The sequence below is a fragment of the Sutcliffiella horikoshii genome (assembly GCF_008180725.1).
Lineage (GTDB): Bacteria > Bacillota > Bacilli > Bacillales > Bacillaceae_I > Sutcliffiella_A > Sutcliffiella_A horikoshii_B.
The window spans coordinates 230,686-346,028 of the sequence record NZ_VTEV01000005.1 but is presented as its reverse complement, the minus strand read 5'-3'; the positions used below and the strand labels follow the sequence as shown (position 1 = coordinate 346,028).

General features: G+C 41.4%; 102 protein-coding genes and 2 pseudogenes (1 of these 104 running past the window's edge). 67 read left to right on the top strand and 37 right to left on the bottom strand.

Annotated features, from left to right (window positions below; genetic code table 11):
* The first annotated feature begins 168 nt into the window (after positions 1-168).
* From FZC76_RS13965 to FZC76_RS13950, 4 genes are read left to right on the top strand one after another with little or no spacing between them, the layout of a single operon-like run.
* Entirely contained in the window at positions 169-1,092 is a 924-nt protein-coding gene (locus FZC76_RS13965) for an ABC transporter permease subunit (protein ID WP_187442075.1), read from the top strand.
* Positions 1,093-1,104: 12 nt separating this feature from the next.
* Positions 1,105-1,995, top strand: coding sequence for an ABC transporter permease subunit (locus FZC76_RS13960; protein ID WP_148988780.1), 891 nt, complete (start codon positions 1,105-1,107; stop codon positions 1,993-1,995).
* A gap of 28 nt (positions 1,996-2,023) precedes the next feature.
* Complete coding sequence (locus FZC76_RS13955) at positions 2,024-2,506, top strand: HIT family protein (RefSeq protein WP_187442074.1); 483 nt, start codon at positions 2,024-2,026, stop codon at positions 2,504-2,506.
* A 27-nt stretch (positions 2,507-2,533) separates the two neighbouring features.
* Positions 2,534-5,251, top strand: a complete 2,718-nt coding sequence (locus FZC76_RS13950; protein WP_148988778.1) for an AAA domain-containing protein — start codon at positions 2,534-2,536, stop codon at positions 5,249-5,251.
* An 85-nt stretch (positions 5,252-5,336) separates the two neighbouring features.
* On the opposite strand, the gene FZC76_RS13945 is transcribed toward FZC76_RS13950, so the two are convergent.
* The 4 genes from FZC76_RS13945 to FZC76_RS23500 form a co-directional block, all read right to left on the bottom strand.
* Positions 5,337-6,362 (bottom strand): type II TA system antitoxin MqsA family protein, encoded by a 1,026-nt coding sequence (locus FZC76_RS13945; protein WP_148988777.1) that lies wholly within the window; start codon positions 6,360-6,362, stop codon positions 5,337-5,339.
* 84 nt (positions 6,363-6,446) lie between these two features.
* Entirely contained in the window at positions 6,447-6,863 is a 417-nt protein-coding gene (locus FZC76_RS13940; RefSeq protein WP_148988776.1) for a type II toxin-antitoxin system MqsR family toxin, read from the bottom strand.
* 175 nt (positions 6,864-7,038) lie between these two features.
* Entirely contained in the window at positions 7,039-8,238 is a 1,200-nt protein-coding gene (locus FZC76_RS23505; RefSeq protein WP_262372615.1) for a DEAD/DEAH box helicase, read from the bottom strand.
* Positions 8,239-8,300: 62 nt separating this feature from the next.
* Positions 8,301-9,371, bottom strand: a complete 1,071-nt coding sequence (locus tag FZC76_RS23500; protein WP_262372614.1) for a TOTE conflict system archaeo-eukaryotic primase domain-containing protein — start codon at positions 9,369-9,371, stop codon at positions 8,301-8,303.
* A gap of 274 nt (positions 9,372-9,645) precedes the next feature.
* Between FZC76_RS23500 and FZC76_RS13930 the strand changes: the two genes are divergently transcribed.
* The gene (locus FZC76_RS13930) at positions 9,646-9,999 is read left to right on the top strand and encodes a hypothetical protein (protein WP_148988775.1); all 354 of its coding nucleotides are present in this window, start codon (positions 9,646-9,648) and stop codon (positions 9,997-9,999) included.
* Between the two features lie 8 nt (positions 10,000-10,007).
* Here the strand turns inward: FZC76_RS13930 and FZC76_RS23495 are convergent, their stop codons facing one another.
* The gene (locus tag FZC76_RS23495; RefSeq protein ID WP_262372643.1) at positions 10,008-10,142 is read right to left on the bottom strand and encodes a VOC family protein; all 135 of its coding nucleotides are present in this window, start codon (positions 10,140-10,142) and stop codon (positions 10,008-10,010) included.
* 157 nt (positions 10,143-10,299) lie between these two features.
* Between FZC76_RS23495 and FZC76_RS13925 the strand changes: the two genes are divergently transcribed.
* Together FZC76_RS13925 and FZC76_RS13920 are read left to right on the top strand one after the other, a co-directional pair.
* The gene (locus FZC76_RS13925; RefSeq protein WP_148988774.1) at positions 10,300-11,559 is read left to right on the top strand and encodes a helix-turn-helix domain-containing protein; all 1,260 of its coding nucleotides are present in this window, start codon (positions 10,300-10,302) and stop codon (positions 11,557-11,559) included.
* Between the two features lie 315 nt (positions 11,560-11,874).
* Entirely contained in the window at positions 11,875-16,035 is a 4,161-nt protein-coding gene (locus FZC76_RS13920; protein ID WP_148989043.1) for a S8 family serine peptidase, read from the top strand.
* Between the two features lie 193 nt (positions 16,036-16,228).
* Here FZC76_RS13920 and FZC76_RS13915 read toward each other — a convergent pair whose 3' ends face one another.
* Positions 16,229-16,672 carry a VOC family protein gene (locus FZC76_RS13915; protein ID WP_148988773.1) on the bottom strand — a complete coding sequence of 148 codons (444 nt, stop codon included), beginning with the start codon at positions 16,670-16,672 and terminating at the stop codon, positions 16,229-16,231.
* 395 nt (positions 16,673-17,067) lie between these two features.
* Between FZC76_RS13915 and FZC76_RS13910 the strand changes: the two are divergent.
* Positions 17,068-17,488: pseudogene (locus FZC76_RS13910) on the top strand (SRPBCC family protein).
* The gene (locus FZC76_RS13905) at positions 17,489-17,806 is read left to right on the top strand and encodes an ArsR/SmtB family transcription factor (RefSeq protein WP_148988772.1); all 318 of its coding nucleotides are present in this window, start codon (positions 17,489-17,491) and stop codon (positions 17,804-17,806) included.
* Between the two features lie 607 nt (positions 17,807-18,413).
* Here FZC76_RS13905 and FZC76_RS13895 read toward each other — a convergent pair.
* Positions 18,414-19,499, bottom strand: coding sequence for an endonuclease (locus FZC76_RS13895; protein ID WP_262372637.1), 1,086 nt, complete (start codon positions 19,497-19,499; stop codon positions 18,414-18,416).
* A gap of 352 nt (positions 19,500-19,851) precedes the next feature.
* On the opposite strand from FZC76_RS13895, the gene FZC76_RS13890 reads away from it, so the two are divergent.
* Positions 19,852-21,150 carry a hypothetical protein gene (locus FZC76_RS13890; protein WP_148988770.1) on the top strand — a complete coding sequence of 433 codons (1,299 nt, stop codon included), beginning with the start codon at positions 19,852-19,854 and terminating at the stop codon, positions 21,148-21,150.
* Between the two features lie 96 nt (positions 21,151-21,246).
* On the opposite strand, the gene FZC76_RS13885 is transcribed toward FZC76_RS13890, so the two are convergent.
* Positions 21,247-22,089: an Ltp family lipoprotein gene (locus FZC76_RS13885; protein WP_148988769.1), complete on the bottom strand. Its 843-nt coding sequence runs from the start codon at positions 22,087-22,089 to the stop codon at positions 21,247-21,249.
* Positions 22,090-22,201: 112 nt separating this feature from the next.
* Positions 22,202-22,651: a GNAT family N-acetyltransferase gene (locus tag FZC76_RS13880; protein WP_148988768.1), complete on the bottom strand. Its 450-nt coding sequence runs from the start codon at positions 22,649-22,651 to the stop codon at positions 22,202-22,204.
* A 154-nt stretch (positions 22,652-22,805) separates the two neighbouring features.
* On the opposite strand from FZC76_RS13880, the gene FZC76_RS13875 reads away from it, so the two are divergent.
* Together FZC76_RS13875 and FZC76_RS23490 are read left to right on the top strand one after the other, a co-directional pair.
* A complete protein-coding gene (locus FZC76_RS13875; RefSeq protein ID WP_148988767.1) occupies positions 22,806-23,228 on the top strand; it encodes an Lrp/AsnC family transcriptional regulator in 423 nt (140 codons plus the stop codon).
* Positions 23,229-24,026 (top strand): MerR family transcriptional regulator, encoded by a 798-nt coding sequence (locus tag FZC76_RS23490; protein WP_148988766.1) that lies wholly within the window; start codon positions 23,229-23,231, stop codon positions 24,024-24,026.
* Here FZC76_RS23490 and FZC76_RS13865 read toward each other — a convergent pair.
* Positions 23,940-24,403, bottom strand: a pseudogene (locus FZC76_RS13865) (cation diffusion facilitator family transporter); the annotation flags it as partial. The gene FZC76_RS23490 and the pseudogene FZC76_RS13865 sit on opposite strands and share 87 nt — an antisense overlap.
* 477 nt (positions 24,404-24,880) lie before the next feature.
* Here FZC76_RS13865 and FZC76_RS13860 point away from each other — a divergent pair.
* Positions 24,881-25,270 carry an S-Ena type endospore appendage gene (locus FZC76_RS13860; RefSeq protein ID WP_148988765.1) on the top strand — a complete coding sequence of 130 codons (390 nt, stop codon included), beginning with the start codon at positions 24,881-24,883 and terminating at the stop codon, positions 25,268-25,270.
* 3 nt (positions 25,271-25,273) lie between these two features.
* Here FZC76_RS13860 and FZC76_RS13855 read toward each other — a convergent pair whose 3' ends face one another.
* The 3 genes from FZC76_RS13855 to FZC76_RS13845 are packed head-to-tail and all read right to left on the bottom strand — an operon-like array spanning position 25,274 to position 29,530.
* Positions 25,274-26,524, bottom strand: coding sequence for a hypothetical protein (locus FZC76_RS13855; protein ID WP_148988764.1), 1,251 nt, complete (start codon positions 26,522-26,524; stop codon positions 25,274-25,276).
* 14 nt (positions 26,525-26,538) lie between these two features.
* Complete coding sequence (locus FZC76_RS13850) at positions 26,539-28,437, bottom strand: glycosyltransferase (protein WP_148988763.1); 1,899 nt, start codon at positions 28,435-28,437, stop codon at positions 26,539-26,541.
* The gene (locus FZC76_RS13845; RefSeq protein WP_262372612.1) at positions 28,430-29,530 is read right to left on the bottom strand and encodes a glycosyltransferase; all 1,101 of its coding nucleotides are present in this window, start codon (positions 29,528-29,530) and stop codon (positions 28,430-28,432) included. Before FZC76_RS13845 ends, FZC76_RS13850 begins: the two co-directional genes overlap by 8 nt.
* 145 nt (positions 29,531-29,675) lie before the next feature.
* Between FZC76_RS13845 and FZC76_RS13840 the strand changes: the two genes are divergently transcribed.
* A complete protein-coding gene (locus FZC76_RS13840) occupies positions 29,676-29,999 on the top strand; it encodes an S-Ena type endospore appendage (protein ID WP_148988761.1) in 324 nt (107 codons plus the stop codon).
* Between the two features lie 31 nt (positions 30,000-30,030).
* Entirely contained in the window at positions 30,031-30,378 is a 348-nt protein-coding gene (locus tag FZC76_RS13835; protein ID WP_148988760.1) for an S-Ena type endospore appendage, read from the top strand.
* A 5-nt stretch (positions 30,379-30,383) separates the two neighbouring features.
* On the opposite strand, the gene FZC76_RS13830 is transcribed toward FZC76_RS13835, so the two are convergent.
* Positions 30,384-31,178, bottom strand: coding sequence for an S-Ena type endospore appendage (locus FZC76_RS13830; RefSeq protein WP_316246616.1), 795 nt, complete (start codon positions 31,176-31,178; stop codon positions 30,384-30,386).
* A gap of 209 nt (positions 31,179-31,387) precedes the next feature.
* Between FZC76_RS13830 and FZC76_RS13825 the strand changes: the two genes are divergently transcribed.
* Complete coding sequence (locus tag FZC76_RS13825) at positions 31,388-31,630, top strand: hypothetical protein (RefSeq protein WP_148988758.1); 243 nt, start codon at positions 31,388-31,390, stop codon at positions 31,628-31,630.
* Positions 31,631-31,782: 152 nt separating this feature from the next.
* Here FZC76_RS13825 and FZC76_RS13820 read toward each other — a convergent pair whose 3' ends face one another.
* The gene (locus FZC76_RS13820) at positions 31,783-32,328 is read right to left on the bottom strand and encodes a C1q-like domain-containing protein (protein ID WP_148988757.1); all 546 of its coding nucleotides are present in this window, start codon (positions 32,326-32,328) and stop codon (positions 31,783-31,785) included.
* Positions 32,329-32,497: 169 nt separating this feature from the next.
* Between FZC76_RS13820 and FZC76_RS13815 the strand changes: the two genes are divergently transcribed.
* Together FZC76_RS13815 and FZC76_RS13810 are read left to right on the top strand one after the other, a co-directional pair.
* On the top strand, positions 32,498-32,911 hold the full coding sequence (locus FZC76_RS13815; protein WP_148988756.1) for a VOC family protein: 414 nt from the start codon (positions 32,498-32,500) through the stop codon (positions 32,909-32,911).
* Positions 32,912-33,086: 175 nt separating this feature from the next.
* Positions 33,087-33,269: a hypothetical protein gene (locus FZC76_RS13810; RefSeq protein ID WP_148988755.1), complete on the top strand. Its 183-nt coding sequence runs from the start codon at positions 33,087-33,089 to the stop codon at positions 33,267-33,269.
* A 42-nt stretch (positions 33,270-33,311) separates the two neighbouring features.
* Here the strand turns inward: FZC76_RS13810 and FZC76_RS13805 are convergent, their stop codons facing one another.
* Positions 33,312-33,875 carry a GNAT family N-acetyltransferase gene (locus FZC76_RS13805; RefSeq protein ID WP_148988754.1) on the bottom strand — a complete coding sequence of 188 codons (564 nt, stop codon included), beginning with the start codon at positions 33,873-33,875 and terminating at the stop codon, positions 33,312-33,314.
* 407 nt (positions 33,876-34,282) lie between these two features.
* Between FZC76_RS13805 and FZC76_RS13800 the strand changes: the two genes are divergently transcribed.
* The 3 genes from FZC76_RS13800 to FZC76_RS13790 all read left to right on the top strand — a co-directional run bounded on the left by FZC76_RS13800 (position 34,283) and on the right by FZC76_RS13790 (position 36,895).
* Positions 34,283-34,579, top strand: a complete 297-nt coding sequence (locus FZC76_RS13800) for a hypothetical protein (RefSeq protein ID WP_148988753.1) — start codon at positions 34,283-34,285, stop codon at positions 34,577-34,579.
* Between the two features lie 402 nt (positions 34,580-34,981).
* Positions 34,982-36,193: an MFS transporter gene (locus tag FZC76_RS13795; protein WP_148988752.1), complete on the top strand. Its 1,212-nt coding sequence runs from the start codon at positions 34,982-34,984 to the stop codon at positions 36,191-36,193.
* Between the two features lie 306 nt (positions 36,194-36,499).
* Positions 36,500-36,895, top strand: coding sequence for a VOC family protein (locus tag FZC76_RS13790; protein WP_148988751.1), 396 nt, complete (start codon positions 36,500-36,502; stop codon positions 36,893-36,895).
* Between the two features lie 300 nt (positions 36,896-37,195).
* Here the strand turns inward: FZC76_RS13790 and FZC76_RS13785 are convergent, their stop codons facing one another.
* Complete coding sequence (locus tag FZC76_RS13785) at positions 37,196-37,765, bottom strand: TetR/AcrR family transcriptional regulator (protein ID WP_148988750.1); 570 nt, start codon at positions 37,763-37,765, stop codon at positions 37,196-37,198.
* A 261-nt stretch (positions 37,766-38,026) separates the two neighbouring features.
* On the opposite strand from FZC76_RS13785, the gene FZC76_RS13780 reads away from it, so the two are divergent.
* Together FZC76_RS13780 and FZC76_RS13775 are read left to right on the top strand one after the other, a co-directional pair.
* On the top strand, positions 38,027-39,970 hold the full coding sequence (locus FZC76_RS13780) for an efflux RND transporter permease subunit (protein WP_262372635.1): 1,944 nt from the start codon (positions 38,027-38,029) through the stop codon (positions 39,968-39,970).
* Entirely contained in the window at positions 39,970-41,775 is a 1,806-nt protein-coding gene (locus tag FZC76_RS13775; RefSeq protein ID WP_148988748.1) for a YhgE/Pip domain-containing protein, read from the top strand. The genes FZC76_RS13780 and FZC76_RS13775 overlap by 1 nt, the downstream gene beginning before the upstream one ends.
* 591 nt (positions 41,776-42,366) lie before the next feature.
* Here FZC76_RS13775 and FZC76_RS13770 read toward each other — a convergent pair.
* Both FZC76_RS13770 and FZC76_RS13765 read right to left on the bottom strand, forming a co-directional pair.
* A complete protein-coding gene (locus FZC76_RS13770; protein WP_187442073.1) occupies positions 42,367-42,777 on the bottom strand; it encodes a sporulation protein in 411 nt (136 codons plus the stop codon).
* Positions 42,705-43,160: a sporulation protein gene (locus tag FZC76_RS13765; RefSeq protein WP_148988746.1), complete on the bottom strand. Its 456-nt coding sequence runs from the start codon at positions 43,158-43,160 to the stop codon at positions 42,705-42,707. Before FZC76_RS13765 ends, FZC76_RS13770 begins: the two co-directional genes overlap by 73 nt.
* Before the next feature lie 168 nt (positions 43,161-43,328).
* On the opposite strand from FZC76_RS13765, the gene FZC76_RS13760 reads away from it, so the two are divergent.
* Both FZC76_RS13760 and FZC76_RS13755 read left to right on the top strand, forming a co-directional pair.
* A complete protein-coding gene (locus FZC76_RS13760; protein WP_148988745.1) occupies positions 43,329-43,682 on the top strand; it encodes a PadR family transcriptional regulator in 354 nt (117 codons plus the stop codon).
* A complete protein-coding gene (locus FZC76_RS13755; RefSeq protein ID WP_148988744.1) occupies positions 43,669-44,331 on the top strand; it encodes a permease prefix domain 1-containing protein in 663 nt (220 codons plus the stop codon). The genes FZC76_RS13760 and FZC76_RS13755 overlap by 14 nt, the downstream gene beginning before the upstream one ends.
* Positions 44,332-44,466: 135 nt before the next feature.
* Here the strand turns inward: FZC76_RS13755 and FZC76_RS13750 are convergent, their stop codons facing one another.
* Complete coding sequence (locus FZC76_RS13750) at positions 44,467-45,036, bottom strand: biotin transporter BioY (protein WP_148988743.1); 570 nt, start codon at positions 45,034-45,036, stop codon at positions 44,467-44,469.
* Positions 45,037-45,189: 153 nt separating this feature from the next.
* On the opposite strand from FZC76_RS13750, the gene FZC76_RS13745 reads away from it, so the two are divergent.
* From FZC76_RS13745 to FZC76_RS13725, 5 genes are all read left to right on the top strand, one after another.
* Complete coding sequence (locus FZC76_RS13745) at positions 45,190-45,579, top strand: VOC family protein (RefSeq protein WP_148988742.1); 390 nt, start codon at positions 45,190-45,192, stop codon at positions 45,577-45,579.
* Between the two features lie 679 nt (positions 45,580-46,258).
* Positions 46,259-46,786: an RNA polymerase sigma factor gene (locus tag FZC76_RS13740; RefSeq protein ID WP_148988741.1), complete on the top strand. Its 528-nt coding sequence runs from the start codon at positions 46,259-46,261 to the stop codon at positions 46,784-46,786.
* Entirely contained in the window at positions 46,761-47,516 is a 756-nt protein-coding gene (locus FZC76_RS13735) for a hypothetical protein (protein WP_148988740.1), read from the top strand. The genes FZC76_RS13740 and FZC76_RS13735 overlap by 26 nt, the downstream gene beginning before the upstream one ends.
* A 145-nt stretch (positions 47,517-47,661) precedes the next feature.
* Positions 47,662-48,195, top strand: a complete 534-nt coding sequence (locus FZC76_RS13730) for an RNA polymerase sigma factor (RefSeq protein ID WP_148988739.1) — start codon at positions 47,662-47,664, stop codon at positions 48,193-48,195.
* Positions 48,185-49,018, top strand: coding sequence for a hypothetical protein (locus FZC76_RS13725; protein ID WP_148988738.1), 834 nt, complete (start codon positions 48,185-48,187; stop codon positions 49,016-49,018). The genes FZC76_RS13730 and FZC76_RS13725 overlap by 11 nt, the downstream gene beginning before the upstream one ends.
* A 210-nt stretch (positions 49,019-49,228) precedes the next feature.
* Here FZC76_RS13725 and FZC76_RS13720 read toward each other — a convergent pair whose 3' ends face one another.
* A complete protein-coding gene (locus FZC76_RS13720) occupies positions 49,229-49,708 on the bottom strand; it encodes a GNAT family N-acetyltransferase (RefSeq protein WP_262372608.1) in 480 nt (159 codons plus the stop codon).
* Between the two features lie 203 nt (positions 49,709-49,911).
* On the opposite strand from FZC76_RS13720, the gene FZC76_RS13715 reads away from it, so the two are divergent.
* The 3 genes from FZC76_RS13715 (at position 49,912) to FZC76_RS13705 (ending at position 52,003) form a co-directional block, all read left to right on the top strand.
* Positions 49,912-50,547 (top strand): lysoplasmalogenase, encoded by a 636-nt coding sequence (locus tag FZC76_RS13715; protein WP_148988737.1) that lies wholly within the window; start codon positions 49,912-49,914, stop codon positions 50,545-50,547.
* A 98-nt stretch (positions 50,548-50,645) separates the two neighbouring features.
* Positions 50,646-51,128 (top strand): CBO0543 family protein, encoded by a 483-nt coding sequence (locus FZC76_RS13710; protein ID WP_148988736.1) that lies wholly within the window; start codon positions 50,646-50,648, stop codon positions 51,126-51,128.
* 293 nt (positions 51,129-51,421) lie between these two features.
* The gene (locus FZC76_RS13705; RefSeq protein WP_148988735.1) at positions 51,422-52,003 is read left to right on the top strand and encodes a sensor histidine kinase; all 582 of its coding nucleotides are present in this window, start codon (positions 51,422-51,424) and stop codon (positions 52,001-52,003) included.
* Positions 52,004-52,032: 29 nt separating this feature from the next.
* On the opposite strand, the gene FZC76_RS13700 is transcribed toward FZC76_RS13705, so the two are convergent.
* Entirely contained in the window at positions 52,033-52,545 is a 513-nt protein-coding gene (locus tag FZC76_RS13700) for an acyl-CoA thioesterase (protein ID WP_148988734.1), read from the bottom strand.
* A gap of 161 nt (positions 52,546-52,706) precedes the next feature.
* On the opposite strand from FZC76_RS13700, the gene FZC76_RS13695 reads away from it, so the two are divergent.
* The gene (locus FZC76_RS13695; protein WP_148988733.1) at positions 52,707-54,161 is read left to right on the top strand and encodes a protein adenylyltransferase SelO; all 1,455 of its coding nucleotides are present in this window, start codon (positions 52,707-52,709) and stop codon (positions 54,159-54,161) included.
* Positions 54,162-54,474: 313 nt separating this feature from the next.
* On the opposite strand, the gene FZC76_RS13690 is transcribed toward FZC76_RS13695, so the two are convergent.
* On the bottom strand, positions 54,475-56,211 hold the full coding sequence (locus FZC76_RS13690) for an ABC transporter ATP-binding protein (protein ID WP_148988732.1): 1,737 nt from the start codon (positions 56,209-56,211) through the stop codon (positions 54,475-54,477).
* A gap of 177 nt (positions 56,212-56,388) precedes the next feature.
* Here FZC76_RS13690 and FZC76_RS13685 point away from each other — a divergent pair, with 177 nt between their 5' ends.
* Together FZC76_RS13685 and FZC76_RS13680 are read left to right on the top strand one after the other, a co-directional pair.
* Positions 56,389-56,958 (top strand): TetR/AcrR family transcriptional regulator, encoded by a 570-nt coding sequence (locus tag FZC76_RS13685; RefSeq protein WP_148988731.1) that lies wholly within the window; start codon positions 56,389-56,391, stop codon positions 56,956-56,958.
* A 57-nt stretch (positions 56,959-57,015) separates the two neighbouring features.
* A complete protein-coding gene (locus FZC76_RS13680) occupies positions 57,016-57,954 on the top strand; it encodes an SDR family NAD(P)-dependent oxidoreductase (protein ID WP_148988730.1) in 939 nt (312 codons plus the stop codon).
* Between the two features lie 58 nt (positions 57,955-58,012).
* On the opposite strand, the gene FZC76_RS13675 is transcribed toward FZC76_RS13680, so the two are convergent.
* A complete protein-coding gene (locus FZC76_RS13675; protein WP_148988729.1) occupies positions 58,013-59,080 on the bottom strand; it encodes an AI-2E family transporter in 1,068 nt (355 codons plus the stop codon).
* Positions 59,081-59,193: 113 nt separating this feature from the next.
* Positions 59,194-59,652: a ferritin-like domain-containing protein gene (locus FZC76_RS13670; protein WP_148988728.1), complete on the bottom strand. Its 459-nt coding sequence runs from the start codon at positions 59,650-59,652 to the stop codon at positions 59,194-59,196.
* Positions 59,653-59,799: 147 nt separating this feature from the next.
* Between FZC76_RS13670 and FZC76_RS13665 the strand changes: the two genes are divergently transcribed.
* From FZC76_RS13665 to FZC76_RS13645, 5 genes are all read left to right on the top strand, one after another.
* Entirely contained in the window at positions 59,800-60,153 is a 354-nt protein-coding gene (locus FZC76_RS13665; protein WP_148988727.1) for a PadR family transcriptional regulator, read from the top strand.
* Positions 60,140-61,129, top strand: coding sequence for a hypothetical protein (locus tag FZC76_RS13660; RefSeq protein ID WP_148988726.1), 990 nt, complete (start codon positions 60,140-60,142; stop codon positions 61,127-61,129). The genes FZC76_RS13665 and FZC76_RS13660 overlap by 14 nt, the downstream gene beginning before the upstream one ends.
* A gap of 117 nt (positions 61,130-61,246) precedes the next feature.
* Positions 61,247-62,089, top strand: a complete 843-nt coding sequence (locus tag FZC76_RS13655; RefSeq protein ID WP_148988725.1) for an STAS domain-containing protein — start codon at positions 61,247-61,249, stop codon at positions 62,087-62,089.
* Positions 62,090-62,387: 298 nt separating this feature from the next.
* Positions 62,388-63,614 carry a helix-turn-helix domain-containing protein gene (locus tag FZC76_RS13650; protein ID WP_148988724.1) on the top strand — a complete coding sequence of 409 codons (1,227 nt, stop codon included), beginning with the start codon at positions 62,388-62,390 and terminating at the stop codon, positions 63,612-63,614.
* Between the two features lie 154 nt (positions 63,615-63,768).
* The gene (locus FZC76_RS13645; protein WP_148988723.1) at positions 63,769-65,019 is read left to right on the top strand and encodes a helix-turn-helix domain-containing protein; all 1,251 of its coding nucleotides are present in this window, start codon (positions 63,769-63,771) and stop codon (positions 65,017-65,019) included.
* Between the two features lie 49 nt (positions 65,020-65,068).
* Here the strand turns inward: FZC76_RS13645 and FZC76_RS13640 are convergent, their stop codons facing one another.
* The gene (locus FZC76_RS13640) at positions 65,069-68,782 is read right to left on the bottom strand and encodes a S8 family serine peptidase (RefSeq protein WP_148988722.1); all 3,714 of its coding nucleotides are present in this window, start codon (positions 68,780-68,782) and stop codon (positions 65,069-65,071) included.
* Between the two features lie 602 nt (positions 68,783-69,384).
* The gene (locus FZC76_RS13635; RefSeq protein WP_148988721.1) at positions 69,385-70,299 is read right to left on the bottom strand and encodes a TetR/AcrR family transcriptional regulator; all 915 of its coding nucleotides are present in this window, start codon (positions 70,297-70,299) and stop codon (positions 69,385-69,387) included.
* A 181-nt stretch (positions 70,300-70,480) separates the two neighbouring features.
* Here FZC76_RS13635 and FZC76_RS13630 point away from each other — a divergent pair, with 181 nt between their 5' ends.
* From FZC76_RS13630 to FZC76_RS13620, 3 genes are all read left to right on the top strand, one after another.
* Positions 70,481-72,049, top strand: coding sequence for a DHA2 family efflux MFS transporter permease subunit (locus FZC76_RS13630; RefSeq protein WP_148988720.1), 1,569 nt, complete (start codon positions 70,481-70,483; stop codon positions 72,047-72,049).
* Between the two features lie 351 nt (positions 72,050-72,400).
* The gene (locus FZC76_RS13625; protein ID WP_148988719.1) at positions 72,401-72,694 is read left to right on the top strand and encodes an antibiotic biosynthesis monooxygenase family protein; all 294 of its coding nucleotides are present in this window, start codon (positions 72,401-72,403) and stop codon (positions 72,692-72,694) included.
* A 37-nt stretch (positions 72,695-72,731) separates the two neighbouring features.
* The gene (locus tag FZC76_RS13620) at positions 72,732-73,343 is read left to right on the top strand and encodes a methyltransferase domain-containing protein (protein ID WP_148988718.1); all 612 of its coding nucleotides are present in this window, start codon (positions 72,732-72,734) and stop codon (positions 73,341-73,343) included.
* A 162-nt stretch (positions 73,344-73,505) separates the two neighbouring features.
* Here the strand turns inward: FZC76_RS13620 and FZC76_RS13615 are convergent, their stop codons facing one another.
* Complete coding sequence (locus tag FZC76_RS13615; RefSeq protein WP_148988717.1) at positions 73,506-74,567, bottom strand: GIY-YIG nuclease family protein; 1,062 nt, start codon at positions 74,565-74,567, stop codon at positions 73,506-73,508.
* 151 nt (positions 74,568-74,718) lie between these two features.
* Here FZC76_RS13615 and FZC76_RS13610 point away from each other — a divergent pair, with 151 nt between their 5' ends.
* The 12 genes from FZC76_RS13610 (at position 74,719) to FZC76_RS13550 (ending at position 90,948) form a co-directional block, all read left to right on the top strand.
* A complete protein-coding gene (locus FZC76_RS13610) occupies positions 74,719-75,798 on the top strand; it encodes a hypothetical protein (RefSeq protein ID WP_148988716.1) in 1,080 nt (359 codons plus the stop codon).
* A 5-nt stretch (positions 75,799-75,803) separates the two neighbouring features.
* Positions 75,804-77,834 carry an McrB family protein gene (locus tag FZC76_RS13605; protein WP_148988715.1) on the top strand — a complete coding sequence of 677 codons (2,031 nt, stop codon included), beginning with the start codon at positions 75,804-75,806 and terminating at the stop codon, positions 77,832-77,834.
* A complete protein-coding gene (locus FZC76_RS13600; protein ID WP_148988714.1) occupies positions 77,818-79,566 on the top strand; it encodes a DUF2357 domain-containing protein in 1,749 nt (582 codons plus the stop codon). Before FZC76_RS13605 ends, FZC76_RS13600 begins: the two co-directional genes overlap by 17 nt.
* A gap of 280 nt (positions 79,567-79,846) precedes the next feature.
* Complete coding sequence (locus FZC76_RS13595; protein ID WP_148988713.1) at positions 79,847-80,209, top strand: PH domain-containing protein; 363 nt, start codon at positions 79,847-79,849, stop codon at positions 80,207-80,209.
* Between the two features lie 95 nt (positions 80,210-80,304).
* Positions 80,305-81,378 carry a carbohydrate-binding protein gene (locus tag FZC76_RS13585; protein ID WP_187442072.1) on the top strand — a complete coding sequence of 358 codons (1,074 nt, stop codon included), beginning with the start codon at positions 80,305-80,307 and terminating at the stop codon, positions 81,376-81,378.
* Positions 81,379-81,493: 115 nt separating this feature from the next.
* Complete coding sequence (locus FZC76_RS13580) at positions 81,494-82,171, top strand: GntR family transcriptional regulator (RefSeq protein ID WP_148988712.1); 678 nt, start codon at positions 81,494-81,496, stop codon at positions 82,169-82,171.
* 22 nt (positions 82,172-82,193) lie between these two features.
* Positions 82,194-82,805 carry a sterol desaturase family protein gene (locus FZC76_RS13575; protein ID WP_148988711.1) on the top strand — a complete coding sequence of 204 codons (612 nt, stop codon included), beginning with the start codon at positions 82,194-82,196 and terminating at the stop codon, positions 82,803-82,805.
* 235 nt (positions 82,806-83,040) lie between these two features.
* A complete protein-coding gene (locus FZC76_RS13570) occupies positions 83,041-84,546 on the top strand; it encodes a glycine betaine uptake BCCT transporter (RefSeq protein ID WP_148988710.1) in 1,506 nt (501 codons plus the stop codon).
* A gap of 377 nt (positions 84,547-84,923) precedes the next feature.
* A complete protein-coding gene (locus tag FZC76_RS13565) occupies positions 84,924-87,800 on the top strand; it encodes a 2-oxoglutarate dehydrogenase E1 component (protein ID WP_148988709.1) in 2,877 nt (958 codons plus the stop codon).
* On the top strand, positions 87,797-89,074 hold the full coding sequence (odhB, locus tag FZC76_RS13560) for a 2-oxoglutarate dehydrogenase complex dihydrolipoyllysine-residue succinyltransferase (RefSeq protein WP_148988708.1): 1,278 nt from the start codon (positions 87,797-87,799) through the stop codon (positions 89,072-89,074). Before FZC76_RS13565 ends, odhB begins: the two co-directional genes overlap by 4 nt.
* A gap of 173 nt (positions 89,075-89,247) precedes the next feature.
* On the top strand, positions 89,248-89,874 hold the full coding sequence (locus FZC76_RS13555; protein ID WP_148988707.1) for a hypothetical protein: 627 nt from the start codon (positions 89,248-89,250) through the stop codon (positions 89,872-89,874).
* 78 nt (positions 89,875-89,952) lie between these two features.
* Positions 89,953-90,948, top strand: a complete 996-nt coding sequence (locus FZC76_RS13550; protein WP_148988706.1) for a Gfo/Idh/MocA family protein — start codon at positions 89,953-89,955, stop codon at positions 90,946-90,948.
* Between the two features lie 65 nt (positions 90,949-91,013).
* On the opposite strand, the gene FZC76_RS13545 is transcribed toward FZC76_RS13550, so the two are convergent.
* From FZC76_RS13545 to rpsN, 3 genes are all read right to left on the bottom strand, one after another.
* Positions 91,014-91,409, bottom strand: coding sequence for an SET domain-containing protein (locus tag FZC76_RS13545; RefSeq protein ID WP_060664277.1), 396 nt, complete (start codon positions 91,407-91,409; stop codon positions 91,014-91,016).
* A 131-nt stretch (positions 91,410-91,540) separates the two neighbouring features.
* Positions 91,541-91,888, bottom strand: coding sequence for a hypothetical protein (locus FZC76_RS13540; protein WP_148988705.1), 348 nt, complete (start codon positions 91,886-91,888; stop codon positions 91,541-91,543).
* Positions 91,889-91,957: 69 nt separating this feature from the next.
* Positions 91,958-92,227, bottom strand: coding sequence for a 30S ribosomal protein S14 (gene rpsN / locus FZC76_RS13535; protein ID WP_148988704.1), 270 nt, complete (start codon positions 92,225-92,227; stop codon positions 91,958-91,960).
* A 351-nt stretch (positions 92,228-92,578) separates the two neighbouring features.
* Between rpsN and pssA the strand changes: the two genes are divergently transcribed.
* The 3 genes from pssA to FZC76_RS13520 all read left to right on the top strand — a co-directional run bounded on the left by pssA (position 92,579) and on the right by FZC76_RS13520 (position 95,616).
* Positions 92,579-93,292, top strand: a complete 714-nt coding sequence (gene pssA, locus FZC76_RS13530; RefSeq protein ID WP_148988703.1) for a CDP-diacylglycerol--serine O-phosphatidyltransferase — start codon at positions 92,579-92,581, stop codon at positions 93,290-93,292.
* 247 nt (positions 93,293-93,539) lie between these two features.
* A complete protein-coding gene (locus FZC76_RS13525) occupies positions 93,540-93,926 on the top strand; it encodes a MerR family transcriptional regulator (protein ID WP_392396838.1) in 387 nt (128 codons plus the stop codon).
* Positions 93,910-95,616 (top strand): acyl-CoA dehydrogenase family protein, encoded by a 1,707-nt coding sequence (locus FZC76_RS13520; protein WP_148988701.1) that lies wholly within the window; start codon positions 93,910-93,912, stop codon positions 95,614-95,616. The genes FZC76_RS13525 and FZC76_RS13520 overlap by 17 nt, the downstream gene beginning before the upstream one ends.
* Positions 95,617-95,658: 42 nt before the next feature.
* Here the strand turns inward: FZC76_RS13520 and FZC76_RS13515 are convergent, their stop codons facing one another.
* The gene (locus tag FZC76_RS13515; RefSeq protein WP_148988700.1) at positions 95,659-97,095 is read right to left on the bottom strand and encodes a carbon starvation CstA family protein; all 1,437 of its coding nucleotides are present in this window, start codon (positions 97,093-97,095) and stop codon (positions 95,659-95,661) included.
* Positions 97,096-97,339: 244 nt separating this feature from the next.
* Between FZC76_RS13515 and FZC76_RS13510 the strand changes: the two genes are divergently transcribed.
* From FZC76_RS13510 to FZC76_RS13495, 4 genes are all read left to right on the top strand, one after another.
* A complete protein-coding gene (locus FZC76_RS13510) occupies positions 97,340-99,061 on the top strand; it encodes a two-component system sensor histidine kinase NtrB (protein ID WP_148988699.1) in 1,722 nt (573 codons plus the stop codon).
* A gap of 18 nt (positions 99,062-99,079) precedes the next feature.
* On the top strand, positions 99,080-99,310 hold the full coding sequence (locus FZC76_RS13505) for an excisionase family DNA-binding protein (RefSeq protein WP_148988698.1): 231 nt from the start codon (positions 99,080-99,082) through the stop codon (positions 99,308-99,310).
* A gap of 166 nt (positions 99,311-99,476) precedes the next feature.
* Positions 99,477-100,874, top strand: coding sequence for an aldehyde dehydrogenase (locus FZC76_RS13500; protein WP_148988697.1), 1,398 nt, complete (start codon positions 99,477-99,479; stop codon positions 100,872-100,874).
* Positions 100,875-101,071: 197 nt separating this feature from the next.
* On the top strand, positions 101,072-102,280 hold the full coding sequence (locus tag FZC76_RS13495; RefSeq protein WP_148988696.1) for an MFS transporter: 1,209 nt from the start codon (positions 101,072-101,074) through the stop codon (positions 102,278-102,280).
* Between the two features lie 140 nt (positions 102,281-102,420).
* Here FZC76_RS13495 and FZC76_RS13490 read toward each other — a convergent pair whose 3' ends face one another.
* The 3 genes from FZC76_RS13490 to hpaB form a co-directional block, all read right to left on the bottom strand.
* The gene (locus tag FZC76_RS13490; protein ID WP_148988695.1) at positions 102,421-102,618 is read right to left on the bottom strand and encodes a YwbE family protein; all 198 of its coding nucleotides are present in this window, start codon (positions 102,616-102,618) and stop codon (positions 102,421-102,423) included.
* A 64-nt stretch (positions 102,619-102,682) separates the two neighbouring features.
* Positions 102,683-103,675, bottom strand: coding sequence for a glycerophosphodiester phosphodiesterase (locus FZC76_RS13485; RefSeq protein ID WP_262372602.1), 993 nt, complete (start codon positions 103,673-103,675; stop codon positions 102,683-102,685).
* A gap of 58 nt (positions 103,676-103,733) precedes the next feature.
* Entirely contained in the window at positions 103,734-105,179 is a 1,446-nt protein-coding gene (hpaB, locus tag FZC76_RS13480) for a 4-hydroxyphenylacetate 3-monooxygenase, oxygenase component (protein ID WP_148988694.1), read from the bottom strand.
* A 140-nt stretch (positions 105,180-105,319) separates the two neighbouring features.
* On the opposite strand from hpaB, the gene FZC76_RS13475 reads away from it, so the two are divergent.
* Entirely contained in the window at positions 105,320-106,429 is a 1,110-nt protein-coding gene (locus tag FZC76_RS13475) for a D-TA family PLP-dependent enzyme (protein WP_148988693.1), read from the top strand.
* 389 nt (positions 106,430-106,818) lie between these two features.
* Here FZC76_RS13475 and FZC76_RS13465 read toward each other — a convergent pair whose 3' ends face one another.
* Positions 106,819-108,207, bottom strand: coding sequence for a dipeptidase (locus FZC76_RS13465; protein ID WP_148988692.1), 1,389 nt, complete (start codon positions 108,205-108,207; stop codon positions 106,819-106,821).
* Entirely contained in the window at positions 108,204-109,694 is a 1,491-nt protein-coding gene (locus FZC76_RS13460) for an amidase family protein (RefSeq protein WP_148988691.1), read from the bottom strand. The genes FZC76_RS13465 and FZC76_RS13460 overlap by 4 nt, the downstream gene beginning before the upstream one ends.
* A gap of 654 nt (positions 109,695-110,348) precedes the next feature.
* On the opposite strand from FZC76_RS13460, the gene FZC76_RS13450 reads away from it, so the two are divergent.
* From FZC76_RS13450 to FZC76_RS13440, 3 genes are all read left to right on the top strand, one after another.
* Positions 110,349-112,091 (top strand): ABC transporter ATP-binding protein, encoded by a 1,743-nt coding sequence (locus FZC76_RS13450; RefSeq protein ID WP_148988689.1) that lies wholly within the window; start codon positions 110,349-110,351, stop codon positions 112,089-112,091.
* Entirely contained in the window at positions 112,072-113,880 is a 1,809-nt protein-coding gene (locus tag FZC76_RS13445; RefSeq protein WP_148988688.1) for an ABC transporter ATP-binding protein, read from the top strand. The genes FZC76_RS13450 and FZC76_RS13445 overlap by 20 nt, the downstream gene beginning before the upstream one ends.
* Before the next feature lie 266 nt (positions 113,881-114,146).
* Positions 114,147-115,343: the 5' portion of an alanine/glycine:cation symporter family protein gene (locus FZC76_RS13440; RefSeq protein WP_148989038.1), read on the top strand. The gene runs 267 nt beyond the window's last position; the window shows 1,197 of its 1,464 coding nt (coding positions 1-1,197); the start codon lies at positions 114,147-114,149; the stop codon falls past the right edge of the window.

Genomic DNA, 115,343 nt, shown 5'->3' with positions numbered 1-115,343 from the left:
AATATTCATAAAACCACTCATAAGCCGGCAAAAATATATAATTTCTCCCAAAAATATGCTCGAGATGCGCTTATATCCTGAGAAGATGTAATTATTGTATGTGATAGTATGGAAATAATTAGCTGCTTTTTTATGCTTTTAAGCAGTAGCAAAGAAAGGAGGGAATGTATGGATATAAGAAAAGAGACTATCAAAATTTCAATTGCTGTTTCGCTGGCAATCATCTTCTTAGTATTAATTGTCTTCTTCCCAAGAACTCCAACCATAACAACAAGTGGAGGGCGTGCAGAAACTATAAACTACAGCTATGATTTCAACTATGAGGAGTATAAGCAGAATATCTCGACTTTATTTAAAGATTTAAATGAAGAAAAAAGTTTAGGAGGTACACGTTATCAATTTAAGAGTGTGGAAGATGAACTTCTGCACTATTTTCCAAAGAGTTTACAAGTAATCATACCAGCATTTATTCTTAGTCTTCTTTTAGGTGTCTGGAAAGGGATATTTGACTATCAACATACAAATACGAAGAAAAACATACTAGGAAATGGGACAACATGGCTGTTTCAGTCTATCCCGGATTTCTTTCTGGTAGTGTTTGTTTTTTTTATAGCTATAACGTTTTGGCCACAATTGAGACTGTTTAGTCAGGGAAGCTGGTATAGCCCTTTGGTCGTTATCTTATTAATTTCAATTTATCCCGTTATGTTTGTCGCAAGGGCGGTAGGTGTTTCCTTACTAGCGCAGGATAATGCGGATTATATTAAAGTAGCAAAATCTAAAGGGCTTCATACCAGGCAGATTATCCATAGACATATGCTGAAAATTAGTTTAAAAGATTTAAACACAATACTGCCTACATTGATGGTCATCATTCTTTCAAACCTATTAATGGTTGAATATGTGACAGGATATCAAGGGGCTGCATATCGCCTTTTTATTGCACTAGGTGGAGTACAGACCTCGGTAGCTACATACTTGGTACCCGAATATGAAGGTGGTTTAGTACTAGGGATAGGGTTGTGTTTTCTACTCACAATTCTTTTGACACATTTCTTGAAGTTGGCTGTTTCTTGGAAAATAAGCAGGTGAGGTGGAAACCGTATGATTAAGAATATCTATTTAAAAATCGGCGGGGGAATGCTTTTATTGCTGCTTACGATAACCTTTCTAGCTCCATTCCTTCCATATATTCAAGATGGCATGGAAGTGGGAAGGGTTATTTTAGAACCTGGCCGGATATTAACAGCACCATTTCCACCAACAGTAGACTTGCCGCTGGGGTCCGATATGGATGGTAGAAATTTAATAAGCGTTCTGGTGATAGGGGCAAAAGACACCTTGTTTATAATTATACTAATTGCCGCTATTCGTTATGTTGTTGGAATTGTATTAGGGATAATTGCCTCGTTTGGGAATAGATTAATTAGTTCTATGTTAGACACATTTGATCAGATGTTCTCTAGTTTGCCTGTCATTTTTTTCGCGGTACTATTATTGAATATCCCCTTTATTATTTTTTTGGATAGCAGATTTATTGTAGCTATTGTGACTATTGCCATTATAGAAGCAGGGAGGGTGGGAGTGACGGTAAAAGAACAAATTCTTTCTATAAAAAGAGAACCCTATATCGAGGCGGCCGTTACTGTAGGGGTTTCTCCTTACTTAATGACAAAGAATTACTATATCCCTAATATTCTACCCTCACTAATTGTAAACTTTTGCTACGATATTGGAAGAATAGCTCTCGTCATTGGTCAGTTGGGTGTCTTCAGTGTTTTTATCACTCAAGAGCTCGTTCAACTTGAAGCTAACTATGGTGAAATACAGAACACTAGTTTCAACTGGGCTACCCTTCTAGGTGAGGCGAAAAATCTAATTTATACAGCATACTGGATACCATTATTTGCTGCATTGGCCCTTCTTTACGTCATTATTTCTTTTAATATTTTGGGTGAAGGGTTAAGGAGATTTTTTGAAAAGCGTCATGCTTAATGGATGGAAAATAATGTGACGTAACACAATGTGCATATATAAGTGCGAAAGGGTGAGGAAGTTGCCACATGAAAACTGCCTAGGCTGCCGATTAGCCAACAAAAACGAAGCCATCTATATGGTCTACGAAGATGACTATGTCACATGCTTCCTAGACCACGACCCGTTTAACGAGGGACACACCTTAATCCTGCCGAAACAACATTTCCTAGATGTCGACGAACTCGATGAGGAGACCGCCAATGCCATTATGAGGGCTTCTATTCTTATTTCCAAGGCTTTGAAGCGCCTATATGATCCAGATGGTATCACTATTAACCAAAATGGTGGGGTGTTTAATGAGCTGACTCATTATCATATGCATGTGGTGCCTCGGTATAAGGGGCAGTGGTTTGGGGAGTTTTATAGGGAGGAAGCGGTGGGGGAAGTGGATGTTAGGGAGTTGGAGAGGGTTAGGGGGAGGATGGTGAAGGTGATAGCAGAGGTAATGGTAAGTAATGAATTAAAATGATGAACTAAAAAGAGGTGCAGAAAGCTTTTGGACATAACAAATCATTTAATCTTAATAAAAAATAAAGACAAAACAGACCAAATTGATACCTGCGTATATAAGGATGGAAATTGGTATGTGAAATATAATAATTCAGATAAGCGCTATACATATAATCAATCCAACGTGAACTTGTATCAAAACCCAATCAACGTAGATCCCGCCAAGCACATCATTTACGAAGATGATCAACCCATCTCAGGAGCAATTGCTATACTTGATTTCAACGATTACATAAGGCTTATTTTCCAAAATGGTTTTCAAAAAGTTTACCCAAAATCACAGATAAAAATAGAAGAAAATTGTCTAGGTAGCAATCAATCAAGTGATTGCTTTGATTACTTGAAAACACTAGCCAACCATATAAGTGTAAAGTTGGATGGCGATGATTCTTTTCTAGGTAAGCAGTATAATGGGTTGTCTTCGGTTAGTCCCCGTAGTGTTCTCTCCACCTATTTAGAAAGGAAGCCTCTTAAAAGGGAGAAGAAGGACCTTCCTCTCATATTTCCTTTTGGGTTTAACACGAGTCAAAAAGCCGCTGCTGAAAATGCCTTCCGAGAACAGGTGAGCATAATAGAGGGACCGCCTGGTACAGGGAAGACCCAGACCATACTGAATATCATTGCCAATGTAGTAATTAATCAGAAAACAGTGGCTGTTGTATCCAACAATAACTCTGCTACTGCAAATGTCCAAGAAAAACTTCAGAAGTATAACCTAAAATTCATTTCTGCCTTTCTTGGAAACAAGGAGAACAAATTTGCATTCTTTTCTAATCAAAACGGTGTGTACCCAGATATGAGAAGCTGGGTGATAGAGGAAGTAGAATATCAGGAAATAATCCAACAACTAAGAAACTCTCATCACAAGTTAAATGAAATGCTTACATATAAGAATAGGCGGGCTGTACTAAAGCAGGAGTTGTCCGAGGTTCAAACAGAATATACTTACTTTCAGGATTACGCTAAGAACAGCGAACTAGATCAACTTCAAATGAAATTCTTTAGAAGATTGGGAGCAGATAAGACACTCCAACTTATAGTGGAATATAAGCAAGCCGTGGAAAACGGTACAATTAACGTTAAGAAAAAGTTTGGTAACTTAATAAGATATGGCATATATAACTCGAAATTTTATACATTTAGCCCAGAAGCGATAATTACGTACTTGCAAAATAGCTATTATGAATTAAAGATGCAAGAACTTAAGCAGGAAATTGGGGTATTGGAAGAGAAGTTGCAGAGTTATAATTTCGACAAGGCTATGGAGAACTATAGCCAAGATTCTATGAAACTATTAAAAGCTAGTTTGGCAAAATCATATGGATTGAATGAAAGTAGGAAAACATTTCAACCGAACGCGCTATGGAAGGACTTTAGTTCATTTATTTATGAATATCCAGTTATCTTAAGCACGACTCACTCTTTACGTAATTGCGCAGCCAATAACTATCTGTTTGATTATGTCTTAATAGATGAATCGTCTCAAGTGGACATTGTGACAGGTGCGTTGGCTTTGTCCTGTGCGAAGAATGCAGTAATTGTAGGGGATGTGAAGCAGTTACCAAACGTGGTTCCAGAAGAGGCGAGAGAACGATCAACCAGGATTTTTCAATCGTATAATCTCGATGCAGCCTATCATTACGCAGAGCACAGCCTGCTATCCTCCCTTGCAACATTATATAAGGACATTCCTAAGACATTGCTAAAAGAACACTACAGATGTCATCCCAAGATTATCGGTTTTTGCAATCAGAAATTTTATAACAATGAGCTTATCGTTTTAACGGAAGAGAAAGAGAAGGAAGCGCCACTATTACTATACAAAACTGCAAAAGGAAATCATGCTCGTGGAACATTTAATCAAAGGCAGATTGATGTAGTATTCAACGAGATTATTCCAGACCAAAAGCTTGCGGATAAATCGATTGGGATCATTACACCTTATCGATTACAGGCAGACAAATTCCAAGAGGGTATCGGGCTCCAGAATATGGAGGCAGACACCGTTCATAAATTTCAAGGACGTGAGAAGGATGTTATCATCCTTTCTACTGTTTCCACTGAAGTGAAGTTAGATGATTTTGCGGATGATCCCAATCTAATAAACGTTGCGGTCTCTCGAGCAGTGGATCAATTAGTCGTGGTGGTCGCAGATGGGAGCGAGGACTGGAAAGGTACCAACCTAGGAGACTTGGTCAAATATATAAAATATAACAACTTTGACATTATCGAAAGTCAGATTTATTCTGTCTTTGACCTTCTGTATAGTAGCTATTCAGATAAACTGCTGGAAGTGTTGAAGAATAGTAAGCAGGTCTCAGCATTCAAGTCGGAAAATCTCATAAATACCGTGATAGAAAAGATCCTAAGTGAGGAGACATATAACAATCTCGACTACGTTCTCCATCAACCTTTACGAATGCTTATTAAAGACACAGAAAAACTAACAGAATTAGAGCGGAAGTATGCTATGAATATCCTAACCCATACTGACTTTGTGATATTTAATAGACTAGACAAGCAACCCGTTTTAGTTGTGGAGGTAGACGGTCATGCCTACCACGCTAACAATCCAAAGCAGCTTGAGAGGGACAAGATGAAGGATAGCATTCTTGGAAAATATGAAATCCCGATATTGAGGTTGAAGACTACGGGGAGTGGGGAAGAGGAAGTTTTTAGAGGGAGGTTGAAGGAAGTAATTTAGGACTTGTCAATATAAGAGATAAGAGGAAGGGTGCTACTGTTACTCACTCCATGAGCAATAATAGTACCTTCCCTCTTAATCCAACTTAAAAAGCTCTAATCTCACCAGCTAGACTAAATGGAATAATGTTGTTGTGTCCTGAATGCGGTTCTTCTTTATGCATATAATTACTTATTTTCTTCCTTTCACCATGATTAAATTCTCTTATAACCTCATCAAAAATTTCTATTTCTGCTTCGGTAAAAAAAGAAATATCTACTGGGGTTTTGCTCTCGATTCTATAAGTAGTGTAATGATCCAAGTACTCTTCCCTTATATTTATTAAATCATTGCATATATCTAGCAATTCCTCGTGGGCAATAGGAACGGCACCGAGTGGGTGGTGTCTATAAACAAGTCCCGTCATTGCATTACCATACTTCTTATAAGATAATGCATCTGTGTTCCACAATAATCTCAGAAGGTTCACTTTATATAGTTTGGAACTAAAGTGAGATAAATAATGAATAACATTCCTTACCCTATCCAAATTCAATATAGTTTTTCCATTCATATCTGAAGGCTCACTAAAGTCTATATAAGATGCATATATTATCTGCTTTTTATAAAAATTGAGTGAATTTTTTTTAATTAAATGCGTTATAGAATCTCTAATTTCTAGATATCTTTCATGCTCGAATCTATCCGCATGTTTTTCCAACTCTTTTAATGCCAATAGGGGGTCTTCGTAGACTAATTTCATCATCTGATCATATGTTTCATCTTGGATTGTTTTAGATTCGTACCTTTGAACAGTTACATCACCCCACCCCATTAAATTCGCAAATTCTTTTTGTGTTACTTTATAGGTTTCTCTAATTTCTCTAATTTTCATAGAAGGTAGACGGCCTATGCTTTCTCTATAGGCATCTCTTGCTGACAATAAATTTTGATTCATTATTTTAGCAGGAGTAAATTCTTCTTTTTCAATAGGGCAAAAATAAAAAGTTTCTTCGTGTGTAACAATATTTCCTTCCATTACTGACTGGGTTTTTTGTATATAAACCTCAACTTCATGATAATGGTCACATTGTGGGCAATCATAATCAACTTTTTTTACCAAATTAGCCATACATGTGACTCCTTTCTTGTGTGAAAATTAATGGTTTTAGGGGTGAAGAAAATATGAGAGGTGCATTACTCTCCTATGCGCTCCCTACGCATAAGGTTTTTTGGTTATCGGCCATTTAGGAAAATGAAAAGACATACAAAAAATCTTTTTGTTCTTTACATGCCTAATCTTAAATTTGATATAGACACTACGATTTTGAATGGTTTTTTCAAATACCCAAAACTCTGGGCTATCAGGCCTTTTAAGGTCAACAGTTGTCTTTACATAATCTGAAAGTCGAAGCGATCTTATTTCTGCTGCAATGTCATCTACATCAAAACCCAAGGCTAAAAGCGTATTCTTAGTTGAAAATGCATCAAGAGGATCCTCGCCTCTTCTGTTTCTTTGAATTTCCAGGTAGTAATTCTCGGAATGTAAAATATCTCGTGCTGTGTTAATAAGCATTTCCACTTCTGCAAAAGAGGCAATTCGATCTCTAACAAAGTGATCCTCTGACATCATATCATTCCCTTGTATATTACTGTATTCATTATAACCATCAGTTGATTGTTTATACAATTAAAAACTATCAATTGATCGTTTTTATGCATTAATAAACACTCTAGATGAACAATATAAAAAGCCATACCCCATTATTAATGAAATATGGCTAATCATCGATTATTTAAATCCTCACTCAAAACAACTGCATCTGCTCCGTACTATTTTTACTTTCACCATTCGTAACATATCCCATCAACTTATATCCGCTCTGCCTTTTTTCGAACATTCTTTTTAGCATCGGAACCTGCTGATCAACATAGTCATATACTTGTACTTCTTGCTTTTTATCGTGCAGTCGATGTAGGCGACCAACATATTGTTGAAGAGTACCTTTCCAAGAGATCGGCATTGCTAGGAAGAGTGTATCTAGCCTAGCGTCATCAAATCCTTCTCCAATGTACTTTCCTGTTGCGATAACAAGCCTTTCTTCTGAGTCAGGAGTATTTGCAAGTCTCTTTAGTTCTAACGTTCGTTCTTTTTTAGAGAGTTTACCTGACAGTGTAATGATATTTTTAGCGAACCCTTTGAACATTTCCTGAAGTTCTTCGAGATGTTCAATTCTTTCTGTCAAGATGATAGGAGACCTGCCTTTTTCAAGTGCTAATAAAACATCATCAAATAGTTGTTGATTTCTTTTTTTGTCCTTAGCCAAGGAACGGTATAATTCCTGGATCTGTTCTGATTTAGATTTGAAATGTGTATTACGCACGATTAACCGGTGAACGAATGGCCTTACTTTAGCCTGATTTCTTGCGTCCACCTTATAGCGAACTGGTCCGCATTGCATAAAGATTATTGGATGTAGACCATCTTTTCTAATTGGTGTAGCCGTTAATCCATATACATATTTTGCGCGAACAGACTTTAATACACTTTCAAAAGTGTAGGCTGATATATGATGGCATTCATCCACAATAATTTGTCCATATTGAGTAATGAAGCTTTTTACTTCCCCTTTATGAGCAAGGCTTTGCAGTGTAACCACATCAATTTTGCCAGTTACTTTCTTTTTACCACCGCCAACTTCACCAACATCGTCATTTCCTAACTCTAAAAAAGACTTTAGCTGACTGACCCATTGCTGCTGAAGTTGTATCTTATCGACAATAATTAGGGTATTGACCTTGCGCTCCGCGATTAAGGCTGCGGCGGCAACTGTCTTTCCGAATCCCGTTGTGGCAGATAATACCCCACAATCATGTTGCGTTAGTTGAGAAACAGCATCGATTTGTTGGGAAGTTAGCTGCCCTTTAAATGAAACTTCTAGCGGTTCTCCAGCATATGCAGAGTCTATAAAATTTGTATCAATCCCTGATTCTTTAAGTAATGACACTAATTCTTCCTTACATCCTCGAGGGAAGATAATATGTTCAGAAGTTTCATAGAAACATTTAATCACTCGTGGAATACTAGCTGTCGATAGTCTTTTTGACTTGGCTTTATAATATTCAGGGTTTTGAAAGGAGACAAGTCGCTTAATTTCTCTGCTAAAGAAGAAGGAAATAGCCTTTTATTAATATAGAGACCGTTTTTAATTTCAATAGTAATATTCTTTGGGTAAGTTGAATTCGTAGGCATCGATTTAAAATTAGCCTGATCGCCATCCAGTTTCTTTAAAAATTGAAAAACATCTCGTTTGCTAAGTTTCTGGATTGTAGACAAATAGATCCACTGATCAGGAAAAGGATTGTAATGATCATCTACAAATAAACTGTTCCCATTTAGTCCAGCCTGTCGTTGTAGCGGAAGAGCAATAAGATTGCCAAAACCACCTTTCGGAACTTTGTCTTGGTTTGGAAACATTCTATCAAAGGATTTCATTCCAACTTCATGTCGTACTTCTAGTGTTTTTGTTAGTAAGGTATACCCTAGCTTTCTTGCAAGAGAGGACTCCAATCTTTCCGTGAAGAAAAACCACACATGTGCACCGTTTCCAGACTGTGATCTTTCCACGCTGTATGGAATGTTATACTCTTTACAAATTTGAACAAAAGCCCCTACATCTTTTTTCCAATCTTGTTTATCAAAGTCTATTGCTAGAAAAGAACAAGTACCATCTTCGTGCAATGGATATAATCCAACACTATGCTTTCCTTTAAAATGTCCCTCTATTACATGATCGGTTAAAGGCAAGAGTTTACGGTGCTCACAATCCGAGCACTTAATTTGGGGCTTCTGACATATAGACTGATCCCATTCATTAGCACATGCTGGCAAATATCCTTTTCGTCCGTCCTTACTTTCCCATCTGGTCGCATACACATCAGACCTTCCATTGAAAAGTGTTCTATAAAGTTGAATTTTGGCGTGAAGTGCTGAATGTCTAGTTACTATATCTTGACCATTATTCTCTGCTGATTTTTTTGGCTGAAGAAGACTTGTGATTTGTTGTTTAAGGTAGGTATTCTCTTTACTAAGGCGCTCGCAATCTGCTATCCAGTCTTCCAACGTTTTATTGTTTTTCATTGGTCACCCTCAAATTTGTAGTGATTTTAAATCTATTCTACGAAAATATGTTTAGTAGAAGCAAATGGGGTAAGTAGAAACATACGATAATATACTCATTTTTGCCTTTATTGTAGGTGAATATACGATAATTATGTATTGGGAGTGAAATTGATTTGATTAAAGATTTAGAAGGGAGAGGTTAATGAATGTTAGTTATAAATTTATGGAACTTTTTAACTATACACCCGTATGTTACCTATACAACTTCCACTAAGAAAAGGGGTCCAAAAAAATGAAAAGGCTCTGCCTCTATTTTTTCTTAACCTTAGTTGTGTTACTAGGTATTATCTTCATGGTCTCCCACTTTTTTGACTTCCGATTTAGTAATGTTGCTTTCATTACAAGCATTGTCGCTGCCTTTGTCACGTATAGTGGTGGTGGTTCTAGTTTTGGGGAAGCCACTGCAGCCATAGAGACGAATGGAAACTATGTGCCGTCCTCTGCCAAAGAAAAAATCAGTTACTTAAACCTTTTTTTCTTGCATCATGTTCTATCCTTCTGGGATGTTTGGCGTCTTACTTTTTCTATTATTAATTCATCCAATGCTATTAGAAACAAAATGAAAGCTACAGGCCATCACCTGTAGCTTTCATTTTACACATCCACAATCACCAACCCTTCCCAATAGTAACCATCAAGGTCGGTAAAGTATCCACTATAGCCGCCCCAGTCCGTTTTCTGCGGCTTTTTCTGGATGGTTGCCGCCCCTGCTAACTCCGTCTTTTCCATGACTTCATAGCTTCACCCATTTATATTGACAGACGATTGATCTAGTTTGTAACATTATGAAGGCAAATTTATCTATTACTTTAGACTTATAGACTTATAGAACTTATAGTCAAGAGCTTGTATAATAATAGATAAATAAATAGAGGGAAGTGCTAAGATGTCTATTGGAAGAGTTATTTACTACCATCGCAAAAAGCAAAATAAGACGCAAGAACAACTTTGCCAGGGCATTTGTTCAACGACCCATTTAAGTAAGATCGAGAATAATTCCAAAGAGGTGAATCCGGAAACGCTGGAAATGCTTTGCAAACGACTTGGCATTTCGATTGAGGAAGAAAATAAGAAAACACAAATGTTAATGCGAAAGCTGTCACAATTCTATGAAGCGATGGAGAGGCTTCATAGAGATCATGCCAAAAGATTGAAAAAGGAATTGGAAGAGCATAGAGACTTTATACAATGTACGGAAATGATCTATTTGTATGAATTATATATGCTTCGATATTTACTTTTTACTAATAATCCAACCGAATTTGAAAGAGTTTCTCATAGGCTGAAAAAAAATATAAACAAATACTCTGCGTTTGAAAAACACCTTTGGGATTTCTTTCAGGGAATTTATTACGCACAAAAACTTCAATATTTAGATGCGATTTCCATCATGGATAAAATAGAGAATAATGCCGAGCTTTTCAGCGATAAAGTAACGGATTTCTACTATTACAAAGCGGCCGTGCATGGGCTGTTGAAGCATTTTACTTTATCCCTCCACTACTCTTATAAGGCATTGCAAATCTTTCAAAATACCGGGAATATATCTCGGATCCTGCATGTAAAGGTAGGCTTATCCGCAAATTTAATTTACATCAATGACCTTGATCGGGCGGAAACCATGCTGGAAACCGCCTTAAATGATGCCGAAATGCTGAAGGATGATGGCACGAAGATAAGTGCCCTTCATAACTTTGGGTTGTTGAATAAAAAAAAGGAGAATTTCCGCGAATCGCTGGACTATTTCACTCAATCTCTTAACTTAAAAACCAGACATACTACCACTTATTACAGCACCTTGATTGAAATTGTACAGTTATTGCTCGATTTAAAAGAAAACGAGAAGGCGCTTACTATGTTGAAGGATGTTCTGAAGGACTTCAAAAATGAACAGTCCAGTAAGTATGTAGAGTTAATGGTTCTATATTTGGAGGCCATACAAGATGACAAAAGGCTCACTGATTATTTAATCGATTGTGGTTTGCCCATGATGAAGCAGTATAACCTCTATAAAGCTGTCACATACTCGGAGAGGTTAGCAGACATTTTCAAAAAAAAGGGAGATTTGAACTCCGCCAATATGTATTTACAATTATCAAATGAACTGTTTAAGAAATTACTCTTTAACCATGCAACCACAAAATAAGCAAACAAGCAGCCGTTAACAGCTGCTTGTTTTTTTTATGCAATGTTTCAGGTGATGCTTTTGGGTATATATACCTGATGTTCAAGAACTAATGGAAATTTGCTAGGTATATAGACTGTTCTATCAAAAACTTTCCCAACTTTAATTTTGTGTTCCTATCTTGAATATCCGGAAATACAACAATTAGCGAGCATTTTTATAAATTTACGTCGAATATTGTAAGGAATTTTCCCAATTAACAGAATATTATTTCGCCCTTACAATTTTAAGTAGAAGATAGAAGCAAGCTTGATAGACGAAAGAGGGGGCGAAATGATGAAGAAGAAAAGTTCTGGGAAAGTTTTGACTATTGTGCTGGCGATGAGTCTTTTGGGCACATCAGGTATCCCGATGAATGTTATGGCGGAAGGTACGCCAAATGCACCCGGGTTTACGCAGATCAAAGATGTTGAGAACCTATTAATAAATCTTTCAGACGAACAAAGAAAAGCAATTAAAGAAATCGAAGCAACTCCACACTTTGACATCTCACCAAATATCAACACACAAAGCGAAGGGCTCGTCGATGTAATCGTAGAGTTTCATCAAGCACCAGCTAAGGTTGAAGTGATGAAGCAAGCGGCAAAAGGATTCCGTACTACTGCAAATGAAGCCGCTGCTAAGGTAGAGAAAGCTCACAATAAGTTTAAAGAGAGCTTTAATTCTATGAAAAACAAAAAAGATGCAAGTCCGCAATTGCAAGAAGCAGTAATTACGAAAGAATATCGTTCGGCCATCAATGGTGTAGCAATGTCCGTTCCAGGTAACGAGATTGAGAGCTTACTAGATTCAGGAGTCGTTAAGCGGGTTTGGAAGGATGAGACGGTTCAGATTGAACTTCCTGAAATGGAAGCGTCAGCCTCTCCATCTAAAATGATGGATAGTATTCCGCAAATCAATGTGGACAAGCTTCATGCTGAAAACTTCACAGGTAAAGGAATCAAGGTGGGGGTACTGGACACAGGGGTTGATTACAATCATCCTGATCTAAAAGATGTATACAAAGGTGGATATGATTTCGTCGATAACGATAATGATCCAATGGAAGCAACGTACGAAGACTGGAGAAATTCCGGTCTGCCTGAAAGACATCCTGCCTCAGGATCCGCTTACTATACCGAGCACGGAACACACGTATCAGGAACAATCGCCGGGGGCCAGAAGAACGGTGTCGATTATGCTGTAAAAGGTGTAGCTCCTGATGTGGAATTGTATGGCTATCGTGTCCTTGGACCTTATGGTTCTGGTGCAACATCAGGGATTCTTGCAGCAATTGAAAAATCAATTGACGATCAAATGGATGTTATCAACCTTTCGCTTGGTGCTTCAACCAATGATCCCTTTTATCCAACTTCCGTTGCCGTTAATAACGCAATGCTGCAAGGAGTGGTAACAGTTGTCGCGGCAGGCAACAGCGGCCCGAATGAAGGAACACTCGGATCTCCCGGTACAGCTACGTTGGGAATTACAGTTGGTGCAAGTGACTTTGCCATGGATATCCCTGCCTTTGAGTCACTGAGTGCTAATGGAGAAGCATTTGAAAATGTTTTATTAATGGGGAAGAATTTTTCAGATGACTTAGCAGCTCTTGAAGGCCAGTCCAAGCAGGTGGTTTTTGCGGGTCTTGGATATGCAACTGATTTCGAAGGAAAAGACTTATCGGGTAAAATTGCCTTGATTCAACGTGGGGAGATTGCCTTTGTGGATAAAATCAAACATGCGAGAGAAGCAGGTGCGGAAGCTGTCATTATCTACAATAATACAGATGGAAACATTCCATCTTATTTAGGAGAAGGATTAGAATATATCCCAACCTTCCGTATGACAAAAGCGGATGGAGAGCGTTTGAAAGAGATAGGAGATAACTCGAACATAACATTTGGCGATTTAGCAAGCGTTCAAACGGAGGGAGACAACCTTGCAGGCTTCAGTTCCAGAGGACCGGTTGCTGGCAGCTATGATATTAAACCGGATGTGGTGGCACCAGGCGTAGCGATTTTCTCAACCATTCCCGAATTTATCAATAGTCCGGAAGAGGGAGTGGACTACACAGCGTCTTACGCACGTTTACAAGGGACATCCATGGCAGCCCCTCACGTCGCAGGTGTGGCAGCTCTCATGCTTCAAGAAGATCCAGATGCTACCCCATTTGATGTAAAAGCGGCATTAATGAATACAGCCGAAGATTTAAATGGTGACGTATCTGTATTTGAACAAGGAGCCGGACGTATAAATGCTTATGAGGCGGTTCATGCCGATGTATTGGTCAAAGTGTTAGGTAAAACAAAAAATCTAAATGAAAATGGTGTAGTAGTCGAGATTGATGATGAGACGGCATCAATCAACTTCGGAAGCCATTACAAAACTGGAGTTACTGTTGAAGCCAGTAGCGAAATGGTCATTAAGAATAGCGGAGAAGAGAACAAGTTATTCAACATTGAAGTGGAATATCATGGCGAACGTCCAGGTATAAAGGATGCAGAGGAAAATGGAATCCGCTTAGATGTTCCAGAAAGTGTCAATGTCTCCAATGGTACAGAAGAAGTTGTTTCACCAACTATCACAGTTCCTGAAAATGCAGTAGAAGGACGTTATGAAGGGTACATTCATTTGACGAATGCAAATGATAGCAGCGAAACGTACCAGGTACCATTCGCTGTTAGATTGACGGAAAAGGGATTTGAATACCTTGAAACGGATAGACCGGCACTCGCAAACAATACGCCAAAATGGCAGTATTATAACCCGATGATGAGCGCAGCATTTCAAATGAAAAGCCCCTTAAACAGGATTGATATTCTGGTGAAAGATGGTCAATCAGGTAACGCGATTGGTTTAATAGCTTCTGTTTCAGATCCATCAGCAAAAGCTGACGTCAGGTATTACATTCTAGGTGTCTTCACAGGAAATGTATATCCATTTACTGGTGATAAAGAAAATCCGATTTCTCAACAGAGTATGGACTTGCCTGAAGGGGATTATAATCTTGAGTTCATAGGTTATGACGAAGATGGGAAAACGTATTCAATCGATACACCTGTCGTCGTTGACAATACAAAACCTCAAGTGACATTCGATAAAACTCCTGATGTATATGAGATTAGTGAAGATATGTACACGGAAGAGAACGGACAGAAAGCGTTCTTTATCCACGGAAACATACAGGATGAAACAGTGGATGTCTTACAATCAAAAGGAATGGATTATGATCAATCATCTAATAAATTTTTAATTGCAACCGGGAGTCGTGAGTATTACAATTGTTGTTTCCCGCCGGCGGACGCTAATGGGGATACTTATTTTGGCATTGAACCTTCCGACATTGCAGACGGGCCATTACGATTAAGCCTTGCAGGCACTGACGTTGCATTGAATGTCAATTACCAAAGATATATCTTCTTACAAGAAGGAACGGAGTACTTAACTTCGGATTACAGCAAGGAAGAAGTGAAGCTGGGTGATACATTTACCATGACCCTTAGCTTGAACAACGTAAAAAATCTCGTTTCCGGGGAATATACGGTTCAATATAAAGGGGACATGTATTCTTTTGAATCTGCGGAGTTAAATGAGGCGTTCAAAAACTATGCAGAGGAAAATGGGCTTCAAGTATCGCTTCAAGAGCCAGTTGTGAAGGATAGCAGCTATTATGATACTGTTACAGTTGGCGCAATGCTGGACGGTGAGGGGTATGACGGTTTTAGTGGGGACATGCCATTAGTGGATGTGACCTTTAAGGTAACTGCCGATAACTGGTATTACGGATATGATAAATGGGAAGTCACAACGTCCACCTATATGAAATCGGGTGAAGAACAAGCAGTGAACCTTCCGTATTACAGTACATCGGAATTTGATTTCGTTAGTGAGCATGCAGATATTCAAGGAAATATCAGACCGGAAGCATTCCTAAAACCTAATTTACCATATGGTGTAGCTCAAACTATTGGAGCAAAGGTATATGCGTTATCACCAAATGGTGAAAAATATGAAGGTACGATCGCACCAAATGGAAAGTATCAAATAATAGGGGTTCCTGCTTCACGGGAAACATACCATGTCGTTGTGGAAGTGCCTGGGCATTTGAAGACCTACACACCTGTTATCACTGGTTACGAACTGAACGGTGAGACCCTGGGAAGATATGTTAACGCCGGGTACAAGGTAAACCCTGCAGGAGATGTAAACAACGACAGGATGATCGACATAAAAGATGTGCGTGATATCGTTAAATATTACGGTAAACAAAACCCTAAAATTCCGACATTTGATGTCAATCAAGATGGTACAGTGGACGAGAAAGATGTCCGTTTCATTGAAAAGAACTTCTTGACAAAAGGACCTGATGCACCAAAAGGAAAGCCACTGAAAGAAACAATCGGTAAAAAGGATCTAGAATACTATTTAAATGAGATGGGATTAGAAACTGCGCAATAAGAAGCTTACGTTTCTGATCACTGAGGAGGAAGGGATGTTTTTAACATTCCTTTCTCTTTTTTTGTTGGCAAAGGAAGCGATGATTAAAATCTGCATAGCTATCAATAAGAGATAGTAAGCATGGTCATGTAATTTTCTTAGCACTTTTAGAAACAAAATGAAAGCTACAGGTCATCACCTGTAGCTTTCATTTTTACACATCCTCAATCACTAACATATTCGATTCATCAAACTCCCAAGCTTCCCCATAAGCAACCTCCCAGTAGTAGCCGTCAAGGTCGGTAAAGTATCCACTATATCCGCCCCAGTCCGTTTTCTGCGGCTTTTTCTGGATGGTCGCTCCTGCTAACTCCGCTTTCTTCATGACTTCGTCCACTTCATCTATGGATTTTGTATTATAAGCCAGGGTGATACCAGGGAAACCTCTTCCGATCTCGGGAGGTTGCTGTTCATTCACATCTTTCGCCAATTCATCTACTGGATAAAGCGCGATTCTAGTGCCTTCATTTTTAAAAAAGATAATGGCCGGAGCGGATTCAGGTCCTCTGACGGATGTTTCGAAACCTAACTCCTTGTAAAACTGGTGTGATTTTACGATATCCTTAGTGCCGAGTGTGATTATGTTTACGCGGTTCATTTTTTTCCTCCTTTTCCTTCCCAATAAATGAACTATTCTATAAATAGGTGGGAAATCCTTTTTCGGATTGAAGGGGCATGCACTCCTGTCCGTTTATCCTTTAAAATGTGAGTGAGATGTTCTGCTGGTGACAAAAAAGAAAGGGAACAGTCGATTCTGTCATCGAAGAGCAGGAACTTTTCTACTTATTGTTATTTTCGTAGGTCAAGTCTCTTATTTTACAAATATATTGGTATTTTTCTAGTCAGGTCGAAACGTAATCGTGTCGCAATAAGGGAGTAGATAGCCATCCAATAACATCCCAATAGCTGTAGTTTAAATGAAACCAAAAGGTGTTATATACTCAAATACGAAACCAAATGGTTTTGTATTTGAGTGAAAAAGGAGAAATTTGAATGGAGACATTACAGGATATTAAGCAAACAGTTATATTTGAAGCACCTATACAAAAAGTATGGGCCACGGTATCGACTTCTGAAGGTATTGCTGCATGGTTTATGCCTAATGATTTCGAGGCTAGAGAAGGACATGAATTCCATGTACAATCCCCATTTGGACCATCTCCGTGTAAAGTATTAGAAGTGGATGAACCAAATAAAATCTCCTTCTCATGGGATACAGATGGATGGGTAGTTTCTTTCCTTTTAAAAAGACCTAGGCGAAAAGACAGAATTTACATTAATACATAGTGGGTGGAAATCTCCAGATACTGTTCTTCCAAAAGCAAACGCAAAGAGTTCTGTGATTCGTGAGAGAATGAATGATGGTTGGGTGGAGATTGTTAATGATCGACTTAAAAAGGTTGTGGAAGGATAAGTGACGGCGGTAAAGCATGATGTTTTTCAAGCTATTGCTGATCCAACAAGAAGAGAAGTTCTCGGATTGCTTGCTAACAAAGAATTAGCTATTTCAGAAATAACATCTCATTTTCCGATTAGTCGTACAGCCATAGCAAAACATCTTCATATTCTCTCAGAAGCTAATTTAGTCAGTGGTAAAAAGGTTGGCCGAGAAAAGATTTATCAATTGCATCCAGAACCGCTAACAGAAGTAAAACAATGGTTATCTTATTATGAGCAGTTTTGGAATAACAAATTGTCCATTCTTAAACATATTGTTGAAAAAGATGATTAGAAAATAAGAAGAGACATGCCAATTCGACATGTCTCTTTTAAATATAGAATTTGCGTTAATATTGGGGTGGTTCGGGTTGAATCTAAGACAATTTTTCAGCAAGTATTAATTGGGTAGGCTTCAAAAAGTTAAATGAATTATTTACCTAGTCAATTTAATCTATGTCATTAAAATGTATCCCTGAAAATCGTAATGAGGAAACAGCGAACCGCATTTAATCAAATGTCCGAAGTTTTTTGATTTTTGACCGAAGATTTTGAAAAGTTGACCAAAGTTTGAGCAAAGTTGGCCGAAGATTAGGGTTAATTGACCGAACGAATTTTTGGGGTGTCCGAAGGTGGTAAAAAGATGACCAAATGTCGCTTGGATATGTCCGAAGCCCCCGCCATTTATCGACTTAATTGTCCGAAGCAACAGGAGAAATGTCCGAATCATATTTTATTCACAAAAACAGAGTCATTTTCTATTAAAAAATTGAACTTTACTAATAGAAAGCATTAAAAGCAGTTGAACCTCAGGAGGTACCTTGGACAATCAAACCCTTAGCCAATTATAAAGTGTAAAAAAAGAACAGAACCCCAACAGAGTTCTGTCCTCATATAATGTCCTACCAAATCATCTCCGCAAATTCCGGGTGGTCGATGAATGGGTTGCGGTTTCCTTGGTAGTTTTCGAAGATGATATTGTTGCGGCGGATTTCTCTTGCATCCACTGGGTCTTCTGCGTGCCATTGTAGCAGGACGGACAGTTTGCCATGGTAAGGGGCACTGCCGTTGTTTACGTAGTTATTAATCTCTAAATCTAGTTCTCCACTGTCTCCTTCATAGCGAACCGCCATATAGAAAATCATGCGTGCCACGTCGCCTTTTACTTCATCACGCGGCTCCCAGGAATCACTGTCATAATAGTTTCCTGGTGCTTCAGAATGCTGGCTTCCACCGTTATCAAAGTCCAGGTTTCCTCTAGAGGAGTTTACCGTCACATCCGTAGGGCGCAGGTGGTGAAGGTCTGTTCCAGGACCTTGTGTGGTACCGAAGTCACCGTGGGACTTTGCCCAAACGTGCTCGCGGTTCCAGTCGTTTACTCCGCCCCCGTTCATGAACTTGGATTGAGAACGGCCGGTATATAGTAAAAGAACATTGTTAGCGTTTGCTGGGTCTTCATCTGTATTACGCAACGCATCCCACACAGCATCATAGGATAGAGTTTGGTGATCGTCGATGATGTTATGTAGCGCTGTTTTTAATGCGGATCCTGTTTTTCCTTCTGCAGAGCTGTAATATGAATCATAGCTTGGTGGTGGGTCCGTTGGATCGGTAGGGTCTGTGGTCCCTCCATCGACTACCTCAAATGCAGATGCGTTTTTGATACCTGAATGAGAGAAGTAAGCTGTTAAAGAACCAGTAACCTTCATTTTTTTCCCCATTAGGTCTGGGTTGCTCTTCAGTCCATAGCCTGAACGGAAGGAAGAAGGAATTTGAACATAAATCATTTTGGCTGTGCTTGTTTCAGACGGACTGTCGGCTAACGCTAGTGCATAGTCGTTAGGGAAATTGCTCGTAACCACTGTATTGGTAGCGGTTGGCTGTCCCACTACATAGCCTTCGACAGTCTGAGTAGAACCGTTTTGATTGGAATTTGCTTGACTCACAGTAAACGGAGAGCTCCAAGTACCAGAACCGGCAGCGCTCATCTTATCAGGTACGGCGTGGGAGCATGCAAGGGTAAAAACAAATAAGAAAATAAATAAGCCGCGAACTTTCTTGTTAAATTGATTCAAACGGTTTCTCCTCCTAGTGGTTGCTTGTTTACATAAATAGCGTACATCAGGAGGTTTGAAAATTGTGTAAAAATTGTGTAAATCGCAGTAAATGAGGCTTTTAGCACAGGGAGGGAGTCGAGGGGACAGGCACCGTGACCCATTCATAATCTGTGAAAAACGATTAGTAGGTCGAGAAACCCGTCCCCAAAACTCTTGACGAAACCAAAGGAGAGAGGTAATATTTAAATCGTAATCATTACTATTTAAAAGGAGAGTCTGAAAATTGAATAATGTAAAGGCAATTATTTTATTATTATTTGCTATGCTACTGGTTGCAGGGTGTAGTGGAAACTCGACAACTTTCGAGGAAAAAGAGTCAGATAACAAAACGGAAGTAAAAGAAGATCATGCAAAGGAAGAAGATGACCACGATCACGAAGAAGAGGAAGACAGCCACGAAGAGGTAGATGGAACAAGATTGGCAATAGGATATGACGGTGGTGTCATTATTGCAGACAGTAATTTTGCTATCCTCGATACGATGGAAACAGGCACTAGTGCTCTAGCTCTTGCAGCGGATCATCGTCATGCCTTCCTGAATAATCGGGAAGAAGGGGTTCTAAAACTTCTGGATTTGGGAGTGTGGACAGAGGACCATGGGGACCACGGCCATACAAATGCAGAAGAACCAGTATTATCTACATACAGCATTAATGGGTTAGAACCAACTCATATTACAGGTCATGGTAGTAAGACCGCAATCTTCTATGATGGAGATGGTTCCACTGAAATTTATACGAATGTAAGTTTAAAAACAGAAACAAAGCCAACCCCGCTTTTAACGATTCCTGGAATTGAACATCATGGAGTGGCGGTTCCATTAACCAACGGAAGTTACGCCGTTTCTTACACAGATGAACATGACCCACAAACACTTCCAGAAGGTATCATCATCTATGATAAAGAAGGTAAAGAACTTTCTCGTTTTGATTCTTGCCCTGGTCTACATGGTGAGGCTTCTAGTGGATCAAAGGAAGATGAAATAGTGGCTTTCGGCTGTGAAGGGCAAGTTTTCCTTTATACATCTCATGACAATGAAGGTCTAGAACTAACCCTTCCTGACGAGGGAGCTCGCGTTGGGACAATCAAGAGCCACGACGGCAGCCTATACATGTTAGGAAACTATAGCAGCAAGGAAAACCCAGAACTTAATACAAATGTCACCATCATTAATACTGTCGACAAGTCTCTAAAGAAGATGGACATTGGCACACAATATACTAGTTCAATGGCTGTTAGTAGAACAGGGGACGGATATGTTCTTGGAATTGACGGAGTTCTTTACCAAATCGACTTGGAAAAGGGTGAAATTAAATCAGAGGTAAAAGTGGTCGATGCATTTGAACTAGTAGAAGGTCATGGACATGGTACAGTGTATCCGACTATTGCATTGATGGATGACCGTATTTTGGTTACTGATCCAATTGATAATAAAATACTGCTGGTGAATGGTGATAAAGTGGAAACTGTATTAACTATAGAGGTACAACCAACAAGTATTCTAGCTGTGTCGGCGAACTAGGGTAGAAGGGACAGGCACGACGACCCATTTAACACCTTTAACCAAACACAAAGAGACATGTCGATGTGACATGTCTTTTTGTGTTCGTGGGTAGAACTACAGCCCTACTTCGTCCACAGCATAAGTAGCATCCTCATTGCTGAATCCTTCAAATTCTAGCTGTTGGATTAAGCCACTTCTTGAGAATGCAGTGTAATCAAGGTAGTTTTGAGCCATTTGGACTGCTTGGGCTTGCCAATCTACATGGAGTGTATCTACAGCAAAAGTAGCATCCGCATTACTGAAACCTTCAAATTCTAGCTGTTGGATTAAGCCAGTTTTCGAAAATGAAGTGTAGTCCAGGTAATCTTGAGCCGTTTGAACTGCTTGGGCTTGCCAGTCTACCTGAAGTTTATCTACCTCATAAGTAGCATCAGTGTTATCGAACCCTTCATATTCTAACTGTGCAATCAAGCCGCTTCTTGAAAAAGCCGTGTAATTAAGGTAGTCTTCGGCCATTTGAACAGCTTGCCCTTGTGATGCTGTTTCAGCATTTTTAGCTGCTTCTTCCGCTTCTTTTTTAGCTTGTTCTTCAGCGTCTTTTCTAGCTTGCTCTTCGGCGTCTTTTTTAGCTTGTTCTTCAGCGTCTATTCTGGCTTGCTCTTCGGCGTCTTGTTCAGCCTTTTCTTCTTCCTCTTCCTTTGCAGCGTCATTAGCTTCATTCTTCGATTCTTCTTCTTTCTCTATTTCCTCACTTTTTGCTGTACTCTCGCTAGTGGGAGGTGTTGTTATGCCGAATAAAATAAAAAAAGCCACTGTTGCAATTCCAAAATACATCGCCACGTACTTTCTTTTTCTCTTGTCTTCAGGAGCCCAAGACAATACTATACCGGGCTTAATCATGCCAAAAAGAAATGCTAAGATGGAAATAAGAGATAAAATTATAAAGAAATCATCCATCCGTACCCCTTCTAATCATTAACATAAACCAATATATGTTAATGGACTTGAGGATATGAAAAGGGATGGAATTAATCATGAATAGCAGTAGAAGCGGATGGTGAAATGCGGGTTAACTCTCCCTAAGTTCTAGGTGATAATGGTAAAATTGATCATCCTTTTTATATCCGCTTTTTTCGTATAATCGCTGGGCAGTTTCATTATCTGGTGTTGTTTCTAACGTGATACTTTTAGCACCTGTTTGACTGGCAAACTCTTTTACTTTTTGTAAAAGCTCCCCTCCAACCCCGTGATTTCTGGCGTTTGCATCTACAAACATGTCATTTAAAATCCACGCTCGTTTCATTGAAATAGACGAAAAGGTGGGATAGAGTTGTGTGAATCCGACATAATCATGATTGTTTTTTGCAACGAAAATTACAGAATCCCCGTTTTCTAAGCGACTTTTAATAAAAGCCTTTGCCCCATTTAAATCTGATATTTGTTGATAGAAAGTACGATACATATTAAATAAACCTGCAACACCATCTAGGTCTTCCATAGTAGCTTGATAGATTTCCATTGTTGAACTCTCCCTTACTTTAAGTTAGTTATATTTTATAGGGTTGGGTGTTTTATTTATATAAACTTTCGAAGGTTATTTGCGAAGTTAACTTGCTATTTTATTATAATAGTAGTTAATTACTTTATTTTTTATTGTTAAGGAGGAAAAAGCCTTGGATGAGATAGATCAAAGTATCCTTAGACATCTTCAAGAAAATGCTAGAATCTCGATGACCGAACTTGGGAAGAGGGTTGGGCTTTCCACGCCGGCTACCAATGAGCGGGTGAAAAAGCTTGAAGAGAAAGAAGTGATAAAGGGGTACAGGGCGATTGTAAATCCTGGAAAAATTGGTAAAAATGTGACTGCTTTTATTCTGTTTGATACGAAGCAAGGGAAAAAATTCAGGGATTTTTGTAGAGAGCATCCGGTTGTAGTGGAGTGCCATCGACTCGCGGGTCAGTATAGTTATTTGGTGAAAGTGGTGGGGGAGTCGGTGAAAGAGCTTGAGGAATTCATTGATGCGACTTTGCCTTTTGGAGAGCCGTCGACTTTGATAAAGTTGTCTTCGGTGGTGGAGTTTAAGCCGGTTGTGTAGATGGGTCGAGGTGCCTGTCCCTTTGGTTCTTTTTTTCTTGACCTTCAAGTTACTTTAAGTTGTACGATGGAGTTAACAGTTAGGGGGGCTGGTATGAGTAAGTTTATGTCTATACAGGAGTTTTCTGATTGTACAGGGATTTCTAAGAGTCCCATTAGATATTATGAGTCAGTAAATCTACTAAGTTATGTTACTAGGGATTCGAGTGGGTATCGGGTTTATTCAAAGGGGCAGGTTGAGACCATTAACGTCATTACTAGTTTGCGTTTGGCAGATGTTCCAATCAAGGATATTCAAGCACATCTAAATGAAACAGACGAACAATTACGCAACGAAATGGTAAATTTTTGGGTTCAGAGTATAAAGGAAAGACTTAATGTATTATCTGTTGGGTTACAATATTTAGAAAGTGACAAAGAGCTTGAACAAATCTATTTAGTGGAAAAAAGCCCTGAGACAATCATATGGTTTGCGGCTCAGTCAAAGGTTGGACAATTTAAGGAACCAATGAACGAGAAAATAAAAGAACTAAAATCCTTAGGTGTTCCTATAAAAAGTTGTTATTTAAAGTATCTTTCAGGAAGAAATGTGATTAAGGCACATATTGGCTTTATTGTATCGGAAAGTATTGACGCAGCTGAGATTAAAGGATGTATAGATATGGAACAAATGCCAGCCGCTCTTTGTTTGGCGTTGCCTTTTAGTGGTCCTTTTTCCTCTATCCAAAGTGGATTTACTTTGAATTTTCATGGCAAGCTTCTTGTTATAGCGATATACGAAATACATGACCCCAGCTGAAAAGAAAGCAACATACGCTGCCGTCACATCTGGCGCTTCCTTGCTACCTTCCAACATAGTGCGGAACGCGTCTATTACAACTTGTATTCCGACTGCCGCCATAATAAACGAGGCAATCATTGCGGAAATGGTTTCACTTTTCCAATGACCATAGCCATGATCTTTATCTGGAGGTCTCTGTGAGAGTTTAAGTCCTATAAGAACTGCGAGAGATGCGATGATATCAGTTGTATTGTTGAGGCCGTCCGCTTTTAAAGCAGCTGAATTCGTCATAAACCAACCACTAGTTTTAGAATGGACAGGCATATGTAAGTGAGAATGCTGATGATTGCTCCGCGTTCACCCAATTTGAGGTTATTATATTTTTCTTGTTCCATTATTTTGCCTCCCTGATTTGCACTTACATATAATAGCAAGCAGCAACAATCGAGTGGGTCTAGAGCAACCTTTTTGCCCTCTGGTATATGAATGGGAGGCTTGCAAATAAGTTGAATGAGGAAAAGTTTTGGGTTGAGGGGTTGGGCACCTTGAACCAGGAGGAGGCTTTTTTTAAAATATTAGCTGATTCCTGCAGACATTTAAACATATGATATCAATTAGATTGTTTCCTATACGCCCGAAGCTTCAGATAAAATAGGAAAACGGTCAAATAGAAGGCGTCTATACGCCCGAAGCCCTGTCCAAGATAGGAAAACGGTCAAATAGAAGCTAAACCTAAAATTCCACGAGAAAGACAAGATAGGCACAGCGCAGACCCACTCGTGGGTGGTTGTGCCTGTCCCCTCAACCCGCCCAAGCCTTCCAAAAACTCTCTGCATATACTAAAACATATGAGTATGAGCGGGGTGTGAACGATGGGATGTCGAGGTTGTGGTACAAGTAGTTATGATAATGTGAATGATTCCGTTTGTATGGATTTATCACGGAGTAGGACCATAGCGGTTGCTGATCCTACTCCGATTACTGACCTTAATGTGTTTTCAACAATCTATACCGATGCGACCAATTTCTCCATTAATGGGACGATTCTTGTGGTGAATGCCTCAACTTCCACTGGTTCGGTCGCTGTGATGATTAATGAAAATACGGCAACCCAGTTTACAGTCGCACCAGGAGAGAGTGAGGCAAGGACCTTTGGAAATATTAATAGCATACAAGTGGCGGTAACGTCTTTTCCGTTGAACCAAACCGGAACATTCTCGGCTGGTTTTCAAATTTCTTTTACATTAAACTATAAGTTTTAGAGCTTACCATTCCTCTGAAACTCTAAGTACAGCTTGTATGGGGGTAGTTCCAGTGAATGTTGCGACAGCGAGTGTGATAATTTGATTATCTGCCAGAACAAGATTTAGTAGGCTTCCTGTGGTTAGAGAACGGGTGTTACCTTGAGCTCCTGCAGCTAACCCTTGAAAGATTACTTGCCCTAATGTAGTAAAAGTAGTGGAGTTATTATTAACTAGTAATGCCGTTTCACTGTTAGGTATATTGGTTGTTGCGGTTGGAAAGTTAACAAATGTTCCATTAATTGTAGAACCCAATAGAACTTGATAATATATGTCAGCTCCCGTCAATAGATCAAGGCCCTCCAATGTTACGTTAACGGAATTTGGCCTCCCAGATCCGGCAGGAAATATCGCTTTTCGTTGGAAGCTAATAACTGGTGATAAAGTTGTAGTAGCAGTGAAGCTTCTTCTCTCTGATGTTACTCTGAACACAGGTTTGTAGTTTCCAATAATACTATATTGTCTCCCAGCTACAAATAACGTTAAATTTGTACCGGTTGTTGCACCGTTTTCCACTTGCCCTCTCAGTGGAAGGTTAGGATCGGTGAAACTTGTTTGGCTGATAGGCTTAACTCTGTGCACTGTAATTATTTGTTGAGAAAGGTCAACTGGATTTTGAGCAACAATTTGCCATTCTATGACCCCGTAGCCATACCAGGAGAAGACGATTTGATAGATATTTCCATTTGATAGATTTAAGCTTATGCCGCTGGGTCCTGCTCCATTGGCAGGATCAATGTTCCAGCTAGCTTGAGGAACAACTGTATCTATTCCATTTCGTCTGTATCCGAGGAAAATACCTGAACTATTTACTCCGAAGAATGCGCCGTTTTGATCATCAAAAAGGCCCCACCTTGCTACTTGGTCACCTACGGGGGAAGTCATCGACCTTGCTCCAATCCCTGCTTCAACTGCATAGCCCGGCTGATATCTCCCTCTTTGAGCGGAGTCTAGCACTGCTTCTGCTCCTGCACCTGTTCCTGTATTAATTAAGTACTCTACAGTATCATTGGTCACTGTACCGGTACCTGTTGTTTCAATAGCATCCCGTAAAGCAGATATTCCATAAGTAGAAGTCAGCTCAATTACCGGCGTTCTAGCTGCCACAGCTAGTTCATTAAATTGCGAATTAACTTCAGGCCCTACACCAACGATATTAACGTCTTCTATGACTCCGTTATTTGAGGTGCTTATACACCCATTCAATTTTCCCATTACTTCCACACCCTTTACTTGCTTCTTTCTTCCATGACGGCAACCAAATTTCGCACAATTTCCTGTCCTTTTTCCTCCAAAGAGTGGTAGGTGGTTTCTTTAATATGCTTTATGACAGTCATTCCTTTTGGAGAAATGCAGGCTCTCTCATCAGATTCAATAAATTTGAAGGCTTCAGTCAAATCTGCCTCACACTCTTCAACTAACTGATATTGAGCTAAATAAATCGCACGTTCGAGCTTAATCTCTATTTTGGATGAATGTGATAGGTCAGGTGAATGCCATGGAAAAAGTGTATCCCAGTCCATTTTATAGGCCTTTTTTATAATATATTGGTCTGCATGAAGAAGGTTGTTCTGGAGATCTTCTGCCTTTAACGGTTTCTCCTTTGTTCCTCTTATGCCGTCGTGCTTTCGGTAAAAGATTGTTGGGATAGGGAAGGCGGCTACTTTCGTTAGGGTGGAAATTCTAAACCACATGTCATAATCCTGTGCTCGGATTAGGTTCTCGTCAAACAAGCCTACTTGATCAAGAACAGATTTTTTCACAATTACGGTTGGTGAAAAATAGTAGTTGCCGCGGAATTTCTTTAGTACCTGTTCTTCGTAGGTAGTGGATTCTGCGTGCCAATATCCTTGGAAGGTGGGCTTTTGGTCTTCCATTTTGCAAATGATAGCGGATGTATGAATTAGCCCCATATCAGGATTCCGCTCGAATTGTCGAACTTGAAGCTCTAATTTTGCCGGCAAAGCCAGATCATCATCGTCAAAAATCCAAACGTATTCTCCTGTTACATAAGGAAGTGCCGTATTTAATGCCGCTGCTTTTCCTCCGTTTTCTTTAGAAATTACTTTTAGCGGGTAAGGGTAATTTGCGAGCATTTCTTCGGTTCCATCTGTTGAACCATCGTTTACGACAATGATTTCAATATTTTTATAGGTTTGTTTGGTGATGCTATTTAAGGCTTGTTGAAGATAGTCGCATCTATTAAAAGTCGGCACAATGACGGAAACTTTTTTCGCTTCCATAGGTTCTAAAGGATGCGGTGGTAAAAAGAATCGTCGCAAATTAGCGTGTTGCTGGAACGGTTGCCCGTCATCTGGAAGTGTCAGCTTTAAGAGCATCCACTGATTTGGAACCTCATCCATCCATTCATAAGACTCTGGATTTACGGTCTTTTGCAGGAAGGATAGCAAGCTTTCTTTTGTGAAAAGGTTGATATGGTCATGGTCAGGAATCATATATCCTCTTGGAACGCTAATGAGGACGGTACCTTTTGGCTTACATAATCGCACAGCTTCTTTCACGATTTTTTCCGGTTCTGGGACATGCTCTAGCACTTCAGCGAGAACAACGGTATCAAATTGCTTGCTTGGTAAACTTAAGTTCCCGCCATCTCCAAGCTGAAACTGAACATTGGTAAAGCCATACTGATAGCATTTAAGCCTTGCAAGTTCAATGGCAACTGGATCAATGTCAATTCCGTACACATTTGTGGCATGCATGGCGATATGGGAGCTAAGGTCTCCGTTGGCGCAACCAATCTCTAGAACTTCTCCTGTACATAAAGGCGCAGTGACAGCGAATCGTAGTCTTTCAGCATGGTTTCGCTCTCTTTTGTAATTTGCCCATCTTGCTTTATCCTTTTGTCTCGCTAGGGCTGGAATGAAAGAGGGATATTGTAAAAGAAGGCTTTGCGTTGTTTCTGTATCTATCTTTTGCTCATAAAATTCTCCGATGGATTCACACCCTGATGCATAGCCGAAAATAGATAAGAGGCCGTTAACATCGTTGGAGTCGTCTTCTGCAGTTAATTTTTCAAAAAGAACTGCGTAAGCCTTTTCGTATTCTCGATTTGTAAAATAACGGACGGCTGATGAGAAGAGAGCTTGGCGTTCTTGCGTTTTATGCATAGGAGGTGTCCTCCTCTTTTGTTAGTTTGGTTAGCAACATGTCGTTATTTTGCTGTATGTTCAAATTATCAGGGTTGATCTCAAGTGCGATTTTTGTGTGATGAAGGGCTTTCTCTAGGTCGTTTTTCCTTTCATAGGCCGCGGCTAATTGAATGTGTGGCAGCCATGTCCGTGTATGTGGCTCATTGTATAAACCCCTTAAGGTTGGTGGGGCAGGTAAGTTTAAGGAAAAGGTATACCAAAATATTGCTTTATCGGGATCAGCTAATTGATTTAGGAAAACCTCTCCTAATCGGCAGCATACTTCTGATCGTGGGATATCGAATAAAAAAGACTCACATAACGCAGAAACTTGCTGAACTGGCTGTTGTAAGTGGTAGTAGCAGATGGACTTTTGGATGCAGGCTGCGACTCGGTCTTCTACCCATCCTGATGTATCTTTTAGGTAAATATCATATTCTATAATAGCTTCTTGATAATAGTGGTTCGCTAATAACTCATTGGCATAGTAAAAAAGGTCTCTAGAGGAAAAGCTGTTCTCTTGCTTAAGTTTTTCCTGATAGATCTTCAGATTTCTCCCTGCGGAACTTTTCTCTTTTTTATGGTAGATGACGGTGTTGCTTTGGGCGACCAAACCGTGCACATTTAGGCATTCATGCACTTCGCCTACCCATTTGAACTGACAGCTTCGTTTTACCATCCTGTTGCGCATTGTACTGAATGTCGGGTTGCCGGCATTGTCAAAGTGGATGTGATAATTCATGAGGACGCTATCCACTTCTGGGGGAATAGTGGCTTTCAGTTTGAGAAACGATTGCTGATCTTTTACTTCCATCACATCATCTGCATCGAGCCAGAAAATATAGTCCTTAGTGGCTTTGGAAAAGGCGAAATTTCTTGCTGCGGCAAAATCGTTGATCCATTTAAAGTCATATACGTTAGACGTGTAGGATTGGGCAATTTCTTTTGTTCGATCCGTCGAGCCTGTATCCACGATAATAATTTCATCTACTATATTTTTTACACATTCCAAGCATCGCGCTAATACAGCTTCTTCATCCTTCACAATCATACATAGGCTTACTTCAATCATTATCCCGCTCCCTTTCATAAATTGGGCTTTAGCTATTGTAAGGTATGACATTTATGGGCAGGTGGTGAAAAATATTCAAAAGCGCCCAAACATTTATGGGCACAACTTCATAGCATGGAAAAGAACCGTATAGGAGGGATTTGGAATGTGTTGTAATAATTCAAACTGTGCGCCACAAGCACAACTTTTTCAAGAATGTATTTCAGGGAATTTTTTAGGAACGGGAACCATTGTGACAGTATGGTCTGCTGCTGCCGGTCAATATTCCCAGGGGACTTTTTCTCTTTTTAATTCGGCTTCTAGCGCTACTAATGCAACTGGGACAATAAATGGTGCAACAGAAATAATAGCTGCCCCAGGATCTACTGTGTCTCAATCTGTTTCAACACCGACTGCTTTTGCCATTACAGCAGCCACAGGTGATAACGGGACCTATTGCATAACCTTGTATAAACGAGTGTTGGCTTAAAAAAATTGTGTGCTTGAAATGAGGTGAGGGCGTGAGTGTGGTTACTTGGTGCTTTGAGAAAGAGAGGGAGAAGGTGACGGATTCTTTTTCGGGCCATTTTTCACTAGGTTGTGGGGAAGAAAATGTGGTGCTGTGGGAATCGAATAAGAGTGTGGCAGTTTGTACCTTATCTGTTTTCTTGGCCGAAAGTTGCGGTGAAGGCGTGACGGTGCAAGTGGTGGATAGAAAAGGTTGTGTCGAAACGTTCACTGTCACAACGAACAACACTCGCTCCAGGACCTTTAAAAATGTCAAAGAGATTAGGGTAACTTGTGAGCCGGGGCTTCAGTCATTCTTTTGTTACGGGCGATATTGTTGTGATGTGCATTATTTTATATGAAAATTTCAATGCTCTGGTGGGTACATTCCTTTCAGGGTAATGTTGGTCTTCTTGAGTGTTTCTACATTTATTTTTCCAGAGACATTCACATAAAGGTATGACAGCTCCTCCTCTGGAGAGCCGGGTATGATGGTAGGGATTACTTGAACCGAGGAGAGTTCGGCATGGATGGCAGCTCCTTTTGGTGCGTACATGTTTACGTAGGTTTTGTAATAGATGGGCAAGGTAGAAGGGGAATTATCTTGTATAGAAACGGTAACAAAGCCTCTGATTAGAAGGGAGGCTTTTTGCGTTTGTGTGGAGATATCAGGGTTGGAGGGAAGGGTGGCTTGGCAAGTAAGCGGAGTTGCGGTCCCGTTGTAGTCGGAAAAATAGCAAGGTGAAGGTGTTGGTTTAGAGGGTGGGGTTTGGATGTGTAGGGTGATGTCATATTTTCCACTGCTAAAAGTGGACGGAGTGGATCCTTTAATTTCGATTTTTTTTAGATGGGAAGATGTGAAGGAGCGGGAGGCATTTTGCCTGGTAATGGATATCGAGGGTTGGTCATTGATGAGGACGGATATGTAGTCCTTATTCTCCGTGCAGTGGATGGTTAGTGTCCCAGCGATCTTTAACTTGTCCGGACACTCCCATAAAATTTCGGTTGAGTCTCCATGGAGCTCATAAACACCTTGGATCTTTGTTGTGGTTCTGTTTTTCCTTTGCTTATGAAAACAACTTAATAGATCAATCGAAAATGAATGCTGCACCCAATCAAGAACCTCAACTGTATTGATGCAATGGCTATCATCCTTCTTCATCACACATTGCGCCCCTTTCCCTTTATACAATGTACGTTTTATGCGAGAGGATTATTCCGGGGTCGGTTGAGGGGACAGGCACGATGACCCAGTGCGGGTCACCGGGCCTGTCCCTTTTTCTCTCGAAAATAAGGTTCTATGTATATATTTAATTGGTAAAATAGTTGGGAAGAGATCCTGCAAGTTAGGTAGGAAGTGGAGAGTGGAGTATGAGCAAGAAAGCACTAAAGAATTCGTCACTTGTTTGTTTTATCATCTGTGTGTTGCTTTGGACGCCAAATGTGTTGATGAGTATCGCCAGTCCGTTTTGGATGTTGACTTTCGTTGTTGGTCCGATCGGTCTTGCGCTCGGTTTGGTGGGGAAGCATTATTACTTAGCTATTTTAAATTTTATTATGACGTTTAGTTTCTTTTGGTTAATGGGAATTGGTTATTATTTTTTGGGACCTTAATGTGGAAAAGGACGTTGCTTTTGCTTGGTCAGAGAATAGGCTGGGTGCAAAAGTAACGTCCTTATTATGTTGGTCAGGAAATTGGGGAGAAGGTTTGGTGAAGTGTTGAGGAATGGGTCACGGTGCCTGTCCCCTTGGCTCTTTCCTAGTTTCTAAGATACTTTAAACGCATCAAAGTTGGAGCTGTAGGCGAAGTTTGGAATTTCGACGTCTGGTTCGATGAAGCCGTTGGTGGTGCTTTGTCCGAAAATTTCAACAAGGTCGCCGGCTTGTAGTTGTAGCACGCCGGAAACACTGACGACGTTGAGGTTGTCAAGTTGATTCCAGTAGTCATTGTCGACTTGAACAGTAACACCGTTAACGACGATGTCAATTCGAGTACGGTATGGAACGTTTTCATTTGGTTCAAAGGTAAAGCTTGCTGCAACATAGTAGACGCCACTTTCTCGCGGCACAAACGTAGAGTTAGTAGAGTTGTAGATGTTACCGATATCAAACTGTTCCTTTTCAAACGTAATTTTTCTTGATACATTGGCTTCTAAAGGTTGAACGTCTGTTTTAAGTGCACGGAATGCCGGGTTCATGCGGTCTCGGCCACTGTCGCCACATTTAACGTTGATGGTGATGTCCTTGGAGTTTTTCTTTTGGTTGGGATAAAAGGTAGTGCCTGAATCATTTTTATAGTGGTACGTTTTCATAAATTCACCTCCCCTTCATCTATTATTTTATGGAAGTCTTGTAAAAAGGTTCGGGTGTTTGGAAGAAAAGATAGATTTCTTAGTTAAAGAAGTGCGATGTAGTAGTGTCTATTACTAGAACTATCGGATAAAATAGGATTGTACGTATTTCATACTAGGGGTGAAGATTGTGTCTGTAGATGTTTATCTTGTATTTGACGGGAATTGTAGAGAAGCGGTTGAATTTTATGCAAAGGTGTTTCAAACAGAATCCCCGCAGATTATGACCTTTGGGGAAAGTCCGCAACACCCGGATTATCCACTTCCTGAGGAGGCGAAAGAACGTATTATGCATACTCGCCTTTCTATTGATGGTAGTAATGTGATGTTCTCGGATACCTTTCCGGGTCAAGAATATATTCAAGGCAACAATGTGACACTGGCACTGGTTAGCCATAGCACAGATAACTTAACATCTTGGTTTGAGCAACTAAAAGAAGGCGGAAAAGTTGATATGGAACTGCAAGAAACCTTCTGGAGCAAGCTATACGGACAAGTAACAGATAAGTTTGGCGTCCACTGGCAATTAAATTTTGGAGAATAAAGATTATGATAAAAATGCCTTCGTTACTGAGGGTGTTTTTTTGGTTTGAGGGGGTTTGATGGGACAGGCACGGCGACCCATTTGGGTCAGAGTGCCTGTCCCTCCGACGTCAGTATAATTTTCCCTATCCTTTTCATACTAAGAAATGAAAAAGGAAAAAGGAGGGATACTGACGATGGCGAAAAGAAACGGCAAAACAGGTGCGGATCAAAAGAATAAAAAAGGCTTTGACGCCAGCCAAACAGACGCTGAATTCTCTAAGGAATTAGGCAGTGCTGCAGCCAACCAAGCTCATAAAGAGAAAGCAAAAAAAGAAAAGTCCTCTAAGAATCAAGGGGAATGGAATGGTATGAACTAGGAGTAGAGGGGACAGGCACAACGATGCCTGTCCCTAAAAATTTTAATTAACATTTTTATAATATACCAAGTTGTCCGTCCACTCATCGTTTTCAAAAATAAAGCCTTTCCGAATACATTCAAATTCCATGCCCACACTTTCCGCTAATTTTACAGAAGGGGTGTTATCCAAGTTAATGTGGGCTTCAATGCGGTGGAAATTCAATTGTTTAAAAGCGATGTCGAGTGCTGCCCTTACTGCTTCGCTGCCATAACCTAATCTCCAAAATTGATTATGAATGGTATATCCAATCCTCCCCCAATGGAAATCATCTCTGGCAAGGGTGGAAAAATCGATCATCCCAATGTGTGTCCCATCATTTTTTCTAAACACACCAAAAATATGGGCTTTGTCTGCCAGTGCCAATTCTTGATGTTTATCCACAAGATTATGAAACCATTCTGGTGTACAAATGCTCATATCCATTTTTCCTTCATCATGTGGATGTTGGGAAGGTAGGCGGTTTTCATATTCATGTAACCAGTTTTCATAGTCTTCTTTCTTTAGTGGTCTTACTATTAATCTATCGGTCTCTGATTGATTGGCGAATTTATTTGTTGTAGTCAATGTGACATCTCCTCAGCATTCTTTCTTTATCTGTTTTATTGTCCGGATTTTTGATTTATTAGCCAACTTTTTATTTTATTGTCCACTTTCCCATTATATTGTCCACTTTCCCATTATATTGTCCATTTGAGGCCATATAAATGCCATTCGACAAAATGGGATGGTGAAATGTGGAGTTTCACCTTTTCACAATTCGGGAATGTTAAAAAAAGGAAGTATACTAGAGCGAGTGTTTTATGAAAACGGGAAATTCAAGGATGGGAGAAAAGTTACTGCTTTTGAAGTGGGAGTTTGCTATTTTGAGAAAACATAAACCATAACACCTATTCTAAACAAGTTGGCGGATTGGTAAAATTAATCTGGATAATTTTTTGGACTTCGATGGTGTAAAGGGTGCTAGATACTAAATGAATGTCGTTGAAACTATTTATTTTGCAATTGGATCATTTATATTTATTAATTTTTTCTTTGCTCTTTTATATTTACTTAGTAGAAGAGCAGGTGATAGATTATTTGATGGGTTGTGTAAGTACTCGGATTGCCTAGGATCTTTGTTGATTCTAATACTGTTGGGATTGACGAATTTTGTAGCAATGCTTATCTATGATCGCTTTAATTGGTTTGTAGCACGGCTGGTGATGCTTTTATATGCGGCATTATTATTTATTTCATTTTTTATTTTTTTAATTATTATAGATGCTTAATGATAGATATTAGGGATCAAACAGGCACGCCGACCCGCTTGGTGGTCGGTTTGCCTCTTTCCGAATAACATAGTGCGACTCCGTTGTTTCTTGGCGGGGTCGTTTTTGGTTGGTGTTTGTCGCTTCGCTTGTATTTGGGGAAGTTTGGACAGTAAAGTGGAGGCATTGGACTGTATTTTCATTTTTTGCGACAGTATTGTGGTCATTTCCGACAGTAAATGGGTGTGTTTGGACAGTAAGTGGGATTGGACAAGTAATACAATGGCAAAAACAGTTCCTCTACATCTAAAGTCGGACCTATCCCATCACAAAGCTGTATTCAAACTTCATTCCTTCGCTGAATGTTGCCAAATTTTTCTTCTATTATGATGAAAGTATCATAATTGGAGAGGGAGAACGGAAATGAACAGTTTATATAAGGACATCAGGTTTCGGTATATAATTTTAGCGAATTTGGCTTCATCGATTGGGAGCGGGATCACGATGATTGCGATTCCGTGGCTGTTGGTGACAAGCGATAATGGCAATGAAGTGTTTGGGTATGTGGCAATTTGTATGACGATCATCAACTTTTTGCTTACACCGTATTTGGGGTATTTAATTGATAAAATTTCTAGGAAGAGTATGATTGTGAGCAGTAAAGTCGTCAGTCTCGTTGCTTTGGCTCTATTTTCCGGAGTAGGGTTTGTCGGGGTGGATTACGAGCTGTGGCATTACATCGTCATTTATATGATTGGCAGCTTGTATTACACGATTTTCTATCCCACGATGTTTGCTTTAAATCAGGAGCTGTTCCATAAAAATCAGTTTAAGGTATTGAACGGCACAATGGAGGTGCAGGGGCAGCTGTCGAGCATGGTGGCTGGAGCGATTGCTAGTATTCTTCTGTTAAAGTGGGATCTTCATTACATTTTGCTTTTAGATGTATGGACGTACGCACTTGCCATCTACTTTTTTACGAAAATACCGTATGTGAGAACGCGAAAAGAAAAAGCAGTTACAGTAAGTACATCTGAAGTTATTAATTATGTAAAAAGGGAGCCAGGTATGTTCCTGTTTTTGCTGGCATCGTCCCTGCCATTCATCGGGGTCATGCTCACCAACTATTTGTTTCCTGTCTACTTGGCCAATGTGTTGAAAGTGGAGGGGAATATTTATGGTATCCAGGGGATGGTTTATGGGCTGGGTGCCGTGCTGGCTGGGATTTTTGTTCCGATTGCCGCGCGAAAATTTGAGGATGAGAAGCTGGTGGCAGGGACGATGCTACTTTTTACAATTGCTATTTCAGTTATGGTGTATTTACCCGTGGGTGGCTATCTGTTCATGATGTTGTTAATCGCCCTCGGTAACAGTGGAGCAAGGGTTGCTCGGAATACTTTCATGATGGATCGGATTCCAAATGGGATTATTGGCAGGGTCGATGGCTTGCTGAGAGCAGTAGGGCTTTTGTTAAGAATTATGTTGTTGGGGTTGTTCACGGGACTTGTTTCCATGGGGCAAATTATGATGTGTTTTACTATCTTGGCGGGTATTTTGGTGGTCGCTTCAGTATTTGTGGTCGTTTTTTCGCGGAAAGGTCTGCGAGTAGCTGGTCGGGAGGCCGTTAAAGTGTAATGGGAGCCAACATGCATGGCTCCTTTTGGTTTGGTGGGAAAAGTTTATTGTCCAACTATTGGATTTATTGTCCAAACTCTAGAATTTATTAGCCATTTTTTTATTTTATTAGCGACTATAGGTATTATAATTGCCATTCGACAAAATACGTCATATTCCACACGCTGGGTCGCCGTGCCTGTCCCCTCAACCCAACGTAAATTTCTGAATTTTCATAACTACTATTGAACCCTTATCTATCTATGATTTATGATAGAGAAGTAAGTTGGTACATATTTGAAATATTAATCTAGTAGGAGGGGTACTATGGGAAGATTAATTCATTTCGAAATTCATGTGGATAACATGGAGCGTGCGAAGGGGTTTTATGGTGAGGTGTTTGGATGGACGTTTCAAGATTGGAGCGAATACGCAGGAACTCCGTATTTTGGAGCGGTGACAGGGGACGAGAATGAGCTTGGTATCAATGGTGCATTGATGCAACGAAAAGGTGCTGCGCCTGAGGCCAATCAACCTCTAAATGGGTTTGCCTGCACAATTGGTGTGGAGGCGTACGATGTTACAGAGAAATTGATACTTGAGAACGGCGGGAAAGTGGCGGTGCCAAAGCATGCGTTGCCTGGTATGGCATGGCAGGGTTACTATATGGACACCGAAGGCAATGTGTTTGGTATCCACCAGCCAGATCAGAATGCGAAATAGATAGAGTTGGAGACAAGACCTGATGTGTAGGTCTTGTTTTTTCTTTATGAGCTAGAAGTCTTGAGAATCAGCCAGTTTGCTAGTTTAGGCGGGAAATTAAGGCGCCATTTGATGATGAGCCTCCCGGAATCGAGGGGGATATGGTCCGTTCGGGTGAATTATTTTCCAAAAGCGGGTATTTATTTTCCGTTGGGATGATTTTATTTTCCAAAGTCACCGATTTATTTTCCATTAACCCAACTTATTTTCCAAAGTCCCTCCCCATTTAACTTTCCCTCTTGTCCAAAGGAACTCTCTGCGTCACCGTGCCTGTCCCCTCAATCCGCGGTTCAGAAACTCATTCAACAACCCCGCCATCTCCTTAGGGGTCTTGTTCATCCCACTTTCCAACCAGTTTTTGATCATATAAATACTCCCACTCACAAAGAATATACTTAAGTATTCGAAGGTCTCTGCGTCTACTTGTTTATGAGGAATAAAATTCTTCAGTATGTATTCCTTTGCAATCATCATGCCTTTTTTCTGGAATTGCACTTCGGTGTTTTCGCTTAACAGGATACAACAAATATCACTCTTAGAGGCGATGTATTCGAAGATTTTCTCGGTCATTTGGTATGCCTCGTCTTCTTTTGAGAAATTATATTGGTTAAGCGTTTTGACCATGTCTACGGTGAATTCGTCGTCAATGGCATCGAGCAGGTCGTACTGACTGGAATAGTGGGCGTAAAAGGTGGAGCGATTTATATCCGCCTTTGTACATATTTCTTTTATGGTAATGCTTGCAATCGATTTTACCTTTAATAAATCTAACAAACTTTCCTTCAGCACCATGCGTGTGTACTGCTTTCTTCTATCCTTTTTTTCGCTCATTACATCACTACCTTTCTTAAAAAACAACACAATAGAATGATTTGTTGTCTATCTAACATCCGGAACACAACTGTTTGTTGTATACCCAACACCGTGTCTAATATAATAATAAGATGAAAAGGGGTACGACACAAGAGAGGATGAACAACGATAAATATTGCATCACGTATTATAAAACATAAAAAGGCTGTTTTGATTGTGTTTGCGTTGGTGACCATCATCTCGACCGTGGCGCAGTTTTTTGTTTCGGTTAATTATAATATGGTAGATTATCTGCCAGATGATGCCCAGTCGACCAAGGCAATGGAGATCATGGAAAAAGAATTTACGGGCTCTGTACCGGATACTCGGGTCATGATTTCTGATGTGACGATACAGGAAGCCGTTACGTATAAAGAGAAATTAGAAGCCATTGATGGAGTGGCAGAAGTAATCTGGCTTGATGATGTGGTCGACTTGAAAACGCCGCTTGAAATAGCGGATCAGGAGATGGTCGAAAGTTACTACAAGGATGGCAATGCCTTATTCTCCATCAGCGTCCGCAGTGGGGATGAGGTGGCGATTACAGATGCCGTTTATGAATTGATTGGCGAAAATGGTGCAATCGCTGGGGAAGCGATCAACACCGCCACCTCGCAAAAAATGGCAGGGAACGAATCCATGTATGCGGCCATGCTGCTTGTGCCAATCATCATTTTCATTCTCATCATTTCCACAACATCCTGGGTGGAACCGGTATTCTTCCTTACAGCAATTGGTGTATCCGTCCTAATCAACTTAGGAACCAATATCTTTATCGGTGAGGTTTCCTTTGTGACGCAGTCGGTGGCGCCAATCTTACAGCTCGCCGTCTCACTTGATTATGCGGTGTTCCTCCTACACAGCTTTTCAGAATATCGAAAAAAAACAAACAATCCCGAAGAGGCCATGGAGCTTGCGATGAAAAAGTCGTTCCCGGCCATCACGGCAAGTGCGGCTACGACATTCTTCGGATTTATTGCTCTTACGTTTATGGAATTTGAGATTGGTTCTGACCTTGGATTGAACTTGGTGAAGGGGATCGTCCTTAGTTTCATAAGTGTGATGGTATTTTTACCTGCATTAACATTGTTCTTTTATAAATGGATGGATAAAACGCAGCATAAGAGCTTTATCCCAAGTTTTGAGGGAATCGGCAACTTCGTGGTGAAGTTAAGAGTTCCGAGTTTACTTATTGTCCTTGCACTATTGGTACCCGCATTCCTTGCGCAGACCAATACTTCTTTTACATATGGATTTGGTGAACTGCCAGACCATACGAGAGCAGGTGCGGACTATAAGAAAATCAACGAATCGTTCGGTGAGATTACACCTATTGTCCTCTTGGTGCCAAAAGGCGAGGTGGCAAAAGAGGAGGAGCTTGTGGCAGAGCTTGAATCCCTGGACTATGTCACAAGTGTGGTGTCTTACGTAAATATGGTGGATCCTGTGATTCCACCAGAGTACTTGGATGAAGAAATCCGAAATGAATTTTATTCGGAAAATTATAGCCGGATAGTTATTAACACGAATCAGGCGACAGAAGGAGACATTCCGTTTGCGATTGTGGAAAATGTGGATAAAGCCGCAACCGTGTATTACGGGGATTCCGCGCTCAGCCTTGGGGAGAGCGTGACGTTGTATGATATAAAAAACACGGTAACCAAGGATAATATTTTGGTCAATGTGTTGACGGTTGTGACGATTGCCATTGTGTTATTGATTGGTTTCCGGTCCATTTCGATACCGATTGTATTGTTACTAGCCATTCAGTCTTCAGTGTGGATAAACTTATCCATCCCTTACTTCAGCGAAACGTCACTTGTGTTCGTTGGCTACCTCATCATCAGTACGGTACAGTTAGCGGCAACGGTTGATTATGGAATATTGTTTACTGAGGCTTACACGCACCATCGCAAGGAAATGTCTGCAAAGAAGGCGATTATTAAAACGCTAGATGAGAAGACCTTCTCGATTTCTATTTCAGCAGCCATCCTTTCGAGTGTCGGGTTTATTTTATGGATTACGTCTTCTAACCCGATTGTTGGTTCGATCGGACTGTTGCTTGGAAGAGGTGCGTTGCTGGCGTTTATCATGGTGCTGTTCTTCCTGCCGGCTATGCTGCTAGTGTGTGATAAATTCATTAAGAAAACGACCTATAAGTCCAATTTTAAAGAGGAGAAGTGATGATGGGAAAGAAAAAACTACTATATGTTACACTAGCCGGAATGATTTTCTTGCCTTCATTTCTTGGGAATGCGAGTGGGGCTTTCGCTGAAGATCAAAAGAATGTGCGATCTAAGGAAGAAGTGGTCTATGCGACACTGAAAGCAAACGGAGATCTCGGCCCAATCTATGTTGTGAATACCCTCGAGGTTGCCAAGGCTGGGGAAATCCTCGATTTTGGCGATTATAAATCGGTGAAAAACTTGACGGACATGACAGAGCTTGAGCAAGAAGGAGAGCGTGTGGCGGCAGATGTGGAACAGGAAGGGAAGTTCTACTACCAAGGGGACTTGGAAGAAGGAACTCAACTGCCTTGGGATGTAACGGTTACGTATCTTTTAGATGGCCGTAAAGTGGATCCATCAGAGCTTGCTGGGGAAAGCGGACATGTTGAGATACAGGTGGAGACAGCTGCCAACAACAACGTTGCATCCGTCTTTTATGAAAATTACTTGCTGCAAGTTTCCCTGACGATGCCGAATACGTATCAGAATATCGAAGCATCCTCTGGTGGCATGCAGGCGAATGTCGGGAAAAATAAACAGATTACCTTTACGGTAATGCCTGGAAAAGAAGAGCAGCTACGAGTTGAGGCATATGTGGAAAACTTTGAATTTAATGGTGTCGAGATTGCCGCAGTCCCATCCAGCCTTCCGATTGATACAACCGGAACGGAAGGGATGACAGGTGATATGGCAGAACTGTCTGATGCCATCGGGCAATTGAATGATGGGGTTGGGCAGTTGCAGGACGGAGTTTCTGAGTTGAACAGCGGTGCGGCGAAACTGCGTGACGGGTCTGTACAATATAAAAATGGAATCAATCAGCTGAATGGATCGTCATCTGAGTTGGTTGGGGCATCGAACTCTATAAAAGAAGCATTAGGAACAATTAACCGGGAACTATCCGCTGGTGCGGCTGACGTTGATTTGAGCAGTTTGACAGAATTACCTGCTGGATTGCGTGAGCTAGCGAAAGGCTTAAATGAAACGGCAAACGGGCTCGCTGCTCTACAAGAAAACTATGCTGCGGCATATGCTGTACTAGATGGTGCCATTACTGAAATTCCCGCTGGTGACCTATCAGAGGAAGAGATTGCCGCTTTATATGAGAGTGGAGCAGATCCTGCAGTTGTGGATAAGTTAACGGCCAACTACGCAGCTGCCCAAAAGGTGAAAGGGACTTATGCACAGGTGCAGGAAGCATTTGCTGCGGTCGAACCATCCCTGACCCAGGTTGACGGAGCAGTAAGAGGAATAAGCGGCACGTTGACGACGATTGCTGATGAACTTTCCGCTTCCTTAGAGGAAACAGACTTGAGTGGTTTGGCGGAGTTGACAAAGGGCTTGGAAACATTGGCAGCCAACTATAATCAGTTCCATTCCGGGCTTGTGAGTTATACGAATGGAGTAGGCGAGCTGTCCACAAACTATTCACAAGTTCACATAGGCTTGCTTGGCTTGACGGACGGTACGAGTGAATTGTCTACAGGTGTGGATGAGTTGTCTGAGGGAACAGAGGAATTGTATTCTGAAACCAAGGACCTGCCTGCAAAAATGCAAGCCGAGATTGATAAAATGATTCAGGAATACGATAAATCAGATTTCAAACCGGTGTCATTTGTTTCTGAAGAGAATGAGAAAGTTACTTCCGTTCAGTTTGTTATCAAAACGGAAGCAATAAAGATGGAAGAGAAGAAAACGAAGGAAGCGGAGCCTGAGGAAAAGAAGGGGTTCTGGACTTTGTTCAAAGAGTTGTTTAAATAGATTGAAATTACCGTTTTCTGTTGACTGATTATCTTTCAGTTTGCGAGGAGGCGGTATATTTTTGTTCTTTATCAAGTGGAAGGAGAGGTTTTAGACAGTTGGTGAAAAGGGAAGCTGTATTTGTCTAATAGAAATTGTCTATTGGACAAGAGTGTTGTAATAAGAGGATATCTGTCTAATAGCAAGGCTCTATTGGACTAAAAGTGGACGAAGCAGGTGGAAGTGTCCAATAGAAGGGCTCTATTGGACAAAAAAGTGGACGAAGCAGGTGGAAGTGTCCAATAGAAGGGCTCTATTGGACTAAAAGTGGACGAAGCAGGTGGAAGTGTCCAATAGAAGGGCCCTATTGGACAAAAAGGTGGACGAAGCAGGTGGAAGTGTCCAATAGAAGGGCTCTATTGGACAAAAAGGTGGACGAAGCAGGCGGAAGTGTCCAATAGAAGGCCTCTATTGGACAAAAAGGTGGACGAAGCAGGTGGAAGTGTCTAATGGAAATGCTCAATTGGACAAAAGAGTGTACAAAGCAGAAGAAAGTGTCTAATAGATTACCAGAAGAGCCAATCCCACTTTCAGGATCGGCTTTTCATTGCTTTATAGCACTCTATCAATAATCTTCTCAAACTCATCACTCACAGATCTTCTGTCATTCAAGATCTGCTCATTCTTAAACGTCACGCTACCTCTGTTTTTATCCAAATTCAACTTATCCACAACCGAGGATAAGGGGTTTCTCCGCAGTTTATCCACATCAAACAGCACCGTTGTTTCTATATCTCCCTGGAAAATGTAAACCTCAATTTCTTCTAGTCTTTTAAAATATTTTCCGAATGTAGGGACGAATTCGTATTGTTGGCCGAATACTTTTTCGGATTTTAAGTTGAAGGGAAGCTTCTGGGTTTCCATTTGGCGGAACTTTAATCCCAGGACTCTCAGGGCGTCGAGGATTTGCTCGTGTACCTTGGTTGGTTCAATGGTGATGTAGTCCTTATCCCTCGGATCCACAGCATTCTTGACATCCGCTTCCGTTGCAATCCAAACAGGCGGAATATTTTGCCTGTCTCTGGATCCTGCATGGTGATAGGTGTATCTAAAGGAATGGGGAAAGAGAATGGGATTTCCTTTCGCTCTCCTGCATGAATGGTAAAGGAATCATTTAGTTTGTGCGTATGTATGACTGTGTTGGTGAGGCGGCTGCTACCTTCATGACCGTGCAGCGTCATCAGTTTTAAATGAATGGCATCAATTTTTTGATTGGAACTTCCACCCAAAATACCCACAACTCCATCCAACACTTCCCCTTGCATAAAATAGTTCTTCTTCAACTTCGTATCCACTTTCGCCGAGCCAATTCCGACACTTGTAATTAGTTTTGAAAATAGGGACATTGCTACTCCTCCTTAAACTGTCTACTAATTAGTACGAAAAGAAGCGGAAGAAGTTTCTTTTATAAAATTAGTAATTTGTGGAATTTAATAAACCAAGTACTTTGTTGTAAAAATTACTTTGACAGACATAGTAATATGTTATAAATTATAACCAGGAGGTGAGAAAATGTGGAAACTAAAATATCGACTGATTTGATACGGGGGCATACAGATACCATCATTCTGAATGTGCTCCGCCAAGGGGACAGTTATGGTTATCAAATTTATAAGACCATTATGGAACTAAGTGAAAATCAATATGAGTTGAAAGAGGCAACGCTTTACACAGCTTTTCGGCGCCTGGAGAAGGAAGGCTCTATTGCTTCTTATTGGGGAGATGAAACCCAGGGCGGCCGCCGAAAATACTACCGCATCACAGAAAACGGTACGGCACGTTACGAGCAATATAAGAAAGAATGGAAGTTTGCTAAAGAGATACTTAATTACTTGATAGAGGGAGGAATCGAGAATGAAGAGAAGTGATGTGGACAAAAAAGTTCAGGCGTATGTGGATGGCCTTTTCTCCGGTGTTGGTGAAAGTCAGCAATTATTTGATCTTAAAGAAGAGCTAGCAACTAATCTAAAAGAAAAAATCGCGGACTATAAGAAGGATGGGATGAATGAGCAGGCTGCATTCAAAGAAGCAGTAAGTTCCATGGGCGACCTTAGCGGACTTGTCGATGATATGCGGGAAGTCGGGCAGGACAAAGCGAAGCAGGCGGTGTACTCATCCATGACAGCGCGAATCTCCGCGGCCGGTTTGATCACTGGCATATTGCTGATTCTGTTCGGCGTATTAACATCTGCCATGTTGTATTTTATGGACATGGACTTGGAAGCTGTGACAGGGACTGCGATTTTTGTTGTGTTTGGGGTTGCCATCATTACGTATAGCGGATTAACTAGAGAAAGCAGTAAGAAATATGCGATGAATAGGGTTCGTGCGATTTTATATGCAGTGGCAATCGGGTTGGTCGCATTTAGTTTGTTTGTGGCATTTACAACAGGGTTTGCAACAGGAGAGATCTATATTGCAATCAGTTCCTTTATGGTGTTCTTCTTGGTTGGAGTTGGCTTATGGTTAGGTCTTGCTTTTACGGGGACGGATCGTAGGAAGATGGTGGCGAGGTAGTGATATCGCAAGGAAATTGGGCAAAAGAAAACCACCTTCTGCTTCGGTAAAAAGAAAAGGTGGCAATCATATTAATAAAATTCGTTGAGAGAAGTGTTGGCGCACTTCTCTCTTTTTTTATTATACACCAGAGTATTATGCAGCTACATCCCCTTTTACCTGCAAAAGGTTAGCCTGCTTCAGACGTCTTCTTACTGTAATCCCAATCCAACTTGCCAAAAAAGCTTTAATCAATCCCACCACAATAAAAGGATAAACCCCGAACTTCAACGCATCTGCCCATGACATATCCATCACAAATTTTAACTGAACAGTTCCCATCACAAGCGTAATAATCATCCCCACCGTGTTGGCAAGCATTGCCCATTTTAATGTGAAAGCTGTTTTTTCTAATATGTAGCCAGTGAAAAATGCAGCTAGGATAAAGCCGAATATGTATCCACCTGTAGGACCAACAAGTACTCCAGCTCCACCTTTCATTTCTGCAAACACCGGTAAGCCGACTGCACCAAGCAAGACATAACAGACCATGGACATAGCCCCGTATCTACTTCCAAGAATGGTTGCTGCAAGTCCTACAGCAAGTGTTTGCCCGCTGATTGGCACGAGCGGCAATGGGATTTCCATTTGTGCGAGCACCGCTGTAATAGCGGCGAACATAGAGCATAAAATTAGCCATCTTAATCTTTCGTTTTTTGCTGTCATTTAATGTTCCTCCATTTTTGTTAACTTTTCAATAAATTAAGTTTACATAAGTTTTTATATTATGGGAAGACTTTTTGTTCCATTCACTTAAAGGATTTTAATAAAGTAACGAGAAATTGTTACTACATAAACCTTAAAGGAGGCAAAAAAAAGATGATCAATAATCTCGGGCAAATCATGCTTTACGTTAACAACCAAGATGATGCGATAAATTTCTGGACGGAAAAAGTAGGGTTCCACGTAATTTCGGAAGAGGACAATGGGGAAGGAAAGAGATGGATAGAAATAGCGCCTTCAAAGGAATCGGAAACAAGCATCATCCTCCACAATAAGGAATTTGTTGCTAAAATGTCACCAGATCTCAACCTGGGTACACCTTCTATGATGTTTTTTACGGAGGATCTTGAAGGGCTATATGCAGACCTGACGGATAAAAGTGTAACGGTTGGCGAGATGGTAGAGATGCCTTCCGGTAAGGTGTTTAACTTTGCCGATGGGGAAGGGAATTATTTTGCGGTGATGGAGAAAGAGAAGGACAGATAATAGTTGACTTGCTGTAAATTTTAGCGCGACTACTTATAAGGGAGCATATTATTGTGGTGATGAAGACATTTGAACGGAGGAAAACGAAGTGTGGAGGTCTTCATTGGGGTGATGAAGACCTCTGTGCGGTGAAAACTGAAGTGTGGAGGTCTTCATACGGTTGATGAAGACCTCTGTGCGGTGAAAACTGAAGTGTGGAGGTCTTCATTGGGTTGATGAAGACCTCTGTTCGGTGGAAAACGAAGTGTGGAGGTCTTCATTGGGGTGATGAAGACCTTTGTTCGGTGAAAACTGAAGTGTGGAGGTCTTCATACGGTTGATGAAGACCTCTGTGACGCGAAAAACGAAGTGTGGAGGTCTTCATTAGGGTGATGAGGACCTCAGTACGGTGAAAAACGAAGTGTGGAGGTCTTCATCTAATTACGAAAAATCTTCCCCCCTCCATCAAAAAAATATGGTAAAATAACCCTGAAAATAAGTATTAAATGGAGTAAGCCAAGTTACTGGAACGCGCAGTGATTAATGGGAAATCTGGAATGAAGTGAAGATACTATAAGGATGGTTCTCCTGCTTCTGTGTAAGAGGCAAGAAGCCATTTTTTTATTTTTAGAAATTATTTTAAAACTTTTTCGAAGTTCGCCCGTCTATACAGTGTCAAAAAAATGAAGGGGGAAACCTGGTGTCATTCTATAAAGAAAATGAGATAGAGGAGTGGTATAGCCAATACCATCAGACTATTTTCAAATACATTATTCTCATGGTCAAAGACAGTCAGCAGGCAGAAGATTTGACGCAAGAGACTTTTTTAAGGGCATACAAGCATCATCATACATATAAAAGGGATTCTTCACCGAAGACTTGGCTCTTTAGGATTGCTCACAATACCACAGTTGATCACCTGAGGAAAATGAAACCGATAAGGTTATTCCATCAAGTTTTCCAAAAAGAGCAATCCGATTCATCGGAGGACATTGTCATTCTTAAAGAGAACTCACGTGAACTTTATGAGGCACTGAACAATCTTAAGGATAACTATAAACAGGTGATAATCCTTCGAAAAATTAAAGGCTTTTCTATTCTGGAAACAGCCCACATCCTGGATTGGTCGGAAAGTAAAGTAAAGTCAACCTTGTTTCGGGCCATCCAGACCTTGACTGAACATATGAAGGGGGAGGTAAATCATGAAGAGAAGCAGTTTAGAAGGTGACTACGGTTTGGACCAGTCATTAAAAAGGTTAGAGCATGATGTGGAGTGGAATCAGGATAGAGCCGATTTGGTAAGGGAGCGAATTGGTGCAGACATGTATAAAATAAAGAAAAAGCGGAGAACGGCAAAAGTCCTTCTTATTGCAGCAACTTTGTTTTTCTTAATGGGTACTCCTATTTTGCTTCAAGACCATTGGAGGTCATTGACGGAAGATTCTCCTGCAATAGAAAAAGAAACAATATTTCCGACTGAAGAACCAATTACAGCAAAACAGCAGGACAATGTCATCCTGTTGGATCCGGAATATCAATTCTTTCCTTTGAATGCACAGGAATATGTAGAAGGAATTAGTGGGGAGCCTACTATCACTAGGGCTTCATACGCTAAATATCCTTATCAATTGAATGAGAGTTTAAGTGATTTTCTTCATATCTTAATAGAACCCAATGAACTGTCTCAGGAGGAAATGTATAAACAATTGACTGTGGATTTAAATTATCATTCTTCTGTTCCTTACGAGTCTGAAGAACTAGTAGCTGGGGGACATCCAGCCTTTCTTGAAGTTTCCGGACAAGAAATGGGAGGGATGAACTTGAGGGTAGTTACTGAAGATTTTCTTTACCTTTTCACAACACCTAAATCGTTCCAACCAAAGGACATGACAAAGGAAGAGATAGAACAGTTAAAAGTAGATATGATCGAACTTGCAAATTTATTTCAATTTAAATGAAGGAGCGGTCCTCTCGTTTCCTAGTGTAAACTAGAAGAGCGGGAGAACCGCTTTTTTTTATTTTTAAAAAATGTAACCAAACAACAATCCTCACGTCCTTAAAGTAAGCAAATTTGCGATAGCTATAGAGAGATAGGTGAAATACATGGAGGGAGAATGGTCCATTCGAAAGCTGAATGATTGGTATGAGCGTTATAGTGATGAGGTTTTTCGTTATGTTCTGATGATGACCGGTGATCGGGAGATGGCGAAGGACTTGACCCATGATACGTATATCAAGGCTTATCATGCAATAGATCGTTTTAAAGGGGAGACAAGTGAAAGGAATTGGCTGTACAGGATTGCCCGGAATGCGACAATTGATGAGTTTCGGAAGAGGAAGCCTTTTCGTTTTGTAGCGGATTCTTTTGCCGCTACTGCCTTGCTTTCAACTACGGAATATCTACCAGAACAGGTAACGCAGCAAGGGGAATATGAGGCATATCTGTATCGAGCCTTGCAACAATTGAAAAGGTCTTATCGGGAAGTCATTATTTTACGAAAAATAAAGGATTTGACGGTGCGGGAAACGGCAGAAATCCTTGGTTGGAGTGAAGGCAAGGTGAAGACCACTTTGCACAGAGCGTTGGAAGCCTTAAAAAAACAGATGCTGAAGGAGGGCTATAACCATGACGCATGAAAAAGATGAGAGTCGCTTGGATCGGACATTGAAGGGGTATCAAGCGATTAGGATGGATGATGAAGGAAAGAAGGAAATTCATGAACGAGTAATGGAGTCCGTTAGGCAACCGGAGAAAAGACAACAAAGGAGATGGGATATGAGACCGGTCGTTTCATTTATGTTGGCTGGGTTTTTGTTGGTGATTGGTGGGTACTTTATTGCGACAGAGTTGATTTTCTCAGATGATACGGAAAAGAGTTTGACGGTGGATGAGACGGAGACTAGTGTGGAAACTGGAAACGGAGAGGTAACTCCATATACCAGTTTAGAAAAAGCGGTATCTGCTAAGCTGGGGACAGAGGTTAAGATTCCGTTTCATGCTGATGTTCCTTTACGGACTGCTTTTATCATGCATGACGGGTATCTTCTTAAAGGTGAGGAGGAGTATTTAGGCGATCCGGTTATGGCGGCTTTTGTGTATAGTACCCTAGAAGTGGATGATGAGGAAGGGGAGTCAGAGGAACTTAGAAAATTATCGAAATCTACGGATTTGATTTATGGGGAGTTTCTGGTGAATGATAAACACATGGTTGGGCTGAACATTTTAAATGGAGAAACGAGTCATATCGATTTAATTAATAGCAACCTTATTGGTGAGGAAAAAACTATTGCCGGAAAAACGGTTTACTATAGTCAGAGGAAAAATTCGATTCCAGATACGTTCAGAATAAGTTTCCGTGTGAACGAAGATGTATATGCATTCTATTTCAATGCAGAAAGAGTGTCGGAAAGCTATGCGTATGCTTTTGTGGAGAAGTCGTTGAAGCAGATAGAGGAGTAAGAGTAAGATAGAGAAGGGTTCTTTCGCACTTAGCGAGAGAACCCTTCTTTCTTTAAAATTCTAATGTAGTATAGCTGTTAAGGCTTTCTTTGAAATTCATAGGCGCCTCTGTGGTTTTTAGGTTGTTATAATCTGCATGAGGCATCCATTTTTCAAGAATCGGTAAGCATTCTACCAGGTCATTCTGCCGGGTACCGATTGTTTTATCCGTTAGTAGGTGGAATCCGAAATCGAATATAGTTTTATAGCCCGGTAGCTACCAGGTTGGGTGTGGAGGTACACAGGATATTCGTTATTCGGCACTTCCCTCATAATGATGGAAAGCAAGGCTCGCCCGATACCCTTTCCTTCATGTGATTTCAGCACCTTAAACCAGTGAATAGTCTGGAATTTATCGTAGGCCTTCCATAATAAGCAAGTTGCCACAGGGCGATCTTGCTCATCGCAAACGAAAAGGGTGTTTGTAAAAAACAGTTTTTCCTTCCCGCCATAGACAGTTTTGAAAAATTCCATCATAAATGATCGGTACTCTTTGGCAGTTTCTTCGTCGTCAAACGGCATGCTAGCCCATATATCCAGTTCGTCTTCCCGCATACTACGGACATAATACCCTTTTGGTAAATAGGTTAATGCATCCTTGTTGAGTGAGGAACACATCATAAATATATTTAAATCAGGGATTTCTTCCATTGAATTTAGCTCCTTTCATTAAAAAAATATAAGCTTGAGTGATCTGATTATTTAGCTGTACTCCCCAAATCGTAAACTCCTCTATGGCGTAGTCCAAGTTAGTGAACGCTTCAAGCTAACAGGAGGGATTTATTCTACATCTCTCTTCTAAGGTATATGTATTGTAGAATATAATAGAGTTTTTATGAAGGGGGTTATTTAATTTGTTGTTTTCACTTTCGATTCTTACTATGTTTTTGGGCAGCCTGTATCTGTTAGCAGTGGAAAAACAAGATAAGTCATGGGTTTATATCTTGAAGCCTGGTACTATGGTCATCATTATTTTAATTGCAATTTTGGGCTTGGGAGAATCGTCTTCAACATATGGCTGGTGGATCCTAGCTGGATTATTATTTTCTATATTAGGTGATATTTTTCTGATGCTTCCAAAAGATCGTTTTGTATATGGGTTAGGTTCTTTTTTGGTCGGTCATGTATGCTATGTTGTGGGATTTTCGTATTTTCCTGGCGGTGGTGCGGTAAATTTGTGGATTTCTGGAGCACTATTTCTTGTCGCTATTCTCTACCTTTTGAAACTTTCGAAAGGGGTTGTGAATTCGGGAGGCATCGTTCTTTTTCTAGCAGTCACAGCGTATGTAGCGATTATCACTTCCATGGTATGGGCAGCATTCTATAGTCAACAGCCTCTAATAATTGCAGGCGCCATCTTGTTTTTCTTTTCCGATGCCATTCTTGCCTGGGATAGATTTATCGGAAAGCTAACCTATAGAAACTATCTGGTAATGATCCCTTATTATTTGGCACAATATCTGTTTGCGATTTCTTTGCATTGGGTTTAATTTTTTTCATGTAGAAGTACCTTAGCATCGGATAATATCTTTCTTGATGGGAAACGTAAAAGTATTAAAATTACCATTCTTGACGAAAGGGTGTCCCAATGGAGAGAAGGTTGTTAAGTCTAATAAATATACTGTGTATGGTCTCCTTACCATTTTTATTTAAAGGTTCAAAAATGAGAGAGAATTTACTGGTTTTTTTCCTAAAGGGAGTTATTTCGATTTTACTTGATTCTTATGTAGTAGGAACTAAAAGAATTGCTTATCCGGTAAGGCCTTTTTCAAAAATTTTTAGTACAAATATTATTTATGATTTGTTGTTCTTTCCAATATTAAGTGTCATTTGGGTTAGAATATCTTACCACGATAAATGGAAAACCATATTACTAAAAAGTATGATTTTTAGTGTTCCAATGAGTTTATGTCAGTGGGTGCTAGAAAAAAACTCAAGATTATTTGAGTGGAAAAAATGGTCTGCTTTCCATACATTTGGCAGTATCAATTTTACCTTGTTCTTAGTTAGAGGTATTATAGGCTTCTTAAAAAGAATAGAAGCGATGAAACATGAGAATATAACAAATTAATTCACAATCATTGCTCCACCCAAGGTAATTAAGCTTTGGGTTTTTTATGTTTATATTAAAAAATTTCATGCGTCATTTTGGACTATTCAGGACAATATCTAGTCTTTTTATAACTTTGTATACCCCAACTTGTGGAAATAAAAAGTCAAAAGCACTTTAATATGGTAAAGTTATTATTAGAATAGTAGGAAAATATAAGAGGAACGTTGAGGGGCATACTATGCTGAATGAACTTTTACATAAAAATCCTTTTGAACATGATGATACGGTAGAGAAGATTTTATCAAAACGGAGTGAACCCTCAATACTATGAAATTATGGCAAGTGAGTTGGAACGGATTGAACTGATTTCTAATGAAATGCTTGTTCTTGCGAAACCACAAGCAAAATCCTTGGAAAGTGTGGACATGGTTAAGGTTTTGAAGAATGTAGTATTTTTACTGGATTCACAGGCATTGTTCCTTAATATAGAAGTCAAGCTGGAAGTAGCGGAATCACTGATGCATGACTGTGTGGAAAGCGAGATGAAACAAGTGTTCATCAACCTTTTAAAAAATGCCTTTGAAGCGATGCCGCGTGGTGGAGAGGTGACCATCCGTCTAAAGGAAACAGCCGAATCGGTTTATGTAGAATTTGAAGATCAAGGTGTCGGCATCTCTCCTGAAAAGATTAAGGAGCTGGGAAAACCGTTCTTTACAACAAAAGAACAGGGAACAGGCTTAGGTCTGCTTGTTACAAATAAAATCATTAAAAATCATAATGGCTCGCTTGATTATGAGAGTGAATTGAATAAAGGAACAGTTGCAAGGATTAAACTGGAAAAGCAAAACGCTGCGTCAGCGGAAGTGAAGCTTGCAGCAAATGTGATGGAGTAGAGGAGAGTGCCGGGATAGTGAGCACTCTCTTATTTTTGTTCTGAAAATCCACTTGTCAGCTTGGAAGCTAGCGCTTTGGATTCTGCTCTTCTGGTGCGTCGTGCTTTTGCCCGTTCTTCCCCGGTTTTGTTTAGGTACAGCTCTTCTTCTGTTTCTGGTGTGATAGAAGGTACTTGAGCAGGTTTTCCTTGATCATCAAGTGCCACAAACGTTAAAAAGGCTGTCGCTGCAATGTTTTTGGTGCCTTTTGTTAAATCCTCGGCTGTCACTTTCACGAAGACTTCCATGGAAGAATTCCCTGTCCAAGTTACAAAAGATTCAAAAATAACGGCATCTGTCGGTCGGATGGGGGACAGAAAATCCACCGAGTCCATGGAGGCTGTTACACATTCGCAACGGCACATGCGCGCAGCAGAAATAGAGGCTAACATGTCCACATCAGATAAAAGTTTTCCTCCGAACAAGGTATTATGGTTGTTAATGTCGTTTGGAAACACTCGGCTTGTTCGGATGACACGGGTATCTTTGCAGGTTTTGTTCATGGAGAATCTCCTTGTCTATTACATTGTTGATATTATTTTAACATTATTTTCCTCAGTTGCGAAGTTTGAACTCTCTATTGGAGAGGCTGATTTTATAAATATAAGCTACATAAAGGGTATAATAGATGTATCGATTTGACAGAAGAGAGGAAGGGGATTAGATGACCATTTTTAACAATATAGGTTGGAAATTTGATAATAGCTATGAATCATTACCTGAATTGTTTTTTTCAAAAATAAAGCCAAATCCTGTGGAGGCACCGAAGTTGGTTGTGCTAAATGAGAAGGTTGCCAGTGAGCTTGGATTGAGAGCAGAAGCTTTGCAAGAGGGTATAGGCTTATCGATTCTTGCAGGCAACACCGTTCCAGAGGGTGGTTCAGGTATAGCTCAAGCGTATGCCGGCCATCAGTTTGGCAATTTTACCATGCTTGGCGATGGCCGTGCCCTGTTGGTGGGGGAGCAGATTAATCCTTCTGGCGAACGTTTTGATATTCAATTGAAGGGTTCGGGGCGGACGCCATATTCCCGTGGCGGCGATGGTCGTGCAACTTTGGGACCGATGTTGCGCGAGTATATCATAAGTGAAGCCATGCATGGATTGGGAATCCCAACAACACGAAGTTTGGCTGTGGTGACAACAGGGGAAGAGGTGTTACGGGAAGGTTTGTTGCCTGGAGCAGTCATGACCCGAGTTGCATCCAGTCATCTTCGTTTTGGAACCTTCCAGTTTGCTGCTCAGTGGGGGGATATGGAAAAATTGCATGCGTTGGCTGACTATGCTATGAAACGCCATTACCCTGAGTTGGATGCAGGTGACTATCTTGGCTTTTTTAGAAAAGTAATGGAACAACAGGCAGAGCTGATTGCGAAATGGCAGCTCGTTGGTTTTATCCATGGTGTGATGAACACGGACAATATGACGATAAGCGGGCAGACCATTGACTATGGACCATGTGCGTTTATGGATGTATATGACCCGGCGACTGTATTCAGTTCCATTGATGTTCAGGGGCGGTATTCGTATGAAAACCAGCCGCGGATTGGGGGCTGGAATTTGGCAAGATTTGCGGAAGCTTTATTACCGTTGTTTGACGAGGATCAAAAGCGTGCAGTTGAGTTGGCGCAAGAGGAATTGTATAAGTTCTCGGACTTGTATAAGGGGTATTGGCTTGCAGGGATGCGTGCGAAGTTAGGTTTGTTTGGCGAGGAATCTGGGGATGAGGCATTGGTGCAAGGGCTGCTGGATGTGATGAAGGAAAGCAAGTCGGATTTTACGAATACGTTTCGTGAGTTGACGTTGGGGGAGCTGAATTTGAAAGGGAGGCCTGTGTTCCTGGAATGGCATTCGTTGTGGCAGGAGCGTTTAGGGAGGCAGTCTGCGAGTGCGGAAAGTGTGCGGGAGTTGATGCAGAAAAGCAATCCTGCGGTTATTGCGCGTAATCACCGTGTCGAAGCAGCATTGTTGGCTGCGGTGGAGCATGGGAATTATGGTGTGATGGAGAATTTGGTGAGGGTCTTGCGTGATCCTTATAGGTATTCGGAGGAACAGGAAGATTATTGTGTGGCGCCGGGTGCGAGTGAGACCGCTGGGTACCGGACGTATTGTGGGACTTAGGGTGATTTTCGATATGGCATGAACTATGGAGGTTTTGGCACGAACTTGGGTAGTTTTGGAACGAACTCGGGCGGTTTCGGCACGAACTCGGCTGATTTTGGCACGAACTTTAATAAAGGCTATGACGAATTGCTACAGAGAGGCGGTCTCAGTGCCCAATCTGTGATTATTATAGGAGGCGGTCTCAGAGCCCGAACTGTAATTGAAACAGTAAAAATGGTAACAGACAATTTGTCCCTGCCCTTTCACTCCAACATATCTCCCAATAATAAAAGGTCAAGGACTAAGCATCCTTGACCTTCTTTATTACACTCTAAGTCAATTGCTGCTCCGCAAACTCGCGATACAACTTATGCGACTCCACCAACTCCTGATGAGTCCCCATTCCTGTAATCTCACCTTTTTCAATGAAAATAATCTTATCCGCATTCACAATCGTAGACAGGCGATGGGCAATCACAAATGTCGTCCGGCCTTCCATCAGTCTTGTCAACGCCTGCTGGACGATTCCTTCTGACTGACTGTCCAGGCTTGCAGTTGCTTCGTCCATCATCAAAATCTTAGGGTCGCGCAAAAAGGCACGGGCAATCGCGATTCGTTGGCGTTGTCCGCCTGATAGCATGACTCCCCGCTCGCCTACTTCGGTATCGAGTCCTTTCGGAAACTCTTGAATGAACTGGTCTGCATAAGCCATCTTGGCAACTTCCCATAAACGATCATCCGTCAAAGACTCCTTATCTTCCAACCCATACGTCAAGTTATCCCGGATGGTTCCAGCCATCATCGGACTGTCTTGGGAAACATAGCCGATTTGCTGGCGCCATGCTTTCATGGATAAGGAGCGGATAGGCAACTCGCCGACGTAAATTTCCCCGTCTGTTGGTTCATAAAAGCGTTCCAGCAGACCGAAAAGTGTACTTTTCCCGCCGCCGCTAGGTCCTGCGAACGCAACCATCATGCCAGGTTCTACATCAAAGGAAACATTGCGCAAGATAGGCTCGTCCTCGTTGTATCCAAAGGACACACTTTTTACGAAGACAGGTTGATTGGTAATATCCGCAGCCAATCCTTCCTGTCCGGGTTCGTCCTCAATTTCTAGAATATCAATAATTCTTTCCGTCGCCCCTTTAGCCTTCTGTAACTGTGTAAAAAACATCGTAAAAGATGTAATCGGGAAAATGATTTGGAACAGGTAAAGCAGGAATGCAACAAGTGCCCCGGTTGTCATGGTGCCTTCTGCTACACGAATTCCACCGTAACCAATGATCACAACGATAACAAGCATGACGACCATATACATAAGCGGTCCGATTATGGCAAAAATACGAGCCTCTCTAAGTCCATAAGTGAGTAGCGTGCGAATGCCGGACTTCCCTTTAACCTCTTCCACCGCCTCCGCATTGGATGCTTTCATCAGACGAATCTCACTTAAAGTCTGCTGCACACTGCCGGTAAAATTGGCTGTTTCATCTTGCATGCCACGTGAGATTTTTGCCATTTTCGTACCAAGCGGAATCATGACTAGCGTTGTTACTGGTACGGAGATCAGCATAAGCAAAGTCATTTTCCAGTCCATGATGAAGAGGATGATGACAGCACCGATAATGGTGATAATTCCTGTGATGAACTGCGGGAAGTGCTGTGAGATCAAATCTTTCACAATCCCTGTGTCGTTAACCACACGGCTGACCGATTCGCCACTTGTTTTTTTGTCAAAATAACTGACAGGCAGCCGGATCAATTTGAACCACATTTTCTCGCGGAGGCCGGCAACGATGCTTTGGCCAACATAGGCGAGCGAGTAGGTGGAAAGTCCGTCAATTACCGCCTGTATGATAAAAACGGAGGCAATTGCAACAATCAGTCCGACACTGAGCGATTCCATGGAAAAGCCGTCGACTAATTGCTGAGTCAGCAAGGGAATAGTTAATCCTACCAATGTCGTGATCAGGCTGCCAATTAATCCAAGAGTGAGTGCGACTTTTGGTATATTGGTCGACAGGATGAGAGAGGTAAATTTCTTCAAGTTGGTATTTGTCGCAGGTTCCATTTATTGTGCGTCTCCTTTTAGAAGGTTTGTTTGATAATTGTACGTTTATAAGACAAGTTAGTTTCTCCTTATTGTGACAGATTGAGGAACATGTTACCAATTTTTTAATTGACAACAGTATCTCCAAAAGATTATATTTTAATTAAACAGTGGTCAATAAAAAGGATGAGTAAGAAAATGACACCTAGAAAAGCGGTAACAAATGAATTAACACAAGGGATGGTAATGAATGCAGCACGGGAGTTGTTTCGAAAGAAGGGCTATCAACAGGTTTCGATGCGGCAAATAGCTACAGAGTTAGGCTACAGTCATGGTGCTATTTATTATCATTTTAAAAATAAAGCGGAACTTTTTTACGCCATGATTGAATCGGATTTTAAAGAACTAGATCAATGGCTGGACAATGTGATGATACAGGACCTTGATAACAAAATAAAATTAAAGCAAGTTCTGCTCGAATTTATCCGCTTTGGCCTTACGCATAAGAGCCAATATGAGATGATGTTTCTGCTTTCAGATGAAGAAGTTAAAAGCTATGTTAATAAAGGTCCGAATGAATCTTATGAAAAGTTTGCAGAGGCACTTTTAGAACTTAGCAATAAATCTATCAGCATCCAGCAAGCATGGACTATTTTCCTTTCCTTGCACGGTTTCGTTAGTCACTATTGCAGGTGTGAGGCAGACTATGAAGAAGTAAAAGGCTTGGCACAATCACATGTAAATTTTATCCTAGCATCTTTAGGATAAAATTTTTTTAACATTTATTGACCGGTGGTTAAAAAATAAACAGGGGGGTATATCTATATGAAAAAAGCAATGGTAATAGGAGCTTCAGGTGGGATGGGGTATGCATTGGTGATGGAACTTGTTAGTCGCGGAGTGGATGTGGTGGCTTTTGCCAGAGGTATAGAGAAACTCAAGGAGTTATTTGCCGGCGAAGAAAAAGTGACACTCGTAGCTGGAGATGCAGGAAATAAAGAGGAGTTGACCCTTGCTGTTAAAGGTATTGATGTCATTTTTCATGCATTGAACCTTCCTTATGATGAATGGAAGGAAAAATTGTTGCCAATTACCCAAAATATCATCAACGCAGCGGAAGAGAATGGTGCAAAACTAGCCATGGTAGATAATATTTATGCTTATGGAAAAAGCGGTGGTAATAGGCTTACCGAGAATATGGAGAAAAACCCCCACACTAAAAAAGGGAAGCTTCGAAAGGTGATGGGGGAAATGATTCAGAAGTCTTCTATTCCATCTTTGATTTGCCACTTTCCTGATTTTTATGGGCCGAATGCTACTAATACCTATATGCACTTTACTCTGGGTCAACTCCTGAAAAAAAGAAAGGGAGGTTTTGTTGGACCGAGCGATATTGAAAGGGAATTTATTTATACGAAAGATGGAGCTAAGGTGATGGTGGAATTAGCTTTAAAAGATGATGCATATGGGCACAGTTGGAATATTCCTGCTGTGTCGACCATTACTGGGCGTGATTTTGAAAAATTGGTGAAAGGACATCTAGGAAAAGATAAGCAACTTTACTACATCACAAAACCGATGTTTGCTATGTATGCCCTGGTTGCCGGGAAGGGAATGCGTGAGGCGGTGGAAATGCAGTATATTAATGCTGAGCCAACCATTCTATCAGGGGAAAAGCTAACAAAATTTTTAGGGAAATGGAACAGTACTCCATATGAAAAAGGAATAGAAGAAACGATAGGATATATGAAAAAACAAACATAAGTTAGAAAAGGGGAATCAGTTTTATTGGCTGATTCCCCATTTTAATTAAAGTTATCAGCTAAGCCCTTCGCAATCGATAAACCTCATACAGATTCTTCGTCACAACTTTCAAAACTGAATACACGGGAACCGCCAACAGAATGCCGATAAATCCATACAGCTTCCCTGCTGCAAGAAGGAGCAGGATGACTGTCAAAGGGTGAATGGACAGCTTGTTTCCGATAATCTGCGGGGAAACCAAATTTCCTTCAATCTGTTGCACGATGGCAAGAAGTATCAATATCTTCACGACCATAAATGGATCTGTCATCAGTCCGATAATCACTGCGGGCAGTACTCCTAATGCAGGACCGATAATGGGAACGACAGCGGTAATTACGATAAATAGGGCCAACACAAGCGCATAATCCAATCCGATGATGAGATAGCCTATGTACATGAGAAAGCCATTTACCAATGCGACAATCATCTGTCCGCCGATATAGGTGGATAAAGTCTTGTCTATATCGGTTAACAATCTTTTTCCTTCATCATGGTGCTTGTTCGGCAACATTTTCAATATAAATGGCAAGAGTTTATGGCCATCTTTTAGAAAATAGAACAAGATGAACGGGACGACTACAAGGATTGTCACAAAGTTGGTAATGGAGGAAATGATGGAGGATACGTTCTCTCCGATGCGCTGAGACTGTTCCTTTAAAAAGGCTAAGCCTCTCTGTTTAGCTTCCTCATAAGAGATGAGACCGAAGTTGTTGTCATCAATCAGTTCCTTTGTTTGTTCTTCATTTTTTTCAAGAAAAGATGGGAAGTCTTCTGCAAACTGGACGATCTGCTCCTCGATTTTTCCTCCAACGGAAAAGCCTCCTAATACTGTAGCTCCAATGATAGCTGAGAATACAAGAATGATAGCCAAGGTACGCGGTATATACTTTAACTTTGTGAGCAGGTTTACAAGGGGCTTTAAAATATAAAATAGAAAGCCAGCAATTAGGATAGGGAAGAATAGAGTTGTGAAAAAGCTAATGATTGGGTTAACAATAAATTGAACTTCACTTAATAGAAAAACTATTAATAATACTAGAATGATACCAGTTGCATATTTAAAAAACGGGTGTCTGAACCACATGCTATCCCTCCAGAGAAAGTAATAGTAGTTTATTCCCTAGAATAGGGGTGGATGAAACGGGGAGTGTGTTTCGTTCAAAAAGGGACAGAAAATACTTTCCTGTCCCTTACCTGTTACCTCGCAAGTCCTCTTTCAAAACTAGCCAGGTGATTGACTGATGCATCTCTTAATCTGGTAAATACGACTCGCAGATCATTTGGAAGGTCTAGTGCGAGAAATTTTTCATACATGCCAATATTTTCGATTTCCCCTTCCACACCAGCTGCATAGGCATCTTTTATCGTTGGCGGTGTGGTGACGAACTGTGGAGAGATGTCTTGTGGTACAGGAACTTGATACTGTTGGAATAACGGTAACAGGGCACTGATGTGGCGCAGTTCAGCCTCTTGTATTCTTGCGAAAGTCCTTATATATCCATAAGTTCCAAGGATTCTATTGTAGCGTGCTTGAGCGAGATATTCGTCTTGTAGCGCATAAGTAAGGATATCAGGAAGAGTTAATGATGCGGCATTAAGGGCACCTTTTGCCCCGTAAGTTTCAGGTGTCTGACGGTAAAAGTAGGGATAAAACATGATGTAACCTCCTAGAAGCATTAGTTATTTAGTGTATGCGCCTAAGAAAAAGAGGTGTAAACACACTTTACTTTCTTCACCTCCATACTGTATGATACATAGTATAAAACATACTGTACGACATATAGTATAAAAAGAGGTGAGCAGATGGGCGATGGATTGTTGCAGTCGTTGACGACGGAGTTAAGGCGGGGGACTTTGACATTAGCGGTCTTAAGTCAGCTGAGAACCCCTCAGTATGGCTATTCACTGGTTCAATTGCTTGAGAAAAGTGGAATCACCATTGAGCAAAGTACGCTTTATCCGTTGCTTAGGCGCTTGGAAAAGCAGGAGCTGGTGACCAGTAGCTGGGACGAAACGGAGAGCAGGCCGCGGAGGTATTATGTTTTAAGTGAGTATGGGACGGAGATTTTTGAGAAGTTGAAAAAGGAATGGGAGAAAACGTCTCAGGAGCTAGCAATTTTACTAAGAGAGGAGAATGAGGACAATGAAACTGATTGAGTTGTATGTTCAGGAGGTGATTCGAAGGCTGCCGGAGAAACAACAGGAAGATATCGGGCTTGAACTACGTTCGACCATCGAGGATATGCTTCCGGATGATTATCAAGAGGAAGATGTAAAAGCAGTACTGTCTGAGCTTGGACATCCAGCTAAGCTTGCCAGCGGTTATCTGGATAAGCCGATGCATTTGATAGGTCCGCGGTATTTTGATGTGTATGTAAGTCTGTTAAAGCTCATTATCCCACTCGCAATGATTATTTCTTTTTGCGTGGTGACCTTCATTGGCATTTTTTCTTATAGTGGGGAAGGAGAAATTTTCCCGGTTATTCTTGGCATGATCGGAGATGGAGTATGGAACAGTCTTAGTGCCGGAGTCCAGACGTTTTTCTGGATAACGATTACGTTTGCGTTGGTGGAAAGACTGGATAGTTCCAATAACACCAATCCAATTACGTCAAAGTGGAAGGAATGGACCCCTGAGGATTTGAAAGATGTCCCATATATTCCAAAAAGAAAAGCCATTTCAAAAGTAGAATTGTTGGGTAGTTTAATTTGGACGGTCATTTGGGTAGCAGGTTATTTCAATGCAAATACGCTGCTTGGAATCTATGAAAAAGGGGAAGAGGGATTGACACTTGTGACACCACTTTTCAATCAAACCCAATTGATTTCCTTCTGGCCCCTGATAATATTAGTGATGATTTTGGAGGTTGGACTGGTAGCGTATAAATGGAAACTTGGTCAATGGACCATGAAGCTTGTTATGGCAAATGCGATTGTTCATGCTGTATCGCTTGCTGTGTTTATTATCGTGTTCCACAACCTTGCTGTGTTTAACCCAGCGTTTTTCCACTATTTCGAAGAGCTGTTTGGCTTTACGTACCAACTAGGTCTTATTTTCTGGGTTGCGGTGTTGGTATTTTTTCTTACATCTATTTCGGAAATTTATCAAGGTGTGAGAAAAGCAAAACGGTGATGTTAGAGGGAGTCGGGGATGTTGCCGAACTCCTCTATTTTTTTGTCGAATAAAAGAGGATTACGTTTTTCTTTATAGAAATAGGAAGTAAGAAATATCTATAAAGGAGATCATTAAATGACTGTGAAATTTGTCAGCAATGGAGAGGTTACCAGTTTTCTAAAAGACCATAAGGATGAATTTGAAGCTACTCTGCTGTCGGAGGCTGTAAATGTCGCATCGAAAATTAATGACATTTTGCAAAAGGGAAATATCGATCTTCTTAAAAATGCGCAAACCTTAATTCAACGAGTGGTGGAGCAAAAAGAGACGGAAGTTATTGCCTTCGCAGAGCAAGAAGGGATTGCATGGGCAAAGCATTCACACTCTCTTACTTTATCATTTAAGCTTGAATGGGTTCAGGCAATCAGAAGAACTCTATGGAAATTTATCAGTAGATTTATTGATGAAAGAGGAGAATATCTTAAGCAAGAAGACTTCTTTGAAATGGAGAAGAAAATCAATAATAATATGGATTATTTTCTAAATAGCTTTTTCTTGAGCTATTCGCATTATAAGGATGAGCTGATCAGTTCTCAAAGGAAATTGGTAGAGCATTTATCTGTTCCAATTATTCCGGTTAGTGCAACGGTTGCTGTGTTGCCATTGATTGGAAATGTAGATGACTATCGAATTCGCATCATTGAAGAGAAGGCCCTATTGGAGATTTCTAACTTGAAGTTGCAGACACTTGTTTTAGACCTCTCTGGCGTCACCACTATGGAACAGGATGTCATCGCGAAATTTGAGGATATCCTGACTGGGGTTTCAATGATGGGGTGCAAAGCGGTTCTCACTGGTTTGCGTGCAGAACTTGTTAGGAAGATGGTCAGCATGGGTGTGACGTTCCATCAATATGCAGAAACGCATGGGACGCTGCAACAGACCTTGAGGAAGTATGTTGTTGCGCAGGAAGTATAAAAGAATCCAGGAACCTGTAAGATGGGTTCCTGGATTCTTTTTTAATCTGAAGAATTTCGTTGTTGCTTTCTGCAAATGACTTCGCATTCCGTAATTTTCCCAACTTTATTACCTTAACTTCCGACTTTTGGCCTATTGTTTGAATTATTTCGACATTATTTAGTAGCAAATGAGAGAGGTTGTTGTCAATTTGAGGACTTATTTCCCGAAAAATAACCCCAAGAGGGATTTGTTCAGATTTCTATAATTCTATATATACAACAATTTTAGCTAATTGAAGCCAAAAGGGGACATGAACATGATAGTGGGGGAAATTATTAGGTATTATCGGGAAAAAGCTGGACTAACACAGTCTCAATTAGGAGAAGGAATTTGTACGACAACTCACGTGAGTAAGATTGAGAGGGGAAAGACAGCTTATTCCGAAAAGATTATTGCTTTATTTTCCGAGAGGTTGAATATTGATATACAGGAAGAATTGGCCTATCTTCAAAAGGTCAAAAAGCTTTTGCGAGATTGGCATAATGCGATAATTCTGCGCAGGGAAAAGGAGATTGGATTGTTAAAGGAGAGTGTTGAGGAGTCTTCCATTGTCCATGCTTCTAAGTATGCCGCGCGCTATCAGCTCTTAATTGCGAGATATCATCTTTTTCGAAATGAAATGGAGCTCGCATATGAAATTATTAGTAAAGCAGAACAAGAATATCCTAACATGCTTGCATTTGACTATAATTTATATCTTCATGTGAAGGGAATATATTATTTGGCTTCCTTTAATAGTGAAGACCACCAGAAGGCAATAAGTGTGTTGAACCAAATTAATATAAAGGAGTACGGGAATAAAGAGTATTATTTTCATCTAGGGACTGCTTACTTTTTAATTGATTCGAAGGTTATGTCCTTTTTTTACGTAGATAAAGCGTTACGTCATTTTCAGGAAACGAACAACTATATGCAAGCTAATCGAGCGGAAGCATTAATGTTATTACAGTTGAGCGGAGATTTATATAGCGACTTTCATTATATTGTAGGGAGATATAAAGATTTGATCAGCAATTGTGAGCAATATGGGTTGAAAGAAAATAAAGGGCTTTTACTGAATAATCTAGGTTATGAATATTATAATAGAGGATTTTTTGAAGAAGCAAAGGGGTATTTTGAAGAGGCTCTTTCACTTGCAGAAGAAAATTCAAACAGCTATTTGGTTAGGTTGTATAACTTTGTAGATAGTTGTATGGAAGGGAATCTTGCTAAAAAGCGGGTTCTCCAGCGACTCATCAAGGAGGGGGCAAATAAAGCGAAAGAATGCAGGAACACTCTGCACATTACCTTATTTAAATTATTGAAATTTAGGGTGGAAGAAGATTATGAGACTTATTACTCCTTCATGGAAGAAGTGGCCCTTCCACAATTTTATGCAGGGAAGCATGTCCCATTGAGGAAGCGTTATGGAAAGTTATTGTTTCTTCACTATGTGGGAAGCAATAAACATGAAAAAGCGACAGAGGTTTCTTTATATATATAGAAAGAAGATTGCCCGTACTCAGAGGTGTACGGGCATTTGCATTTTGTTAAAGTCATATGTCTGACTTGTTTCAATTGGGAGAAGCTGTCTGTATCAGGGCATCAAACTGTGATAGGATATTAAAAATTAAATCAATTTCACAGGGGATGACAGCATGCTGGAAGGTAAGATTATTAAATTTTATCGAGAATTTCAAGGGTTAAAGCAGAAAGATTTAGGAGACGGAATTTGTTCCAGTACCCATATCAGCAAAATTGAGCGGGGCCTGACGGAGGTTTCTCAGGAGACCATTGATTTTTTATGCAAACGCCTAGGAATTCAATTGAGTGCGGAGATTGAAAATTATAAAGAAATTGAACAGCTGTTGAAAGAGTGGCAGGATGCTATTGTGAAAAAGCTTAAGTCTAGGGTAGAATCCATCAAAAGCCAGCTAGAAGGTTATAATTTATTACATATGCAAGACTTCTATCGCCTGTACACGTTGATATTGGCTAGGTATTATTTGTTTGTTGGCGAGGGGAGAATGGCGAATGGATTGATTGGAGAAATGTCAGCTTGGACGGATACGGATATGACACCTTATGAAAAGAATTTGTTACTGCATGTAACCGGAGTCTACCATTTATCAGTGAAAAACAACTACGTGGAGGCTCTTGCATGCTTGAAGGAGATTAATCTGGAACACTACCCTAATCAAGAGTACTATTATGATTTAGCTCTTACATACCACTCACTCAACTCTAGAGTGCTGGCCTTTTTCCATGCAAATAAAGCACTTCAGTATTTCACAAAAATACGCAGCTTCTCCCGTATCATAGAGTCAGAAATGCTAATGGTCATTCAACTAGAACAGTCCGAAGATCATCCTACCTTGAGCAATGAATATCATAGATTGATAGATATGACAGAGGATTACGGCCTAGATCATCAAAAGGCGATGCTGTACCATAATGTTGCCTACCTTTATTTAAGAAATGCGGAATACCATAAAGCCAGTCAATATTATAAAAAATCCATGGATGCACGAGAAAAGAGCCATCCCAACTATTTAGGTTCGTTTGAAGGCTATGTTAATGCTTTAACAAAAGAAGGCAAGATCTCCAAGGAAAAACTTTTATTGCTCGTGGAACAAGGGTTGAGTTTATCCCAGGCCTCAAGCGCTACTACATTTATCCACATTTTCACCATGCATTATTACTATCTTTCAAATCAAACGGAAAAGTATTATGAATACTTAGAAAAAGAAGCATTCCCCTATTTTAAAGAGATGGGGTATATGCTGCTGGTGGAGCACTATACGGTTGTTCTGTTTGATTATTATATGGGAAAAAATGATATGGATAAGGCGAACAGCTTTGCAGGGCCTGTTATAAATAAGTTCAGGCGGAATAATCAGTTTGTCTAAAAATAGTGGAGCATGAAAACCATTAAAGGTTTCATGCTCCATTTATTTGTTAGCGTAGACCGTATGCTTTGATGATTTCTTGTGTGATTTTGTTGCCTTGGTCGTCCCATGCTGATGCTTTTAGGGAAACGGATTTTGCATTTTTAGGGTTTGTAATAGAAGCTGTAAACATGTCCCCATTGCGGTTCAGTTTTACTTTTTTCCATTTTTTACCTTCGTTGAAGGATACCTCAAGAGTTGCTCCATCCACATTTCCGTAGCCAATGGCATCTTTCAGTTTTTCTACAGATATTTGTAGTTGAGTTGGTCTATTTAATAAGGCATCACCGTTCACGTCAGTGTCCACTTGATAATTGAGTGAAAGAAATGGCAAGTCTGTTCTAAATGGCTCTTGTTTCTCAGTCCAAAAAGTCCATTCCGTGTGGGTGCGAACAGATGTGTTCCAGCGTTCTGCATCGCGTTTTGCTTCTGAAACTAATCGGAATTGAGTCCGCTCTTCTGGTGCAATTATGGTGCCTGCTATGGATTGGCCTTTTCCTTCTTTCACCAATGTGTTACCTTGGTATAATTTATTCGTTTGGTTTTGTACAGAGTTATTATAACCAGTACCACCAGTATTCCCAAATCCTGCATCTGCCCATGCAGGTATATTAAATTGTAAATAATTATTCTGTCTGTTTGGTCCCCAATAGCCTTCTCCTAATGCCGGGCGAACTACCGGAGAGAACCAATTTTCAACAAGTTTTTGTCCTTTTTCATAAACTACACGTGGCTGGCGAATTTCCCATTCTTCATCAAGGACCTTTGCCATGTGATACCAGTACGTATCCTTTGTGGCAGAAACATATTCCGTTCTTGTAGTCGGGAAGGAAATCTTGTATAGGAATCCGATTGCTCGTCTTGTGTACGGTCTCATGTCGAAGCGGAATTCTCCACCATCTGTTTCCACATGAGAGTTGTAGTTTGTTTCAATAACTGCCAGGTCTTTGTTTTTCGGCTCGTATGATAATTTTTTCGGAATATTGTCTTGATGTACATAATCTAGGTCATAGGCGTAAGGGGAGTCCTTAGTTCCTTCGACTTGAAGCTTCACATTGCCAGAACGAACCGCTTTAATCAGTTTGTCTCCTTCTGATTTACTGATAGCTGCAACGGTAATAGGTACTTCTCCTACATATTTATTAAATTCAAGATTTTCGTAATTGGCTATAATCAATAGTTTCGCACCTGCTGCAACTGCAGCAGCAGCTTGTTCGGATTCACTGATTGTTTTGCTGCGATCTACCACAACCGCTTTGCCTTTTGCGTTCAGACGGTCGTAGTCAGCTTGTGATCCTTCTCCTGCATAGATCGCCTTCAAGTTATGCTTTCCTTCTAAAAGAGTACTTCCATTCATCACAATATCATCAAGTTCTTTGCCTTTGTAATTCATAGTCAGGTATGGCTTTATCAAACGCCAGCGTGTTAAAAATTCAAACTCACCTAATTTTGTCTTTTTCGTAGGTGCAGCATATAGTTTATCTATCCATACAGGCATCAAATAGACACTGTGTACTGTACCTGTTCCCATGGTCTGGTAGTATTCCATACGCTGATACATCGGTTCTGTTTTCTTTGGAACTTTGACGGTGATTTCGTTGGCTTTTCTTGCATCCAACTCCACCGTTTTCGGTCCGTCCAGTACTACTTCCGGATCTCCGACAAGGGCAACCCCTTTGTGGTCAGTATTCACATCTACGTCCATCATGGACATTACGGAGTAGGTGCCTTTTTTCAAACGAAGTTCTCTTGTCCCAGGGACTGCAACGGCTTCTGGTTGCATGTTATCGTTGAACATCACCACATATGCTAGGCCAGGTGAACCGTCACGATCTGTTGCATTTAACGTTAGTGTGTATCTTTCATCTTCTTTAATAGTAGCCATGGTCGTATGAACCAATGCTTCTCCGTTGGCACTTGCTGTTAAATGACCTTGGTAGCGTTGACCGCTTTCTCCATGTGCAGGGTCTACTGTTACTTTAACGTCAGCAATTCCATTAGCTGGGACAGTGACAGTTGTTTGAGCAAGTGTCAGCATGCCCTCTGGAGCCGCATTGCCATTTGCATCTGCAAAAGTAGCTTCAAGGTCAAGGGTGATGTCTTGGTCGCTATCATTTGTGTACGTTACTGTTTTTTCGACAGGAGCTGCTTCATTATGCGGCCATTGGAAGAAACCGAAAGAAACGGAACCTGTTGCTCTTATGTCTGTATTTAACGCTTTTACTATATCAATACGTCCTGTTCCGATATGGTACGGCTGATAGTTTGGCAGTTTTTTTGCTGTATTCATTAGTGTTTCTTTTAATTCTTGAGGAGTGGCTTCAGGATTTTGTTGTAAAAGGATTGCCACGGCACCTGCTACGTGAGGTGTAGCCATGGAAGTACCATTTTTGCTAGTGTAAGAACCTGTGCCGGATGCGTATTGAGAACGTGCAGCCATGATTCCTACTCCAGGTGCGGAAACATCTGGTTTTAATGCCATGTCACCAAGTCGTGGTCCTTTAGAGGAGAAGCTCGCTAATTTATCTGACTTGTCTACAGCCCCAACTGTAAGTGCGGCATCCGCAGCACCTGGAGATCCGACTGTACCTTCTCCGTAGCTGTTACCTGCTGCAATGACGAATAATGTTCCATACTCTTCTGTAAGTGTGTTAACTGCTTGCGCCATCGGGTCCGTGCCGTCACTTCCGACAGAACTACCAAGACTCATGTTAACCACGTCTGCATTTTGTGCTGCCCATTCCATTCCTTCGATGATCCAAGAAGCAAGACCGGAACCGTTATCGCCAAGTACTTTTCCTACTAGTAATTTAGCATCTGGTGCTACACCTTTATTTTGGCCGTCAGAAGCAGCGCCAGTTCCGAGGATAGTAGAAGCTACGTGTGTGCCGTGGCCATTTTTATCCTGGACTTCTTCACCAGGTACAAAGCTGACCGCTTCATCCAGTTGTGGAGCGATATCTGGGTGTGTCGGGTCAATACCGCTATCAAGGACAGCCACCTTGATGCCTTCCCCAGTAAGGCCGGATTCCCACGCTGTGTGAGTGCCAATCTGAGGCACACTTTGGTGAAGAGTAGCTTCGACTTTAGCGTCAAGCCAGATTTTTTCAATTGCGTAGTTAAGTTGTACGGATTCTGGTTTAGATTCGTCTGTCTTTTCTGATTGCACATCATTCCAGAAAGTTGTTGCTTCTTCCTTGTTAGTTTCTAAAGCAGCAGCGTTGATACTTTTTAATTCACGCTGTTTCTTTGCGCCTTTTGGTGCTGCTTTTGTGGAAGCGGCTCTAGCTTTCGTTTCTTGGTATTCTACGATGACAGGAACGGTACTGCTGTGTTTGTCATCAAATTGGTATTCTACTAGTTTTGTAATGTTAAAAAGGTTATGGTCAAGCTTTCCTTCTGCCAGATACGGCATCACGGCGTTCGGATACACATATGTATCGTCACCGACTGTGATGACACGAATGCCATCTCCGTTGTTCTCGGCAGGTTCTACATTAATGACACTTTGTCCAGTTGGTAGAGAGGTTACATGTACAATATCCCCGGTTATTAAGGTGATTTTGGTTTCGCCAGTTCCTAGTTGATCGTTGATGATGGTTGGTTCGTTAGCGTTTGTAGATTTGGTGTTTGCTCCAAGTGCCTGGCCCTGAAAAAGGGAAGTAGCAAGCATGAAAACGGCGATGATTGCTATAAAGACGGTTTTTAATGTTGGCTTTCGCATGTGCATTCTCCTGTTCTAATAATTGTTTGATAGGTTATGTAATTCTTAGAAGTTGATGGATTGGTAGAGTAGAATAGTGCGGAAGTTCACCTCCTGGTATGTATTGTGTGGCAACTTGTTACTAGGTTCTTGTTGCTAATCTTTGAAGAGTAGTAGTGTGAGTGATGAATCGTGTTGCGAGGTTAATTGAATTGTAAGGGCTGTAGGATTGTGTTGACAAATGGTGTTTTGAGTAGGTCTAGAGAATCACTTTTAAACCAAGAAATGCGGAAAAACGGTCGGAAAATTGCCCTGGAATGTTTCCTAAGTACTGTTTAAGGGGGGGCGGAGTTGGGGTTTTGGGGAGGGAGGGGGAGAAAAAAGGGATCTTAAAAGGGGTCTGACCCGCTGTGCGTTAATGCGTTAAAGTTTCAATGGTTCCTAAGGGGGCTATCCAAGGGAAGGGAAGGGAAGGGAAGGGATGAAGACATTTTCAGGTGGGATTATTGGTTGTGATGGTCTTCATGACATAAAAGAAGACAAGCGTGAGTTGGAGTATATACATCCAACCTCGCCTGTCTTCAATTAATCCCCGATTCCATCCTTTATGTCGCAAACCTGCTTTACGAACAGTCACCGTCACCCGCTATAATGGACCTTTTCACAAGCTCTTGAAGCTTCACCCATTCCTGTCCACCGTTAGAGGCAAAGGTCTCGTCCTTGCTTAAGCTATCCATTGCACTCTCCACTATGAAGCGTCTAGGAGCGGTGCGGTTTTTCCCGCTTAACTCATCTTGAATAAAGTCCAAAAGTTCTACTTTCCGCCCATAATCAGTCCCACCGGAAAGACTTTTTTTCAATTCAGTCACTGTATGGGCAATAGCGTGAGGAAGCGGTAACTCCTTATCTCCTTCATTCGGCACCCAGCGTGCCATCGACTCTGCATCTACCAACACCTCACCTGACTCCGCTACATCCTCCACGATCTTCACCAAGCGATTGACACTGTATTGGACAACTCTATGGATGTCCAGTTTCTTATCATGGGTCATCGTGTAGTATCTGATGCCGTGATTCAGTATTCCAAGGTACATGATGGCACAATCCCAAAGGTATTCTCGTTTTTCCTCTCCGAAAATTTCCAAGAAGCGATGGTGCACCCATCTTAGCATCCTTAGCTGAGTTTTGTGGATGAAATCCTTTAACTCCGAATCATTAATAAAGATGACTTCCTCAAATAGGGAGATCAATTTGTTTGCCCGGTTTGTCTCCATTTGGAGTTCAAACTGTTTGATGAAAATGTTAATGTCCGACGGGTCCTGTCCAATCAGGAGGTCGTTCCGTTCTTTTTCCATTTTTTTATATAACGTTTTGAACAGAGCAATTAACAGTTCATTTTTCGATGAAAAATAATTATATAGGGTTCCTTTGGCAATGCCGCTTTCATCGAGAATGTCCTGGATGGAAGTCGCTTGAAACCCTTTTTCAATAAAAAGTTTATGAGCACATGTAAGAACATGCAATTTACGATCCTTCATTTTATCACCTAACTAAAGTAGACTGGTGGTACAAAAATAATAGTACACGAAATAGAACCTTTATACAAATAGCAAATTAACAAAGTTTTCAAGATTGATAAATTTGAACCGATGGTATAAAATTGGGGTAGATGTAATAGTAGTATAAAAATGTACTGTTAGTATAAATGGAGGAGAAACAATGCAGCAAGCAGCACCAAACACAACGATAAATCGTCCGCCATATGGTATTTTGGCCATTTTAATGATAGGCGCGTTTATTGCTTTTTTAAATAATACCTTATTAAATATTGCCCTGCCGTCCATTATGGCAGAGCTTCAAGTGGGACCATCCACGGTTCAATGGCTGACAACCGGCTTCATGCTGGTGAATGGGGTATTGATCCCGACCACAGCTTTCTTAATTCAAAAGTATTCTGTACGGAATTTATTTATTGTCGCAATGGGTCTCTTTGCAGTGGGGACAGTGATGGCCGGTTTTGCACCGGTTTTTGGGGTTCTTTTAGCAGGTAGAATGATGCAGGCTTCCGGGTCGGCCATTTTAATGCCGCTATTGATGAATGTGATGCTAGTCAGCTTCCCGATTGAAAAGCGCGGAACTGCGATGGGGGTTTTCGGTCTGATCATGATGGGTGCACCTGCCATCGGGCCGACGCTTTCTGGTTGGTTAATTGAACATTATGATTGGAGAATGCTTTTCCACTTTGTTTCGCCAATAGCGATTGCTGTTTTGCTATTAGGTGTTTTTCTATTAAAGGACAGAAAAGAAAAGCAGGATATCCGGTTGGATCAACTTTCCGTTGTTTTATCGAGTATAGGTTTCGGTGGATTATTGTATGGATTTAGTTCTGCTGGATCCAAAGGGTGGGATAGTCCGCTTGTTTACGGAACCATTGCAATTGGTACGTTATCGTTAGTTTGGTTTATTTTACGTCAGCTTGGAAAAGAAAAACCGATGCTGAACTTTGGGATCTACCGATATCCGATGTTTGCTTTATCATCAGCCATTTCAATGGTTATTACGATGGCGATGTTCTCCGGGATGATTTTGTTGCCGATTTATGTGCAGACGATTCGCGGAATTTCACCGTTGGATGCGGGTTTATTGATGCTTCCGGGTGCGATTGTAATGGCGTTAATGTCGCCTGTCACTGGGAAGTTGTTTGATAAGTACGGTGGCCGAGCACTTGCGATTACTGGTTTGTCTATAACAGTTGTGACGACATATTTCTTTAGTCAGTTGACTTTTGAAACGACTTACACGCAACTATTGATTTTATATACCGTTCGTATGTTTGGTATGTCAATGGTGTTTATGCCGGTTTCCACGAACGGATTGAACCAGCTACCAACACGATTCTATCCGCATGGTACTGCAATGAACAACACGTTACAGCAAGTGTCAGGGGCGATTGGAACGGCGCTGTTAGTGACGTTGATGTCAACAAGGGCGGAAAGCGTTGGTCGCGAGCTGTCAGGAGATGCAATGGCTGCTTTGGGTGCGAACCCATCAACAGAGGCGATTGCGGGAGTGCAGCAGCAGGTCATGATGCAAGGAATGCTAGAAGGAATCAATTTTGCCTTTTTCGTGTCGACGTTTATTGCGGTGGTTGCGCTCGTGTTGTCTTTCTTTATTAAGCGAGCGACACAGGTGGAGGATCCAGAGACAGAAGTCGAGCCTGAGGGTATTGGGGAACTGACTGGAGCTGGTGAGCGGAAAGTGAAGACGGAATTGGTGGGGAATAATTAAACTGTGTGAGGGAAGTCCGCTTCTGCCTGTTTGGGTGGGGGTGGATTTTTTGTGTTTGGGGTGCGGCTGTGGCTCGAAGAAGTTGGGGTGTGTAATTGTCGCTTGATGTGAGTTTGTGTCGAATGGCAATTATATGAGTGGAAGTGGCTAATAAACTTAGAAGTTGGACAATAAAACTAAAAGATTGGACAATAAATCTAGAAGTTGGACAATAAAATGAAAACTTGGCTAATAAAATCCGCAGTTTACTAATTAATGAGGATAAGCTACGTGTCTGGTTTTTAATTCTAGCGTTTTTCACGCATAATATGGATATAGAAGAAAATTTACTAGTGAGAGGAAGATACAATTATGATAACGGAAGTTGCATTTTTTAATATAAATGAAGGAATGGAAGCGGGATTTGAAAAAGATTTTGCGGTAATAGCTGAAGAAACGATCGCTCGGTCAAAAGGCTATATCGCCCACACATTACATAAATGCATCGAAACAGAAGGGAAGTATATGGTGCAAGTGGAATGGGAATCCATTGAGGACCATATGAAAGGGTTCGTAGGCTCTGACTTATTTGAAGAATGGGTTAAGAAAATGGATTATTATTTTAAGCCTGATATATATATGGAGCATTTTCAACTAATAAAGTAATTCAAAATAAGCATTAATTAGAATAGGGGAAAGGGATATGCCAAGATCTCTAGTAAATTATGATCAGAAACTAAACATCAAAACTGCTGATATACAGATGGGTATTCACCGCTCTTTTACCTATCATCGCTATGAGCCGACACCATATGAAGCGCTTGACCGGCTGTTTGAAACATACTTGGTAGATTCCTGTAATCACGTGGTTGACTTTGGTTGTGGAAAAGGCAGGTTGAACTTTTACTTGGCACATCGGTTTGGGCCTAAGGTAACCGGAATAGAAATGAATGAGACATTTTACGAGGATTGTCTGAAGAATTTGATCATGTATAAAGGTAAGGGAAGACAGAGGATCATGTTTGAGAAGTGCTTGGCCGAAGAGTATACAATACCTGAAACGGCTGATGTGTTCTATTTTTTCAACCCGTTTACGATAGATATTTTCAGGAAAGTGGTCAGTAATATCCTCTCCTCCATAGAGCAACATTATCGGCCTATAGAGATTGTGCTTTATTATCCGGCTCCTGATTTTGTGTTCTTCTTGGAGAATCATTCGATGTTTACTCTTAAGCTAGAGGTCCAGCTTGATGAGTTTGAGAAAAATGCGAATGAGCGATTTTTGGTGTATGAGATGGGGTTGAGCGCAAGTTAAAACTGGATTCATTTGCGTGATTGCTCGTTTAGCACGAACTCGGGGTATTTTGGCACGAACTTGCCCACTTTCGGCACGAACTCGAGTGTGTATCTAAAAAAACAAAAAGAAAGCCAACCACTTCATGCAAAAAGGGGTTGGCAAAAGTGTATATTCCAATTATTATTTTGAAAAAACCTCCAAAATTACCGATTCCAACGCATCCAAATCTTCACTACCGATCATTTTATACCTACATTTCCCGCTACGAAGATAACTGTAAATAATTTGTGCTTTATCAATTTCAAACCGGCTTACTCCACGCTTTGCAGCAGGACCGACATCTGCCAGTTCACGCAAAAGCCTTGAGAAAATATCTCTACGCACCTTCTCATTTATTCCGTTTTCACCGCCATAAACCTCACTAAACAACACATCCGTCCTCCTGATCATAAAGCATTTCACCCTGTGTTCATCCAATCTTTCGGCCACCAGCATTAAGTGATTTCCTTCGGTAAAGTCCATCACATCTTCTTTTTGCAACAGGGCCTGCAAGGATTGGATACAGTTGCGGTATCTGGCTGCACGCTCAAAATCCAAGTCGTCCGCAAACTGCCTCATTTCCCGCTGCATGTCTTCTAGCAGCTCCGCACTTTCCCCATTAAGCAGCTGGATGAGCTGTTCCACAATGGCATTGTATTCCCGGACTGCTTTGCCGCCAAGACAGATCCCGCGGCAAAGACCAAGGGAGTAGTTTAGGCAAGGAGAACCATTGATGGCGGGGTTAGAGCAGTCTAGTTTGTACACCTCTTTCAACCCTCGTATTGCAAAACTGACTGTTTTTCTGCTTGTATATGGTCCAAAGCTCCAGCCATCGCCACCACGCAAGGGCTGGGTGGATGGGCGAAGACGATAGAGTTTGCCGACTTTTCGGATGGTTAAATAGAGGAAGGCCTCTGGTGTTTTCATTTGCCGGTTATATTGGGGACGGATTTCTTGGATGAGCTGCCATTCTAACAGTAGGGCTTCGAATTCCGTGTCCGTTTCAATGATTTCTAAATCATAGATATGCTTGACAAGTTTTCGGACTTTGTTTGTATGGGTAGCAGATTCTCTGAAATAGGATTGAACGCGTTGTCGTAGGCGCTTGGATTTTCCGACATAGATGACTTGGCCTGCAGAGTCTTTCATTAGGTATACGCCTGGTGTTGCAGGGATTTCTTTAATTTTTTCTAAAAGACTCATGACCAATCACCTCTCTAGGAAGATAGTTCTATGTTTAAATTTTCGAAACCTTACAAAAACGTGTGTGTTCATGTAAAATTAGAAGTGTCATTACTTAATAGAGTATCAGAGAAAATAGGGAATCTACAAGAAATAAGAGGGGGTCATACAATTGAGCAGAGAAACATGGAAAAAGGTATTTAGTACGATTTCGGATGTGGAATTGGTGGAATTAGTGGACTTTTGGTCAATCCAGGTAAAAGGCTTCCGTCAAATAAATCAGGAAAATATAAAACATGCGAGGGCGATGGTTATCGCAGAAGCCTTGAAACCGCGAAATCTAAAAATGATTAAAGCATATTACACGATAAATGATGATGATACAGATGAACCTGCAGACAACGGGGACGAAATTACGTTAGATGCATTAATAGAGTTATATGAAGAAGGAAAAGAGCTTCATCTGATTCTTGGTGGCTTATATGCAAGTGAAGAGGAGAAGTTTGAAAAGCTTGCAATGGAGTTTGAAGAGATGTTGATGGAAAAATATGAGGTAGATGAGTTAAGTAGTCTTGTAGATAGAAAGGAAAAAAAGGAAGAGGTAGTTTCATCTGAGAAGGTAGATTCTACCTCCAAAACGGAGTGGGAGAAAAAATGGAACAAGTCCGAAGATAAGAACAAGGATTTGCGTGCAAAAATAGGAGAGTGGGAAAAAAAGTACTCTCAGTTAAAGCAGCAATCTAAGGAAGAGAAACAATCAGCGCTGAGCGAGAAGTTAAAACTGCAGCAGGAACTTGGAACAGAACGGGCGCAACACAGGGAGACTGTGGAAAACAACAAGAAAACCGCCCAAGAAAATGAAGCGTTAAAAGAGGAAGTGGCAAAGTTGAAGGGAGAAATTTCTCACTTGAATGCGATGTTGCTTCATCAACAACAAGAGGTGGCTGCAACAACAATAGCTCGAACAGATGAAAATCCACCTGCTACAATGGGCCAAAAGGAAATAGTATTGGTGGGTGATCCAAAAAATAAATTAACAGAAAATTCAGCAAAACACAGTTTTCGTGTGCTGGAGCTGAAGGATGTTTCTGACGCTTTGGAATCGGAATTGCTTGAAAAATGTGATGAGGTTTGGATGATGACGTATCTTGTGCCGCCACAAATGAGAAGGAAAATTAAGCGAACGGTACAGAAAAATATTAAAGAATTTAGCGATTTTCCGACAATGAAACGTTATATAGAGAAAGGTTGAGAGCGATGAATAAGGTTTGGGAGAATGACTTAGTTGGTGTGCTGGCAGATGTCGATCAGAGTGAGTTGCTCTACAGGGACTCGATACTAATAAATAAGCAGGACAGTCTCCAGTTTTTTGTCCGAATCATTTCACAGCCTGCCGAAAGCTTTCCGAATGTTAAGGCGGTGACAGGATTCTATTCTGACTTGGAAAAATGGGGATTTGAGGATGACTATACGCAGCCGGAATTTATCCGAAAAGAAAAGTTACGGGAATGGTTGGATGATCGGCTATTAATTTTCAAGGTCGAAAAACGCATTCGTTACAATCATGAAGAAGTGTATAACATGTTCGGGGTGCGCGTGATGCCTAAGCTTCCAAGCTATGAAAAGGATATTAAGTTAATGCCTATTCCTATTTTCAGCCAAAAAGTAAATGGAATGGAGCAGAATGTCTTTATTTCAAGGCTTGTGGAAAAGAAGTTTGTTGGCCGCATTACGGAAGTGTCGCATGAGGCGAACGACACACCCCAGATTATATTGTGGAGAGAAGAAACGGAAGAAGACGAGCAGTTTACAGTCTATGGAGTTTTTGAGAAACATCAGTATGCACATGGAGGATTCAACTTTGAATTGCGCGATGAGTTGAAGGGGCTTGCCTTGGAAGAGGAATGGCTGGATGAGTGCTACCTGACGGATGAGAGCCCGAATGTTGCATTTGTACCAATTACCCTCTTTCAGAAGTTACTGCATCGTTTAGAAGAACAAGAGGCGGTGCAGGTGGCAGATGTGTCTGATCGAGAAAAGACCCTTAAAGATGAGGTAAGCGGAGGAGCTTCCTCTATAGACAAGCAAACCTCACCAGAAATTCAAAGCAGCAGGCAGGAGGTTGCCGTTTCGGTTATGGAAAAGCCGATAAGCGAAATTAGCGTCCCTGTTCCAAAAGGAAATGAGAAGGAACAGGAGTTTTTGGAGCTTCTTTTCAGCCACACGCAGGATGCGGGACTCATTTATCGGAAAGAGAATCTTATCAATTTTCACACCTCGATGAAGTCGTCGTCTCTTGTCATCTTGTCAGGAATGAGTGGAACCGGCAAAACGAAATTGGTGGAGCTGTATAGCCACTCACTTGGTCTAAAAGGAGAGCAGCTTACTGTCATTCCAGTAAGTCCGTCTTGGACGTCAGATTCAGATTTAATCGGCTATGCGGACACGCTGAATATGGTGTATCGTCCTGGGGATTCGGGGCTGATCAATGCGCTTCGGAAGGCGGAAGATGACAAGGACAAACTGTATATCATCTGTTTTGATGAGATGAATTTGGCAAGAGTGGAGCATTATTTTTCCCAGTTCTTATCAATTTTGGAGATGGATCATGGAAAGCGTGTGCTCAGGTTATATAACGATGATTTGGAAAGCAGATTGTATAACTCTGCACAATACCCGCCGACCATCGTAATCCGTGAAAATGTTCTGTTTGTCGGCACGGTCAATATGGATGAGTCGACTTATCACTTTTCCGATAAGGTGTTAGATCGTGCGAATGTCCTGTCGTTAGATGTGATGCCGTTCACCGAGATGAAACAGCTTCCGGAAAAGAAAAAAGGGATGGTCGCACGTGCAGATGAAGTGGATTATGATACGTTTGAATCCTTTCAATATAAAAATAGAAGTTTAAGCCTTCATGATGATGAACTGGGATTGTTATGGGAAGTTCATCAAATGATGCAAAGTGTGAACAAGCAAGTCGGGGTGGGGCCGCGGATTGTAAAGCAGATTGATCAGTATTTGGGCAATCTTCCGGCACAGGAATATATTTTACGAGAAGATGCTTTTGACCTCCAAGTTGTCCAGCGTGTTTTGACAAAAGTGAGAGGATCAGAGGATCAGCTTAGAGACTTGCTTGGTCGATATAACCGTGAAAAGGATACCGTGGAAGGAAGTTTGATTATTCGGTTATTTGATCGCTACACGAATATCTCGATTTTCAAGGAGAGTAGAAATGTCATCAAACAAAAAGCGAAAGAGCTGAAATATAATGGATACACCATGTAGCACGCAGCCTTTTTCGGTTATTTTTACACATGTTTTTCAAAATGGATCTCGGGAGGATACGGAGGTTCAAAGCTTTGTTGAGCACCTATCTGACTGGGATGAAGCGGTACATGTTTACACGGAGATAAGAGAGAACGTCAATCTTGAGCTGCGGTTCCAATGTGATGATAGCGGGGCAAGATGTTATATGGACGGATTTGATGGGCTTGGGGATGATAGGTTGCTGGTTGATCAGGAGTCAGAGGAGAGTTATCTTGGTTGCGATGGAATGGTAACACTTTTCAGGCATTCCACATCAGACAATTATTATCCTTATATTCCCGGTCTGTACAGCTTGAGGGTGGAAACGTCGGATGGAAGGACGTTCTACACGCTAGTAAAAGTCATATCTAACAGACTTTTTGACGATCAGCTTGCAACGATGCGCTCTGAAGTAGAGGAGAAACTAAAGGGTGTTGCACTTGAGGTTATCCGCAAACAGCATAGTCCGAAGAGTTTAGCGGCACTCCGGATTGATCCGAAGTTGTTTCGCCAGTATCAAATGTTGCAGCATTATTTTACGGATATCTATGCAATTGTCTCCGATCTTGCTCAAAGGGTGAGGTCGTCGGTTTCGAGGGAATACCAGATGCAGCCTGCTGAAATGCCGGCCCATGTGGACGTTGTATCCATTCAGCATCGGCTGAAGCGGCCTGATACGATGAATCTGGTAAAATCGGTGCAAAAGCGGATAAATTATGACCTTCCTGAAAATCAGATGTTAAAAGCGATTTTAGAAAAGTGGAATCAATTATTGCATGAATTTGTGGCATGTATGGACACGACCATTAAAGGGTTATCAAGTCGTAGGGATTATTCGTTCTCCATTTCCCTTCCGTTGGAGAGAAAGCGTCGCCTAGTGGAGGAATTGAAGGAATATCGCGGAAAAGCGATGCGGATGAGTGGTGCGTTAAATCTTGTAAAATCCAGCCACTGGTATCGGGAGGTGTCTTACAAAAAGGCGCTTTCAGTTCCAATGGTTATGTTTGTGGATGTTCGGTACCGAAAGCTATATCAAATTGATCAGGCTCTTCAAGGGGAGGAGATTCCGGTTCATACTGCGCTTGGCCAGCAGTGGAAACGGACCGACCAGTTGTATGAGATTTGGGGTTGGCTGCAGGTGGTGGATGTGTTTGGAAAGAGGGGCAGTGGAGAGCCGGGGGAACGTGGCAGCCTTGTGACAACTAGTAAGCCAGTCGCAAAGGACAATATGATTCAGTATCAATTTGGGGATATCTCCCTGCATATTACCTATGACGGAACCATCCCGAGCCATCCGGAAGCAACGGATAAATGGACGGTCCCTGTCTACACTACTGGTACGAATAATAACCCTGATGTGCGGATGGATTTGTTCTTACAGGAGATTTATATTGGCACCATTATGATTGACATGAAGTATCGCAAGCGGCATGCGCTGACAGATTCAATGAGACAGCTGACGAGTTATGCCGATAATGTGAGGTCTCCTTATATTTACGGGAAAAAGCGTTGGCAGAAGTATCGCCCTGTACATCAGGTGCTCGTGTTCTATCCTGAAAAGCACGGTGGCATTGAGGTGGAAGAACTGGACGGAAAAAGTATCAGTTTTGTCCCATTGACTCCTGCCGAGGATCAGACAGTTTTCCAGGAGACATTAAGGTGGCTTGTGGCGGAGATGCTGTTGGAGGCAGAGGAGGAAGGGATACAGTAGAGGCCAGGCTGGGTGGACAGGGTTGGTCTTGGTGGCAAAGCTCCCGTTTTGGGGAGCTTTGTTTTTTATTTGAGTGGGCTAAAATGGATAAATTGGATTTACAATGGATATATGACTTTTATAATGGATATATCATTTTTACAATGGGTATGTCCATTGTTTGGTGGTTTCCGCAAGATTGCCTCCTCCAATTCTCCCAAAGAAAACCCTCTTCCATGCAGGATTCACCCATTGTTTATATAATACTATTAATATAGTAAAAATAAAGGAGGACGAAAGCATGGCAGTGAACACACTTATGACTTGGACCTTCATGTCAGAAACAGCTGTAACCCGAGACATTGAAGATATTTTGATAGATGGGGAAAGGGCAGAAATTGCGTATAAAACAATTCGGGATATAGCAGTTGTCACCAATAAACGAATTATTATAGCAGATCGTCAAGGTCTGACTGGCAAAAAAGTGGAGATGTATACGATTCCTTTTAAATCTATTGTGATGTACTCTTCCGAAAACGGAGGTACATTTGATACCAACGCGGAGCTTGAGCTTTGGACAAAGGCAGGTACTTTCAAGCTAAATATTAACAAAAAAGTGGACATCCGTAAGCTAGACAGGTTGATTGCTCAGCAGATCTTATAACATAACCACCTATTAAATCATTTTAACCATGCACCTCCCCACACTCTTCCTGCATAAGTTATTAGGCAGAAGTCTAGTTAGGGGAGGTTTTTTATATGTTTTCACATCAGAATCCCGGTCAAAATCCTTATGCGTATAGGCAAACGCCAACGGATGAGCGGCTGATTTTTTTCTATCCTCGTCCAAGGCCATATTATCCTTATCCTTATTATTATCCATATTATCCGGCGCCATATTATTACCCATATTACTACCCTCGCCCACGTCCATATCCGTACTATAGAGATGATGAAAGTGAGATGCGGGCCAGCTGGCGAGAGTGGGAAGATCTTGGATCGCCTTTACTTGGGATGAAAGGGGCACCTGCAGTTTCATCTTGGGCTGCCAATCGTCTTGACACGTTTGTGCGCGGGGAAGACAATCGTTTATGGCAAAAGTTCTGGAACGGAAGGCGATGGAGTCGCTGGAATGACCTTGGCGCTCCTCGAGGCGGCTTGAGAAGTTCTCCGGCAGCAGTGTCTTGGGGGCAGAACCGGATTGATACGTTTGCCCGCGGTGCCAATGAAGGGATGTGGCACAAATGGTGGGATGGACAGCGTTGGAGCCAGTGGGAGGATCTTGGTTCCCCGCGTGGAGGCTTTAAAGGGACACCATCTGTAGCTTCTTGGTCTGTCAACCGTTTAGACTGCTTTGTACAAGGAATGGACAATAACATGTGGCACAAGTGGTGGGACGGAACTAGCTGGAGTCAGTGGGAAAATCTCGGTGCACCACGAGGCGGATTAACGGGATCACCAGGTGCTGTGTCATGGGGGCCAAACCGCATCGATTGCTTTGTCAGAGGAATGAATGAGCGCATGTGGCATAAATGGTGGGACGGCAGTAGCTGGAGTCAATGGGAGAATCTCGGCACCCCACGAGGCGGATTTGAAGGAGCACCAGCTGCAGCTTCATGGTCACCAAATCGGATTGACGTTTTTGTAAAAGGCGATGATAACCGCATGTGGCAGAAATATTGGAATGGCCAACGTTGGAGCGAGTGGGGCAACCTTGGTGCACCTCGTGGTGGTGTGCAATCCCATCCAGCAGCTGTTTCATGGGGCATGGGAAGAATTGATACCTTTGTAAGAGGCAACAACAAGAAAATGTGGCACAAGTGGTATGCTTAATTAACAGAAAATTATTGAAATTTATTAGAGTTGAAGATAAACTGGTAATACCACGTGTAAATTTGGTATTACCAGTTTTATTTTACCTTGTATAAAAGGAGGGGCCGTCATCAATATGCGAGTAAGTGATAAGGTCGAAAAGTTATTTATCCAAAAAATCCTACAAGGGGAATTTGTGCCAGGCACACAAATACCATCGGAACGAGAACTTGCCACCACATTGGAAGTGGGGAGGCCAGTCATTCGTGAAGTACTGCAACGGCTTGAACGCGATGGATGGCTCACGATTCGCCATAACCAACGTGCTACAGTGAATGATTATTGGAAAGAGGGAAACCTCATGACAATCGCCCACATCCTGAATGAAGAGGACAGTATTCCGAACGAATTTATCATCCACCTCCTCGAACTAAGAAAAAACCTTTCTCCTTCCTATGTAAAGGGAGCGGTCTTACATAAGCCTATGGAAGTCATTTCATTATTAAAAGAGAGCGAAAACGTCGCTGACACCCCAGGCTCTTTTGCTGAGTACGATTGGGATCTCCAAAGAGGGCTTGCTGCTGCTGCGCCGAATCCTATCTATCTATTGATCCTTAATAGCTTCGGGCATCTTTATCTTAATCTTGCAACTTACTACTTCCATGACGCATCCTATCGGGAAGCTTCAAAAAACTATTACATGAAGCTGATGAAAGCTGCATTAGATAAAGACGGTGACAAAGCGGAACAGCTTGTGCATAACATGATGGAACAAAGCATCAAGATGTGGGAGGAACAAACCGCTGTAAAATAATATTAGACTAGGGGGAAGAGAGATGAAGGGATACTACAGGGAGTTCTTTTTGTTTCCGGACATTACCATTCTAATGGTACTGATCGTGGTGAGTATAGGTTGGCAGGTTTGGAGTGGAATGACGTGGGTGGCGTTAGCGGTGTTTGCGTTTGGAATGCTGACCTTCATGTTCAGTGAGTATCTTACGCACCGGTTTGTATTTCATCTAAAGCCGCCGAAGCATCCAATTTTACTAAAAATGTTAAAACGACTTCACTATGACCACCATACTGATCCGAATGATTTGCATTTATTATTTTTACCGCTTTGGTATAGCTTGCCGAATCTATCGGTACTCGCTTTAATTTTCTATTTAATTGCTGGCAACTGGGGGTTGACCGTCGCATTTGCAAGTGGATTGATGATGATGCTTTTTCTTTATGAGTGGAAGCACTATGTTGCGCACCGTCCCATCAAACCACGTACGAAATTTGGGAAATGGGTGAAAAAGACTCATATTCTTCATCACTTTAAAAATGAAAATTTTTGGTATGGGGTGTCTACGCCTTTTGTGGATGTTCTGTTTGGCACACTCAAAAATGAGAAAGATGTGGAAACTAGCAAAACGGCGAAAGATTTGGAGAAACGAGTGTGAAATATAAAACCGGGGGATTGTCTTTTCAATAGTAAAGTCCGGAATCAGAAGCATCTTTCATTATCCGGTCGCAATTCTTCCTTTTTGAAAGCTGAATGCGCCATGGAGGTATATATTGCCGAATATACTGGAATATCATTCCTCCTCGCTTTTTCCAATCTACTAGTATTATGGTTTAATTAGTAGGCATTGTAGGGAATAGAATAAAATAATAATAAAAGGGATGTTGATGCTTATGGACAGGTCAGTTTTTAAAATTTCGGTGGGGATTGCCGCATTGTTTGTATTAATAGGTGTTTTGATTCCAGATCAGCTTGGAAATGCGATGGGAATTGCGCAAGCTTTTGTTTTGGAAACGTTTGGGTGGTTTTATCAATTAGTTGCCACGTTCTTCCTCTTATTTGCCGCATTCATGATCTTCAGTAAATATGGAAAAATAAAACTCGGAAAAAAAGATGATAAGCCTGAATATAATCGCCCGACATGGTTTGCGATGCTTTTTTCTGCCGGAATGGGAATAGGGTTGCTCTTCTATGGCGTATCAGAGCCGATTTCTCACTTTGCTGCACCGCCACTTGGTGAAGGAAGCACGGAACAGTCTGCAATCTTAGGGATGAGATATACGTGGTTGCATTGGGGGCTTCATGCTTGGGCCATATACGCAATTGTAGCGATGGCGCTTGCTTATCAAAAATTCAAAAATAATGCACCTGGATTAATGAGTGCAACACTTCGCCCTGTACTTGGTGAAAAGGTGAAAGGACCTATTGGGAAAACTATTGATGTTGTTGCAGTATTTGCTACATTGTTCGGTGTAGCAGCATCACTTGGACTAGGTTCGCAACAGATAAATGCCGGGCTGGAGTATTTAGTCGGCATTCCGAATAACTTTATGGTACAGTTCATCATTATGGCTGTTATCACTGTACTTTTCATCGTTTCAGCAACTACAGGTATTTCAAAGGGAATCAAGTACTTGAGCAATATTAATATGTCACTTGCGGTTGTGTTGTTTTTAGCCATGCTGATTCTTGGACCAACTCTTTTCTTATTAAATATGTTCACTACTACCTTAGGAAGCTACGTTCAAAATGTAGCATTGATGGGATTGCGTCTGTCACCTTTTGATGCCACTGAAGCTGCGTGGACCCAAGGCTGGACCGTATTTTACTGGGCTTGGTGGATATCTTGGACACCATTTGTTGGTATGTTCATTGCACGTGTATCAAAGGGAAGAACCATTAGGGAGTTTACAATCGCTGTTCTCCTAGTGCCAAGTCTAGTTTGTGCTCTTTGGTTTACTGTTTTTGGCGGAACTGGGATACATTTAGAATTTGTTCAAGGTCTGAATGTCTCTGATCAAAGTCTAGAAACGGCATTATTCTATGTTTTTGAACAGCTGCCTTTTGGAGCACTCTTATCCGTATTAACAGTAGCGTTAATTACGACATTCTTCGTTACATCTGCTGATTCCGCAACCTTTGTCTTGGGAATGCAGACAACCGGCGGTAAACTGAACCCTCCAAATAAGATCAAAGTTGTATGGGGAATTATTCTAGTTGCATCAACCTTAGTACTGATGGCCTCAGGAGGGCTAGCTGGTTTACAGACCGCAATTATCGTTAGTGCCCTGCCTTTAACATTTATCGTTTTAGTTATGTGCTATGGGTTGTTAAAGGAGCTAAACAAAGAGTGGAAGCTTGAAAAAAGTAGAGATAAAGAAGTTAAAAAAGTAAGTTAATAGTAGAGGCCTGCCTTGGTTTTGGGCAGGCCTTTTGCGTATGTAGACCTCTACCAACACCACCTATAGCGTTACTGGGCTTGGAATCCACACTCACCCACTATAATATTTTCATATTCATGCGAACTCCAAAGACATCTCTGTTTATTTATAATATTCTGAAAAAACCTTTATTTCCAATATAAAAGAAAATTTGTCCAAAATATGAAAACGTTTTTATGGTAAATAGAAAGTTTTTTCTGTATAATTTAGGTGTGTAAGTAATAGGCAAGGGTATAAGATTTATAGATGATCTAATTTAGTACCTGAACCTTTATATAGTAACTATTTCAGAGGCATTTTAAAAACGTCACAGCCTAAGATGGGGGCATATAATAATGAGTAAGGTCGAAGTTGAACAAATTTGGGAGCGCTTTTATGGACCAAATATGGGTTATGTGTATGACATGTATGAAAAGTACCAACAAGATCCGGAATCAGTAGACGGATCTATTCGTGCGCTTTTTGAAGAATTGGGACAACCGCCTGGAATGGATTCCATTTCCAGTTCAAATGAAAAGACAGCTAGCGAGGCAAGTAACCCTCAAGCTGTACCTCAAATGGCAATCAAAAAAGTAATCTCTGCGAACAAGCTTTTGCGTAATATTCGTGAGCTTGGGCACCTTGCTGCAAACATTAATCCATTACACAAGGAGCCGCAAGATGATGTAGGATTCCTTGACGTGGAGACATACGGATTAAGCAAACAGGACCTTGTCCAAATTCCAATTGATCTTGTATGGGAAGCTGCACCAGAGGCAATTTCTAATGCGTGGGAGGCATATGAGCACCTAAAGCGCATTTATACAGGGACGATTGCGTACGAATTCGGCCATATTCATGATGAGGAAGAGCAAACATGGCTGAACTCATATATTGAGAATACGAGAATTGAGCGACCGTTCACTAAAGAACAACGTGTGGAACTTCTTGAAAGGTTGATATCGGTTGATGGCTTCGAAAAGTTTTTACATAAAACTTTCGTTGGCCAGAAGCGTTTTTCCATCGAAGGGTTGGACATGCTTGTACCGATGTTTGACAAACTGATTCAGTCCGGCTGTGAGGATGGAACGAAAAATATCAGTATCGGGATGGCGCACCGTGGCCGTCTAAATGTACTTGCGCATGTCCTTGGCAAGCCGTACGAGCTGATTTTTTCTGAATTCCACCACTCACCAAACAAGGAGCTGGTTCCTTCTGAAGGTTCCCGCGGAATCAACTTTGGTTGGTCTGGTGATGTAAAGTATCATATGGGTGCAGACCGTCAAGTAACAGGTGAAAAGGAACAAGTAGTGCGCATCAATCTTGCTCACAACCCAAGTCACTTGGAATTTGTCAATCCTGTCGTTCAAGGGGTGGCACGTGCTTCCCAGGAAGACCGTTCGGAAAAAGGATATCCAAAACAGAACAAGCAATCCTCCTTCAGTGTTCTTGTACACGGAGATGCAGCGTTCCCTGGTGAGGGTGTCGTTGCAGAAACGTTAAACCTGACAAAGCTAAAGGGATACGCAACAGGTGGAACAATCCATATCATTGCAAACAATCTGTTAGGATTCACGACAAACTACGGCGATTCCCGATCCACAAAATATGCAAGTGATCTTGCAAAGGGGTATGAGATCCCGGTCATCCATGTGAATGCAGACGATCCGGAAAGCTGTCTGGCAGTGATGGTGTTTGCTTATGAATACCGTAAGAAGTTCAAAAAAGATATCGTGATTGATCTTATTGGATACCGTCGTTTCGGACACAACGAAATGGATGACGCCAATGTGACGCAACCACTTTTATATGAAAAAATTAATAACCACCCGGTAATTGCTGAGATGTACGGAAAAGAGCTTGTGAACAGAGGGATCCTTACTGAAGAGGACGTTACAGCAAAGAAGACAGAATTCATGCAGAAGTTGCAAGGAATTTTCGATGAACTTCGTAAAGAAGACGAAGGCAATGTGAAAATTAAGCAGGTTCCAAAGCCAATCAGTGATCAAGTTCCTGAGCTAGAAACGGCTGTGCCGGAAGACTTGTTGAAATCCATCAACAGCAACCTGGTGAAGTTCCCGGAAACTTTTACTGTTTATCCAAAGCTTGGTCGTATATTGAAAAAGCGTGAAAGTCTACTTGCTAAGGACAACAAAGTGGACTGGTCCTTAGGGGAAACACTTGCTTTTGCATCCATTCTTGCGGACGGCACGCCAATCCGTTTAACGGGACAAGATAGTGAGCGCGGAACGTTCTCACACCGTCACCTTGTCTTACACGATAACCAAACAGGAGAGCGCTTCATTCCATTGCATGAACTACCGGAAGCCAAAGCTTCTCTATCCCTTTACAACAGTCCGTTATCTGAGACGGCAGTTCTTGGTTTTGATTATGGATATAGCGTACAATCGCCTGAGTCCCTTGTCATTTGGGAGGCGCAATTCGGTGATTTCGTTAACGTAGCTCAAGTCATCATTGACCAGTTCATCGCATCCGGAAGAGCGAAGTGGGGCCAGAAATCCAGTCTAGTTATGCTTCTGCCACACGGTTACGAAGGACAAGGACCGGAGCATTCTAGTGGACGCGTGGAGCGTTTCTTGAACTCTGCTGCAGAGAACAACTGGATTGTGGCGAATGTGACAAGTGCTGCACAGTACTTCCATCTTTTAAGAAGACAGGCAAAACTGACGACGAAAGAAGATGCAAGACCACTTATCGTCATGACACCGAAGAGCTTATTGCGTAACGCAATGACGGTATCAGATGTATCAGAATTGACTGAAGGAAGCTTCAAGCTGTTGGTGGAAGAAAAGCGTACAGGTCAAAACAAAGATAAAGTAAAACGACTTGCATTATGTACAGGAAAAGTGGCGATTGACCTCGCATCTAAAGTAGATGAAATGGGCAGCGAAGAAGTCGAAGCCCTTCATATCGCACGCGTCGAGCAACTTTACCCATTCCCTCATAAGGAAGTAGAAGAGCTTGCTGCACAATTCCCTAACTTAGAAGAGATCGTATGGGTTCAGGAAGAGCCGAAGAACATGGGTGCATGGCCGGTCGTGAAAGCAAACCTTCATGAAATTGCAAATATCGGCATCTCTGTGGATTACATTGGGCGTCCAAAGCGCTCCAGTCCGGCAACAGGTGAGCCACACATTCATAAACAAGAACAAGCATGGATTGTTGAAGATACAGTGAACGTACACAAAGGGCTTGGAGGGGAAAACAAATGATCGAAATTAAAGTGCCAGAACTAGCAGAATCAATCACAGAAGGTACAATAGCAGAATGGACAGTAAAAACAGGTGACGCAATTGAAAAGGGAGAAACAATTGCTGAGCTTGAAACAGATAAGGTAAACGTAGAAATAAAAAGTGACTTCAGCGGGGTAATCCAAGAGCTTTTAGCAGAACCTGGCGACAATGTTGTGGTAGGTCAAGTCATTGCCAAGCTTGGAGAAGAAGGCGCAAGCGCTGCTACGGAAGCGGCACCAAAGGAAGAAGCTCCGAAAGCAGAAGAGGCTCCTAAAGCTGAGCCTGCTAAGGAGGCGGCACCAGCTCCAGTTGCGGAAGAAAAGAAAGCAGCCAAATCAAGAACAGTAGCTTCTCCAGCAGCACGCAAAAAAGCAAGAGAACTTGGCATCGATCTTGATGAAGTTTCCTATCGTGATCCAATGGGACGCGTTCGTGTAGAAGATGTGGAAGCACATAATCAGGCTAAAAATGCACCAAAGGCTGAAGCTCCAGCCAAACCGGCAGCTGCACCTTCTAAACCAGCTGCGGCAGCCCCGGTTCAGGACGACGCACGCGTAGAACGCATCAAAATGAGCAGAAGACGTCAAACAATCGCTAAGCGTCTAGTAGAAGCACAACACACAGCAGCAATGCTGACTACTTTCAATGAGGTTGATATGACGGCAGTAATGGACGTTCGTAACCGTCGTAAAGATGCTTTCTTCAAAAAGAATGGCGTCAAACTCGGCTTCATGTCTTTCTTCACAAAAGCGGTTATCGGCGCGCTAAAATCTTTCCCATTATTAAATGCGGAAATTCAAGGCGACGAAATCCTATTGAAGAAATTCTATGACATCGGAGTTGCTGTATCAACAGAAGAAGGTCTAGTAGTACCAGTTGTACGTGACGCTGACAAACTAAGCTTTGCAGGTATCGAAAAAGAAATCGGTGACCTTGGTAAAAAGGCTCGTGACAACTCCTTAGGATTAAAAGATCTTCAAGGCGGTACGTTCACCATTACAAACGGTGGAATCTTCGGTTCTCTTTATTCCACTCCAATCCTAAACACACCACAGGTTGGTATTCTTGGAATGCACACCATCCAACGCCGTCCTGTTGTTGTGGATGATCAAGATACAGTGGAAGTAAGACCGATGATGTATATCGCTCTTTCTTACGATCACCGTATTGTCGATGGAAAAGATGCTGTACAGTTCTTAGTACGCGTGAAACAATTGCTAGAAGATCCAGAAGACCTATTGTTGGAAGGTTGATAGTTAGGAGAGGGCTTATCGCTATGATAGGCCCTCTTTTATATGTGTTCCTGAAAATGGAAGTGTAATTTGTGAAGAATATTGTCGGAATACTAGCAATTCTGCGAAAACATACAGTATAATCATCCATATACACAAAAAAGAGATTCAGTCACACAAGGGGGAAACATAGTATGAAGAGAGTTATATCCTTATTTTTAATAGGGCTACTTGTTGTGGTGCTTGCGGCATGCACATCAGATGATAAGAAAGCAAATGAAGAAGGGTTTGCAGAAGAAACTGAGGAAAGAGAAAATGAAGAGAGCTTAATTCCAGTTGGTGAAACTGCTGAAACAGAAGGTGGAAGCTTTACGTACCACGCGAGAAACAACCGTCTAAAACCAATCGAAACAGACTCTTTCAACATTAATGTGGACAAAGTATCTGTCATGAGTGGCAAGCTTGCTGGAGGATTCAAAGAATATATGGGGCAAGAAGAAATTGAATATATTCAATTCGATTTGGAAGTTGAAAACAAAACGTCCGATTCTCTTAATTTTGAAGCTTATCAAGCTAGCATCGTGACAAATACAGGGGAAGAGGTTGCTGCACCTGATTCCAGGCTGACAACCAAGAGTGAGGATACTGCAGAATTGAATGAAAAATTCGCTGGCGGCGAAAAGAAGCAAGGTGCTATATTCTTCCTATTAGAAGAAACAAAAGCAGAAGATGTAGAGTGGGTGCAGATTAATATGAAAGCACCTGTGGATGAGAACAATGAAAAAATCGGAGAAGATATTCAAATAAAAGTAAAGCTATAAGAGTTTGTATATAAGGCAGGGGCGACTCTGTCTTTTTAAATTTACATAATAACAGGAATAAAAAAGGAGACATCACTTATGATCAGAACTGCTCTACTTAGTAAATGGCATGTGCATGCACAAGAATATGCAGAGGAAGCAATTCAGAACGAACACATTACCCTGACACACGTCTGGGATGAGGAAAAAGAAAGAGGACAAGCATGGGCAGAGGAGCTGAACCTTGCCTTCGAAGAAGAACTAGAGAACATATTCACAAACCCAGAGATAGATGCAGTCATTGTTGCCTCTCCAACAAACATGCATACAGAAATCATCACAAAAGCCGCACAGAATGGCAAGCATGTTTTTACCGAGAAAGTGCTGGCAGAAACGGAAGCTGAAGCGAGGTCCATCTTGAAAAAGATAGAGGAACACGGAGTCAAACTGATGATTTCACTTCCTAGATTAACAGCAAACTATTATCTTTACGCCCAAAAGGTAGTAGACGAGGGATTACTGGGAAAACTTACTACCATTCGTTGCCGAGTTGCCCATAATGGTTCCGTTCCGACCAAGCAGCATCCTAATGGTTGGTTGCCGCAGCACTTTTACGATAAGGAACTCTGCGGTGGCGGTGCCTTCATCGATCTTGGCGCCCATCCCATTTATTTGACAAACCGACTAGGCGGACAAGCAAAAGCAGTAACAGCAAGGTTTAAACAAACGTTTGATTATGAGGTAGATGATAATGCTGTCGCCATTGTAGAGTATGAATCTGGTGCCATTGGGATTTTAGAGACAGGGTTTGTCTCTTCCGGTAGTCCATTCCAATTGGAGGTTTATGGAACAGAGGGAACCTTAATGATAGAAGACGATTCCATCAGGATTAAAAGTATAAAGCTTGAAGAAGGCTGGCATACACCATCTGAAGATGAACTTCCTGAGAACGCACCATCTGCAATGATGCAATGGGTCACGGAAATCTTATCAGGTAAAAAGCCCGACATCAGCCATCAAGACGCATACTTGCTTACCTCGATAAATGATGCAGCTCGTCGTTCTAATGAAGAAGGTTGTAGAATAGAGTTGTAGTGAGACTATGAATTACGAATTAAACAAATAAAAATGGTGTCCCTAATTGTTGGGACACCATTTTCCTATTCTTCTTTCTCGTTTTCATCCATATTAAACCAAAGCGGGTCCATCTCATCCACATCTCCGTTATAGTTAATGAGGATTTCTTCGCCGGCTTTTATGTCTTTATAAGCAAAAAAGTCAAAGACATGTTCATCAAAGTTAATTTCATACCTTGCATTTGGTTCATATGAATGGTTGAAAAGCATTCCATAGCCGAGCAAGATGGCAGAATGATTAATACCATATTCAAAGGCATAGTCTGCTAATAACGTCTTTTCAATATGTTCGTGCTGTTCGTTTGGGTAGGATATTACCGGTGCAGAATGGAACAGTGTTCCTTCTTTTATATCCTCAGTTGCAAATACACCTCTATTGAATTCTCCATCACTGACTGGAGAGCTTTTTACTTCGATCATGGTTATCACCTACACGTTTCCGAAAAATTTCCTGACCTATTAAGGGTGCCACTTTCTGAGAAGGATTGCAACTGGTTAGTTTAAACAATTGAAAAAAGCTCTCTCACAGCGAGATTGCGAGAAAGCTTTCGTTACATTCCAATAAAAAAGTATTGCTTATTTGAGGGTTTGATCGCAGAAACTTGTTTGGTGTAATCAACCCAGAATACCTGTTGCATTCTGTTGTCTACGGCATTTCTTATCTCCTGCTCAATCTCAATCATGAGGTTTCGGGCTGTTTCAACAGGCATATCAAAATGATTTGCAGCCTCTATATATGGATGGTGTTTCACAAGCAAATCATAGTATTGCTCAGGGGTTTCTGCTTGTACTTCATAAGCATATTCCACGTCTTGAATAAAATGGTAGAAGAGCTGCTTTTCAGGAGGAAGCTCCGCCACACTGCATTTTATAAGGTATCTATATAAGCTTTCCTTCATCTAAAGCACCTCATTACCTGTTAAAAGTTTCTTATAGTATATGCATAATACGCATAGAAAGATGCTATTTTACCAGCTTGCTTTCTTCACACCAGGAACCTGTCCTCTGTGAGCAAACTCTCGGAATGCAATACGTGACATTTTAAATTTGCGGATATAGCCTCTCGGTCTGCCAGTTACCTCACAACGGTTCTTCAAACGGGTAGGAGAAGAATCACGCGGCAATTTGCGAAGCCCTTCCATATCCCCTTTTGCTTTTAGTTCTCTGCGGATCTCTGCATATTGCTCAACTAGCTGCTGACGCTTTCTTTCTTTTGCTACTTTAGATTTCTTCGCCATAATAAATTTCTCTCCTTTTGTTGAAAATAGTAATCGTTACGATTTATTAAAACATATATTGCTTTGGAGTTCAAATAAAAAGTGATGCTATGGACTTTTTTATATTAAGCAGTTTGGATAAAAACGAATGTTTAGAAGGTGCGGTTGATATTTTGTTGACCCTAGATGTGAAACACCCAGCAACAAGCGAATACTTACATAAAATAATTTTTACTCGTCCACATTTGGAATGGTATAATTAAAAAAAGGTGAGCCTAAGCATGTTCCTTTGTTTAGGTTTTTTTATTTTCTATGGGGGTATTGCCCTTTACATATGATTTTGACTTATCAATTACGGAGTGATGATTATTTATGCGAATGCGGACGCGTCTTATAAAAAGCATCCCTAACATGTTTACACTGGGGAATTTATTTTGCGGTTTCTTATCGATTGGCTTTGCCGCAAGTGGAGAATATAGTAACGCTGCTATCTTGATCCTTATTGGAATGATGCTTGATAGTATGGATGGTCGCCTGGCGAGGATGTTAAATGCGGATGGAGAACTGGGAAAAGAACTCGATTCCTTGGCGGACGTCGTTACATTTGGTGTGGCACCTTCCTTTTTAGTGTATTACACTTACTTTTATCAGTTTGGCATGCTAGGCATGGCCATCGCAGGTTTATTTCCACTGTTCGGTGCCTACAGACTGGCTCGTTTTAATATAAGTACAAGTAAATCTTCCGGAAAATACTTCACGGGAGTTCCTATCACAGCAGCTGGAGGTATCCTGGCACTATTAACCTTGTTTGGAAACTTAATCCCGCAAATTGTGACAACGGTTATTTTCACAGCCTTCTGTTTTCTGATGGTCAGTAAAATAAAGATTCCGAGTTTTAAGGATGTCCCGTTACCGAAGTATGGAACGATTGTTACATTGTTCTTAGGAGCGTCTTTATTTATCGTTTATAAAGGAACTTACGCACAATACCCTTACCTAATTTATATTGCCATTCCGTTATATTTCGCTTATCTTGCATACAGGTTTGTACGTGTGCGGGGAAAAAATAGACGAGAGACGGATTAAGTTTGAATGGACTTACCTTTTTTTAGAGGTAGGTCTTTTTTGTTTTTATAAAGGTGATAAAGACCTGAGCAGCGGGGGAATGCAGGATGAGAGGTCCTTATAAAGGCGATAATGACCTCACCAACGTAACAAGCCTGTTCACAGGTCTTAATAATAACAAAAATTTTCTCGTTCCCCATTGAACTTTACGTTAACGTCAATGGTAAACTATAAATATCTAAATTTTCAGTAAAGGAAAGTTATCATCATGTACACAATTTCGCAACTAGCCAAAGAATTTCACATTTCCACGAGAACGGTCCGCTATTATGAGGAGTTGGGGCTACTGGATCCTTCCCGATCTGAAGGGAACCAGCGAGTTTTTTCTAAAAGGGAGTATGCCCGCTTAAAGCTGATTACAAGAGGCAAGCGGTATGGTTTTCAGCTTGATGAGATTAAAGAGATGGTTACATTGTTTGATAAAGACCGAACTGGTACAAAGCAACTTCAAAAAACCATCGAATATGGGACAAAGAAAGTAGCAGAAATCGACGAAAGGATACGAGAGCTCAACGAATTGAAGGATGAAATGAATGAACTGCTTACAGATTTTCAAAAAAGGTTAGGAGGAGAAACGCATGACTATGACACGTAATTTCTTTACAGAGGATAAGCATTTGCAACAAGTTCTCAAAAAGCACTTGGAGCCGGCATTTTACAAATGGGCAGAGAAAGAGCTGACAGAGTTTGGGGAGAGCTGTGCGAATGAGATAGAGGAACGTGCGGTCCATACAGATAGGGAAGGGCAACCGAGGCTCATAAAATACAATAGAATGGGCGATGACGTTTCAGAGGTGTGGGTAAATGAAGGGTATAAAAAAACGGTACAGGAAACTTACAATAGAGGGATTGTTGGATATGTGCATAAGGAAATCCCAGAGTTCGGCCAAAAAGGAAACTACCTATACTCATACGCTCAGGGCTACCTGCTTTCCCAGACAGAACCCGGATTCTACTGTCCGGTTACGTTGACCATGGCTACTGCCTACCTACTTGAGCATTATGCCGATGAACACGTAAAGAATAAATTCCTGCCGTATGTCATTTCGACTGGCGAAGTGGAACTTTTTGAAGGTGCGACATTCTTGACGGAAAGGCAAGGGGGATCTGATGTCGGTGCAAATGAGACGCAGGCGGTGCCAAACTTAAATAAGGAAACCTATCTTTTGACTGGTGAAAAGTATTTTGCATCCAATGCCGGACAGTGTGGTGTAGCGATGGTGTTGGCTAGAATACCGGGGGCACCTAAAGGGACGAAGGGTCTCAGTCTATTTGCGGTTCCTTGGAAAAAGGAAGATGGAAGCGGCAAGTTGAACGGAATTGAAATTCGTCGTTTGAAGGATAAGCTCGGTGTCAGAGCAGTTCCTTCTGCAGAAGTTCTCTTCAACGGTGCCGAAGGGTATCTAGTTGGAGAAGCAAGCAAGGGCATCCATTATATGATGGAAGCATTGAATTTGTCGCGTGTCTGTAATGCGATTGCATCTCTTGGAATCATGCAGAGAGCTTACACAGAAGCGCACAATTATGCAAGGAGCCGTGTCACATTTGGTGATCAGTTGATCAATTTTCCTATGATCCGGGAATCTTTGGTCGATATGGCAGTGAAGCAAGAGGTGGAGACGAGTGCTTGTTTTGAGCTTGTGGCTCTTTTTGATCGAGTTATGCGGCATGCTGGGGCAAAAGTATCCGAAGAAGAGATTGCGTTGAATCGACTCCTGATTGCCTTGTTGAAAAAAGAAACTGCGGAACAGGCCGTCCACTTTTCCCATGAAGCCATTGAAATGCATGGGGGGAATGGTTTTATTGAGGATTTTGTTACCCCGAGGTTGCTTCGGGATGCTCAGGTGTTAACTGTATGGGAAGGAACCGCGAATATTCTTGGAATGGAAGTGCTCAGGTTGATGGGGCGCTTTAAAGTAGAACGTGTTTTCATAGAGTCTATGAGAGAGAGACTGGGGTCAATTCAAATCGACAATACAATGAAGGAACAGGTCGAGGAGGCACTTGTAAAACTGCAGGAGCTATGCAATTTTACGAGCAGTTGTGCGCCGGAGATTCAAACCGTCTATTCGAAAAAGATTGCTAGCCTGATGGTGAAGATTTTTGAAAGTGTGGTAGCTTTGGAAGGCGCTAATTCTGGTGATGCCCGTGAACTAGCAAAGGCAGAACTGTTCCTTCAAATGACTTGGAAAGAGTCAGATTTATGGTTTGATCGTGAAAATAAAAAACTTCGATTCTTCGATTTAATCGTAAACTGGGAGAAGAGCTCGGTTGGAGTAGAATAGAGGAAAAAAACAGGCAGCCCAGAGAGGCTGCCTGTTCTAGTATTATGCTACACGCTTTTCTACACTGCTAGACTTAATGTTACGATGTTTCCATATTTGACGTATAAACCATCCAAGTATCACGAAGGTCAAAGCAGAACCTATTAGTAACGAAGTGTTATAGTCCATTCCAAATCCTTCTGGTGCGTAGAAAATATATGTGCAGACCACTCCTGACATGAATAGTGCAGGAACGCTTGCAATCCAGTGAAATTTATTTTCTTTTAAAAGATACATAGCCGCTGTCCATAGCATCACAGTGGCAACAAGCTGGTTTGTCCATCCAACATATCTCCAAAGGAATGTATAGTCAATCGTTGCAAGGTAAAGGGCAGGTGCAGCAAGCAACAAGGTTACTAGTAAAACTTTTACCTTTCCTTCCATATTGAAAAACTTGGCAAATACTTCTGTTAAAATCATTCTGGAGGAGCGTAGTGCGGTATCACCTGTTGTAATAGGAAGGATGATAACGCCAAGGATGGCAAGGATACCACCGAGTGTACCTAGTAAAGAAATCGAAATTTCATTTACCACATAAGATGGGCCGCCAAGCGCAAGTGCTTCTTGCAGGCCACCTGTTCCATTGAAGAATGTCATCCCTGCTGCTGCCCATACTAGGGCAATCATACCCTCTGTTATCATCGCACCGTAAAAAATTTTACGACCATGTGATTCCTTCTTCATTGTGCAAGCAACGATGGGACTTTGGGTACAGTGAAAACCGGAAATGGCTCCACAAGAGATGGTGACCATCAATAGCGGCCAGATTGGCAACTCCTGAGGATGTAAGTTTGCAAATGTCAGGTTTGGAATTTGTTTATCTGTGAACAAGAGTGCAACGGCAATGGCAACTGCCATGAAAAGCAAAATGGCACCAAGTAATGGATATATTTTACCGATTACTCGATTGACCGGTAATAGAGTAGCCAATAAAAAATACCCGAAGATTAATAGCAGGGCCATCATGAAGCTAAGTGGTGTTAACTGAGCGATTAGTTGGGCGGGCCCTGCAGTAAAAGCCGCCGCCACAAGTACCATTAATACAAGGGAAACTACATAAATACATGACTTCACTATATTACCAAGATACTTTCCAACAATGGTCGGATATTGTGCCCCGTTATGGCGCAGGGATAACATGCCGGAAAAGTAATCATGAACTGCACCGGCAAAGATGCTTCCTACCACAATCCAAATGAAAGCCACCGGACCATATAATGCCCCAAGAATGGCGCCGTAGATAGGACCCAATCCAGCGATATTTAAGAGCTGAATTAAATTCCCCTTCCACCAAGGCATAGGAACAAAGTCAAAATCGTCCCTTTTCGTATAGGCAGGAGTAGGGGTCTGATCATTGATAACGAAAACACGTTCTACGAATTTAGAATAAAAAACATAACCTAGAACTAGAAATATCAGTGCGCCAAAAAAAGTGATCATGTTGCTCTCCTCCTGTTGTGTAAAAATTACAATTTCAAACATTTTAACACGTTTAAGCAGGAAAACAACAGATTCTTCTGAAAAATTTAAACTTTTTGTAAAATAAACAGGTTGCATGTCGATTGGAGTTAATGAGAGAAAGAATAGTGTAAATATTCGCCATATATTGCTTTGACCATTGATATGGAATACAATGAAAACTGATTAACAGACTAGACAACTCAGAGATTCGAGAGTGATATCGGTGGAAACTTACTATCAAAGACATAAATTGATGATAAACTTACTTGTCGTAATCCTATTGGGCTTCGGCTTTTTTATCGTACATCTGCAAACTCCGTTTTCCTTTTTAACAACGAAACCTACTTTGTTCGTTTTACTGATAGTTTCACTTGTGCTTTTAACTATTAATACCGTTCCTCTTCCGCCAAAAGGGAATTCACTCAGTATGGACTCTGCCATTTTTCTAGCGATTTTGTTTGTATTCGGTTTGAATCTTTCTCTATGGACCTTGCTTGCCAGTGGGGTAGTATATGGATTACTAAAGAGGGATATAGCCTGGTGGAAGCATCTTGTGAACTTCGCCATGTATGCTTTAATGATTACAGGAGCACATTATATCTTTTTATGGACAGGCGGGGCGATCGGATTTTTACAAGCTTCCAACCTGTTGTCTTATTTGACCACCTTAATTAGTTATTTCTTTATTAATATATTAATTATTGGCGTTTTCTTTTACTCTATGAATCATCCCCAGTTAATCCAGGAGATGAAAAGTACACTGCAGAAATCTGTTTCCAATTATGCTATTTCATTGGCTTCTGCGCTCTTATTAGCATTGTTGTTTGAATCAGATGCTGTGCTTGGGCTAATTATTTTTACTGTGATCATTTTATTGGTATCGAAAGGGTTCAAGGAATACTTTTACCTCAATGAAGAAATAAACAAGGATCGTTCTTATCGGCAACAAATTCTCAATTCCTTGCCTGTTGGGATTATTACAGCGGATGATAAGCAATCTAACTTTTCCTTAAACACTTCTGCTTCCTGCTTATTAGACCTGGACGCGCAAGAAATCAGAGATGTCATTATGATGAATGAACCCCCATTGTTCAATGCATCTTTTTGGGAAATCATGCTTTCCAAGAGAATCTGTCAAAATGTCAAAGTGAGCTATTCAAGAGGCGGGGAAGACCTGCATTTGCTTGTATCGCAGTCCGTATTGCATGACGAGGAAAATAACATTATCGGAAGAATTTTTTATTTTATTGATATAACAGAAACAGAAGAATTGGAGAAAAGGATGCATCAATCTGAAAAACTTGCTGCCTTGGGGGAGCTTGCTGCAGGAGCGGCACACGAAATTCGGAACCCATTGGCAGTGTTGCATGGCTTCTTCTCATTGATGAAACAATCTTTTACGAAAGAAGAGCTTGAAAAGTACCAGGTGCCTTTACTAATAAAAGAGTTTGACAGAATCAACGCGATTATCGAAGACATGTTGCTCATGGCGAGACCCGGAGCACCGAGACTACAAGAAACTACGTTCAAGTCGATCATTGACCAGATACCTTCTTACCGTGATGTAACTGAAAATGAGCTTGAGTTGAAGGTGATGCTCGACGATACGAAAGTAATGCTGGATCTGAAGCAGATGAAACAGGTTATCTACAACCTTTATCGAAATAGCAGAGAATCAATTAAAGGAAAAGGTGTCATCACCATTTCCTCTCAGAAAGAAAACGGAAAATATCTTCTATTTTTCAAAGATAATGGGACAGGTATCAAAGACGAAATGAAGAAATCCCTTTTTCACCCGTTTCATACTTCCAAAGAAACCGGCACTGGGCTTGGGCTGACCATTGTTCAGCGTATTATTGAAAACCATGAAGGGAGTATCGAGGTATATGAGACATCGTCTAGTGGGACGACTTTCCTCATAACGTTACCTCTATCCTCTTATTAATAAAGAAGGAGTGTCAGCATGTACCTATCCGTTAAAGAGACAGCCGAATATTTATCCTGTTCAGAGTCGTATGTGAAAACCCTCATACAAGAAAAGAAGATTCGTGCATTGTATGATGGCGCCGAATATATGATCAACAAAGAACAATTTACTACACACATGAAACAGATGGAAAAATATAAAGAATTGATGGAGGAAGTAAGAAGCGAACCAATTCCTGAGGATATCGATATTAAGGATGAGGATTGAGGAAAAGGCACCTGTTTAGGGTGCTTTTTCTATTTTACTTGACTACTAATTATTAAATGTTTAAACTCTTAAACATAATAACAGGTAAAAACTTGTCTATTTCATTCTATTTGTAAGACAATAGAAATAACATAATTTGAATATGCGAAAACAGGAGGAATCTTGTATGACGACAGCAACAACTAACATAAACGAGACGGTTGAAAAATTACTTGCCAATCATAGAAGTTATTTTGAAAAAGGGGAAACGAAGGATATTGAGTTTCGGTTGAAGCAGCTGGCAACGTTAAAGAAGGCGGTTCAGAAATATGAAGCGGAATTTATGGATGCTTTAAAAAAGGATTTAGGGAAATCAATATTTGAAGCATATGGTTCTGAAGTTGGGTATATCCTCGACAGTATCGGCTTTTTTATGAAGAATTTAAAAAGTTGGGCAAAAGTGAAAAAGGTCAGAACTCCGCTAGTTCATACAGGTTCCAAAAGCTTAATATACTCTCAGCCATATGGGACAGTATTGATTGTAGGGCCCTTCAATTACCCGGTACAGTTAGTATTAGAGCCTCTCATAGGGGCAATTTCAGCTGGAAACTGCGCTGTGATCAAGCCTTCAGAATTCACGCCGACGGTATCTAGTGTGCTTTCAAAAATGATAGGAGAGTTTTTTAACAAAGAGTATATCAGTGTGGTGGAAGGAGAGAAAGAGGAAACTTCCGCCCTTATACATGCGCCATTTGATTATATCTTTTTCACAGGAAGCGTCGAGGTTGGCAAAATTGTAATGCAGGCTGCGGCCCAACGACTTGTCCCGGTTACGCTGGAGCTTGGAGGAAAAAGCCCTTGTATCGTCCATAAAGATGCCAATATTGAGGTGGCTGCGCAACGAATTGCTTGGGGGAAATTTATGAATGCCGGCCAAACTTGTGTGGCACCTGATTATCTCCTTGTCCACAAGGATGTACGAGAGAAACTGGTAAAGGCTTTGAAAAAAACGATACATGACTTCTACGGAGACAACCCACAGCAAAGCAAGGACTACGGACGTGTTGTGAATGAACGTCAATTTGACCGGCTAGCTTCTTTAGTCGATAAGGAAAAAGTGGTCGTTGGAGGCCGACTAGATCGGGAAGACCTTTATATGGATCCAACTGTGATGGATGGTGTTTCGTGGGAAGATGGGGTGATGAAGGATGAGATATTTGGCCCTATTTTACCTGTTCTAGAATACCAAGACCTGAACGACGCTATGAGACAGATTAATAACTATCCAAAGCCCCTGGCATTGTATGTGTTTACTGAAAATAGTGACGTAGAGGAACAGGTTATTGAAGGGACATCTTTTGGAGGAGGGTGTGTGAACGATACGGTCACGCATTTGACCAATCCATACTTGCCATTTGGTGGAGTGGGTTCATCTGGCATCGGTTCCTATCATGGGAAAGATAGCTTTGATACTTTTTCCCATAAGAAAAGTGTGATGAAGAAAAGCACGAAATTCAATTTAAGTTTTCTCTATCCTCCTTATTCCGATAAAAGCATCAAGATGTTAAAAAAATTTATGAAATAAAATAGCTTGGACACACAGGAATCAGGAAGTTCTTTACATTTCTTTTAAAAGTCTTCTGTGATAATATTTAGATAGACGAAATATATAGCAGACGCAGCCCTTCATTGGAAAATGAATCTTCGTACGTGGAGATTCATTTTCCTATTTATTAGCAATTCTTATGCAGGCGCGTCTTTTTATAATGGGAGAGTGTAAGAATGGTACCGATTCAGAAAAAAGAAGTGTTATGGACGAAGTCGTTCATCATGTTGATGGTAGGAAACTTGTTTGTGTTCATGTCGTTTCAGATGCTGATACCGACGCTCCCTCCTTATGTAAAATCGTTGGGAGCAACGGGCTTTGAAATTGGATTGGTCACAGCCTTATTTTCCATTGGTGCCGTCTTGAGCAGACCATTTATCGGGTATATGCTGGAGTACCGGGCACGAAAACCGCTTGTGATGATTGGTGCAATTGCGTTGCTTGCTGTGACAATCATCTATCCGTTGTCTCAGATTGTGGTGGTATTTCTATTGTTTCGTTTGGTCCATGGTCTGGCATGGGGCTGGTCCACAACGGTAAACGGGACGGCAGCGGTAGATGTTATTCCACGTTCCCGTCTTGGTGAAGGAATGGGATATTACGGACTATCGATTACGATTGGGATGATCATTGCCCCAAGTTTAGGAATCTATCTTTATCAGGTGACAGAGTTTTCAAATCTTATTTTAGTAAGTGCGGTGCTTGGTTTAATTGCGCTTGTGCTGTTAGGGGTTGTTCATTACCAGACACCTCCTTCTGTGGAAAAGACGAAAAAAGAAGATTTGAAGTTTTCCTATTTCGGTTCGCTTGTGGAAAAGAGCAGCTGGTATCCCGCATTTGTGACATTAATTGCGACGTTTGGCTACGGCTCGATAGTCACGTTTATCGTTATATTTGGGGAAGAACGTGGCATTGATCAGATTTTCCTTTTCTATCTGGTAAATGCGATCATGGCTTCATTATCTCGTCCGGTAGCAGGTAAATGGTTTGATAATCATGGGCCTCGCGGCTTGGTGCTATTGTGTATGTTCCTATCGTTTGTTGGAATGTGGGTACTTTCCTTTGCGCACTCCAATTTGTTTATTATAATAGCCGGTGCGTTGTTTGGGGTTGGCTTCGGATCTTTGATTCCAACTCTGCAATCATGGACACTATCCATGACACCTGAAAACCGCCGAGGAGTGGCAAACGGTATGTTCTTCTCCTCTATAGATTTGGGAATTGGATTAAGCGGGATTATCTTTGGCCTTCTTGCCCAATTCGTCCAAACGGCCGCACTCTTCCAAATCTCCAGCACCTTCATGCTCCTCGCCATGCTCTTTGCATGGATCGAAGGCAAACGAAGAAAACGAACAGTGCTAGAAGAGATGAGGGAAGGGGCATAAAGAAAAGGGGGCAAGATAAGGGGTCCAAGATAAGGGGTCTGACCCGCTGTGCGTTAAAGTGATAGAGAGATAAAGAGGGGTCTGACCCTCACACTGTTAAAGCATTAAAGCAAAAAAGCGTAACCGCCGTCAGATGGAGGTTACGCTTTTTCGATTTGTTTGACCCTGCCGACTTGTCCGTCTTGGAGGCGGACTTTGATGCCGTGGGGGTGGCTGGGGGATTTGGTTAGGATGTCTTTGACGATCCCGCTTGTTAGTTTGCCTGTGCGTTGGTCTTGTTTAAGTACAATTTTAACTGCTTGGCCGATAGCGATATCAGACCGTTTTTGTCCATTCATTTCTAGAGCCTCACGTTTTCATATTTACTACTTTTTATTATAACATAACAGAGCTACCGCATTCTTAGTATCCCATTTCCTTCCTCACCTCAAGCAGTAGATCTGGTCGATTGGTCAGAATCCCGTCTGCCCCTCGTTCAAGCAAGTAGCGCATTGTTTCCTTATCATCAATTGTCCAGTAGTGCATCTGCACCCCGCTCCTTTGGGCATCGCCTATTAGCCGTTGATTCGTCAAATCGAATATACTTTCTTGTAAAGGCACTTGAAAGGCATCTACTTCAGGCTTATAGAGGTTGCGGACAAATAGCTTGTGAAGAAGGACGAATCTAGTGATTTCCTGTCTGCCGCCAACAAGTGCTACCTTCCCATCTGTTAAACGATCAAATGTCTCCAGAATTTCCTGGTCGAAAGATGCGACAAGCAACGTATCTTCTCTGCTATACTGTTTGGTCAACTCCCATAGTTTACTTGCAATCTCCTCATACTTTTCGGGAGGATTGGTGTCTTTGATCTCAATCTCAATGCGGGTGTTAGGAAAGGATTGAAACATTTCTTCCACGGTAGGAATAGTAGCTCCTTTTCCGCGAAAACTGTTATTGCCTTCAAGATCAACGAAATGATAGCCTGCATCTAACTGTTTTATTTCCTCTAAGGTCAGCTCTGCTACCGTTCCTTGTCCATTTGTAGTCCGATCAACAGTGGGGTCATGGATTGCAACAAGGTGCCCGTCTTTGGTGATATGTATATCTGTTTCAAGAACATCAACCCCCATTTCGACGGCCTGCTCAAAAGCGATCATCGTATTGGAAGGGGCAAGGAGTTCCCCGCCTTGATGGGCAATGACTAGCGGAATTCCTCCATTTTCAAAAAAAGGTTTTGATGCTTGTTTGTTAATTGGAAAAAAAGTCAATATAAGTCCTAGTGTGCCAAGCGTACCGGCAATGGTCCCTAGGGCGACCAAAGCTTTTCTTTTCTTACGGGATTTCTTTTGTGAAGGAATAGTAATTTCGGCCATGTGTGAACAACCTTTCTCTTTTTCGTCTACTTTTACTTTCATTATAGAATACTCAGAAAATAAAAAAAGAGGGCAGCCGTAAATTTTCCGGCTCCCTATATTATTCTAAAAACCCTAATTCCCTCGCCACGTCATCTACTAGTTCTTTTCGATTGTATTCTTGGTACAGTCCCATTGCTAATCGTGTCGGACAGCCAAAGAAGAAGCGTTCGTACAAGGTTTGACGGGAGCCGAATGCACTCATGCTGACATCCCATGCTAATCGGAACAGCTTGATGCGGCTTTTTGCATCAGTCGTGGCTGATTGTAAGTATTGATCAATGTCAGCGCGAATTGGAGATTCAAGGTCAGCTTCTGTCGGAATGGAAACCAGGCCGCTTGCACCAAGCAGCTGCAGAATTTCCATGAACCTTGGATACACTTTAGGAAACTGTACGATAGCAACAGATAAAGGCGTGACATCTGGAACCATTGTCCCGTGTTTATCCGGTTTAGCGTTAATTTCAGAAGCGAGGAGCAAGGCCTTATGATTTTCCACTGCAATGATCATTTCGCTTATCTTTTCTTTTACATGCCCATACTCACCAATCGCAATGGTGTTGACTATAAGTTGTGCAATCCCTAAAACAAATTCAGCTTTCATCACCTGTCTTGACACGACCTGGTGGGTGACAAGCGGTTTAAAATTACTAAGCGAATACAGTTTGTTGGCGACATCAATATTTTCCGATACAAATACCCGTTCCCACGGGACCAACACATTATCGAGCACGACAACGGCATCCATCTCCTCAAACCTTGATCCAAGAGGATGATTGAATGAAGAAGAGTCATAAGAAAAAGATTCGCGGCAGATAAATTTCAGACCTTCTGTGTTACTTGGAATACTGAACGCATAAGCGAAGGGCTCTTCAAACATTTTCAATCCAGAAGACGAGATGATAATCTCATCCGTGATCCCGCCTTGTGTTGCCAATAGCCGAGCGCCTTTTATGATAATTCCTTCCGATGTTTTATCAATCATCCGTGCCGCGACAATATTATCTTCATCCTCATAATGAAAAGAAGATCGGTTTACTTGTGGGGAAATGAATGTATGAGTAAAAGAGAGATCATTTTCTCTAGCGTACTCGTAAAAGTTTTTCAGGTTCTTTGGAAATTGCGGTCCTTGTTCCTCCAGTAGGTCCGCAGAGGAAGCCAGAGCCATCAAGGTAGAGTTCTTATAGTCAGGGGAGCGTCCCATCATTCCAAAGGTTGCTTTTGCCCAAACCTGAACCATCTTTCTTCTTTTCTCCAAATCTTCTTTAGTTGTTGGCCGGAGAAAAGAGGTTCCTACCAGATTTCCAGTTGTATCAGATTCAAATGTCATTATGTCTTTATACTTTTCATCGTGTTGCATATCAAACAAAGCAGCTTGACTTCTCATTACACCTGAAAAAGCCGGGTGTTCTGAAATATTGCCTTGGACCTGTTTTCCGTTATGCCATACATTTGTCTGAAGCGAGTTGATTCGGTCCAAATACTGTTTGCCATTGATAATTCCCATGCATCTCACCCTTTGCCCAGATTACTTCTTTCAATGTATGCATATGGGATTGTCTGATTTACAAATGTGCATTCATCAAAATTTTGGACGGCCCTCATGGCGTGGTATAGTGAGGAAAAGAGGGTCTGGAGGGAGAGAAAATGAAGCAGGAATGGAAGGAACTTGATACACCGTCCTTATTATTGAATAAGGGGATTCTAATGGAAAATATCCGTAAAATGGGCGATTTTGCTCGTGTGAGGAATGTGAATTTACGTCCGCATATTAAAACACATAAGTCCGTCGAAATTGCTAAACTTCAGTTAGAGGATGGCGCAATTGGTATTACCACTGCAAAACTGGAAGAGGCAGAAGTAATGGCAGCCGCAGGAGTCAAGGATATTTTGGTCGCATATCCGATTTCTAACACCGCAAAAATAGAGCGGGTCATTGCTCTTTTAAACCAAGGAATTGATTTGAAAGTTACAGTAGATAATTTGGAACAGGTGAAGTTGCTTCAAAAAGCATTGGAAAAAACAAGGCACACGTTAGAGGTGTGGATTAAAGTGAATTCCGGTTTGAACCGATGTGGTGTGGAGCCAGGAGCGAGTGCTGTTGAGCTTGCAAAAGCCATTATATTATTATCTCGTTTGCAAATCGGCGGGATTTTCACCCATGCAGGTCATTCTTATGGTGCAAGGGGGGAAGAAGAGCTAGAACGGATTGCTCTGGCTGAAGCAGATGCAGTGGTCAAAAGCGCGGAACTCTGTGAAAAGGCGGGTATTCCCATCTTGGTAAGAAGCGTTGGCTCTACGCCAACTTACCGCATTTCAGGATTAGTCGATGGAATTACAGAAGTACGGCCCGGCAATGCAGTCTTTTTTGATAGCATTCAAGTGGGACTTGGAGTAGCAGACAGGTCAGAATGTGCGTTAACTGTTTTGGCCTCCGTCGTGGGTGTGTATAAAGATAGAATAGTTTTGGATACAGGCAGTAAAACGTTGTGTCTGGATAAAGGAGCACATGGATTGGACTCTGTTAAGGGGTACGGCTATGTGGTGGACCATCCGGAACTGACCATTGAGAGACTGTCCGAGGAGCATGGAGTGGCGGTTTTTGAAAGCAGTTGTGGATTGCGATTGAATGATAAAGTGCGCATTATTCCAAATCATGCGTGTACAGTGGCTAATATGTTCGATGAGTATGTGGTTTTGGAAGGTGAGCATGTTGTAGAGAAGTGGAAGGTGGATGCGAGGGGGATGCGGAAGTAAACAGAGGTGCATGGTCGTATGGTGTTAGATGCCGACCACGTTTCGTTCTAAAATATGCTAGTTTTTTAGGTGAAATAGGTGTTTTTGTTACGGCATAATATGGTTCGGACATTCTAGCTGGTGCTTCGGACAATTCGGTTGCTCGTTTTTTATAGGTTCGTTCAATAAAGCTCTCCCTTCGGACAAGAAAGGAGAGCTGTTCGGTCATTTCAAAATTTCGTTCGGTCAATTTTCCAAAAACTTTGGTCAACTTCGGGAAATCTTCGGTCAACTTTTCGAAAACTTTGGTCAACTTCGCAAAAACTTCGGACATTTATCAAAACATGCCCTAGAAATTTATGTTGCACAACCAAAATTCACTGCAATTGCTAACATCACAAACTAAACGATCACTCCACATTCAACGCTACCGCCAACTCTTCCCAATACGCACAAAGCGTCAACAAACCTTTATCAAAATTTTTCAGTTTGAAATTTTCATTAGGTGCATGCACATTGTCAGAAGGCAGTCCAAAGCCCATCAACACAATAGGTGCTTGCAACACATCATCCAACGTCGAAACAATCGGCAAAGAGCCGCCACCACGGGTAAAAGTGGTGGGAACTTCCCAAATCTTTTCAAAAGCACGACTTGCTGCTTGAATGGCAGGGTGATGGAATGGTGTCACAAATGGCGCTCCTTTGTCAAAAAGGGAAACAGTAACCTCTACGCCAGCAGGCTTATGCATCGTAACATGCTCCTGCAATAGTGCCAGAATTTCATCGGGATCCTGATCTGGTACGAGTCGGCATGTTATTTTTGCATGTGCCTCAGAAGGAAGGACCGTTTTGATTCCATCTCCTTGAAATCCACCGTATACGCCGTTTATTTCCAGTGTCGGACGTACCCATGTACGTTCATAAAAACTATATCCTTTTTCTCCATAAAACTCTTGAACACCGACTTCCTCTTTGACCACAGCTTCATCAAAACCAATTGCGTCAAAAGCTGCTTTCTCTTCCGCAGTTAAAGGGATAACCTTGTCATAAAAGCCATCAACAGTCACCACACCATCACCATCGTGAAAAGAAGCTAGCAACTCTACGACTGCATGAATCGGGTTTGCCACAGCTCCACCGTAAAGACCGGAGTGAAGGTCGCGTTTTGGGCCTTTTACATCAAGTTGGAATCCGCACATCCCGCGCAGACCATAGCAAATGGTAGGTTTGTCTTCTTCAATCATCGATGTGTCTGACACAACCACTACATCAGCAGCAAGCAGTTCTTTATTTTCCTCAATAAATGCTGGCAAATTAGGACTGCCGACTTCTTCTTCCCCTTCAATACAGAACTTAAAGTTGAATGGCAGTGACCCCGTCGTTGCAAGAACGGCCTCCAATGCTTTTATATGCATAAAGGTTTGCCCTTTGTCATCGCTAGCACCGCGTGCATAAATGCGCTCATCACGGATTGCGGGTTCAAAAGGCGGGGTATCCCATAAGTGAAGGGGGTCAACGGGCTGAACATCATAGTGCCCATATATTAAAACAGTGGGCTTGTCCTCTCCGGCGTGTAGCCAATCACCATATACAATGGGGTGCCCTGCTGTTGGGTGCAACGAAACATTTTCCATGCCAAGCTTTCTTAAAGACTCTGCCATCCATTCTGCAGCTCGTAACGTATCTGCATTATGTGCCGGCAGGGCGCTTACACTTGGTATAGATAATAGGTCCTTTAGCTCTTCTAAATGCTTTTTCCTATTTTCTGATAGATAAGTAGTGATGGTTGCAGTTGTCATGATTTTACCTCCGTCTTTTGAAGTGTAGGGGCTTTACGAAGCTTTGTTGCTTGTTCATAACCATAGGCAATCTGGATGAGTGTGCTCTCTTCAAAGGCCCTTGCGGTAAATGTCACTCCAACTGGTTTCCCCTCTTTCGTATAACCGGCAGGAACGGTGATGGAAGGATAACCAGCCTTGGCAGGAATACCGGCACCGAAATTGTTAGGTGTAAGAATGGCATCAAGTCTGTGTTCATTCATGACGGCATCTAATCCGCCTTCCCTAGAACGATAAAGATCTTTTTCACGACTAGAGATATATTCTTCTTCGGTTAATGTACCACTGTGTTTTTCGCTTTCTTCCAAGACAGTCTGCTTATGCTGAAGCATTTTAGATGAATCTTTTTCATTAAAAGCAATTAAATCTTTTAAACTCTTAATCGGTACAGACGGACCGGTTTTACGCAAGTAAGCATTGAGACTTGGTTTAAATTCATAAAAGAGCGTATGGTAATCCCATTCTTCTTTTGCAAAAGGAATGTCGATGGAGCCAATTACTTCTGCCCCTTTTTCTCTAAGGCTAGCAATTGCTTCTTCCATAAGGAGTGCTTCCTCGTCGGAGAAATAGGTGAAATAAGGGTCGCGGGCCACTCCTATCCGCATCCCGTTAAGTCCTTCTTTTAATAGGAAGGAAGTGTAGGATATTCCAGGGGTCGGATTAGTCTTGGTGGCAATATCTTTTTCATCAGGCTCCGTCAAAGCGCTCAAAAGGAAGGCGGCATCTTTGACTGTTTTTGTCATGGGTCCGGCAGTATCCTGACTGAAAGAAATGGGGATGATGCCTCTGCGGCTAATGAGCCCTACAGTTGGCTTGATCCCGACAATGGAATTGGAACTTGCAGGACTTAAAATGGAACCGGAAGTTTCTGTCCCGATGGCTGCCGCTGCTAAGCCTGCTGCTACCGCGGCACCGGAACCACTGCTTGAACCTCCAACATCAAATTGTCCTGGTCCATATGGATTTAGAACCTGACCACCTCTGGAACTGTATCCATTTGGCATTTTTTCTGTCATAAAATTAGCCCATTCTGTCATATTGGATTTACCAAGGATGACTGCTCCTGCTTTACGTAACTGGTTTGCGACCGCGGAATCTTCCGCTGCTACGTGATGTTCCAGGGCAAGGGATCCTGCACTGGTGTGCATCATATCGCCTGTATCGATATTATCTTTTAGCAGAATTGGAATGCCGTGAAGAGGCCCGCGTGCACCGGTTTGTTTTCTTTCCAAGTCAAGGGCTTCGGCAATAAATACCGCATCAGGATTAACTTCAAGAACTGAGTTTAATTTTGGTCCGTTTTTATCGTATTTGCTGATACGGTGAAGATACATGAGAACTAAATCTTTCGAAGTAATTTTTCCATCTTCCATTGCCGCTTGCAGCTCCTCAATCGTCGCATCCGGCAACCAATCGTCCACAAGTCTAGAGAGTTTCGGGTGGTTCATCCAAAAAACCTCCTTTATAATTTGGGTAAATCCAATTACTGTGTTAATCAGTATCTCCTGTAGATTGAAGTGCAAGGTGTAAGACTCCAGCGGGGGAATAACGGTTGGTTGGCCCCCCTAAGGCAAAGCGAGGCCACTTTAAAACTGAATATCATGTGCTAAGCGATTTCTAGCTGTTGATTGGAGCAAAAGGCGAAGACTCCTCGAAAATGCTACGCATTTTCTTCGTGCGATGTATCGCTGCCGGAGCCTTCCTTGTCCTGAGGGAGATAGTGCTAGGTGGAGACCCCGCAGGCTTGCCGAGGAGGCTCCAGCAGCGCCCCTAGGAAAGCGAAGCCATTTGCGGAAATCAACAGCGGCGTCTAAACAATTGCAAAAATCAAAGAATTTTTCAGAGGCTCAAGCACCGTCCTTTGGATAAGCGAACACCTGGAACGGAAATCTACAGGAAGTTAAAACAAACTTTTTTCAACATCCTACCAATAATAATAATTCAAACTATTTAAAAAACATAGTAATAAAGGTATGATAATAAGATAATATATAAATTTCAAGATATTCGTTTCGCAAAACGAAATATCATGTGCGTTCAAAATAGATTTACTCATTTCAACGCAGACTAAACAGAGAGAAAGGTTTGGAGGATTACGTATTATGGGGAGAATTTTTTCATACTTAAAACCGTATAGGTTGGCCGTAGCAATTGCCTTGCTCCTTATGCTGACAGAACTCGTTGTAGAGCTGTTGCATCCGCTTCTAATGGCCAAAATAATTGATGAGGGGATCCTGACAGGCGACTTGGATGCGGTGATGAAATGGGGAGGCATCATGGTGCTGTTCTCCTTTATCGCCTTTGCTGCAGGAGTTACTAACTCCTTTTTTGCCGCACATGTCAGCCAAAGTTTCGGATTCGACATTAGAAGAGGGTTGTTTGGAAAAATACAGTCGTTTTCGTTTGCGAATTTCAGCTTGTTTCCGACTTCATCCCTCATCACAAGAATGACAAACGATGTGACCCAAATTCAAAATACTGTCTTTATGAGCTTGCGAATCATGCTCCGTGCACCGCTTCTTGTGGTAGGTGGCGTAATTATGGCTTTAATTGTAAATTGGCAGCTAGCTCTTTTCCTTGTCATTGGAGTACCGGTTCTTTTCCTTTTCCTTGTATGGGTGATGAAAAAGGGTGGGGCGCTGTTCAAAGCTGTACAGGAAAAACTGGATGGCGTTAATAATGTTATGAGGGAAAACCTTGGGGGCATCCGCTTGATTAAAGCTTTTCTCCGTAAAAAGCATGAAATTAAACGGTTTGGTAATGCAAGCGAAGAATTGAAGGATCAGACGGTATCTGCACTTCGACTAATGGAGATCACTATGCCGATTCTCCTTCTAATTATGAACGGAAGTATCCTTGCTGTCCTCTGGTTTGGTACGATTGGTGTTTCAAACGGCGGAGCACAGGTTGGGGAGGTTGTCGCAATCGTCAACTATGCGACCAGAATCACCGGTGCACTATCTATCTTTTCTTTTATCATCATGGCATTTGCCCGTGCAAAAGCCTCTGCTCACCGGATAACGGACGTGTTGGAGGAAGAAATTGACCTAGTGGATAAGGTAGACGTGGATAAGGAAGCGACATTCCTTAATGGAGAAATTGAATTTGAATCTGTATCGTTTCGTTATCCCAATACAGACATTCCGGTTTTAGAGGATATCAACTTCCGTGCGGATGCAGGATCGACCGTTGCTATTATGGGAGCCACAGGTGCTGGGAAATCATCTTTATTTCAATTGATTCCTAGGCTTTACGATGTGGATCAAGGAGTCATCCGGGTAGACGGGAAAGATCTCACCGATTTGTCCCTGAAAAAGCTAAGAAAACAAATTGGCTATGTGCCACAAGAAGCACTTCTTTTTTCTGGAACGGTAAAAGAGAATATCGCCTGGGGTAAAGAGGATGCAACATTAGAAGAAATCATTCAGGTAGCGAAGGATGCACAAATACATGACACCATCGATCGCTTGCCTAAAAAATATGAGACTGTTCTTGGCCAAAAAGGGGTCAATCTTTCTGGAGGGCAAAAACAACGCCTTTCCATTGCTCGCGCCCTTGTTAGAAAACCGAAGATTCTAATGTTAGATGACAGTACAAGTGCACTTGATCTAAAAACAGAAGCAAAGTTGCTTTCGGCCATTAAGAAATATCAATGCACGATGTTCATTGTGACGCAAAAGGTAAGCACGGCTATGGAAGCAGATAAAATCTTACTCATTGAAGACGGTAGGCTACTGGAAGAGGGAAGTCATGAGAAGCTTATGGCAACCTCGGAACTTTACATGAAAATTTATCAGTCGCAGTTTGGAACGGAGGTGGCAGAGCATGTCCAAGCGTATAAGTAGTAGTGCCGCCGTTGCAAGTAAAGCTAATCCTAAGCCGAAAGCAAAGGATTGGAAGGGAACCATTAAACGGGTTTGGAGATATTTAGGGGAAAATAAAGGCTTATTGATACTCGTCATGCTAATGGTGGTTGCTAGCTCCGCCTTAGGGCTTTTGGGTCCTTTTATTGTCGGAATGGCCATTGATAATTATGTAGTGGAACAAAATACTTCAGGACTTTTAAATGTCCTAATAGGACTTGTTTTCATTTATATTTTCTATTCTCTATCCATGTGGCTGCAGAACTACTGGATGGTCGGGATCGCTCAAAACACGGTATTGAAGATGAGAACGCAGCTGTTTGAACATTTACACAAGCTGCCGATTCCCTATTTTGATAAGAGGCAGCATGGTGAATTAATGAGCCGTGTTACCAATGATATGGAAAATGTCAGTTCGACGTTAAACAGTTCTGTCATTCAGATTTTCTCCAGTATCTTGACCTTGGTTGGAACTGTGTCGGTCATGTTATATCTAAGTCCAATGCTTACAGCCATTACACTAATAATCGTGCCAGTCATGTTCTTTGGATTAAGATGGATCACAAACCGAACAGGCCCCTTGTTCAAGCAAACCCAAAAGAACCTTGGAGAACTGAATGGATATATTGAAGAAACAATCTCAGGACAGAGGATCGTGAAAACATTCTCCCAAGAAGACAAGGTGATGGAGGAATTTACGGAAAAAAGCTTGAATCTGAAGAAATCCGCATACTGGGCCCAAACCTATTCAGGATTTATCCCAAAGCTTATGAACATGTTGAATAACTTAAGTTTTGCCATCATCGCTGGAGTTGGTGGAATACTGGCATTAAATTCGCAATCGGGAATAACCATTGGAGTTATCGTTATTTTCGCAGAGTACTCCAGACAATTCACGCGTCCGTTAAATGATCTTGCCAACCAGTTCAATACTTTGTTGTCTGCTGTCGCAGGGGCGGAGCGGGTGTTTGATGTGCTTGATGAAGAAGAGGAAGAAAGTGATGAAACCGAGGCAATAGAACTGGAAACAGTAAGAGGTGAAGTAGAGTTTCGGGATGCTTCCTTCTCTTATGAGGACGATGACATGACTATTCGCAACATAAGTTTTCATGTGGACGCAGGGGATACAGTAGCGTTTGTTGGTCCGACGGGTGCCGGTAAGACAACGGTCATCAATTTAATATCGAGGTTCTATGATCTCGATAGTGGCAGTATCCTTTTGGATGGTCACCCCATCAATAGAATTAAACGCTCGAATTTACGAAAACATATGGCCTTCGTTTTACAGGATTCGTTTCTTTTTGAAGGGACGGTTCGAGAAAATATCCGCTACGGAAGACTGGATGCTACAGACGCGGAAGTAGAGGAAGCGGCAAAAATGGCCAATGCACATTCCTTTATCAGAAAATTGCCAGGAGGATTTGATTTCAAGCTGAAGCAGGACGGAAGCGGAATTAGTCAAGGACAGAAACAGTTATTGTCCATTGCGCGTGCAGTGTTAGCAAATCCTACTATCTTAATACTTGATGAAGCAACAAGTAGCATTGATACTATTACAGAGATGAAAATCCAGGAAGCTCTTCAACGCTTGATGGAGGGAAGAACTAGCTTTGTTATCGCCCATCGCTTGAATACCATTCAAAGTGCCGATCAGATTCTGGTATTGAAAGAAGGGGAAATCATTGAAAAAGGGTCCCACAGTCAATTGTTGACAGAACAAGGATTTTACTATGATTTGTTTACTAGTCAGTTAAAGAAGGAAGTAGGGTAATAAGGAATATTTGTTGCACCTGTACGTTCATGGATAGCTATCATGAACGTACAGGTGCTTTTTCGCTCAAGTTCTACAAATAATAAAAAAATCATGTAATTTTCCCCGGGAAATACGTCGTCCTATAAAGGTTCTTGTCTTAATGGCGCTTTTATTGTAAGAGACATGTATTGTCTATTTTCCGAATATGATTTATAATGCAGTACAGAATGAAAATTCTAAATATTACAAATAAGTTAAAGGGGGATTACAATTTGGAAGCATTTATGCAAGATCCGATTGGTGGTTTAGTAAGTCTTCTTTGGAGCACACCTATGATTGTTTTCTGTTTGGGAGTCGGATTGTTATTTACCATTTTGACAAAGTTTGTACAAGTAAGACTATTCGGGGATATGGTGAAGCAAATATTCTCCGGTAAATCGTCTAAAGCAGGGGTTTCTTCCTTTCAGGCATTATCCATTTCATTATCAGGACGTGTAGGAACCGGAAATATTGCTGGTACAGCAACTGCTATTGCGATGGGGGGACCTGGTGCCGTATTTTGGATGTGGACCATCGCTTTTATAGGAGCAGCGAGTGCATTTGTTGAATCCGCTCTAGCTCAAGTATACAAATCAAAGCAAGATGGAGAATATCGTGGGGGTCCAGCTTATTACATAGAAAAAGGTATTGGCTGGAAATGGTATGGAGTTGTCTTCGCATCTGCTGCACTTTTAGCAATGAGTCTATTAATGCCAGGTTTGCAGGCTAATGCGATTGGGACAGGATTAAATAATGCTTTTGGAATTAATAAGCAAGTAATTGCAATTACATTAGTTATTATCATAGGATTAATTATTTTTGGTGGAGTTAAACGTATTGCGTCTGTTGCTCAACTCGTCGTTCCTTTCATGGCGGTAGCATACATGTTAGTAGCTTTTGGTATCATTATCATGAATATTACAGAGTTACCGGCAGTATTCGGATTAATCTTCCGTAGTGCTTTTGGCTTTGATTCTGCGTTTGGTGGAATCATTGGGGCAGCTATTGCTTGGGGCGTTAAACGTGGTATCTTCTCCAATGAAGCGGGTCAAGGTACTGGACCGCATGCAGCAGCTGCTGCTGAGGTATCACACCCAGCTAAACAAGGGTTAGTTCAAGCGTTCTCTATCTATATTGATACCATTCTAGTTTGTTCGGCTACAGCATTCATGATCCTTTTCACAGGATCTTATAATGTGGTAGATCCAGCAAACGAGGGACAATTCCTTGTCAATAACCTTGGTGCAGGAGTTGAAGCAGGAGCGGAATACACTCAGGCTGCCGTTGAGACCGTCTTACCAGGCTTCGGTGCTGGTTTTGTAGGGATTGCATTGTTATTCTTCGCATTTACAACCATCATGGCTTATTACTATATTGCGGAAACGAATGTTGCTTACTTGGTTAGAGGAAGAAGCAATAAAATCCCGATGTTCATATTAAAG

What these genes read in the sequence shown, in the direction of transcription:
- FZC76_RS13595 (WP_148988713.1), top strand. Translation starts at nt 79,847, where the DNA reads ATGGCAGTGAACACACTTATGACTTGGACCTTCATGTCAGAAACAGCT.
- FZC76_RS13460 (WP_148988691.1), bottom strand. Translation starts at nt 109,694, where the DNA reads ATGAACCACCCGAAACTCTCTAGACTTGTGGACGATTGGTTGCCGGAT.
- FZC76_RS13850 (WP_148988763.1), bottom strand. Translation starts at nt 28,437, where the DNA reads ATGCATAAAACGCAAGAACGCCAAGCTCTCTTCTCATCAGCCGTCCGT.
- FZC76_RS23500 (WP_262372614.1), bottom strand. Translation starts at nt 9,371, where the DNA reads ATGAAAAACAATAAAACGTTGGAAGACTGGATAGCAGATTGCGAGCGC.
- FZC76_RS13605 (WP_148988715.1), top strand. Translation starts at nt 75,804, where the DNA reads ATGAATAAGGTTTGGGAGAATGACTTAGTTGGTGTGCTGGCAGATGTC.
- FZC76_RS13765 (WP_148988746.1), bottom strand. Translation starts at nt 43,160, where the DNA reads ATGTCCCTATTTTCAAAACTAATTACAAGTGTCGGAATTGGCTCGGCG.
- FZC76_RS13720 (WP_262372608.1), bottom strand. Translation starts at nt 49,708, where the DNA reads ATGGAAGAAATCCCTGATTTAAATATATTTATGATGTGTTCCTCACTC.
- FZC76_RS13570 (WP_148988710.1), top strand. Translation starts at nt 83,041, where the DNA reads ATGGACAGGTCAGTTTTTAAAATTTCGGTGGGGATTGCCGCATTGTTT.
- FZC76_RS13895 (WP_262372637.1), bottom strand. Translation starts at nt 19,499, where the DNA reads ATGAGCGCTGCCGGTTCTGGTACTTGGAGCTCTCCGTTTACTGTGAGT.
- FZC76_RS13650 (WP_148988724.1), top strand. Translation starts at nt 62,388, where the DNA reads ATGATAGTGGGGGAAATTATTAGGTATTATCGGGAAAAAGCTGGACTA.
- FZC76_RS13885 (WP_148988769.1), bottom strand. Translation starts at nt 22,089, where the DNA reads ATGGATGATTTCTTTATAATTTTATCTCTTATTTCCATCTTAGCATTT.
- FZC76_RS13790 (WP_148988751.1), top strand. Translation starts at nt 36,500, where the DNA reads ATGGGAAGATTAATTCATTTCGAAATTCATGTGGATAACATGGAGCGT.
- FZC76_RS13945 (WP_148988777.1), bottom strand. Translation starts at nt 6,362, where the DNA reads ATGGCTAATTTGGTAAAAAAAGTTGATTATGATTGCCCACAATGTGAC.
- FZC76_RS13675 (WP_148988729.1), bottom strand. Translation starts at nt 59,080, where the DNA reads ATGTGGTTCAGACACCCGTTTTTTAAATATGCAACTGGTATCATTCTA.
- FZC76_RS13620 (WP_148988718.1), top strand. Translation starts at nt 72,732, where the DNA reads ATGCCAAGATCTCTAGTAAATTATGATCAGAAACTAAACATCAAAACT.
- FZC76_RS13525 (WP_392396838.1), top strand. Translation starts at nt 93,540, where the DNA reads ATGTACACAATTTCGCAACTAGCCAAAGAATTTCACATTTCCACGAGA.
- rpsN (WP_148988704.1), bottom strand. Translation starts at nt 92,227, where the DNA reads ATGGCGAAGAAATCTAAAGTAGCAAAAGAAAGAAAGCGTCAGCAGCTA.
- FZC76_RS13820 (WP_148988757.1), bottom strand. Translation starts at nt 32,328, where the DNA reads ATGAAAACGTACCACTATAAAAATGATTCAGGCACTACCTTTTATCCC.
- FZC76_RS13880 (WP_148988768.1), bottom strand. Translation starts at nt 22,651, where the DNA reads ATGGAAATCTATCAAGCTACTATGGAAGACCTAGATGGTGTTGCAGGT.
- FZC76_RS13915 (WP_148988773.1), bottom strand. Translation starts at nt 16,672, where the DNA reads ATGAACCGCGTAAACATAATCACACTCGGCACTAAGGATATCGTAAAA.
- FZC76_RS13585 (WP_187442072.1), top strand. Translation starts at nt 80,305, where the DNA reads ATGTTTTCACATCAGAATCCCGGTCAAAATCCTTATGCGTATAGGCAA.
- FZC76_RS13555 (WP_148988707.1), top strand. Translation starts at nt 89,248, where the DNA reads ATGAAGAGAGTTATATCCTTATTTTTAATAGGGCTACTTGTTGTGGTG.
- FZC76_RS23490 (WP_148988766.1), top strand. Translation starts at nt 23,229, where the DNA reads ATGGGTCGAGGTGCCTGTCCCTTTGGTTCTTTTTTTCTTGACCTTCAA.
- FZC76_RS13725 (WP_148988738.1), top strand. Translation starts at nt 48,185, where the DNA reads ATGACGCATGAAAAAGATGAGAGTCGCTTGGATCGGACATTGAAGGGG.
- FZC76_RS13745 (WP_148988742.1), top strand. Translation starts at nt 45,190, where the DNA reads ATGATCAATAATCTCGGGCAAATCATGCTTTACGTTAACAACCAAGAT.
- FZC76_RS13795 (WP_148988752.1), top strand. Translation starts at nt 34,982, where the DNA reads ATGAACAGTTTATATAAGGACATCAGGTTTCGGTATATAATTTTAGCG.
- FZC76_RS13640 (WP_148988722.1), bottom strand. Translation starts at nt 68,782, where the DNA reads ATGCGAAAGCCAACATTAAAAACCGTCTTTATAGCAATCATCGCCGTT.
- hpaB (WP_148988694.1), bottom strand. Translation starts at nt 105,179, where the DNA reads ATGGGAATTATCAATGGCAAACAGTATTTGGACCGAATCAACTCGCTT.
- FZC76_RS13615 (WP_148988717.1), bottom strand. Translation starts at nt 74,567, where the DNA reads ATGAGTCTTTTAGAAAAAATTAAAGAAATCCCTGCAACACCAGGCGTA.
- FZC76_RS13960 (WP_148988780.1), top strand. Translation starts at nt 1,105, where the DNA reads ATGATTAAGAATATCTATTTAAAAATCGGCGGGGGAATGCTTTTATTG.
- FZC76_RS13505 (WP_148988698.1), top strand. Translation starts at nt 99,080, where the DNA reads ATGTACCTATCCGTTAAAGAGACAGCCGAATATTTATCCTGTTCAGAG.
- FZC76_RS13965 (WP_187442075.1), top strand. Translation starts at nt 169, where the DNA reads ATGGATATAAGAAAAGAGACTATCAAAATTTCAATTGCTGTTTCGCTG.
- FZC76_RS13545 (WP_060664277.1), bottom strand. Translation starts at nt 91,409, where the DNA reads ATGATCGAAGTAAAAAGCTCTCCAGTCAGTGATGGAGAATTCAATAGA.
- FZC76_RS13735 (WP_148988740.1), top strand. Translation starts at nt 46,761, where the DNA reads ATGAAGAGAAGCAGTTTAGAAGGTGACTACGGTTTGGACCAGTCATTA.
- FZC76_RS13550 (WP_148988706.1), top strand. Translation starts at nt 89,953, where the DNA reads ATGATCAGAACTGCTCTACTTAGTAAATGGCATGTGCATGCACAAGAA.
- FZC76_RS13925 (WP_148988774.1), top strand. Translation starts at nt 10,300, where the DNA reads ATGTCTATTGGAAGAGTTATTTACTACCATCGCAAAAAGCAAAATAAG.
- FZC76_RS13710 (WP_148988736.1), top strand. Translation starts at nt 50,646, where the DNA reads ATGGAGAGAAGGTTGTTAAGTCTAATAAATATACTGTGTATGGTCTCC.
- pssA (WP_148988703.1), top strand. Translation starts at nt 92,579, where the DNA reads ATGCGAATGCGGACGCGTCTTATAAAAAGCATCCCTAACATGTTTACA.
- FZC76_RS13485 (WP_262372602.1), bottom strand. Translation starts at nt 103,675, where the DNA reads ATGAAAGTAAAAGTAGACGAAAAAGAGAAAGGTTGTTCACACATGGCC.
- FZC76_RS13645 (WP_148988723.1), top strand. Translation starts at nt 63,769, where the DNA reads ATGCTGGAAGGTAAGATTATTAAATTTTATCGAGAATTTCAAGGGTTA.
- FZC76_RS13955 (WP_187442074.1), top strand. Translation starts at nt 2,024, where the DNA reads ATGTGCATATATAAGTGCGAAAGGGTGAGGAAGTTGCCACATGAAAAC.
- odhB (WP_148988708.1), top strand. Translation starts at nt 87,797, where the DNA reads ATGATCGAAATTAAAGTGCCAGAACTAGCAGAATCAATCACAGAAGGT.
- FZC76_RS13630 (WP_148988720.1), top strand. Translation starts at nt 70,481, where the DNA reads ATGCAGCAAGCAGCACCAAACACAACGATAAATCGTCCGCCATATGGT.
- FZC76_RS13660 (WP_148988726.1), top strand. Translation starts at nt 60,140, where the DNA reads ATGAAACTGATTGAGTTGTATGTTCAGGAGGTGATTCGAAGGCTGCCG.
- FZC76_RS13580 (WP_148988712.1), top strand. Translation starts at nt 81,494, where the DNA reads ATGCGAGTAAGTGATAAGGTCGAAAAGTTATTTATCCAAAAAATCCTA.
- FZC76_RS13920 (WP_148989043.1), top strand. Translation starts at nt 11,875, where the DNA reads ATGAAGAAGAAAAGTTCTGGGAAAGTTTTGACTATTGTGCTGGCGATG.
- FZC76_RS13500 (WP_148988697.1), top strand. Translation starts at nt 99,477, where the DNA reads ATGACGACAGCAACAACTAACATAAACGAGACGGTTGAAAAATTACTT.
- FZC76_RS13670 (WP_148988728.1), bottom strand. Translation starts at nt 59,652, where the DNA reads ATGTTTTATCCCTACTTTTACCGTCAGACACCTGAAACTTACGGGGCA.
- FZC76_RS13750 (WP_148988743.1), bottom strand. Translation starts at nt 45,036, where the DNA reads ATGACAGCAAAAAACGAAAGATTAAGATGGCTAATTTTATGCTCTATG.
- FZC76_RS13465 (WP_148988692.1), bottom strand. Translation starts at nt 108,207, where the DNA reads ATGACAACTGCAACCATCACTACTTATCTATCAGAAAATAGGAAAAAG.
- FZC76_RS13800 (WP_148988753.1), top strand. Translation starts at nt 34,283, where the DNA reads ATGAATGTCGTTGAAACTATTTATTTTGCAATTGGATCATTTATATTT.
- FZC76_RS13625 (WP_148988719.1), top strand. Translation starts at nt 72,401, where the DNA reads ATGATAACGGAAGTTGCATTTTTTAATATAAATGAAGGAATGGAAGCG.
- FZC76_RS13680 (WP_148988730.1), top strand. Translation starts at nt 57,016, where the DNA reads ATGAAAAAAGCAATGGTAATAGGAGCTTCAGGTGGGATGGGGTATGCA.
- FZC76_RS13685 (WP_148988731.1), top strand. Translation starts at nt 56,389, where the DNA reads ATGACACCTAGAAAAGCGGTAACAAATGAATTAACACAAGGGATGGTA.
- FZC76_RS13540 (WP_148988705.1), bottom strand. Translation starts at nt 91,888, where the DNA reads ATGAAGGAAAGCTTATATAGATACCTTATAAAATGCAGTGTGGCGGAG.
- FZC76_RS13495 (WP_148988696.1), top strand. Translation starts at nt 101,072, where the DNA reads ATGGTACCGATTCAGAAAAAAGAAGTGTTATGGACGAAGTCGTTCATC.
- FZC76_RS13730 (WP_148988739.1), top strand. Translation starts at nt 47,662, where the DNA reads ATGGAGGGAGAATGGTCCATTCGAAAGCTGAATGATTGGTATGAGCGT.
- FZC76_RS13825 (WP_148988758.1), top strand. Translation starts at nt 31,388, where the DNA reads ATGAGCAAGAAAGCACTAAAGAATTCGTCACTTGTTTGTTTTATCATC.
- FZC76_RS13840 (WP_148988761.1), top strand. Translation starts at nt 29,676, where the DNA reads ATGTGTTGTAATAATTCAAACTGTGCGCCACAAGCACAACTTTTTCAA.
- FZC76_RS13830 (WP_316246616.1), bottom strand. Translation starts at nt 31,178, where the DNA reads ATGAAGAAGGATGATAGCCATTGCATCAATACAGTTGAGGTTCTTGAT.
- FZC76_RS13785 (WP_148988750.1), bottom strand. Translation starts at nt 37,765, where the DNA reads ATGAGCGAAAAAAAGGATAGAAGAAAGCAGTACACACGCATGGTGCTG.
- FZC76_RS13635 (WP_148988721.1), bottom strand. Translation starts at nt 70,299, where the DNA reads ATGAAGGATCGTAAATTGCATGTTCTTACATGTGCTCATAAACTTTTT.
- FZC76_RS13775 (WP_148988748.1), top strand. Translation starts at nt 39,970, where the DNA reads ATGATGGGAAAGAAAAAACTACTATATGTTACACTAGCCGGAATGATT.
- FZC76_RS13755 (WP_148988744.1), top strand. Translation starts at nt 43,669, where the DNA reads ATGAAGAGAAGTGATGTGGACAAAAAAGTTCAGGCGTATGTGGATGGC.
- FZC76_RS13515 (WP_148988700.1), bottom strand. Translation starts at nt 97,095, where the DNA reads ATGATCACTTTTTTTGGCGCACTGATATTTCTAGTTCTAGGTTATGTT.
- FZC76_RS13520 (WP_148988701.1), top strand. Translation starts at nt 93,910, where the DNA reads ATGACTATGACACGTAATTTCTTTACAGAGGATAAGCATTTGCAACAA.
- FZC76_RS13780 (WP_262372635.1), top strand. Translation starts at nt 38,027, where the DNA reads ATGGTAGATTATCTGCCAGATGATGCCCAGTCGACCAAGGCAATGGAG.
- FZC76_RS13860 (WP_148988765.1), top strand. Translation starts at nt 24,881, where the DNA reads ATGGGATGTCGAGGTTGTGGTACAAGTAGTTATGATAATGTGAATGAT.
- FZC76_RS13690 (WP_148988732.1), bottom strand. Translation starts at nt 56,211, where the DNA reads ATGGAACCTGCGACAAATACCAACTTGAAGAAATTTACCTCTCTCATC.
- FZC76_RS13695 (WP_148988733.1), top strand. Translation starts at nt 52,707, where the DNA reads ATGACCATTTTTAACAATATAGGTTGGAAATTTGATAATAGCTATGAA.
- FZC76_RS13855 (WP_148988764.1), bottom strand. Translation starts at nt 26,524, where the DNA reads ATGGGAAAATTGAATGGGTGTATAAGCACCTCAAATAACGGAGTCATA.
- FZC76_RS23495 (WP_262372643.1), bottom strand. Translation starts at nt 10,142, where the DNA reads ATGGAAAAGACGGAGTTAGCAGGGGCGGCAACCATCCAGAAAAAGCCG.
- FZC76_RS13810 (WP_148988755.1), top strand. Translation starts at nt 33,087, where the DNA reads ATGGCGAAAAGAAACGGCAAAACAGGTGCGGATCAAAAGAATAAAAAA.
- FZC76_RS13600 (WP_148988714.1), top strand. Translation starts at nt 77,818, where the DNA reads ATGGATACACCATGTAGCACGCAGCCTTTTTCGGTTATTTTTACACAT.
- FZC76_RS13475 (WP_148988693.1), top strand. Translation starts at nt 105,320, where the DNA reads ATGAAGCAGGAATGGAAGGAACTTGATACACCGTCCTTATTATTGAAT.
- FZC76_RS13575 (WP_148988711.1), top strand. Translation starts at nt 82,194, where the DNA reads ATGAAGGGATACTACAGGGAGTTCTTTTTGTTTCCGGACATTACCATT.
- FZC76_RS13940 (WP_148988776.1), bottom strand. Translation starts at nt 6,863, where the DNA reads ATGATGTCAGAGGATCACTTTGTTAGAGATCGAATTGCCTCTTTTGCA.
- FZC76_RS13665 (WP_148988727.1), top strand. Translation starts at nt 59,800, where the DNA reads ATGGGCGATGGATTGTTGCAGTCGTTGACGACGGAGTTAAGGCGGGGG.
- FZC76_RS13655 (WP_148988725.1), top strand. Translation starts at nt 61,247, where the DNA reads ATGACTGTGAAATTTGTCAGCAATGGAGAGGTTACCAGTTTTCTAAAA.
- FZC76_RS13445 (WP_148988688.1), top strand. Translation starts at nt 112,072, where the DNA reads ATGTCCAAGCGTATAAGTAGTAGTGCCGCCGTTGCAAGTAAAGCTAAT.
- FZC76_RS13450 (WP_148988689.1), top strand. Translation starts at nt 110,349, where the DNA reads ATGGGGAGAATTTTTTCATACTTAAAACCGTATAGGTTGGCCGTAGCA.
- FZC76_RS13930 (WP_148988775.1), top strand. Translation starts at nt 9,646, where the DNA reads ATGAAAAGGCTCTGCCTCTATTTTTTCTTAACCTTAGTTGTGTTACTA.
- FZC76_RS13845 (WP_262372612.1), bottom strand. Translation starts at nt 29,530, where the DNA reads ATGATTGAAGTAAGCCTATGTATGATTGTGAAGGATGAAGAAGCTGTA.
- FZC76_RS13565 (WP_148988709.1), top strand. Translation starts at nt 84,924, where the DNA reads ATGAGTAAGGTCGAAGTTGAACAAATTTGGGAGCGCTTTTATGGACCA.
- FZC76_RS13700 (WP_148988734.1), bottom strand. Translation starts at nt 52,545, where the DNA reads ATGAACAAAACCTGCAAAGATACCCGTGTCATCCGAACAAGCCGAGTG.
- FZC76_RS13490 (WP_148988695.1), bottom strand. Translation starts at nt 102,618, where the DNA reads ATGAATGGACAAAAACGGTCTGATATCGCTATCGGCCAAGCAGTTAAA.